Raw genomic sequence first — 115,343 nt, 5'->3', positions numbered from 1 at the left:
AGACGTTAGTGTAACGGCTGTTCAATTCGCCGCTACTCTAACAGATTTTAATTTATGCCATAGACTTATTCTCAATAATGGCTCCGCTATTCTGCTGCAGTCGATTGCTATAGCTTGTTAATGGCATCGATGTCTTCTTGAGGCAAAATGATCGACTCAGGAGCGACAACGCCGGTACTGTCAGTTCGGATCTCGTCACCAGGCTCCCATGAGTAGCCATCGTCATTAGACGCACAGCTAGAAAGCATAACGGCGAACAAACAAACCAATAGCCTTCTTCCCACAGTCATAACCTCTTCCAGTTGTACCCGCTCAATACTGCATTAAGTATAAACAATTTAACAACGCCTCCCAGCCAGAATTAGCGCCAAGCCGAGATCAGCAAAAAGCCGCCCAATGGACGGCTTCATTACAGGGTTACATAAGGAGTCCCTTATACTGATATAGGCTTTGCTCTATCTTCACTGCGTTCAGGTTTAGCGATATTCGGTTCATCTTCATCTTTGACCACGAACACCATCAACCCGGCAAACACCATTGATAAACCGCCAAGCACTATTGCCATCATGGTATTGCCACCGAAAGCCCAGCGGGTGAAAAAGCCAAGCACACCGGCTGCAAGAATTTGCGGCAACACGATAAAGAAGTTGAAGACGCCCATATAAAACCCCATTTTCTTGGCAGGCAGAGCACCGGCCAAAATAGCATAAGGCATACACAATATACTGGCCCAGGCCAAACCGATCCCCACCATATTGAACATCAGCATTGACGGTGTTTCAATCAGCGAGATTGAGGCTAGGCTCAGGCCACCGATGATCAGACTCAGACTATGGACAAACTTACGACTGGTGCGCTGGGCAAGCCAAGGCAATGCAAATGCCGCCAGTGCCGAAATGCCGTTATAGGCAGCAAAGCACAATCCAACCCAGTCAGCCCCCTCGTTATACACTACAGAGCTGGTATCAGTAGCACCAAATATGTGCGACGTAACAGCAGAGGTGGTATAAATCCACATCGCAAATAGCGCAAACCATGAGAAGAACTGGACCACGGCAAGCTGAACCATTGTCTTTGGCATCGCTTTAATGTCGGTGATGATCTCTTTCAAGCTGGCTTTTTCTTCTGGTTCGAACTGCTCATTATTAAACTTAGCCAGCTCTTGCGGGGAGTACTCCTTGGTACGGCTCACTGTCCATAGGATAGAGGCAATGAAAACAACAGCGCCGCAGATAAAGGATATTTTTACCGACGGCGGAACCTCTCCGGCAGGCGCTGTATTAACCACGCCAAACACGTTGCTAAGCAGGTAAGGCATTGCGGAGGCCACAACCGACCCTACGCCGATAAAAAAGGTTTGTACCGCAAAGCCCTGGGTGCGCTGTTCAGATGGCAAGTTATCGGCCACCAGCGCGCGAAAAGGTTCCATCGAAATGTTTATCGATGCATCCAGGATCCACAACATCCCCGCAGCCACCCATAAATACGGAGAATAAGGCATAACAACCAAAGCGAGCGATGATGAAATCGCACCAAACAAAAAGTAAGGACGGCGACGTCCTAAGCCTGTCCAGGTGCGATCACTGAAATAACCGATAATCGGTTGTACAAGTAAGCCCGTAAGAGGCGCTGCAATCCATAAAATAGGGATTTGATCAATACTTGCTCCCAAGGTTTCAAAAATTCGACTGACATTGGCATTCTGTAGACCAAAGCCAAATTGAATTCCCATGAAACCGAAGCTCATATTCCATATTTGCCAAAATGAAAGGCGTGGCTTTTCCATTAATCTATCCCCGATATATACCGCAGCAGCCTAAAATTTTGCAGCTACAGTGGCAACTTCCAACTCTCGACCGAATATGATGAACAATGTAATAACTATGATTTGGCATGTTTACCGTCGAAGTGTAATTAAAGCAGGCTTTTTATAACCTTTTGGATCATAAACAGACCAGATTCATCATATTTGACCGTTTCTATCGGGGAACAATCCTATTTGAAGCTCACCCCTACCATCTGTGATCGGTTTCACATCAACAAATTCAAAAATCACATTATCTTGTAAAATTACATTTTTTTATGTTTGAGGAACGAAAAAACAGCCAAATAGTGCAATATTGCGCCTTGGTTCGTGGCTTATTGTCGTAATTTTATTGCAAATGAAATTGCTGACAAACATCGAAATCTGGTGAAAGGTAAGCAAAAACTGTAAATATGAGTGACTTTGAAAAAATCTTTCATGAAATTGTTGCATTTTGTTGTCAATAGCTGCTTACAAAGGGTATAACTAGGGTTATGACCGTTTGTTTTTATCAGCATGGATGACCACAATGTTTGAGAAAATTACTGCTGCACCTGCCGACCCAATTTTAGGCCTGACTGAAGAGTTCAAAAAAGACACCCGCCCGGAAAAAATTAACCTAGGCGTTGGTATCTATAAAGACGAGTCTGGCAATACCCCTGTTCTGGCAACGGTAAAAAAAGCAGAAGCCATTTTACTGGAAAAAGAGACAACTAAATCTTACCTGAGTATTCCAGGTACGGCAGAGTATGGTTTAGCTGTTCAGCAGTTACTTTTTGGTGCCGATGCATCAATTATTTCAGACAAACGCGCGCAAACCGCTCAAGCTCCTGGTGGAACGGGTGCTCTGCGTGTTGCTGCCGAGTTTATCAAGCGCCAGCTTGGCGATGTGAAAGTGTGGATCAGCAACCCTACATGGGCAAACCACATGGGTGTATTTAAGGCCGCGGGTTTGGAAACCGCACAATACGCCTACTACAACGCAGAAACCAAAAATATGGACTTTGATGCGGCACTGGTTGACCTAGCTAAGGCAGCTCCTGGCGATATCGTCTTACTTCATGGTTGCTGTCATAATCCAACAGGTATCGACCCAGATGCGGCACAGTGGCAAAAGCTGGCTGAGCTGTGTGTTGAAAAACAACTGCTACCAATGTTCGACTTTGCCTACCAAGGTTTTTCCAAAGGCGTTGAGGAAGATGCACAAGGTCTACGCATTTTTGCAGCTCAGTGCAAAGAACTGCTAATTGCTAGTTCATTCTCCAAAAACTTCGGCCTGTATAACGAGCGCGTAGGTGCCTTTACACTCGTAGCGGAAAACGCTGAGCTGGCAGTAACAGCCTTCAGCCAAGTGAAGAGCATTGCCCGTGTCATTTACTCAAACCCTCCTGCGCACGGCGCAGCAATCGTTACAGAGATTCTAAACGATGCCAGTCTTCGTGCTGAGTGGGAGCAAGAAGTTGCTGACATGCGCGACCGTATTCAGGAAATGCGCACGCTTTTTGTACAAACTCTGAAAGATCTGGGTGTTGATGCTGACTTCAGCTTCATTGAGCGCCAGAACGGTATGTTCTCTTTCTCAGGTCTTAACAAAGACCAAGTTAACCGCCTGAAAGAGGAGTTCGGTATCTATATTGTTGGCTCAGGCCGTATCAGTGTTGCTGGTATGACAAAAACCAACATGCCACCACTATGCAAAGGTATTGCTGCGGTTCTATAAATATATCTGCACTATAGATAAACACAAAAAGGGCGCTGAAAGCGCCCTTTTTAGTTATATGACCTTTCTAACACACTTGTCTTAAAATTTAATCACTCACAGATAACCTGTACATTTGAGGCCTACTCACCTTTATCTTTCGTTTTCTCCCTCAGTCGCATTATTTCTTCAGCCAGATTTATCGAGGGGTAAGACATTACAAAAAAGCTCCCTCTCATATTGGTGTTCTAACTGCTCTCGCCAAGGCTTGTTAGAAACAGGTACCAAATAGAAGGTTTCTCTTGAAGTATCAGTAACAAAAGCCATTCCATGCTGCATCAGCTCGTAATGAATATCATGGACAAATCCCAGAGAGAAACTCTGCCTGCCCGTTAGCTGATTAATATCATCTCGCGTTAAACATACCCCTTGATCTTCATCAGCAAAGCGATTGCGGAGCCAGTCAGAAAACTCTCTAGCACTTATCATTGTCATAAAAAATCGCCTCCGAGTATCTATTTCCCTGAAAAGTTTACTCCGTTATATCTAAGTTATAGCAGAGCTCCGCAATATCGACAGCGGCAAAGTAGATTTATCAATAAAATCAAGTGCAAGTAGAATTAGCGTGATAAGCCATTATGGAGAGGACAACAAATGGTATGAATATCAAGAAAGATCGGAACTAACAATGTGTTAGAAAAAGAACAGGTCTTAGGTCTTAGAAAAAGAACAGTTTAATGGGGAAACTGGAGGGACACCCGCTCCTGCTTTAACAGGAGCGGGCTCAGCAAAGATTAAAGCGCTTTATAAAGTACTTTATTACCTGCCAATTGGATGCGTTCAACCAAGCCTTCTTCAGCCAGTTTTTTCAGCGCACCTGTTGCCCATGAAGCTGCTTTCGCATCTTCCTGGCCAGCTTGAAGACCAATACCCTTAGGGTTGATACCTTCAATGTTCTTAACAACAATATCTAGCACTGACTGCTGTTTTGGAGTCAAAGACACTTGAGCCGCAACTGGTGCTACCGCTTCAACTGGCTTTTGCTCTTCAACAGGTTTTGCCGCTGGGGCAGCTTTTACTGTTTCTGCAGTTGGTGCTTTTTTCACAGCATCTTTCGCTGCTGCTGGTTTTGCTACTGCTACAGTTGCTGTTACGCGTTTTTGCAGCTTAAGCTGAACTTTACGTTTGTGAGAGATTCTCATTAAATTTCCTACTCCGTTGCACTACTTTCAGTCACCACCATATACCGGTCAGACAATTACTGAGCCTGGTATTTCCAGCGGGAAAAAGTAAGCGCGTGTTATACCAAGTATGTTAGAGAAATGCCAGCAAACGGTCATTTAACCCGCAACAAAACATGATTTTACTCCAAAATGGACGCTAGGTTCTCATTTCTAACAATTGCTCACTGCTTAAAAATGTATCTAATATCAAGCAATAACCAATAACTAAGAGGGTATTTTCAACAAATAGGTCCAATTATGGCAACTTCAGTTAAAAGACATGAAGCAATATGCATTAACAGGCACAGTAATATACCGCTGCAAGATCAGCCATAATTAACAAAAGCGCTTAAAAAGGAGAACAGCTTGGAAACACGCTATATTAAGCCATTGACATCAAAACCGGGGAGCTTCCTGCTGATATTCAGCCTGGTTGCATTTATTGCACTTGGACTGACTGTTTTCCTATTCCCGGCAGTTAAATCTGCGGCGGTAGCAATATTATTGCTGGCCGCGTTCACCTTGCTGATCATTGCTATTAAACAGGCGCAGGAGCCTGCGCTATCTTTTACCCTTACCTTTATGCACATTCAGTTTCATAGTCCGAGTGGCGGCTGGCTGGCCCGCTGGAAAAATATTTCAGAGATTGGGCCGGGCACAATTTCTTATCAGGGCTGGCATCAACCGATACCCTGGGTAGGGATCAGACTAAAAGACTACGAGGAGTTTCTCGACTCGATTTGCCCCCGTATCGCCAGCAGGATCCTGATAGAGCAGCGGCCTCTGTTATTCCTCGCCTACAAACGTCTAGACAATCCCCCACACCAAATTGAAGATATGCTGTTTGATGACAGGCACTACATCAGCCGCAATGGGAAAAGATTCAAAGGATTACTGGCAATGCTGGCCAATCGGATGCAATACAATCGCGAGTTGCTCGGGTTTGACTTCTTTATCTCCGAAGATCTGCTTGACCGCTCAACCGACGAATTCATTGGCCTTACCCGGCGCTATCTGGCAGCCTCGTAAGACGCTACCTCTCGCCCCTCTGTCTCTTGGGCTTTCAAAAATGGCAGCAATAATAAACCCACGACAGCCGCTGCAGACGAAATTACAATAAAAAAACCGGACCAGTGATAATGCTCCATGACAAGTGCCAGCGGGTACCCAGCCAGAGCGGCTCCCATGTAGGCAAACAGCCCCACAAAACCCGTTGCCGCACCGGCTGAATCTTTATGGGAACACTCTGCCGCCGCCATACCAATGAGCATTTGTGGCCCAAAAACAAAAAAGCCTATCGTAAAGAAACATCCGGCCTGAAGAACAAAACCAGTTATCGGCATGAGCCACAAAGCCGCTACCGAGAGAAAAATACCAATGGAAAAAATCAGATTCATCGGTCCCCGATTACCACCAAATACCTTATCGGATCCCCAGCCAGCCACAAGAGAACCGACGAACCCGCCCACTTCAAACAATGACAACGTCGTATTTGCCGTGGTCAAGTTATAACCATGCTGTTCTGTGAGGTACAAGTTGCCCCAATCGTTGATTGCTGTCCGCACGATATAGACTAACACATAGCTAAATGCCAACAGCCAGATATACTTATTAGTCAGCACGTATTTCTTGAGTATTTCCCTGTGACTCAAGCCTAGCCCTTCATTTTCCTGGGCCAGTTCCAACCGATCCATACGCCAACGACCTACCGTTGGCAGGCCTAACGTGACAGGTTTATCTCTTAACCGCCAACACAATACCAGGCCAATCATCACTGCAATTAACCCCGGAATAATAAACCCATAGCGCCAGCTATAATGTAGCGTCAGGTAACTTACCAAAAGCGGGATCAATGCGCCGCCAACGTTATGGGCCGTACTCCAAAACGACCACCAAAGTCCGCGTTCAGAACGTGAGTACCAGGTTGTCATCAACTTTGAGCACGGCGGCCAGCCCCAGCCCTGAAACCAGGCGTTCAGCACCCATAAGCTTGTCATCACCAATAAAGAGCTCGAAAAGCCAAACAGAATATTGACAATGCCCGTTGCGATAAGGCCTATACCCATGAAATAACGCGGGTTAGAGCGGTCAGAAATGATCCCGGAAAGAAACTTTGAACAGCCGTAAGTAATATAGAATAACGTGCCTATCATGCCAATATCGGCTTTATCCATCCCCAGATCAGCGATCATCGCCGGCATAGCATAATTAAAGCTTTTTCGAGTGAAGTAGAACACCGCGTAACCGATGTACATGGTGAACATAATGTGGAACCGCCAATAGCGGTACATCTCTTTCACCTGTTTAGCTTCAGTGATGTCAGAAGCCGACTGCGGGGATTTCAAATAACCAAGCATCATTTATTACTCATCGTTTCGACCAGACAGGACATTACAGCGCAGGCAGGATCACCCGTAATACGGTACCCTGCAGCTCCCCCTGGGTCTGACTGCTAAGTGTAAACGTTCCACCCAAAGCCTGAACCCGCTCGCGCATCCCGCGCAAGCCAAACCCCTGTAAAGCCAACTCAGGCTTAAACCCAATACCGTTATCTTTAACAACCAGCTCAACATCCCCTTTGATACAGACACAAATACTCACCTCTGAGGCTCTCGCATATTTCACGATATTATTCATGGCTTCCTGGCAGATCCGGTATAACGTCACACTCATCATGTCACTAAGCTCACCCGGCTCTTGCTCATCATAATGCCAGGTAATTAAAGTTTCGATTCCCTGACTTTCACATTCCAGTTCTCGAACCAGCTGATAAACGGCATCCTCGATACCAAGATCGTCTAACGATTTGGGTCTTAACTGGGTTAACAGCCCTTTGGTGGTGTCATAGATATTTAGCGACAACGACTCTATTGTCGTTGCGCAATTTTTCCCTACTGGCGTATTCTCGACTCGCTGAATAATCGAAGCCTGGGTGCGTATCGCCGTTATGTTCTGGCCAATTTCGTCATGCAGCTCACGGGCAATCTCACGACGTACCGATTCCTCGGCTTTTACCAACTGACGGGAGAGACTGTGATTGCGAACCAGTTCATGGCGAAGCTGCTGATTGAGTTCACGCTGACGCTGTATTCCCATTCCCAGCAAGATCCCCGTTAGGCTCTGGGCTGATAGCGATAGCAAGAGATCAGTAATTTCAAGATTACTACCTCCTGTTCGAGCGGCAATAAGAGCTACGCTGTTTAACAAGGTTCCCAGCAAAGCCCCCTGCCATCCGTAACGAAACGCTAGAAGAATAATTGGAATTGCCAGACAGAACGGAGCAAAACGGCGCATTTCATCAGGCAGGCCAAGTTGAATCGCAATACTGACCATAAACAGCGAGGCATAGAGCACCACATGGCGACTGCGTAACTCAACAGGGCGGGAAACCAAACCAACCGTCAACGGGATCCATGCTTTCTGAAACAAATAGCTCCAGATCAGATAACAGCTTGGTACCAGCATCAACCCGCCGGTAATACTGACCAGCAGTACCATTAGGCTATGGCTGCTTTCTGAGCCGACGGTTAAGGTATTAATAAGTGCCGTCATACCGATTACGGCCCCCATCACGCATAACCTGCGCCACTGGGAACCGTAGTAGTATCGATGTGCCAACCACAATACTGGCAGGCTGAGCAAACTCGCGGTAGTAACCGAAACCCACTGCGGCTGTTCCAGTAACACGGCCAAGGAGACTATCAGCCACCACTCAGCACCATACACGGCAGGCCAATAGGCTTTCGGAGTATGAAGGGATATACCCAGTCGCATTGCAAACGGGAAGAACAATACAGCCAACTCAGGGTCTAGCGTGAAATAAAAGGCAATGATCCACAGGCAGAACCAGCTGCAGGAAATCAACAGCCAGCAGCACAGTGAGGTGATGGCAAAATTGCGCATCAAAGCGCCTCGGAAGCAAAGCACTTTGCCAGCTCTACATTATTTTTCACATTCAACTTATCCATCGCATTCGCACGATGAACATGAACCGTTTTATGGCTAAGGCCTAGTTTGGCCGCCACGGCTTTAACATCTAACCCCAGAGCCAACATCTCGCCAATCTGCCGTTCTCTCTTGGTCAACTGGGTTAATAGCTTGCCACCACGATCCGGAGAAGCCAGTTTCAATGCAATATCAGGCGTGAGGTAGCAACCACCGGTCGCCGCTGTACGAACTGCCTGTATCAGCTCATCTGGGCTACAACGCTTGCTCAGGTAGCCTCTGGCACCAGACTCCAACGATTTTTCAACAATCGCCACCGAGTCGTGGACACTCAACATAATACAAGCCATTCCTTCCGGCATATCAGCCAACAAAGATAAACCGCTCTCGTCAGGCATCGAGATATCCAGAATACAAACATTCGCCTGACTACCAGGAATGCCCTGCCTTGCTTCTTGCGCAGAGCCAAATTCTCGGACAACTTCGATATCCGTTTCCAGCGACAATAATTGGGCAAACCCCGAACGAACAATGATGTGATCATCTACCAGTACGACTTTGATCATCTTGACCCATCCAGTCAGAGCAAAAAAGAGGCATAAATTACATCCATCCGCCTTTTCAGGCAAGACTGAAAAATCAAATGCCATATTTCATGCATAAAAAAACCACCCCTTGGGGTGGCTTCATTTCAGGGCCGATTTAGGCCAATTCCAGCTCAGCCTGTTTCAGCAGACGTTTCTCACGGCGGATTTTCTTCTCTTCTGCTATCGCAACAAAGAGCAGTAAACCGATACAAACCGCAGCAGAAGTATCCAGCGCCGCGAAAGTACCCTGCCAACCCGTCAGACCAAAGACTGGCGTACCGTCAGCAATCATACCCAAGCCTAGCTTGGCAAAACTGTCACCAATCAGGTAGGCAAATGTACCTTTGATACCATCGGCAACACTGATTGCTTTTTTCGGTACGAAGCCAACTGCGGCAACACCGATAAGCAGCTGAGGACCGAAGACCAGGAAGCCAAGTACAAACAGCGAGCCCAGATACATATATTCGTTGGTTGCCGTCTGATAAAATTCAAGAGCAAAAATGATCAAAACCAAGGAGACACAGGCAACGATAGCTCGACGGCCATTAGCCAGATCAGACAGGTAACCCCACATCAACGTACCGACCAAGGCACCGACTTCAAACAGGGTGAAGCCCTGAATTGCGACGTCTTTTGATAGGCCCAGTTCCTGATAGGCATAGACAGTCGACCACTGGTCAATACCGATACGCACGATATAAAGGAAGATATTAGCAAAGCACAGTAGCCAAATGATTTTGTTTTTAAGCACATATTCCATGAATATTTCGCGCTTGGTCATCTGGTTTTCTTCAGCATTAACATCTTCTTCGCTGATCTCTTCGCCAAACAGCTCTTCAGCCTTACCCAAGCCGTAAGCTTCCGGTGAGTCACTACCGAAGCGCAGGCCAATAAAGCCTACCACCAAGGCAATCATCGACGGGAAAACAAACATACCGACAACGTGACCGTCAAACAGATAGTTTGCACCGAACAGGGCAACACCCGCCGCACCGGCACCACCAACATTGTGCGACATATTCCATAGACCAAGGTATGTGCCGCGCTTATTACGAGGCGTCCATTTGGTAATGGTGGAGTAACTTGACGGGCCACCGGTACTCTGGAAGAAACCGCTCAAACCATAGAAAGCAATCATCAGGAATAGGCTGAAACCCGAGCCCCCCATGCTGACACTAAAGCCAAGCATCGCGAGGCCTGACAGAATCAACATGAAAGGAAGAAACTGTTTGGTATTTTTCCCATCGGCATAATAAGAAACAGCAGTTTTACCAATGCCGTAGGTAATGGAGAAACCCAAACCAATCATGCCCAGCTCAGTCATCGACAGACCGTAGGTCGAAATCATATCGTTCTGAGCAATGTTAAAGTTCTTACGGATCAGGTACATGGTCAGGTAGCCAATAAATACAACCAAATATGATTGTATGAATGGCTTAAACCACATTTTACGGCGCTCTTCTACAGGCAGATCCAAAGTCGGTTTTCTGACCTGCTCCAACAATTTAAACATGTGAAACCCTCAACAGATTTACTCAAAACTAAGTCTGCTTACTGAATACCGGCTACAGCATTCAGTAAGCGGACTCGCTAGATGTCATCGGGAGTAAGAGAAATAGTTATGCCCAAGCCATTTTTTCGATAAACAACGTCTTCTCGTGACAAGTACGGTTATCAAAAACTGACCATGAGAATGATTAGCCCGATTGGTTTGAGATTCTAAAGATGGCCTAGTTGGCTGGCTTGAGAAGCCGGCCTAAAACAATTAGGAAAGATTCCTAGTTTTACGGTGTCGGTAGGAAAAGCGTGAAAGTAGTCACAAAATTATCATGGAGATGCGAGATGCGAGATGCGAGATGCGAGATGCGAGATGCGAGATGCGAATTATAAAAATAGAAAAGCGAGAGCCTACAACAACTCTCGCTTGTTCTTGCTGCCAAGACGAAGCCTTAGTATAGCGGCATCTCGTCTGCGACAAACGGATTCGTGGTACGCTCATTGCCAAATGTCGAAATAGGACCGTGACCCGGAACAAACGTGACATCATTACCCAGAGGCCACAGCTTACCTTTGATTGAATCAATCAGGGTCTGGTAATCGCCTTTCGGAAAATCGGTCCGCCCGATACCGCCCTTGAACAACACATCACCCACGAAAGCAACGCTGGCTTCATCACTGTGAAATACCACATGCCCCGGAGTATGGCCTGGAGTGTGGTACACGCTCAGTTGCTGCTTGCCGACAGTGATCACATCGCCTTCTTCCAGCCACTGATCGGGGTCAAACGACTCTGTAAACGGGAAACCAAACATTTCGCTTTGCCTCGGCAAACCCTGCAGCCAGAACACATCGTCTTTATGCGGGCCAATAACAGGGACATCCAGCTCGGCAGCCAGCGGTGCAGTACCACCGACATGATCCAGATGACCGTGAGTTAGGATCAGCTTGGTTACCGTGAGTCCCAACTGCTGAACCTTCTCTTTCAGCAAATCAATATCACCGCCCGGATCAACCATTGCGGCCTCGTTGGTTTCATCACACCAAATAATCGAACAATTTTGCTGAAACGGGGTAACTGGAACAATTTCAAACTGGAGACTCATAGCCCTTTCCTAACTCGCAATAATCTGGCTGCAGGATAACATGCCATTGGCGTTAACAACAAAAACCTGAAACAACAAAGCCGGAAGCTATCAAGAGAGGGAGATAGAAACCGGCTTTGGAATTATTCGATAGAATGTCACTTGTAGAGCAACCGAATATACTTACCAACGGCGAACTGGGCCTGTATCGATATGGACGAAACCACTCTTCGGGTAATAACCTACGCCACCAAGGCGTAACTCAAGGGCTGCATTGCGAATCTTCGATAGCGGCACCCCTTCAAGGTTGAAATCAATCGCTTCCCCTTTCATATGGTAGCTCTTTTTTGCTACCCCTCCAGTTTTCTGTAACGCCTGGTTGGTTTCGGGGGAACGGTAGCCGGAGATAATCCGCACTTGCCCTTTATGGCCCAAGCCAGCCTGAATTTCGGCAATCGCATCAAACAAACGTCGATCCATATTTGCGACTTCATTACGACGAAAATCACGGCAGATATGGTTAATTCGTTTCAGTTCTTCCTTGACATAGTTTTTACCGTCAAAGTACTGGGTTTCCAGATCCTCTCGGGTGTGAATATTACACAGCGAAATTTTTCGCGCGCTCGTTGCTGTATATGGGCTGGAAAATGCCACTCCTGGCACTAAACATGCGCCAACCGCCAGTCCCCCTGCAACTAATAACTGACGGCGCTTGTAATCAATCTCAGACATCCTAAACAAAACCACTTTCTTGCTAATATCGGGCTAAAGCTGTGAATCGAAAAGCAAGATACCGTTCAGTTTTTGTTCAGTCAAACCTGTTACAGGCAATAAAACGCTTAGTTATTGTGCATCTATCGCCTAATTACTGACTTATAAGAAATTTATTCATGGTAAATAATTGTAAGTTTTTCTTCCTTTTGAGACATCTCGCTTATTCGATCGTAGCTATAGACATCATCACGGAAATTTACCAACCCTTGGTTATCCACCCAGGCTGTCTGATAAATCACATGTACCTTAACCTGATTGTTTAAACCGACAGTCTTGGTTTTTGTTCTCGCTTTAAGCTCATTGACGCGCTGCTCCGTTACACCTGAGTAATTAAGCAAAATCATCGCCAAGATATCGGCTTGCTCAACTCTGACACAGCCGGAACTAAATGCCCTTTCGTCTTTATTAAACAGGCTTTTAGCCGGTGTATCGTGGAGGTAAATTGAATTGTCATTCGGGATGTTAAACTTAAATCGACCGAGCGCATTTTTTTTGCCCGGCTTTTGTCGCAACCGATACGGAAACGCTTTTGCGTTCACAATCCGCCAGTCAATCGTATGGATCGGGATCTGTTCGGAACTTGTCCAGCTACGTATCACTGCAAAATCATTACGATACAGATAACCACGGTCATAGCGGGCTTTGGGCAGAATATCTTTACGCATGATAGAAACTGGGACATTCCAGTAAGGATTGAATACCACCGAGGCAACTTTCGATGTCATCAGGGGAGTACGGCGACTTGGCTTGCCGACAATAACCTTGCTGTCGAGTACATGCTTATTATCCAGCCAGAGGCTCAGTTCGTAACCCGGGATATTAACGATCAACACAGAGGGATGATCGGCCGGCCACAAACGCAGTCGCTGGGCATTGAGAGCCAGTATTCTGATCCGCTCTTTTACTGGCATTGCAAGCCAATATCGCGTTTTTGGACCAATCGTTCCGTCCACTTTAAGGCCATGCCTTTGCTGGAAGCTTTTTATCGCATTGGCAAGATCAATATTATAGGTACGAATCTCGGCCTCACGTAACTGCTCCGCCTCGTAATCCTGCAAATCACCAAGATTTTCGAGAGTCGTAATTAAGCCATCAGGGTTCTTAAGCCGGGTTCCAAGGCGAATAATACCTTGTTGATAAAATCCGGGCCAACGTTGGCTGGCTGCTTGTTCCAATTGATTGATTGCCAATTGGATCTGAGTGTAACGGTCATCTGCGGGTTTTAGGCCGGTAACAAAGAAGCGCAGCCGATCAACCTCAACAGCACTGAGCAGACGCTCTACTCCTGTGGCAGAAGGTGCAGGTAAACGCGGCTCAATCCCCACACCAAACAACCACCCTCGGCCAAATTCGGGCAAACTCTCGATATAACTCATGTAAGCCAATAGCGAATCAGTTGCCAGCAAGTCATATTGACGCCAGTCATTTGAGTTTTTGAACTGCTGCAGAAGCGCATAACGGCGAGCATAGTCAGTGCCAACACCGGACTGCGCCAATAGTCTAAGCTGCTCTTCAAATTCAGCCGCCGCAAACGTATCTTGCCACAGCGGTATATAACCGATGGCGTGGTATAACTGAGCTAGCTTATCTATGTAGCGAATAGCTGATACATTGTTTGCAACCTGATGTACCCACTGTTTTGCTTTTTGCTGTTGCTGTACATCTTCTGCAGGTTGCTGTAGTGCAGAGACTACGGCAAGGGGTTGTGGTGATGACGGTAGGATTTCGGCCGACACCGTCTGCGTATAAGCGAACATCAGAACAAGCCCGAGACTACTAAGCTTTAACATTGCCATTTGAGATCCCCATCAACAACACTATAAGTATGGCAAATCCGTAAACCAACGGATTTAAATTTAGTCTTAAGGGGATTGCAGCAATGTTTCAATTCTTAAACTCTGGCTATATCGTCAGTCACGATACAATCTCCTGAAAGCCCCCCAGCGTCATATCCTGTTGAGTTAACACAACAACACAGACGCAGGCAGGCTTTCTCTGGACAGGGGAAGAAATATAGTATTTACGACAAACGGGCCTTAGCCGGGCGGCACGTTCCAGAGGTTGTCCCACATAACAGGACTTTGGAATGCGCCTGGCTGCTTATTGTGAGGTAATCATCAGCACTACTTTGCAACCAAAAAAGCCGAGAAGCTTGCAAAGCACACAATTCGCCAACAAAATAATCTATACCCAATTCCTCTGATCGCGCTGCTCATATACAGGCCTCTGTACCGTATATAATCACAAAGTCCGTGCCTAAATTATGTTAATTTGACAACACATCGATAATACTTTTAAAGAACTAAGGTTTTGTCGTGTTTACGGCAACTAAGCCTTTCATGTTTATCAATATTGATGTAACTTCGCGACACTATTTTGGGAGAGTTAAATGGACAAGCACGAAGAAGTCCTTATTGCCCTTCGACAAATCATTCGAGCTATCGATTTACACTCGAGGAAACTCAATAAAGTCGCAGGGTTAACGGGGCCTCAATTAGTTCTGATGCGAGCGATTCGTGACTCAGGTGAAGTCACCATTCGTCAGCTATCAAACAATACAAACATGAGCCAGGCGACGGCGACTACAATTCTTGATCGTTTGGAAAAGCGAGAGTTGGTCGTACGTGAACGAAGCAAGCTAGACAAGCGGAAAGTACATGCCAATCTAACAGAGCAGGGCAAAGAAGTACTCGCAAAAGCACCGCTACCGCTTCAGGAAAACTTTGTCTCCCGCTATCAAGAACTTGAAGAGTGGGAACAGTCTCTGCTGCTTTCATCGGTACAGCGAATATCTTCCATGATGAATGCCGAGCATCTTGATGTTGCCGCCGTACTTGAAGTCGGCAGTATAACCAAACAAGAAGACGTCACCCCCTAACTGCAAAATAGCCGGTGCGCCGGCTTTTGATTATTGCCCTTCTCTTTGACCACACTTCCAACAACGACATAATCACTAACAACTTAACGATGGAGTGCTACAGTGTTACTTGAAGGAATAGAAACCTTACTCGTACTGGCAAAAGAAGGGACAATGAGCAAAGCAGGCAGCTATCTGTATATCAGCCAGAGCGCCGTCAGCAAGCGAATTGCACAGCTCGAGAAAAGATTGGGAAAGAAGTTAATCGAACCTTCAGGACGCCGCATAAAACTGACTGCGGACGCCATAGTTCTCATTGACAGTATTGGCCCCAGCTATAAAGAAATCAAAGGCCTGATCTTTGATCAGCAGCGCTTCCAGGATCACACCATCATCACCCTCGCCAGCTCGGAAACATTGGTAGCCGGGTATCTTGGTGAAATGATGGGCAACTATTTTCAAACGGATCCTTACATTTCAATTTCGACCCATCATACCCCGGTAATTGTCGAAAAAGTCCAGTCGGGCGATGCCACTCTCGGCTTTTGTGCCGGACACCTACCGCCACAACACGGGTTATCGACACAGCACCTGCTTGATGAGCGATTTACGGTCATTAGCCACCAGCCGCAACTGCAAACTCCCCGTGCTCTGCTCGTCACTGACTTTAAAAACCCCGCCAACGCCAATCAGGCCAGCTTGCTGCAAAAAGAAGGAATTGTCCCTTTGATGGAGATGGACTCCTATACAGCTGCGGCCCAGTTAGCGCTTGGCGGTGTCGCACCTGCACTGGTGCCTATATCAATCGTCAAAACATTAAAAATCGACTCGGCATTCTGCCATCATTTCGATTTTCTTGATGAACTCACCCGTCCGGTTCACCTTTGCTATCGCCAGAGCAGTTATCAATCAGTGCGAATTCGCACCCTTATTGAAACCATTGCGGATTTTGTTCCCACAGTAATTTAATTGCCATCACCATCGAAATAATAACCACCATAGGTCGAATGAGCTTTCGCCCTTTAGTAACCACGATCTTGGCTCCTACCCGGGCTCCCATAAACCCACCAACCGCCATTACCAAGCCAATTTCCCAAATCGGCAACCCGGCAAAAATAAAAAACAACAGTGCCGCAAAGTTTGAGGTGAAGTTAAGTATCTTCGTTCTGGCTGTGGCTTCAACTAAGCCCAGTTGGGCGATGACGACAAAGCCAACCGTAAACAATGATCCGGCCCCCGGGCCAAAGAAACCATCATAAAAGCCGACACCTGCACCGACAGTCAGCGCGAATGCGTTATCCGATAACTTCGGGGTTCCGCCACCTTTACCTGCCTGAGGCGCCAATAGGAAATAGAGCGAAATACACACCAGTAAAATAGGGATCACACTTGTTAGCACGCCAGCCTCAATTCGCTGGACTAATTCAGCCCCTATTGCCGAACCAACAAATGTACAGCCTATCGCATTGCGCATCTCGCGTAGGCTCACAAACCCATTGCGGACAAAATATAAGGATGCGGAAAAACTACCAAATGACCCCTGTAGTTTATTTGTCGCCAATGCCTGTGCAGGCGGAACGCCTGCCGCCAATAGCGCAGGGACGGTTAACAAACCACCGCCTCCGGCTATCGCATCAATAAATCCGGCCAGGCCTGCAACTAAAAAAAGCAGAGCTATAATCTCGAGCGAAAAATCCATCCAACAACATCTCTTCTGTCAATCCATACTGAGCGGAAAGTTAACATTGCGACCTGACAACGAACAGCGAAACATAGGATGACAACCCATTCCGGTTAGGAATCAGTGATGTGTTTTATATCAATATATTGCTGCCTAATAGCTCTACTGGCTTATCAGGGTGCGAAGTGTCTGCCACACTTGCTCCCCTGCTGGATGCAAGCGGGCCTGATAACGGTAGGCATAATACGTAATAGGTAGCCTTAAATGTGGATCACCGACCACGGCCACTTTACCGCTTGCCAACTCATCCTGTATCGAATAATCAGGCAACCAGGCGACCCCCTGCCCCTGCAATACCAGCACTTTAAGCAAATCGGTCATTGATGATAAAAATACCGCCTTCAAATTGACCTGATCTCGAATAGCCTCTACCTGTCGACCCATATAGGAACTTGGACTATAAGCCAGCCAAGGTATTTCTTTGTTTCTGCTAATCTGATACAGCGGTTTCCCTTCGTTGTCACAGGCACAAACCGGCAATAGTTCCGCCTGCCCAATTTGCAAAGACTGGTACGGAGGCAGCCTTAGCAACTCATCGTCAAAAGCCAGCAGCACATCACAGCCACCTTCCTGCAGCTCTTCAATCGCCTGATCAACATCAATTGCCTCAACACTCAATAGCGGGCAGTGCTTTCCGGCAAGTAACTTAGGTTGTATAGAGGGAACCAAGTTCGTTGCCAATGAGTGAGCAGCAGCGACTCGGACAATATTACCGCCAAGTTTTGACAGATCAGACAGCTGGCCTATCCCATCCATCATCTGGTTCATCAGGGTACGGGCTGTGATCCGAAACAATCGGCCACTCGGCGTCAGGGCAACCGGCGTCTTGCTCCTATCAATCAACTCGGCACCCACTGTATGCTCTAACGCTTTAATTCGTCGGCTAAAAGCTGGCTGGGTCACATTGCGCATCTGGGCAGCCAAAGAGAAGTTTCGAACATCAGCGAGAGCCAGAAAATCTTCCAGCCACTTACTTTCTATATTCATAAAAATTCTTTTAAATAAAAAATGCAGTATAACGAAGCCGAAGTATCAAACAGACATATTTCAACCGGTGTTGATCACAATTATGACATTCACCCATACCGATCAGGCATGACAGCCTCAGCAACGGCATTTCTCAATAAAAAACAGTCGTCTTATAGTAAACACAGTTAAAAATACTGCAGGAATGAGAACATGAGCAGAAAATTAGGAATTCTTGGTGGCATGGGGCCATTGGCAACGGTTGAATTTATGCAAAAGATTATTTCCCGAACACCTGCTCACAATGATCAGCAGCATATTCCGATGCTTGTTAGTAATAATCCACAGATCCCCGATCGCACCGCTTACCTGATCAGCAACGGAGAAGATCCTTTTCCGGCGCTGAAACAGGGCATGGAACAGCTGCAGCAAGCGGGTGCCGAGTGCATCGTTATGCCTTGCAATACCGCCCATTACTGGTATCCCCGCCTGACCCAGATCTGCAATGTGCATACCATCAGTATCATCGACAGCGTTGTAAGCGAAGCCAAAAAACGCCAGTACCGTAAAGTCGGTGTGCTTGCCACTACCGCAACCATGATGACGAGGATGTACCAATCCAAGTTGGCCCAGCAACAAATAAACGCCATCGAAACAACAGAGACTGAGCAACAGGCTGTCATGGACGGGATCTACGCGGTCAAGGCTGGTGAAGTCGAACGCGGTAAACAACTGATGCTGCCAATCTTCGAGGCAATGCTGGAACGCGGAGCGGAAGCCGTTATTTTCGGCTGTACCGAAATCCCTGTCGCTTTGGCCGAGCAAACATTATCACACCCGGAGCAATGTCTGGATTCGCTCGATATCTTAGCCGAGCAATGTATTCAGTGGGCACAAGAAGAGGCTCCCGAGTTGGTCGCCTAGCGCACATACCCTGGCAATGCGTCAAACCGGTTATCTATAATTATTAATGCCACAACCTTAAAACCAGCGCAGCTGGAGGCAGAATAATATGGTCAGCCTTGATCGAGCCTCTCTGAAGGGAAGCAGACATATTCAACCCTTTGATTGGGATGAGTATGTTGAAAAAGCCATTGAAGCGATTGACGAGTTCTTTCGCCAGCATTGGGACAGTAAATAACAGGGCTATAACTAAAAGGTGGAGTAACAACGACTCCACCTTATACCAATCTAGATAAGTAGTTGTTCAGGTAGTTGCGCAGGAAAAATCACTTAGAACAAGGCATAAATTGAAGCTAACTAGTGTTTGATTCAAAGTTCTGTTAAAGCTTTATCGATTCCGGCACATTTCCGCCGGAAATGATAACTGCACCATAACATAGCGTTTGAATACTTCTTCGTACCCCTGATCATCCAGAGCTTTTTGCATACAGAGCAACCACGCTTCTTTTTCGGCAATACCTATTGCCAGATGACTGTGAGCACCAGGAATATTGATACTTCCGAATTTTTCAGCATAGCGTGATGGTCCCCCCATCCAACCAATAAGGAATGTCGTTAGCTTTTCTCTCGACTCTGTTAAATCATCTGCATGCATTGTCCGGATCGCTTCGGCTTCTGGCAAAGTGTCCATATAATTGTAGAATTTATCCACTAGCTCTCTAACGCCAGCTTCTCCTCCTGCTGCTTGCAGGGTACTGTCTCCAACACCATATACAGGTGCTGTTGGCTTGGTTACTGCGGAAATGTCTTCTTGCTGAGGCTTCATATTACTTACTGCTTATTGTACGCCACACGTCTGCAAATAGAGCAACCTTACGATCGCCCTATTTGCAGGTTACGGCTACAGACAAAGGCAACAAATTAACTCTCGTAAATCGGTCCACCAAAAGAAGTCACTGGCGGAGCTTCACCTTTGAATTTCTCGATATCCACCACCACCGTATTGGCACTGGTTGCCTGGGCTAATTCGGAGGAGCCGATGTCCTGAGTTAACGTATTCGGATCACCATAGGTATCAATCGCACCAACTTTTTCGTTTAGCGGACCAAACCACCCCCCTTCGTGGATACGAATAACGCCTTGAGGATAATTATCCGATATTACCGCCCCGGTCAGTAACTGCCCACGGTCATTAAATACACGAACCAGATCACCATCTTTTATTCCGCGTTTCTGCGCATCCTGAGGACTGATATACACAGGCTCTCGCCCTTTCACTGTATATGTAGCCCGGTAATCTTCAGATTCACACATCTGTGAATGCAATCGTTGATCCGGGTGGCACGATTGCAACCAAAGCGGGTATTTATCCGACTTTGGACCGCCATGAGAACGTTCTGACTTCTCAAACCACATCGGATGCCCCTTGCAATATTTATAACCAAAGCGATCTATTTTTCGACTGAAGATCTCGATAAAACCTGATGGTGTTCCCAACGGATTAATTTCAGGATCTTCACGAAAAGCAGCATGACGAATAAAAGGCTTGCCCGGTCCAAATTCCACTAAGCCTTCTTGCCAGAATGTATCGAATTCCGGCATCTCAAATTTACCTGCATTCGCTTCTCGGCAACCGTCATACAGCTCGCGCACCCACTCCATTTCGTCTTTACCACGGGTGTACTCTTTATGGCGGCCAAACCGCCGACACAACTCAGTAAATATTTCAAAATCGGGTTTCGACTGATAAAGCGGGTCAACCAATTTGTGCATAGCAAGAATACCGCTAACTGAATATGAACCATATAAATCGATATCATTGCGTTCAAACTGACTACAGGCCGGCAAGACAATATCAGAAAAGCGACAGGATGCAGTCCAGGCAAATTCAACCGTAACTACCGTCTGTAACTTCTGAAAAGCGGTTTTCATCCGGTTACGATCCTGATGATGGTTCCAAGGATTACAACCGCTAATCACCATCATCTTAATATCAGGGTATTTAACGTTAGAGCCGTTATATTTGATTTCCTTGCCCGGCTCTAAAATGGCATCAACCCAACGGGCTACCGGTATGGTATTGCTGTAGCCTTTAAAATCATCATTTTCCCATTTCGGCTTTTTCCCTTCATCAACATTGCGCGGAAAGCCTCCTGGACCTGATGCACCCGATGACGGAATACCCACCCCGCTATAATGGTGCGAATAAGAAATGCCGCCACCCGGTAGTCCTATCTGCCCCAACATAGCCGCCAACACGGCCCCCATCCAATACGGCTGCTCGCCATGTTCCTGGCGCTGTACCGCCCAACCAAAAATAAGCTGCGTCCGATCTGCCGCCATCAGCCGGGCAAACTCACGGATTTTATCAGGCTCTACGCCGCAAATCGGTGCCGCCCATTCAGGTGTTTTTTCCTGTTTATCCTCTGTGTTACCCAGTACATACGGTATAAATTCGTCAAAACCCAACGCATAAGTATCAAGAAATTTTTTATCGTATAATTCTTCTTTATATAATGTATGCGCAATCGCCAGCATAAACGGCAAATCCGTCTGCGGATTCACATAAATCTGCTCACAGTTAAGGTAATTCTGACTTTTCGATCGCACTGGATCGATCGAGATCACCCTGATCTCACCCTTAGCAACTTTTTGTTTCAACTGCTCATAATACTCATAAGCCCCATGCGTTTCACACTGCCATCCGACCTGTGAATTTTTAAGCGGATCATTGGCCCAAAGTACTATTGTCTTACTATTTGCCAAGATATCCGGCCAAGACGTACCCTGTGCATACACTTCGGTCGAACCCAGGACATACGGTAATATGGTCTGCCCCGCTCCGGTTGAATAGTCACCCACTTTTTTTACAAAGTTGCCATGCATAGCCACGGCTCGCTGCATATGTGTTGTACAACTATGAAACTGCCCAGTCGCCCGCCACCCTGTCTGACCGGCATGAAGCGCCCAAGGGCCGTAGTCTTTCTGTACCCGTTCTAACTCTTTATAGAACAAATCTAGTGCTTCATCCCACGTGACCCGCACGAAGCGATTGTTACCTCTGGTTTCACCGCTATATTTGTGTTTTCTAAGCCAATCAAGGCGTACGACCGGATAACGTACCCGAGACGGGTTATAAATAATCCCCTTGATTCCCTTAATCATATCTGTTGGATATTTGTCATATTCCAACGGCTTGATTTCTACAACTTTCCCGTTATAAACCTTCGCCCGAAATGCCCCCCAGTGAGAACCAGACACCTTCCAGCTCCCCTCGGTCGAATATGGCGAGGCTTGTTCTGTCGCCGCTTTTGCAGCTTGCATCAGTAAACCAGGACCGATCACAGACGCAGCCGAGGTCGTCGCTAGGCCTTTTAAAAATTTACGTCGACTTAATGACATTGTTTATCCCTCATCGCATCTTAATGACCGCCATCAGAAAAGTCTGATGAATGTTTTTGTAAATATTTCAGTACCAGGGCTTCACTATCACTATCGAGGTTCACGAATGCCGACATCCCGTTAAACATGCCCGGCCAGGTATTAGAGTCAAAATGGTTCTCTGCGGGTTGGGTATGGCAGACACTACAATTTGTTTTGTATGCCGGACCGGCTACTGCCCAAATTTCTTCGACATCCTCCAGCAGCGACTCTTTAGGCATCCACAGTTTTACCGTCACTCGCTGCCAGCCCAAACCGGTTAAGTCATCCTCTTTTTCCTCAAACTTTTCAACCATCGCATCATTAAGCGCGACCTCTTTGCTCAAGGCTGCTGTCGGAATATTCATGCCAAAGTCTTCGTTGATCACCCGACCAAACCCTTTGGTTTTCCGCCAACCTGCAATTTCAATCTGAATCACTTTATCTTTAACCTGAACCACCTTCACCTCTGAAGCCGGATTCAATTGACCGCCGTCAATGGTCAGTGCCTCATCCTCATACATAGGCAAGTAACGAACGCTGAAATAATTCCCCCCTGCCGAGTAACTCGTATTATTCGCCTTCTGGACAAGTTCAGACACCATGCCACCAGAGGAATCCATATCTCCTGGCAACTGGTGAGCGATTCCCTTGTGGCAATCAATACAGCTTTGATCTCGCTCGGCAGCCTGCTTCATCTGCGTCTTCGCCAAGTCAGACATTATGTCCCAATTCATACTGTCGTAGTCATGGCAATTTTTACACTCAAGCGAACCATTGGCAGCAAAACGCTTCCATTCATGGCTAGCAAGCTCCAATCGTTTATCTAGAAATTTCTCGCGGGTATTAATGGTCCCGAATATTGCACCAAACACTTCCTTGCTGGCCTGCATTTTTCTGGCAATTTTATCAGTCCAGTTATGGGGAACATGGCAGTCTGGACAGGTTGCCCGAACACCGGAATGATTCGACCAGTGAACCGTTGTCTGCAATTCTTCATAGACGTTGTCGCGCATTTCATGACAACCGATGCAGAACTTTTCGGTATTGGTAAACTCAAGGGCGGTATTGAATCCCCCCCAAAATATGATCCCGGCAATAAACCCACCGAGGGTCAGCACACCTAAACTAATATGAACGGCTGGGCGCCAGAACGTCGCCCACAGTTTGTTTATCAAGTTAATCATAACTATCACCTTTCCGTTAACTTCACTTTTATAGGCTTATCAACCGTGACCGGGAGGACCGATGAAAAGCGTCTGCATTGCCCATACGAGGAAGCCATAGCCCCCGACAATCACAACGGAAAGGATAGGAAAGAGAAAGATGACAATAAATAAAAATGACTGCCACTCATACTTGGCTCTGTCTTTTTTATCAACAACTTCAGAGTTATTCATTGCTAACATCCTATTGTTATTATGGTTATCCCCTCTCGCCTACAGCCAAAGAGGTAGTGCACCACAAAGTATAGTTAAGGATGTCAATTGCATTGCAATTAGGACAAGTGCAATGTCATTTCCACCTGTTTTTAGGTTAAACGCAATGTCGTATCGACAGAAAAAGAATAGTAAATAGAACAGCAGATAGGTGTAAAAGTGGAGGGATAATCAAAAGAAATGCTGATATTCGTACAATCAAAAAAGCCTACTTCAAAGAAGTAGGCCTTTCTTATTTTGTCTGTATTATAGCGAAGCCATATAGATAGTCTGATGCTGTTGATAAAGCTTCAGGCGATTTTCAAATTTAGCAAATCGCTGGCCCTTGGTTTCTTCTAACTTATCAATGGCAACTTCCTGTGCCTCGATAGCCTGGCGAAACTCACCGCATGCAGCGTAAGCAGCAGCCAAGTTGTCATAATCGCCAGCATCACCTGTTCCGGTGCGTCTCAATACTTGCTTGGCTAACTTTAACGCTCGCTCACCATCACGCATACGCTCGTCAGCACAAGTCGCATATAGCCATACCAAGTTACGCTTTGATTCTAATGAGCCACCATTAGACGCTTCGTTAAACCATTTGATGGCATTGCCGCAATCAACTTTTCCAGTTGCACCTGAAGCATAATAGGCACCTAGCTCTATCATTGCTGGTACATCACCTTCTTTAGCCGCTTCCATGTACCAGCGAATGGCACGAAGATTGTCTTTCGGCAATACCTGACCGGCTTTAAACAAGTCACCAATCATCGTTTTTACTTCCGGCATATCGACAGCAGCTTTTTCTAACCAGTACATGCCTTTCATCGGATCAGCTTTCAATCCGTTCGAACCTTCTAGGTAAGCTCGCCCTAGGAAAAGCTGCATATTTTTATCGCCCTGTTCGGCTTCAAGCTCAACATAATTCAAGGTTGATAACAGGTGATTCTCAGGAGATGTCGTTACAGAAGCCTGGGCTGTTCCGTAGCCGACTACAGCAAGGCCAAGCATGGCGCCGAAAACAACTTTTTTAAGGGTCATTACTGCAGGCATATTAAGGTCTCTTTCTATCTGGCTTTGTGGTGTTGAAATGAAATTTATCGAAGTGGTGGTTGAAAAACAACCGACAAAAGTTAGACAGTAATGGCTGCAATTGCTGACAATTGAGATTATTCGATGTGAGCTCAGAGAGTTAGATTCGGAATATAGCTGATCGTGTATTGTTGATTATGAGAGATAGATCGTATTCTTCCACCATATAAACTACGGATATATGCTTAACAACAGCTGAATCCACAAAGATTATGCTGCTAGAAAGAGTAAACCAAAGCCGTCAGTCTCCGCTGACGGCATCTGGCTTCTACTGTTCGATAACCTCTTTTACAACGGCAGGAACTTGTCCTCGCCACTATCAAGCTTTTGATTTGTATGCTTAGGTGCATCCCCGTCTAGGTCTATATCCAGATCAATTTGATCAGGCAGATCAAGCAGACCATCGCACACTAGCACGACGTCATAATCTCCCGCCGGGACATAGGGCATCGAGTAGCTGTTGTCTTTCGTGACCTTGGCCGTCATCGTCGGCGTGTATTCATCAGATCCCAAATCGCCGTATTTCTCCTGCTCATCATTGGATTCGTAGAGATAAACATAGGCATTGTCTACAGAAGGGCATGACGATGTGTCAATATCACCAAAAATGCTACCTGACAAGGTTTCGCTGAGTAAGTTAAATGCTTCTTGCTTAAACTTGTAGGCGTTCTCAACCAGCTCAAACATACTCCTAAAATCAAATGTCATCACAAAAGATTCAGGCGCATCAATATTGATGTTCAAGCCTTCAAACGTGAGATCATCATCGATGACCTTATTGTCGATCCAACTACCGACATAGGAATACGGGACTTGAATTGGCATATCAATCGGAAAATCATAATCACCCTTGGCTAGAGATAACGCCATGCTGACATACTCGCCGACCGGTACAAGTTGTTCTGAAATCAAGCCGACAAGATCGACACCGGTTACATCATGCAGATCGACCACAATAAATTTGGGTGTTCCGTCATCATAAACTGGGATCTCCGCCCCCTCGGGAATACATTGCTCAGAACTTTTGGCCTCGCCATTCATACTCCTCGTGGTCCACTCGACAATCTCTCCTGCAAGGTTAGTTAGCGTCACAGTTTGAATTGCAACACAAGCCTGCAACTGATCACCATCATCAGGTATTTCTGGCACCTCTGTTGGCGGTTTTGAAATATCCACTGAGACCGGCACGTCTCCGGAACCTGAACCCGGTATCGCATTTGCCGAACCAGAGTCGTCCCCCGATGAACCGCCGCACCCAGCCACCACTAACGTGGTGAGCATCGTTAATATTATATTTTTCATGTCTTCACCCCTACGACAATATATAAATTGGCCGTGACCAAACGGATTCGCGGGCCGCCGCTCAGTTTGGCTTGTTATTCTGGATGGCCGAATCCAACAGTTAAAATTTTAGAGGTTAATGGCACCACAAATAATTTATCGATAACGTAATTAAGTAATGAGATGAGGTTCTTAGTAACAAGACATAGGGTCAATAATGAACCTCTCCACGCGCGGTACGGTAAGGATAACCGGCATAAAAAAAGGCCGGATTTCTCCGGCCTTTTCTCTCAACTTAGTCTGTGTGCCAGCGCACTTTACGCAAGGTCAAGCTCAAGCATTTCCTGAATATTGCCCGGTGATTTTTGCTCCTGACCGAAGCCACGCAAACCAACCACATGAACATGTTCGCGATCTTTGAAAATCTTACGAACCAATTTATAGGTTGTGCCTTTTTCAGGGCTAATGTTCTCCGGTGCAGCAATCAGAAGCTGCATGTCCAAACGCTCACACAACTCGAACAGCGTTGCGATAGATTTCGCATCCAGTCGTGCAGCCTCATCAAGGAACAACAGACGGCACGGGATGATATCTTTACCCCGCAGACGGCGTGATTCTTCTTCCCAGCTCTGTACAACCATCAGTAAGATAGCCTGACCCGTACCAATGGCCTCACCCGTCGATAACGCCCCAGATTCTGCCTGCAACCAACCATCTGTACCACGGTTAACTTCGATGCTGAGTTCAAGGTAGTTACGATAATCAAGCAGCTCTTCCCCCATGATCTGCGGCGAACGCTGACCCATTTCGATATGCGGGTTCAAACGCTGGAACAATTTCGCAATCGCTTCAGAGAACGTCAGGCGATGGTTGCCAAAGAGATCCTGGTGCTGTTCTTGCTGCTCGGCCAAACCGCTCAGTAGCGCCTCATGCGTATCACGCACTTTGACATTCAGACGAACACCTTTCACCTGACCAAAGCCGATATTCTGCAGGCCTTGGTTCAGCATACGGATACGGTTCTGCTCACGCTGGATAGTCTTGCGGATGATATTCGCGACCGAGTCGGAACTGATTGCCAGACGCTGTTCACGTGCCGTCAGCTCTTCGCTAAGACGCGCCAGCTCGACTTCCATCTCTTCAATAGCTTCAACCGGATCATCGGTACGAATAATATCGTGACGAATACGCTCACGAAGATGCTGGTAGACGGCAATATAGAACAGAACCTTACGTTCAGGACGCGATACATCCTCCGAGGCGCGAAGTGCATCTCGAAGTTCTTCATTATCAGCAACCGCCAGACGCAGAGCTCCCAGCGACTTATCAGATAGCGAACGTAATTCGTCGCCCGACATATAAGCCATTTCACGGCGGTGCAGTCGACGTTCGACATCGCTCTCGCGAGCCAGTCGCAACACGGCACACCAACCGGCTTTGGCCGTTACAACCAGCTTGCGGATTTCCTGATATTCCTTACCCACTTTACGCAGACGCTTCACCAGGCCTTTCATTTCCAGCTCTACCGAGGTGATCGCTTTCTCTAACTGACTGCGACGTGTCCGTGAACTATGCAGGCGCTCGTTCAGCTCATCACGGCGTAAACGTGCACGTTCTTCAGCTTCGACATCGGCGCGCACACCGAGTTCCTGCAGTTCACGCTCGAACTCACGCACTGTTTCCAGCTTCGCCTGATGGGAGCTCTTGAGAGAAGCCATCAACTGGTTGTACTGGTTGGCTTGGGCACGGGACTGCTTCAGTGCATCACGGCAACGGGTCCGCTCCCGCTCTGCCGCAATCAGTTTCGCCTTAAGCTGCTCATTGAGCTCGGAGCTCTTGTTCAACAGCTCCACCGAATCGGCATAGCTGAAGTGATGGCGACGTTCAACCAAGTCCGCAATCGCAAAGATTTTGGTTTTCAGTGACTGTAGCGTGTTGTCAGCCTGCTCATATTGTACCTGCAGGGCATCAAACTGCTCAGGATCCGCATCCAGTGCAGAAACCAGCCCTTCAAGTTCAACTACAGCCTTGCCGTGGCGGTCAAGGTAGTTACGTGCGTCATCAAGCTGGGACAGCTGTTGTTCAACCTCTTCAAAACGCGCAAGAAGCGTATCGTCTTCCAGCAAATTCACGACCGGATTAAGCTTACCCAGTAATGCCAACCCTTCACGCGCCGCTGTCAATTGGCTGCGCTGCTGCTGTTCTTTGGCATCAGCCTCAGACAAGCTACGAGTAACCTGGTTACGCTTGTCGCGTGCAATTTTCAGCTCGGCTTCAGGATCGGCGTTGAAGGCAACCGCCATATGTGTTGCAACAAAGCTATTGAAGCTCTGATATAAACGCTGCAGCTTCTGCGAATCAAACGCGGCCTTGGCGTGATCCTCAACAACTTGCTCACGTTCCTCACGCAATTGCTCGAGACGCTGCTCACGGGCTGCTCGGCCAAACAGCGGTACTTTCGGGAAACGCGAGTAACGCAGCTGACGGTCATTAAGGTGAACGCAAACGGCATCTTCCAGTTCATCGACATCGAAGCCGCTGTCATCGAACGAGTCCGCATCACCTTCAATTATATAAAGATCGTCAGGGCAGTCGTCCAGCGCCACCAGCTTGTCTTTGATGCCTTTCAGATCCGGAACCACAATCGCGTGGCGAGAAGGACCGTACATCGCACTGAAATATGGAGCATCGGCTAGGGTGATATCATCATAGATCTCCGACAGCAGGCTACCGCCGAGTGTATCGGCCAGTGCTCGCAATCGGGAATCATCGCTACCGCCCGGCTGCGCCAGACGCTCGATATCCAGATCCAGCTGCTTTTTGCGAGTTGCAAGCTGATCTCGTGTTGCAGAGACCTCACGCTCTTTATCAAGCGTCAGCTGCATAGCATCCATTACCGCCTGGCTGTCAAACAGCTCGCGATCGGACTGCTCTGACAGTTTATCCAGTACTTCGGAGGCGGCAATCCATGCTGGCGCAGACGCTTCTAGTGAAACAACCTGTGATGATAGCTGTTGCTCCTGACGACGTAGCTCACCACGTTGCTCAACCAACATATCCTGTTGGTGCTCTAGGCTTTCCAGCGTCGCTTCATGGCGTGCCTGCTCTTCAGCCATCGCTAATTCACTGTCGATAGCCACAGCAAAGCGCTTAGTATACGTTTCTGCCAGCTCGGTGGCCTGACGTTGGTTTCGTACACTACGCTCCAGATCGCGATACTGTGCCTTAAGCTGATCGCCTCTATCGGCAATAGCACGTAACTGGCGGGTATGCGCAATCAGCTCACGAGCCTTGCCACCGGCATGAGTACGGTCTATAGCACCGGCAATGGTCGTTACAATCTGCAAACCTTTATCGAACTGCTGGGCTGCTGCCGAGGACATATCCAATTTATGCTTCAGCGCTAGCAGCGCAGTGGTCTGCACTTCCTGCTCCTGCTTGAGCTGGGAAAGGTACGGCACCGCCTGATCGGCTAGTAACTGGTGATCACCAGACAACTCGCGGGCTTTTTCCAGCGCCTGTACCGCCTGCTGATATTGCAGGGCACGGGTCTGCTGCATATCCAGCGCCTGTTGGTAGTCTGCCAACTGTGTTTTCAGACTATCTACTTCCTCTTCGGTAAGCAGCGCCTGCTCTTCTACCATTGCCAGCTGCTCGGCGGCTTCTTCAACCACCATCACCTGTTCTTCGAGACGTTCGGTCAGCTCCTCAAGATCTTCACGATACCGTTCAATCTTCTCTTGCTGACGTACTGCCGTCTGAACCAGTTGCAGGTGATCGGACGCAGCCTGATGATCTTGTTCAAGCGCACCTTCACGCTCGGTCAGTTCATCGAGTTCACCGGTCATGTTAATCATGGACTTTTGTTGATCGCCCAAGATTTTACGTGATCCCAACAGCTCGCCACGCAGACTTAATGTTTTTTCCAGCTTTTTACGGCGCTCGTTGGCATGGCGCATATAGTCCGCGGCTACGTAATTCGTTGCCTCTGTGATCAAATGCTTGAACAAGTCACGGTCGTTCTGGGTCAGCTTGATGGCTTCCAGCGTCATCCGGTTTTCACGCAGGGCGGCTTCCATGTCCTGGAATGCCTTCTTTACCCCGGTATTGTGCGGCAATAGGTAGTCACGCAGCGAGCGGGTAATCGCACTGGAAATCCCCCCGTATAAAGAGGCTTCAATCAAGCGGTAAAACTTAGAGCGATCGCTGCTATTACGTAATTTTTTCGGCAAAACACCAAACTCAAACATCTGAGCGTGGTAATCCGTCACCGAGTTAAATGCTTTGAAGTGTACCCCTTCATACCCGGAAGCAATTTCTTTGACTTCATTGATCTGGCGAACGCGAGCCTGATTATCAGACAGCGTTTCAACCAGTAGTTCCGTCGGCTTAACGTCCGATGGCAGGCCCTGGATAATAAATGGCTTGATGTCCACTTTCTTGTCACGGCCAGCAACTTGCTGAAGTTTTACTGCAAAGACAATACGTTGCTTCTTAGAGTTAACGACATCCAAAGCGGCATAACAGGCGCCCGGCTTCAACTTACCGTGCAGGCCCTTGTCGCGCGAAGCATTCGAACTACCGGCTTCCGTCGTATTTCGAAAGTGCAGCAAGCTTTGATCAGGGATCAACGTGGTGATGAAAGCCGCCATGGTGGTCGACTTACCGGCACCGTTACCACCCGACAAAGTGGTAACCAAATTATCAATGTCAAACGTACGGGCAAAGAAGCCGTTCCAGTTGACCATTGTCAGCGATTGATACTTACCGCGTTCCATCAGGCTTCACCCTCCTGTCCGTCATGCCCAGCTTCTGGTTCTTTTTCTTGCTCGTTATCCAACAGGCTCGACTGACTCGGTTCCTGCTGATGAACAACGACCGCCTCACCGTCACGGATCAGACGAAGCTGCGCTTCGCGCACATCATCACCAGTTCTGACATCGGCCCCAAAGCGGAATACAGCCTCGCTAATGCGGAATTTACCGTTTTCGCCAATGGGAATGATCATCCCGATACGGCGCAGGCGACGCAGCGATGTTTTGACTTTGTCGAACAGTTTTTCCCTGTCGAGATCGGATCCTGAAGCTCGGTTGGTGACCAGCTTCATCAGCTTCGCTTCGTCCGCCAGTGCCAGCAGCTCTTCAAATAGCTCCTGGTTGGTGAAGATCCCCTCATGGGCCAATCGCTCCGGGCTCAGGTAAAGGAAACACAGTACCTTGCCGACCAGCATATCGATTTCTGACAGTACAGAACGGCCAATCAGAGACGTCGAACGCGGACGCAGGTAGAAGAACCCTTCAGGTGCCCGTACCAGCTCGGCGTTATAACGTTTGTAAAACATAACCAGTACCTGCTCGCATTCAATCAGCAGGGCATGGTTATCCATATCTTCGCTGGCAATATGACGGCCAGAACGTAGCGCATTATCCAGTGCCGGGAAAAGTGGGTTGGCAATCGCCTTGGCCAACTTTTCAGGCATAAATTCTTCAATATTTATCGATGACATTAGCTTGTACCTTGGCTCCGTAGTCGTTGATAGCTTCCCAGTCAGGCTGTATTGCATTGAAGTCTGACTCTGAGTAACCGAGCCTTACAGCCTGATCAATCACAATACGCGTTAAATCAAAGTGCTGCGCATGTGGTTGTTGAGCCAAATAGTCTTTAAGAAGCAAACTTAGGTTAATCGCAGCACCCGTTTCTTTGTGGGTCTGCAGCATTGCAGCAACTTGGTCGGCCAGCTGGTCGTTGACCTGGCTGAGCTCTTCAAATTCCATCTCTTCCGGCACAATACCGGTGACTTCGTCGTCTCGCAGTACCAGCGCCTCGTCACGCATGTCCAGCAGACGTTCGGCGTCGGCATAAATCAGCAACCAAGGGTCGTCAAAATAATCGGTAACCGACTGGCGCAGGCGCTGGCTGAACGCACGGTTCTTGTCCATATCAATCGCGGTACGGATGAACTTATGAACATGGCGGTCATAACCAATCCACAGATCAATAGCCTGCTGGCCCCAGTTGATGATCCGGTCCAACTTGGCCTGCAGGATAAATATCATCCCGTCGACGAAATCCAGATCCGGGTTGCCCTGAATTTCTTCCTGGATAACCAAGAGCTGGGTTTGCAACTGGTCACCAGCCGCCTGCAGGGTATCTTGCAGTTCACGCAAAGTGCTGGATGTTTCATTCAGCAAACTTTCACAGCTGGTAATGGCCGCACGCCAATCCTGGTTCAGCAATTCGGCAATATCTTGCTTCACCTGTTGCTGCTGCTCGTCCATGGTACGCTGGTTAAGATCAATCCGGTCAAAAATTTCCGCCACTGAATATTTCAGTACGGCATAAACTTGCTGGCGCCAGTGTTTCTCATCGCCGCCTTCCTGCGCGGCTTCCGCCGCTTTGTTGATCTCGTCGGCAACCATCGCCAGCTGAATCGACAATTTCAGCGATGAATACTCGCGATGGCGGGCATAGTAATCCGTTATGCTCAGCGCTAGCGGGCTGAGGCGGTAAATACTGGCACCATCGTTCATCTCGCTGGTAAAGCGGGTAACTAAACGTTGGCGAACCAACTCATTAATGGCGTTATTGGCACGAAAGGCCAGGGTTTCTTGTGACTGATCGAACATGTCGCTTACTATGCGAAACGCATCAATCAGTTCTCCTTCCCCTAATTCTTCATCAAAGCGATCGCCGCTTAGCACAGCAATCGCCAACAAGAACGCCAGCCGTTCCGTTGGCAGGTTAAGCGAAAACTCATGCTGCTTAACCCAACTCACCAACTCAGGAACGGTCTGGGATACATCACTCATCCGTTGTCCTTATTGCTGTTATCGTTGCATGTCCCATTATCAGCCAGTTTTACTTGGCCTGATGGCTTCTGGGCATATACATGGATATAGCGGCCCAAGGACAAATAAGGCTCCTGACGACAAAGCTTTTGCTCCATCTCAAGAACTTGTTCAAAACTGTAATCTCCAACCATGGTTGTCTGCATATAGTCATGGAAGGTACGCACGCCGGTTTTGCCTAAGATAGTAAATCCGGCATCGGTTAACCAGCTATAGACATCTTCAGGCTTAATGGCTTGCTGCGGCTGTAGCTTGAAGCGCTTACGATGCGGCATCCCCTCTTCAATATGGGTAAGATTGCCACAAATAAGATTCTTAAACAGCAGCCCGTTGTAGTTGTAGAACATCACGGAGATAACTCCGCCGGACTTAGTCTGCTCCAAGAGCCGTTCAAGCGCTTCCTTCGGATCTGATAGCCACTCCATTACTGCATGGAATAAAACCAAATCCGCTGGCTCACTCAAGTGCTCACCAATCTCCTGGACTGGGCTGTGCACCAAGCGATACTGCTCAAGAAGGCCGTGGTTGGCAATTTCCTGCTCGGCCAACTTCAGCATTTCACCAGAAAGATCACATAAAGTGACACGATGCCCCAACTCTGCAATCTTTTGCGACAGCTGGCCGATCCCCCCGCCTGCATCAAGAATATGCAACGGTGTTTGTGCTTCTAGCAAGGCTAAAATCTGCTCAAGATCTTGCCAGACAACGGTCTGCCTAATTTGGCCTTTCGCTGTGCCGTAGATGTTTTTCGCAAATTTTTGCGCTAGGTCGTCAAAATTTCGATCTTTGATCACGTCAACTTTACGTTATGATAGCGGTTGAAAAAATGTGGCTTATTTTCTCACAAGCGTTAAAGGAATAAAGGCTTGTGGTGCTTTTTCGAGCTCAACTGCTGAATTTTCGGACTACATTGCATGTTTGAATTAAAAAAAATTGTTTCTGCACTACTAATGCCCCTGCCCGCACTGCTAATTATCGGGTTTATGGGCTTACTGTTACTTTGGTTTACCCGGCGTAAAGGGCTCGCGTCCTTTTTCATTGCCTTTGCTTTTTTGGGTATTTTCCTCGTGTCTTTCCAGCCGATTGCAACCAGCTTGCTACGGCCTTTGGAACGCGAAAATAACCCCTATGTGCCTTCGTCCACCACGGTCAACTTCGTAATGGTCTTGGGGAGCGGGCACGTTATCGACCACGCGATGCCTATTACCTCAGAGCTGTCACGCACTTCGTTAATGCGTCTGGCGGAAGGTATGCGCATCCATCGAATGTTCCCGGGGTCAAAATTGATCCTATCGGGCTACGGCGGCGGTTCAAGTATCAGCCAGGCGCGAATGATGGCAAAAGTGGCCCTGGCACTGGGGGCTAACAAAAGTGATATTCTACTACTGGAAACCGCCAAGGACACCTGGGAGGAAGCTTTTCAGGCTGCTTCTGTCGTGGGTGATGATAAATTAGTACTTGTTACCTCAGCCAGTCATATGACTCGTGCTCTAAATGAGTTTAAACAGGCAGGCCTCACCCCAATACCGGCCCCAACCAATTTCCTTGCCAGCAACAAGATCAAGCAACCTTGGGAACGCTATAAACCCCAGGCCAAGTATCTAGAGCAAACTGAACGCTACTGGCACGAAACATTGGGCCAATGGTGGCAGCGCCTGAGAAACCTGCTTGGTGAGCCGAAACAAGCTCCCCAGCAACCCGAATCAACCACAAAAATATCCACTGAGTTGGCGCTAAATACCAAGGTTCCAGCTTAGCACTCATATCTATCAGGCCGGATAATCGGCCTGATATCACCCTTTCTACTTCATCCTCCAGCTACCCCTGCACCTAAATACACCGTTATCTAAACTCATGATTACCCAGAACGCCGCTGTGTAACAACATCACCAACAAGTGCAATAAACAACCAGTTTGTGTACACTGCCATCCATATTCCTAAAAGTTTTATTATGTTCGATTTTCTTATAGCTTTAGTTATTAAAAACCGTTTCTGTTTTGAGCCTTACATCATACAATTATCATTCTCAACTTATTGATAAGTCTGAAAATGGAGTTTCGGACGTCAGAAATAAAATACTTGGAACTGCTCAGCATGATGTATCAAATTGTCAACCTGGCGATCTTCGCCCTGCTTATTGGCCTGTTGGTCAAACAGCAAAAAGCCAAACGCACCCTGTCCAAACAAGTCTTTGCCGGCCTTGGTTTGGGCGTTATCTTTGGCGGTACACTGCAGCTGGTATACGGTGGTGGCAGCCAGGCTATCACCGACACCCTCGAATATATTAATATCATCGGCGCGGGATATGTCAGCCTATTGAAAATGATCATCATGCCTTTGATCATGGTTTCAATTATCGGTGCCATCATCAAAGTAAAAGATTCCGGCTCGCTAGGTAAAATTTCAGGCCTGAGTATCAGTATTCTCCTAGCAACAACCGCAGCGTCAGCACTTATTGGTATCCTTATAAGCAATCTCTTTGGTCTATCTGCGGAGGACATTGTTCAGGGGGCTCGAGAGATAGCCCGTGGTGAAATTCTTGAGACTCGCCTAAGTACTGTTGAATCATTGTCGTTTGCCGATATGATCATTTCATTTTTCCCCGGCAATCCATTTGCCGACCTTGCAGGCAGTCGTCCAACATCAACAATCGCTGTGGTTATTTTCTCTGCTTTCATCGGTATCGCAGGCCTGAGTGTTATACGAACCCAACCTGAGCTAGGTGCAAGCTTTGAGAAATTTATCAATGTGGCACAAGAGGTGGTTCGGACTCTGGTGCGTATGGTGCTGAGCCTTACACCGTATGGTGTGTTGGCACTGATGGCCAAGGTGGTTGCTGGCTCAAACTACGATGACATTCTGAGCCTGATCAATTTCGTTGCCGCCTCCTATGTGGGTCTTGCGCTCATCCTGGTCATGCATTTAGTACTGGTCTCTCTCGTGGGTGTAAACCCGGTTCGATATCTGAAAAAGATTTTGCCCGTGCTGACCTTTGCTTTCACCTCCCGCTCAAGCGCCGGGACAATCCCACTGAATGTCGATACTCAGGTAAAGAAACTAGGCAACGGCGAGGGGGTTGCTAATTTCTCGGCATCCTTTGGAGCAACGATGGGTCAGAATGGTTGTGCGGGCTTATACCCTGCCATGCTAGCTGTCATGATTGCTCCGACTATTGGCATCAATCCGCTTGACCCTAGCTTCATGCTGACATTAATTGCCGTCGTCACTATCAGCTCGTTCGGTATTGCCGGTGTTGGCGGTGGCGCAACTTTCGCTGCTCTGATTGTACTATCAGCGTTGGATATGCCAGTTGCACTGGCTGGCCTGCTGATCTCAATCGAACCACTGATTGATATGGGGCGAACTGCTGTCAACGTTAGCGGTGCGATGACAGCCGGAACGATTACGTCCCGAGTATTGGAACAAGCCGATAAAAGCCTGTTCGACGCCGATGAAAACAACGACATTAAGCCTGTTGAAGCCTAAAGGGCTGATCCAGAAAAATTAATTTCAGGACCACCTTCGGGTGGTCTTTTTGTATTATTAAGCAAATTACCATCATGAACAGAATATGAATTTCCTACTCACGTCGAGTTCAGCCACTTCGGTGTTTAATAGACTCATCAACCAAGATAAACCAACAATGAGATAGGTAGGATGACCATGATTAAGAAAACTGTTTATGCAATTACCGCTGCAATGATCATCATGCCAGCTGTCGCGCTTGCTAACCCTAACGGCGTGTCATATAGCGGTCCGACACAAACAACAACAGTAAGCAAAGTACTGGCACAGACTAGCCTGTTCTCAAAGCAAGATATCGTGCTTGAAGGCAAGCTGATCAAGCAAATTAATGCTGACACCTATGTGTTCAGTGATGGTACCAACGAAGTCAACGTTGAACTCGATGACGATATACGCCTAGATCAAGCCATTACGGCCAATACCCGCCTACGTATTTATGGTGAGGTTGAAGGTGGTGCAACACCTGAAATCGAAGTCGACAATATTCAGATCTTATAAAAGCGGGGCATAAGATACTAAAAAGGCTAATCACGATCAGCCTTTTTGATGTAGTAGCCTGTAATAGATTTCTCAGCCTATCAGCTCACGTACTTTTTCTAGGTCTTCTGGTGTATCAACCCCGGCAGGCGGCGCATCAATAGCCACTTCGACATGAATTCTTTCGCCGTACCACAGCACGCGAAGTTGTTCCAGTGCCTCGATTTTTTCCAGTGCACTCGGTTCCCAGTTGATATAGGTATTAATGAACCCGGCACGATAGGCGTAGATACCGATATGTCGCATCAGATTCTGATGGATCTCCTGCGGGCGCTTGGCAAAATTATCACGATCCCACGGGATTGATGCCCGGCTGAAATACATCGCATAACCATTTTTATCCGTAACGACTTTAACCGCATTTGGATTAAACACTTCATCAGCATGGTCAATTTCAACCGCCAACGTGGCCATTGGAGCATCATTATGAGCCAGGTTATCGGCAACCTGGCGAATGATCGTTTCAGGAATTAACGGCTCGTCTCCCTGTACATTAACCACAATCTGATCATCGGCCAGCTGGTACTTATCAACCACTTCTGCCAGGCGCTCGGTGCCCGACTCATGATCATCACGTGTCAGGCAGACTTCGCCACCAAAGCTCTTCACCACATCAACAATGCGCTGATCGTCAGTTGCAACAATTACCTGCTCTGCACCGGCTTTGCTCGCTTGCTCGTAAACCCACTGGATCATTGGTTTACCGCCAATGTCTGCCAACGGCTTACCCGGCAGGCGAGATGACTGGTAACGTGCCGGAATGATAACAGTAAACGACATTACTTCACCTCGTCAGGACTTAACGTACGCGCTTCCGGCTCAAGCAGTACCGGAATGCCATCCTTAATTGGATAGGCAAGACGGTCAAACTTACAAACCAGTTCACTCTTGTCTTTATCGTAGTTCAGCTTCCCGTTGCAGACAGGGCAAGCCACGATTTCAAGCAGACGATGATCCATATTCTTCCTTTACCTTAATAATCCGGTTAATAATGGCTTCAGCCTCAGGCGCTGGCAGTACGGCATCAACAGGCAAATACCACCAGTTAGGCTGAGCGAAAGTGTGGCATTTCACCGCATCTTTCTCTGTCATTACTAAATGCTGGCCCTGCTGGGCCAATTGTTTTAATTCTTGCTCGGAGAATGCCTGGTGATCAGCAAACGGCTGACAAACGACAGGCGTCACTCCCAGCATTTCAAGTGTATTAAAAAAACGAGGTGGATGGCCAATGCCTGCCATCGCAACCACACCGTTCAGTTCTGCGACCTGCCGGCGTTCGCCAGTTTTAACATTGATCAGCGGTGAAGGCTGCAGTTGCATTGGCGCTTCACCGTGCTGTGGCTGGCCACCATTGCAGATCAAAAAATCAACCTCGTCCAACCGCTCACAAGATTCACGCAGCGGCCCCATCGGGATCAGCTGCTGGTTGCCAAAGCGGCGTTGGCCATCAATGACGACAATTTCAATGTCACGCTCAAGCGCATAATGCTGCAGACCATCATCGGTAATAATGACATCCACATTCTGCTTCATAAGTAACTGTACGGCTTCGGCTCGCTTCGGCGATACAGCCACCGGGGCTCCGGTACGACGATGAATCAAAACAGGTTCGTCGCCCGCTTCAGCCGTTGAAGTATCCGCACTTACAGGGTAAGGGTAATACGGCGCTTTGCCGCCATAGCCCCGAGATACAACGCCTGGCTTCAGGCCTTTGGCCTGTAGTTGCTCGACCAACCATATAACTACCGGTGTTTTGCCATTACCGCCAGCGGTAATATTGCCAACAACCACAACCGGTACGGATGCCCGGAAAGCCTCTTTCTGACCACACTGATACTGCTGGCGACGGCGACGGCTGATCAGCCCAAACAACTGACTAAGAGGCCATAACAAAGGCTTGAGCAATATCCCTGCGGGATGCTGTTCAAACCAGATTTTTTCGATAATGGTTGCCATCTTTCACCAAGCTATTATTACTCACCAAATTGGATGCGATGCAGCTGAGCGTATGCTCCATTTTGGGCCAGCAGATCGGCATGAACACCACGCTCGATAATTTCACCTTCGTCGACAACCAGAATCTGATCGGCATTTTCAATCGTCGACAGGCGGTGGGCGATAACCAGCACGGTACGGTCTTTCTGAAGCTCATCCAGTGCCGACTGAATAGCGCGCTCAGATTCCGTATCCAAGGCAGATGTTGCCTCATCAAGGATCAAAACAGGTGCATTTCGCAACAAGGCCCGTGCGATAGCGATACGCTGACGCTGGCCACCCGACAAACTGACGCCATTTTCACCGATAACGGTATCCAGACCGTTATCCATACTCTTTATAAAGTCCATGGCATAAGCCAGTTCAGCGGCTTTCTCAATTTCAGCACGGCTAAACTGGTCACCGCTGGCATAGGCAATGTTATTGGCTACGGTATCGTTAAACAGGTGGACATTCTGCGATACAACGGCTACCTGATCACGAAGATTAGACAGCTTATAATCACACAGATCGTGCTGATCAATGGTGATCTGACCTGACTCAATATCGTAGAAGCGAGTCAGCAAATTAGCAATGGTACTCTTGCCCGAGCCGGAACGACCAACCAATGCTAGCGTTTTTCCCGCCGGAAGCGAGAAACTGACATTGCGTAATGCCGGTGCGTCTTTAGTCGGGTAAGTAAAGGTGACATCTCGGATCTCTATATCACCCTTCACACGCTCGGCCACGACAGTGCCATGATCTTTTTCTGTTTCAAGCTCCATCAAACCAAACAAAGTCTGACAGGCAGCCATACCGCGCTGGAACTGAGAGGTAACGTTAGTCAAAGCTTTTAGCGGGCGCATCAGGCCGAACATCGCACCAAAAATCAGTGCAAACGTACCCGGTGTCAAATCAGCACGAAGTGACTCTGTATTGGCCAATACCAGCACCACGACCAGTGCCAGAGAAGCAATCACCTGGATCACAGGATTCGCAATCGCCTGTGCCGACACCAACTTCATCGTCTGCTGACGCATACGGTTGCTGACATCTTCAAAACGCTCTTTCTCAACCTGCTGACCACCATAGCTCAGCACAACCTTATGGCCTTTTAGCATCTGCTCGGCAGAAGATGTGACAGAACCCATGGCATCCTGCATATTTTTGGAAATGCGACGGAAACGCTTCGAGACAATACGGATGCTGATCGCTACGACAGGGGCAATAACTAACAGAATGGCCGACAGCTGCCAGCTGTTCCAGAACATAATCCCCATCAAGGCAATGATACTTGCTCCTTCACGAACCAGACTGACCAGCGAGCCACTGGTTGCGGCTGCAACTTGCTCTGAGTCATAGGTAATTCGTGACAGCAACTTACCGGAAGATTCCTGATCAAAGAAACCTACAGGCATTTTCATGAAATGATTGAACATCTGACGGCGCAATGTCATGACGACATTGCCAGACACCCACGACAGACAATAGGTGGAAACAAAGCCACTCGCACCGCGAAGGATCATCAGCCCCAGCAGATAAAAAGGCATCATTGCCAAAAAATTCGATTCAAGGCTATCCAAGCCGCCAAAGCTTTCATCCATCAAAGGTTTGATCATTGATAGCATCAGCGCATCACTAGCAGAGCTGATAACTAACGCAACGACTGCGACGCCAAGACCTGCTTTATATAAGCTGATTGAAGGCCAGAGCTGTTTAAACGTATCCCAAGTGGATTGATCTGTTGGTTGTGTCATGAAAACCAGTTTTTCTTGAAAACAATTCTGCTCATTCTACTCTTTTCACACCGATGCACCAAACAAGTTCCTGCATCCTTTTTTCAAGCCGCTCAATTATTAAGCATCTTAGTAACCCATTACTCACTGAACAACTTTCGAAACCAACTATCTTTCACTTCTTGCCTATAGCGTAAGAGGCCAAGTTTTCCCTCCTCAATAGTAAATGACACCTGCCCGTTCCGGGCGGTAGTGAGCCAGGCGGCACCTTTATCCAGATAGCGTTGCTTGACTTCAGCAGACGGTAACTGCCACGGATTATAGCGAGCAACAGAAACTAACGCGTAAGACGGATCCATCGATGCTAACCAGGTCTTGGTCGAAGAGGTTTTACTTCCGTGATGTGGAACCAGAAGGACGTCGGGTGCAATCTCAGGTTCAAGTTTGGCCAACAACAACTCAGAAATAGCATCAATATCACCGGTCAGCAAAACGGAGGTCGGATTAGCTGGACTCAACGCCCTATCGCTAATTTCTATGACACATGAGTGCGGGTTTGCGGCTCGTACAGCCAGCCTGGGAGGCCAAAGTACCCGAAAATCCAGCTGCTGCCATTGCCAGCTTTCTCCTCGCCGGCAGGGCATAAACCCATCCCGCCTGTCGCTGCTTCGTTTCCATTCAGGCTGTAATCGCGCAATAACATCTGCAGCCCCGCCAGCATGATCGCTGTCTGCATGGCTGAGGATCATTCCGTCAAGTTCTCTCACCCCGTCAGCAAGCAACACAGGTTCGATAACAGCCGTCGCAATACTCCCTTGCTCCCAGCGGTTGCCGGTATCGTACAATACCGCAAATCCACCGCGCCGGATCAATATCGCCAGTCCATGTCCCACGTCCAGCATATCAACCTGCCACTGGGCTGCAGGCACGGCGTCATATTTGGTCGGCCCTAACAGCCCCCGCCAACTGACAACTACCAGTGTAACGGCAAGATACAATGCCTTGAAAGTTCGGACAGGCAAAAACCACAGCAACGCGACTAAACCAGTGCCGCCAAGCAGGTATGGTAGCCAGGATACAGAAATGCTCCACCAGGCACCATTTGAAAAATCAGCCAGCCACATCACAGGAAACAACGACAGATCGGCCAACCACCAAAGCTGAGCCGACAACGAAGGCAGCCACAATGATACAATCGCCGCCAGAACCAGAGGCACTGTCAGCATACTGACCCAAGGAACAGCTAAAAAGTTTACTATTGCAGCAACCAGGGATATCCCGCCAAACCATTGCCACTGTACCGGTAGCATCATACACATCAGTACCAGCTGTACCAATGCCAGCTGCCTTAGCTTGTTTCGCCAAGTGCGTAGCCGTGATGCTTCTCTATCTATATCCACTCTCAGCCCGCTGATATTGGCCAGATACAGAATAAATACCGCAGAGAATGACAACCAGAAGCCAGCAGAGTATGACCCTAACGGATTGAAAACCAAGCAAGTCACTAGCGCAACAAGCAGTATCTGCCAGCCGGGCCATTGTAACCGCAACCGAATGAGTACCATGACTATCGAACTCATCAGCAACGCCCGTTGCGTCGGCAGGCTAAATCCCGCCAGCCACGCATACCCCAACGCAAACAACAAACCAAGCCATAATGGTAACCAGAGCAACATATCGCTTTCTGGCGCAGCACCACGAATTTGGCAACCCAACCACCAACCACATACAACGGCAAGGCCTATGTGAAGCCCTGAAATGGCCATCAGGTGCGAAAGCCCGCTATCACGCAGGCGGAGCCAGTCTGCATTATCGAGTCCGTCGCGAAAACCAAAACTCAGCGCCAGCAAATAAGGCTGGTGTACCAATCCATCTGTCAGAGCAACGACGCGATCTAAGGCCAATTGGCGCAAGCTCACCTCGGATAGCGATGATTCGGAAAACTGGGGCTCGGATAATAGCGGAGCAGATTGTTCGGCTAGAAATATCCGCTGGCCGGAAAGTACCATCCCTTTACCATGCAGTTGATTACCAAGAAAATAACGCTCAGCATCAAACCCCGCGCGATTTACTCTGCCATAGGGACGCCGCAGTCTGACCTCCAGTTGCCACCGTTCTCCCTGCTTCATTTCGACAGCCCGAAGCCACTCCAACCTTACCCGTAACGGATTCCAATACGATATTTCGTGCTGCCCTATTGCAGAGAGAGTAAAATCAAACTTAGAGGTGGGGATATTTTGATTTAATAGGCTGCTAACTTCACCAACTATGGTAATATTCTCGCGCTCAATGGGTATCAATCGGACTGCATCTGCATAAAAAGTTGCTCCAATTTTCGCCACAAGGGTTCCAAAAACGACCCAGATCAACATTCTGAGCCGTAAAAAATATGAAACTACACCACCTATCATTAAGGCTGTTACAAACCAGATATAATCGGGGATCTGCGGCCAGAAATGAAGCGACAAAATTCCTAACGCAATACCGGCTACGGCTTGGTTCATATCCGTATTGCCAAAATAACTAATGAATAAAAATGCCAAGACAAGTTATTAGACGTTTCTTGCCAAGCCATGACGTGATCAAGCGCCAGAAGGCGCTTAAGATTTTCGGCAATGTGCTTTACAACCCCAATTTGTGGTGCCTCAATCGCCGCTCGGCTTCGGGGGCCTTTGCTGTGGGTCTCTTTATGGCATTTGTCCCGCTCCCCAGCCAAATGATCATGGCTGCCGGCCTTGCCATCTTGTTCAGTGTCAACTTGCCACTGTCGGTCTGCCTTGTCTGGGTCAGCAACCCTGTCACAATGCCTGTCCTTTTTTATGGTGCCTATAAAATCGGTGCCTGGCTGATGAATGCTCCCCACCAACCTTTTCACTTTGAACTTTCTTGGGCGTTTTTGCTGAACCAAATGAGTCAAATCGGGCCTCCCTTCTTGTTAGGCTGTACCGTTTGCGCGATCTTTTTTGGTCTTGTCGGCTATTTTGGAATTCGGGGACTATGGCGCTATTCGGTCGTTCGAAGCTGGAACAAGCGACGCTTTCGCTAAAGATTCGATATAGCTTTCACAAGAACATGACGAAAAAAACCTCGCCTAGGCGAGGTTTTTTATACTCTAAGCCAATGAATTACAATGGCTAAATACCCAACTGGGAACCAGATATCAAACAATCAAGAGCTGTTTGAGCATTTGTCACTGAACCCGCGAGCTTATTCTCACTTTAAGCATTACTAAGCTAAGAGCTACTTGGCACTCAGCACCTGCGCCGGTTGCAAGGAGCTGGCCCGTCGCGCCGGATACCATGTTGCCAGCAAACTAAGCACAACCGCTGTCAAAGAGACAATAGCGACATCCTGAAACGCAAGTTCGGTTGGCAGAAAATCAACAAAATAGATATCCCCAGAGAGAAACTGGTGGCCAATAACATTTTCCAACCCTTTGATCAGCGTCGTAAGGTTAATCGCTACCAAGGAACCCAGCGACGCACCAAGCAGGCTACCAATAACCCCTGAAAGAATACCGTGCCAGATAAAAATAGACTTCACCAGCCCGTCACTAGCCCCCATTGTGCGCAGTATAGCGATGTCTGCCGAGCGATCCTTTACCGCCATCATCAGTGTCGACACGATGTTAAAGCACGCCACCCCGATCACGAGTACCATCACCAGATACATAATGGTACGCACCATCTGGATATCACGGTAAAGATAACCGTATTTCTGGGTCCAGCTCTTCAGGTAGACATAGACCGGCAAGGTAAAGCCTACCTCACGGACAATCGCTTGTGCCTCCAGGACATTATCGACATTCAGCGAGATCCCGGACACACCATCACCCATCGACAAATACTGCTGGGCATCTGCCAGCGGCACCAGGGCAAAATTGTGATCAATCTGGCCACCCAGTGCCAGCAAGCCAGAAACCTGAAGCCGAATTCGGTGAGGAGCCTTAAGCTTTAGAGCCGGATCGGGATTCGGGATCATAGCAGTGATCCAGTCCCCTTCAGAAATACCCAGCTTATCGGCGACACCCTGTCCCAAAATAACCTGCTTCTTACCTGCCATGAACCGTTGCCAGGCATTACCTTTTACGTAATCTGGAATTGCACTGACTTTGCGCTCTTCCTGAGGATTAACGCCACGCACCTCAACGGCTTTGAGACTGCTGCCCTTTTCGAGCAAAGCGGTAAACCTTATATACGGTGCAGCCCCCGTCACCCGCGGGTGTGTCTGAGCGGTTTCCAGCACCGAGGTCCATTCGGTAAAAGGCGGCTTCACCGCCTCAAGCTCGCCATGCGGAATAACTGACAGCACCCGGTTTTGCAGCTCACGTTCAAAGCCGTTCATTGCCGATAGGCCAATAATAATCACAGCCACGCCGACAGCAATTCCCAGCGTCGACGAAATCGAAATAAATGAAACCATACGATTACGCTGTTTCGCCCGGCTAAAACGGCTACCGATATACAGAGAAAGTGGTCGGAACATTAAGCCACCTCTACCTGCTCCAGCACACCATCTTGCATGTGCATGCATCGATCCAGCTTGCCTGCCAGCTCATTATCATGGGTCACAACCAGAAACGCGGTACCCGACTCTTTGTTCAATTTGCGCATGAGCTCATAAATTTCAATAGCTGTTTTATGATCTAAATTACCGGTTGGTTCATCGGCCAGTACCAAGGCCGGGTTATTTACGATCGCCCGGGCAATCGCAACACGCTGGCGCTCGCCACCGCTAAGCTCTGAAGGTCGGTGTTCAAAACGATGATGCAAGCCAACCTGCTCCAGAATACTTTCTGCCTGGGATCTCGCTTTATCAGACGCTACACCGCCAATCAGCAATGGCATTGCCACATTTTCTACCGCAGTAAAATCAGCCAACAAGTGATGGAACTGATAGACAAAACCCACGTCCTGGTTGCGGATCTTGGCCTGTTTGTTAGCACTCATTGCATTGAGTTTCTGCCCTTTGAAGAAGACATCACCATCGGTAGGCTCATCCAGCGCGCCCAGCAAGTGCAACAAGGTACTTTTTCCCGAGCCTGAAGCACCTACAATGCCAACCAGTTCACCGGCATTGATACTAAAACCAACCTCTTTTAATACCTCGGTTTCAAACTGAGCTTCGCGGTAAACCTTACGCAACCCATGACAAACCAATAACGAATTACTCATAACGCAATGCCTCAGCAGGACGAACAGATGCTGCACGATAAGAAGGGAAAACAGTAGCCAGCAAACTCAGAACAATCGCGCCGACAATAACCAAAACAATTTGCGCGGGCTCAACCACCACGGGTAGCGAACCGCCAACCATTAACAACTGCACGCCCAGCACAGATAAGACCGAATTCAGGTTTAACGCCAGAAGCGTGCCAAACAGACCACCAGAAACAGCGCCGATCACACCACTGCTTGCCCCCTGGACGATAAAGACCATAAGTACCTGACGACTAGCCATCCCCTGGGTTTTAAGAATGGCAACCTCGGCCTGCTTCTCCATCACCACCATGATCAGCGCGGAGATAATATTAAACGCCGCAACCCCGATGATCAGGCCAAGCATCAGGCCCATCATATTCTTTTCCATTTTCACTGCCTGGAACAGCTCACCGCGTTGCTCGCGCCAGTCAGACCAAACCCAGCCATCTTCCAACGGTAGCCGGGCCAGCTCAGTGACAACAAACGGGTCATCGACAAACAGCCGCCATCCGGTGATTTCACCGGGTTTATAGCGCAGCAACTTACCGGCATCGGTAATATTAGTCAGGATAAGCTGCTTATCGACATCAGAACCGGTATTAAACATGCCCTCGACAACAAAATTGCGCTGACTCGGAATTCGCCCCAAAGGCGTATACTGGCTGGCACTGGTTACCATCAGGCGAACCTTGTCACCGACACTGACCCCAAGCTGCCCTGCCAGCGACTGACCAAGAATAATGCGGTAGCTACCCGGCGTCAGATTGGCCACATCACCTTGGGTCACATAGTAACCGACCGGCTCATAGGCATTAGGGTCGACACCAAGCAGAGTACCTGCCGACAATGACGAGGCACTTTGCAGTATCGTTTCACTACGGGTCAACGGTGTGGCCATCGTTACATGGGGCAGCTGGGTGAGTGATACCGGTGGCTCACTGCCCCGCACTACCCTGCCATCCGGCTGGGAAACCAACGCTTGGGGCATGACACCAAGAATACGTTCCTTCAGCTGCTGTTCGAAACCGTTCATTACCGAAAGGACAGTGACCAAAGCCAACACACCAATGGTGATCCCTGCCGTGGACATATAGGAAACAAAACGGCTGAATCTATCCCCGGAACGTCCTCGCAAATAGCGCAGGCCAATAAAAAAAGAGACTGGATGAAACATAAACGAAGTCGAAACCATCCTGTTATTAACTGCCCGCAAGAATACCCGTTGCAGCTTGCGATTACCATCCGGAGGCGTAAAACTAATGTAAAAACAGAGGGTAAAATAGACACTGTTACGGTGCTGCGCTTGCTCGAAGGCGAAGGGTAAGTGATAATCGAAGAATAGTTAATTAATCACGAGTATGACATGAATCAGGACGAGTATTTTTCGGTCAGTGCCGGGCTAACCATCAATGTTGAGCTGCTTCCCCCAAACGAACAGCTGCCTGATGAGTTAGCATTCAGCCATGAAATCCCGCCTTTGTTTCGTGTCGCCAGTGAGTGCACCGGCCTTGAGGATGGTGTCGAACAATCACTGAACAAGCTAACCAAGGAAGAAAGCAAGCCACTGCTTGACTACCTGACGGCCCAGAATAGCAAGATAAACCTCTTGTTATCTTATATTCTGTCACAGCAAGACAACCCAGCACACCGCTACAGCACCGAAACGTTTGGTGCCAGCCAGCTCACATTTTACTCTAACAACACTTTTCCGGTCGGCAGATCTGCCCGGGTTAAGCTATTTTTAGACAAACCCTCGGCAGCCGTCTATTGCTATGCCGAAATCATTGGCAATGCAGTAAAAGGTGATAAATTTGAAATTACTCTCAAATACAATCGCCTACAGGAAAACGATCGGGACTTGCTGATACGTGCAGCCCTTTATTTTCAACAGAAACTACTGCGCCAGCGCGCTCAACAGCGAACAGATACCCAATAAAGCACATGAAATCAAACTTTTTACTCTCTCTTCCTTTACCTAAAAAGCAAGGGGACAGCCGATTCATCGGCAATGTATCAGGCGCAGCACTGGCCTTATCGGTTGCGGAACTCGCCCAATCACACCAAGGACCGGTACTCACAGTAGTACCAGATACCCAGACCGCCCTTCGTCTGCAACCTGAAATTACTCAGTTCACCGATGTTGAGGTCAGTGTGTTTCCTGATTGGGAAACCCTGCCCTATGATAATTTCTCTCCGCATCAGGACATCATTTCAGATCGCTTGTCGCGCCTGTATAAGCTGCCGACACAAACGGATGGGATCATACTTGTTCCTATCAGCACCTTATTACAGCGTCTGACACCCAAAGAGTTCATTCGTCAGCATGCGCTAATGGTCACAAACGGCGATAGGCTTTCGCTGGACAAGCTTCGCCTGCAGCTAGAAGCCTCCGGTTACCGACATGTTGATCAGGTAATGGAGCATGGCGAGTATGCCAGCCGCGGCTCGCTACTGGATCTGTTCCCGATGGGCAGCAATCAGCCATATCGAATAGATTTCTTTGATGATGAAGTCGACTCTATTCGCCAGTTTGATCCGGAAAACCAACGTTCTACCGGCGAAATGGACAATATTCACCTTTTGCCGGCCCATGAATTTCCTACTGATGAAATCGCTGTAGAGAGCTTCCGTATGCGCTGGCGCGAGCGATTCGAAGCCCGTCGCGAGCCTGAGTCTATCTATCAGCAAGTCAGCAAGCGTACCTGGCCGGCGGGAATCGAGTACTGGCAACCGTTATTTTTTGAACAGACCGAGACATTATTCGACTATCTGCCCGATTCAAGCCTGCTTATCACTATTGGCGAGCTGGAGCCCGCGGTTGACCAATTCCTCGGTGATGCCGAATACCGATTTGAACAGCGCCGTGTTGATCCGCTGCGCCCGCTACTAAGTCCGCGCGAACTATGGCTGAGCAAAGACGAGATGTTCGGTGGTTTCAAAAACCTGCCGCAAGTTCGTATCCGTCCGGGTACAGAGCCTGAAAAAGCAGGCCGTTACAATCCGTTACTACAGCCGGTTCCAACGTTAACCATCAATCACCAGCTCAAGGAACCGCTCGCTGAACTCCGCCGTTTCTCGGAACAGTTTGATGGTAAAATCATATTCTCCGTAGCTTCCGAAGGCCGTCGTGAGGCATTACTCGATCTGCTGGCACGGATCAAGCTCCGTCCAATGGTATGCGGTTCGCTTCACGAAGCAGCCAATACGCAGGGCAAGTTTGCGCTCGTTATTGGCGCGGCAGAGCAAGGTTTCATTCTGGATACGCCTTCCATTGCCTTTATCTGCGAAAGTGATTTACTTGGCGAACGCGTTGTCCAGCGCCGTCGACGCGAAGATAAAAAGACCGTCAACACCGAAACGATTATTCGCAACCTTGCCGAACTTCAAATAGGCCAGCCCGTTGTGCATCTCGACCATGGTATCGGTCGTTATCAAGGTTTACAGACTCTGGAAGCCGGCGGGATCACCACCGAATATGTGACTCTTGAATACCAGGGCGGTGCCAAACTCTATGTTCCGGTCGCCTCTCTACACCTGATCAGCCGCTACTCCGGCGGTGCCGAAGACACAGCACCCATTCATAAACTGGGTGGTGAAACCTGGGCCAAGGCACGCAAAAAAGCCGCTGAAAAAGTACGTGATGTTGCAGCCGAGCTACTCGATGTCTACGCCAAACGCGAAATGAAACCGGGATTTAAATTCAAACTCGATCGCGAAGCCTATGCAGACTTCTGCACGGGATTCCCCTTTGAAGAAACCCATGACCAGGCACTGGCTATTAATGCTGTCTTGTCCGATATGTGTCAGGCCAAGGCTATGGATCGCCTGGTATGTGGTGACGTCGGCTTTGGTAAGACCGAAGTAGCCATGCGCGCTGCCTTTATCGCTGTCGATAACAACAAACAGGTAACGGTACTGGTTCCGACTACCCTGCTGGCGCAACAGCATTTTGAGAATTTCCGTGACCGCTTTGCCAACACACCGGTGCGTGTCGAGGTACTTTCCCGCTTCAAAACCGCCAAAGAGCAGAAACAGATCCTAGCCGATGTCGCTGAAGGGAAAATCGATATTCTGATCGGTACCCATAAACTGCTCAATGCTTCGGTCCATTATCAGGATCTGGGACTACTTGTTGTCGATGAAGAGCACCGCTTTGGTGTTCGTCAGAAAGAAAAAATCAAGGCAATTCGCTCGGATGTCGACATCCTGACCTTGACGGCAACTCCGATCCCTCGAACACTGAACATGGCGATGAGTGGCATGCGAGATCTATCGATTATTGCCACCCCACCGGCACGCCGCCTTGCCATCAAGACGTTTGTCCGTGAGCGCGAAGATATTCTGATTAGAGAAGCGGTTCTACGAGAAATTATGCGGGGCGGACAGGTCTACTTCCTGCATAACGATGTCGACTCAATCGAGAAAACAACAGAAGAGTTAGCGAAGCTGATCCCGGAAGCACGGATCACCTTTGCCCACGGCCAGATGCGCGAGCGCGAACTGGAAAAAATCATGAGTGATTTTTACCACCAGCGCTTCAACCTACTCGTATGTACCACGATTATCGAAACCGGTATCGATGTCCCGACCGCGAATACCATTGTGATCAACCGTGCCGATCATTTAGGTCTGGCGCAGCTGCACCAGTTACGCGGGCGTGTAGGTCGTTCTCATCACCAGGCCTATGCATACCTGCTGACACCGCATCCGAAGCGGATGACCAAAGATGCAGTGAAACGTCTCGAAGCCATTTCATCGCTCGAAGATCTCGGCGCTGGCTTTACCCTTGCAACTCACGATCTTGAAATTCGAGGTGCCGGAGAGCTGCTGGGGGACGAACAAAGCGGTCAGATCCAGTCGGTAGGCTTTACCCTGTTTATGGAGATGCTGGAACAAGCCGTCGAGGCATTGAAAGAAGGCAAAGAACCGTCACTCGATGATCTGCTGCGCCAGCAAACTGAAATAGAACTGCGACTGCCAGCCCTGTTACCAGACGAGTACATCCCGGATATCAATACCCGCTTGTCTCTCTACAAGCGAATTGCCAGTGCCGACAGTGAAAATGCCCTGAACGAGCTAAAAGTTGAACTGATAGACCGTTTTGGCCTACTACCGGATGCAACAACCAACTTGCTGACTGTGAACAAGCTCAAATTGAAAGCTGCGGGACTAGGTGTTCGCCGTATTGAGGCAGGGGAAAAAGGAGGCTATGTTGAATTTGCGCAAAACGCATCAATAAACCCTGGTTTCCTGGTCAATTTGTTACAATCACAGCCACAGCATTATCGTATGGATGGCCCGACTAAACTAAAAGTCATGGCGCCAATGAGTGATCGTAAAGACCGAATTAAGTATGTTGACGGGCTTCTAACAAAGCTTGCTGAAAACACTCTATAATTGATGGCACTATCGTGCGGAGTACTATCTTGAAAAAACTGATTTATTTGCTGCTTATTGCCGTTAGCTGGCCAAGCCTGGCTGCTAGACAATTTGATATTGAAGTTATTCTCTTCAAGCGCAATATCGATCCTGCGCAAGTCAATGAGTCCTGGCCGGATCAGCAAAAGCCGATCAATATGAAAGGCACTGTTACCTTCGGTGATGAAAGCCTGCTGGTCAGCAAAGGCATTAGCCTGATGCTGCCGGAACAATATCAGCTAACGTCACAGTACAACAAACTGAAAGGCCACGCTGGTTTTACTCCTCTGGCTCATTTCGGCTGGCGTCAAGGCGATTTAAGCAAAGTGGCGGCACCGAAATTCTACCTGACCGCAGGCAAAGATTTCTCGGCTCAATATCTACCTGACGGCACCTCAAAGAAGGAGCTGCTCCGCCGGGAAATACCAGCATCGACTACACCCGATTATAGTGATAGTGATCCAGTAGTTACAACGGACACGCTTCCTTCTACACAGGAAGAGCCAGCTGCTGCCCCTGAGCCACCACTTTATGAGCTAGAGGGAAAAATTCGGGTCTATGTTCAACATTACCTGTTTACCGAAGCTAGCTTGGATCTGCGAGAGCCTGGCCGCCGAGAAGTCATTGTCGGTGCCGAACCCATTGATATCCAGGCAGATCTGCTGTCCGATGACAGTAATGTTCAGGTTGGCCACTTGCAAGAAGTGAAGAAAAAAATAGAAGTCGAGGAATTTCTGAAAACATATCGCTTTGATCAACAGCGGAAAATGCGCAGCGGTGAAACTCATTATCTCGATCACCCTCTAATGGGCATGGTAGTTCAGATCCGTCGGGTCGAAGAGTAATCAGCCAACAACTCGGTAATCGATAACGGATAGAAAACGTTCCACCATATGAAGGCTGCCAATAGGCAGCCCTAGGTCATTTCGAGATAATACTCATGAAAATTGATTTTGAAATAACCACAACACGGCTCATTCTCCGTCCCTATAAGATAGTCGACCTTAACGATCTTCTTGATGCCGTCAAGGCATCTGTTACCCAGCTAAACCCATGGCTGACGTGGTGTACTGAAGACTACGACCAGCAAGATGCCTACGAATGGATCAATGCCAGCCGGCAAAACTGGCAAAATGACATCAGTTATGAGGTCGCTATCTTTGAGCGACACTCAGGGCTGCTGGTCGGCAGTATTTCACTCAATAATGTTTCTATCCCGCTGAACTCAGCGGAACTGGGCTACTGGATCAGAACCGCTTCCCAGCAGCAAGGTTTTGCAACCGAGGCCTGCCAGGCACTCAGCAACTTTGCCTTCAACACTCTCGGCCTTACCCGGCTGGAAATCGTTACACACACAGGAAATCTCGCCAGCCAGCGAACAGCACTGGCCTGCAAAGCCAAGTTTGAATGCACAGCCAGAAATCGTATCTTTTCGCCCGACAAAGTCTGTGACGGCATCGTCTTTTCTCTCATCCCAGAAGATTTACGCCCTAACGAACGGGTAGTCCCGACCAAGTAGGTCGAAGTAAGAAGGATCACGATCTGACCGCGTACATTATTGGTATGAATTAAGCGGTTAAGGTACTATGAAGCCAGACCTCAAGCTAAGAAACGGGTATTTATCGTGTTTAAAATTATCATCACTATTGCGATCATCGGCCTTGTCATTTTTTTCATGCAGCGCTCTCAAAGCAATAAACAATCAGCAGCTGAAAATATCAACGTTGGGCAAGAATTCCTTGCGGAAAACAAACAGCAGGAAGGGGTAAAAACTACCGAATCCGGCTTGCAATACCTCGTGCTACAAGAAGGTGCCGGCACCGTTCATCCGAAAACCTCAGACAAGGTAACAGTTCACTACCATGGCACTCTGCTTGATGGCACCGTGTTTGACAGTTCTGTCGAACGTGGAGAATCGATCCAGTTCGGCCTGGGACAGGTTATCAAAGGTTGGACCGAAGGATTACAACTGATGGTCGAAGGCGAAAAGACGCGGCTATTTATTCCGTCAGAGCTTGCCTATGGCAATCGCTCAGTAGGCTCGATCCCGGCTGGTTCTATACTGATTTTTGATGTCGAGCTCATCAAAATCAATTAAACATGCCCCAAGTCATACGATATAAAAACGCCGCTAGCAGATAGCGGCGTTTTTTTACTAGCAGTTTTATTAATGAAGCTTCAAGTTCGGGCGCAGCACACGGTTGATACGCCCGACCAGCATCATCAAGCCAGTCTTGAATACGCCGTGTAGCGCGACCAGGTGCATTCTGTACAAAGAAATATACACCACTCGAGCAATGCGCCCCTCGACCATCATTGAACCTTTGGTCAAGTTACCCATCAGGCTACCTACAGTTGAAAAACGGCTTAGCGATACCAGTGAGCCATGATCGCTATAGACATAAGGTTTCTGCGCACGATCTGTCATCTTAGCTACAATATTTGAGAAACAGCGACTTGCCATCTGGTGAGCGGCCTGGGCACGCGGCGGCACAAAGCTACCGTCGTCTTGGACACAACACGCCAGATCACCAATCACATAAATGTCATCATCACGGGTAGTCTGCAATGTCGGCTTCACTACCAGCTGATTAATACGGTTTGTTTCAAGGCCGGCAATATCTTTCATAAAATCAGGCGCCTTGATACCCGCTGCCCAAACCATGATCTGTGCCGGGATATGATCACCATCTTTGGTTGTGAGGCCCGTCTCGTCAGCTTTAGTTACCATGGTTGCAGTACGGACATTCACACCGAGCTTAGTCAGCTCGCTATGGGCCGCGCTAGAAATCCGAGGCGGCAAGGCAGGTAAAATACGCTCGCCGGCTTCAACAAGATTGACATTCAGGCGGGAGCTATCCAGATCACCGAAACCATAAGTACGTAGTTCCTTCACGGCATTGTGCAGCTCTGCCGAAAGCTCAACACCGGTTGCACCAGCCCCCACAATCGCAATATCGACCGTTTTCTGATCTTTATTTGCATGCAGTTTAAGGAACTGGTTGTTCATTTGAGTCCGGAAACGGTGTGCCTGCTCAGGGCTATCCAGAAAAATACAGTTGTCACGGACACCCGGTGTATTGAAATCATTCGAGGTTGAGCCAATTGCCATGACCAAGGTATCGTATTCCAGCTCACGTTCCGACATCAGCAGCTCATTATGCTCATCATAGAGAGCGGCCAATTTGATCGTCTTACTCTCGCGATCAATCGATTGCAAGCTGCCCATCTGAAAATCAAACGAATGATTTTTGGCATGGGCGCGGTAGCTCAGAGCATCAACTCCGGCGTCCATTGAACCTGTTGCCACTTCGTGTAAAAGCGGCTTCCACAGGTGGCTGGCCTTACGATCAACGAGTGTCACGGTTGCACGACGTTTGCGCCCCAAGGTTCGACCCAACTTGGTCGCAAGCTCAAGACCGCCCGCACCGCCACCAACTACGATAATACGAGTCACGATAACTTCCTCTTATTTTGTATAAATTATATTGCTCAGAGCCTTATGCCCGTTATTCATCCCTAAATGACAGGAGACAACGCTCTGGCTAGCTGACTAATACCAAACTGAACAATGCTCTGACTATGCGGGCACACCAAAGATCACTGTTCAATTTGGTATTAAAGCAGACGGATTGGCACCGTCTGCGAAGGGTAGGAGGTAGTTAACGTGTTTCTTTAAATGACTTTATTGTTTGTAGATGCTGGGAGATTTTTTTGAATTTATGTTTTTGAGTCTCGTCCCAGATGATTTCGTAGTAATCAACTAATGCATCTTTTGTCTCGTGATTATCTAATACTTCATCATTAGTTGAAAGTATGCAAAGGCAATTACCGGCATTTTTTTCACGAAAATCTGTAACACATTTTGTCGAGATATCAGCATATTCTTCTGGTCGGTCAATTCTTCCTTCCATGCTCTGCTCTGGGTGTAAATTCGGGTTAAAAATAACCTGTTTTATCCCGCAGAGAAAACCGATGCGCTCAGACCAATATCCACCGAGTCCTACACCACAAATCAATGGATGAGAGTCATTGGACTCTTCTATTAACTTATGCACTTCTTTTAGCAAATGCTGCATATCGTGCTTAGGATGGAGCGTGCTGTAATTCACAAAACGAACATCAGGGTCAATAAATTGAAGCTGTAGTACCTTTTCATGGTTACCTGGGCTTGTCGAATCAAAGCCATGCAGATAGATGATCATTCTTTTCCCCTGTCATTCTTATTTTTCTCTAAATTTAATCTAACACGTTTTATATGGTTTTAAAGACAAAAAACGTGACTTAATTAACAAAAAAAGTGGTAATTACACCTATTCGCTTATCAAAACTGCTACATCCTTACGAATTGAAGTTAACCGGCTATCAAGAAAACGACGCTGTGTATCTGTTAAACTGTGATTGAAACGTCTAAAAAGGTCAAAACGACGATTTAAATAAAAGTTCAATTCAGCTTGAATATCATCATTTTCAAGGGCAACCAGACGTTGAAGCTCCCGACTCAGCTCTGTTTCAAAATCTGGGCTATTTCTGTTTTTCATTAGCAATCGCCAGTTTTGCAGGAACTGATCCCAAACTGTAAAAAATTCCGGCTCCATTTCAACTTGATACCCTGCCAGCTCTTTCAGCAACATATTCTGCCTGCTGTTTAGCGGCCCGACCCAATCTGCTGCTGTCTCCTGCAGATCACTCGCACGCTTGCTGAGCTTCTGCTTGGTCGTCAGGATCTCACGCTCTTGCTTGACCTCATCAATAGCAGACTGAATACTATTACTCAGTTGGGCTATCTGCAGCTCATCCAGCAGTTTTAACGTAGCAGCCAACGGCTTGGCCAGTACAGCCACGGAGTCCTGACCAAGAGCGGTAAATGAAAAGTGATAACCTCGGACTTGGCTAAACGTCAGCGGCATCTCTAAATCTGATTGCAGTGCCAAGATCTGCCGGTGAAGCCTTGGAAGCTCCTGTCGGCGATGAACAGCCAGTGCCTTATCAAGCTCAGTATCAAATACCCGCTCCTGACTTGAGGTTAAGCTGACATAGCCGGATAAATAGTAAGGGATCCAATAATTGAGAGTATTGTAGCCAAGACGCATCACACACCCGGCAAGGATAAGCATGATAAACGCCCCCGCAGCAAAACGCGTCAAACTCCGAGGCATCTTAACTCCCATTTACTTGAATAGACCAACTAACCAGCGAATTAATAGTGTAGACCTGAGTTTCGATCGTATATTTCACAGCAATGAAACTCGAATGAGATATTGAAGAATGGGAATAGCTATTTTTAGTGGACCGAATCTGTTGAGCCCTCATTGGGCCCAGTATGTTGAGCTAACTTGGATAGTAGTTCTTGCCTGAGCTGGTCGGCTTCAATCAAATAGGCACGATCTCGCCACAACGAAGCACCGACATAATACCAAAGCATAGCCAAATAATGACACCACGGCTGCCAAGCCGTCACTGCCGCTAACCAACGGTTGCTATCTTGCCTACCCTGCCTTTGACAATAAACTGCGACTGCAAGCTCCTTGTCCAGGCCATTGGCACTGATAGTCAGGGCAAGATCGAGCGAAGGATCACCTGCCGCGGCGTACTCCCAGTCAATCACACGCTTGTTGCCATCCGGCTGGCAAATAATATTATACCGACCTAAGTCATGATGACAGCAGGTATCATCAAACCAGGCTTGCAAAGGTAACTGTTGAAAGTGATTAAAAAGCTGCTGAAGCGAAGTGGATTTGTACTTGTCGTCGATCTGCTGCCAGTAGTGTGCAGCTTTCGGCTTCACATCAAGACGCCAGGGCGGAACAGGCAAAGCATGGATATCAGCCTGAAGCTGAAGTAGATCCCGATCCGACAAATTTTTGCCAGCCATTGCGCCCTCTACCCATTCCACCAACAAGCCCTGTTCAAGCAGTGCAAGGCTCTTTGGTGCAATATTAGTCGGGACAACACTAGGTAAAGTTGTATGAGGAGAAGCCGTCAGTGACGACTGGAAGCTCTCAAGCACCTGATGCTCATGCTCACGAGAGAGCCCAAAAGCCTTGGTCGACTCTGCAATAGGTCGCCATACCACCTTCGAGCACACAGATGTTCGCACGTTATATAGCTCAAGCACCCAGCAGCGGTTACTCAGGCCACCGGTCAGCGGCCTGGCTGAAAGCAACTCGATATCCGGCAAGGCGCTCAGTAAAGAGGGATCAAATGAACTCACTCAGCGCCTCAACTCTAAAAGGCTATCGGTTAATACCGTCATTACCAACCAAGTAGGCTCTTGGCTTCCTGCTTGCGAATTTCACTTTCATCGGCCCACTCGACCAGACCAGTTTCCAAATCCATCAGGCGCATCGTCATTTTGTAGTAAACATCTTTGTCGCTGCCAGCCTGTTTGACAATACTTGCCAGGTTGCCGTATAGCATGTACTCCGCACCCACCATTTTACCGAACTGAATCGCAGTGCTCTGGTTTACCAACTCATCATTGTTTTGGAAGTTCAGTTGCTTGCGAACGTCTTCGACGCGAGTCATGTCAACGAAACGAAATTTACCCGAGTTAAGCAGGCGCGTACTGACCGAATCGGTAACCGACTCAGTATCAATGTGTTCACTGGTTTTGTTTTTAATACCATCAACAACAATAATCGGTCGCTTGCCATTACCTGTAATGTAGGCAACTGAACCCGAGCTCAGCATGCTATCGGTCATTTCTTCGGCAATCTTCTGCAAATCTGTTGAACCAAACTCGATAGTCGTGGTTTCGGCTTCCTGTGCATCACCATAGCTGACTTTCTGCGCACAACCACCCATCAATGCAGCTACACCTAATAATGCAATTACGCTTTTTTTCATCTTATTACCTTTCATTACTGTTGTCGCAGAACAAGCCACAATGGTGGCCGTACTCCCAATTAATAGCTCGCCTCACGGATGTAGATACGGTACTGCTTGGCTTCAGGTTTTCTGGCGACGGCCTGCAGGGTCACAGAATCTCTGCCATGCAGAACAAACTGGCGCCACGGACTATCACTGCCATAAACCTCTAACCCCTGAGCATCATACCAATAGAAGCGATATTGCAGCTTCATATCCGAGTCAGTTTTACTGGTGACAGGTACACCTGCCTTCATCAATCCATTAGCATTCGCGATTATGGCTTTCTCGATTTCAATCTGATTAGCCAGCGATGTATTACCAATCACTACATTCTGATTGCTACTTTCAATACTGATGCCTGACGTTGACGACGAGCAGGCAGACAGCAAGAGCGCAAACATCAAGACAGAAAAATATTTCATCATTAACTTTCTCCTAACAATACCGACCACCAGCTAAGCTGATTACCCTGGCGTGAAACCCAAACCATCGTTGTTCGTCCAGCTGCAACTTTGACGTCCAAACTCTGGCCGTTCCAGCTGAGTTTATGTATCCCTGCTTTTAAATCAGTATGATACATACTGATAGAAGATGGTAGTGATTGCCAGCTTCGAGTATCTGGCTGTTCAGTCAGCGTGTTAAAAATATTGGCAAGTACGTTGCCGATATCATTACCATTCTTTGCTGCCGATTTTCTGACTTCATTCTTCGCCACCACCCGTAGCGCCTGACGAACAGCAATCACCGGCAGCTCTTCGTTCAGGCTACTCTTGGCCATATTATTGACATTGGCCAACTCACCCGCCTTCACAGCCTGATCATCGAGCATCAGCGAGCTCAAGTTCTGACGAGGCATATCACGGTAGTAAGGCAAGGCCAAATTGTAAATAACCCCATCGCCCCGGCTATCCGGCAGCCACAACGGCAAACGCCAGCCATCCCGTGCCTGGACTACCCCCTGCTCGTCAAGAATAACAACCCTGCCGGCTCCCGCTTTTTCTGGTGTATATCGGCCATATCGGGCCTGCAGCGGTTTAAGATCTTCTGTCATCTGCATGCGGGTTGCCAGCCGCAATACCGTGTTGGCGATATACATATTATCCGGTGCAACAGCCAAGGCACGTTTGTAATCGATATAGGCACTGTTGAGATCACCATCGGCCTCATACAGTATCCCTGACAAGTAAAATAAATAGCCGTTTTGTACATTGGCTAGCTTTTCCCCGGCATCAGGGTAACGGGCCAGCACGGCACCGAGATTCTGGCTCAGTCCGTTGCGCTGCGCTTCCTGCGCTGCCTGACCAAGTTCTGCCTCACGTAGTTTCCGGGCGGCTTCTTGAACCTGATTGGCTCTTCGGGCTTCAACCAAAGCACCTTCCAGATCTTTCTGCTTTATATAATTCAGTGCCAGATAGAGGTGCATAAAACCCAGCTCGTAATCAGCCGGCTGGTAGGTGATCATATTGTCATTGGTTAAGAGCGCTCCGGCCTGGTTTAACCCTTCGGATATCTGGATACTGGCCTGACGTTGCTGCTCTTTAACCGCCATATCGGCACGTTGCAAGGCGGCGAAACTATCCGGATACTGCTCGGCAACAAAGTTCACCCGTCCTCGTTCCATACCGTCGAGAATATCGCCTGCAGGGGATTCCGGAAGCGCTTCTACAGCCAGAGCGTAATTCCCCTGTTGAAGGGCTTCGTGCGCCTGTGCATTTGACGCACTGTAATGACTGAATAAACTCTGAGTCGATAAGTTGGCGCAGGCTGTTATGCTTAACGATAACATCAGCACTGCGGCACGTTTTAGCATTGTGTTAATAACTCATTCTCTATAACAAAAAATCTGAGTGTTCATGATACAAGAACATAATCCACTCAGACCTAACCCGGCAATATTAGTTCCCGCAGCTATCACGGGGAACTATGGTTGCTTTATCCAACCAGCATCGGACCTAGCGGGCGACCCGCAAGAAGGTGCATGTGAATATGATAAACTTCTTGGCCACCATGGGGGTTACAGTTAACAATCAGGCGGTATCCATCATCAGATACACCTTCTTTCTCTGCCAACTTGCGGGCGACAGTAAACAAACGCCCCATCATCGCTTCATCATCCACCTCAACATCATTCACCGTCGGGATCAGCTTATTCGGAATGATTAGGATATGGCTTGGTGCACGAGGATTAATATCTCGGAACGCAGTCACTAAATCATCCTGATATAAGACATCTGCCGGAATTTCCTTACGAATAATTTTACTGAAGATGGTTTCTTCTGCCATATCATGCTCCATTTACTATGTTATGTCTCAGGCTATATCCTGAATGAGAAGTATGCTTGAGTACAAACTAGAGAGCAATATTGAACACCGTTTTAAACAATTATTCCAGTAAATATTTCATAAAATAAGTTATTTTTTGATGCCGTCGTCAAAGTATGTAGCGACTGTAATCATTTATGATCAACGGCTGCCACTCTTCCCCAAGGCAAAATGCTAGAGTGGTTTGTGTCAATTTTGTCTTTTTTAGTACGCTTTTTTTGCTACTTAAAATTTCAACATCACAATTTATGCGAAGGTCAATAACATAATAACAGCTTCGTATTAATGTACTTTATGTGGGCTTGCTGTCGCTCACATTTGCCAGAGTTTAGGGATATTATGAAGACAACAAGACAGACCTCTGTCATACGACGTATGTACACAGGGTTTGCGGTAATGGTTGTATTATTTGCTGCAACAATTGTTCTGATGCTTGATGGAACGAACCAGATCCACAACCAACTTAAAACGGTAACTGCAGATGCGCTTCCGCTAGTATCTACAGCAAACCAAACCAGTGTTCGACTTCTCGCGGCCGACAAGATTTTTAAGGACTTTCTTACCAGCAAGAACCCTGAGCGAATGAAAGTCTACGAGGATAACTTTAGCCAGGCGCACAGTACCTTTAGCAGTGCGCTCGATCAACTGCAGCAAGCCTCGGCAGGCAATAATGCCCTCAGCGCGCAATTAAGCGAGCTGCTCGCGCTCGAGGAGCGGTACTTTTCCGAAGCCCATATTGCGATGGGGAACTATCGAACTCAATTATTGGCTCAGGAAGAACGCTTACAATCATCGCGCCGTTTTCAGCAGCTCCACAACGAGCTGAATACCCGGATGAAAGAGTACGTCGAAGATCAAGACAGTATCTCAGTCAAAATGATCGCCAAGAACTATTTCATCAAGCTTCGCCTGACAGAAACCATCACTTCTGACGCTCTGGCAACAGATGATATTACCGTCATAGATAAAGCGGTAAAAAGCAACAAACGAAGTGTCAACCATCTCGGTAACGCCTATCGCTCTCTAACGTCTTTGATACCGGAGCTGAAAGCAAAATTCGACAAGCCCATCGAACAATACACCCTCGATATTGGCAAACCCGGTGGTGTACTAGATGTCCACTACCGCTACATTGATGCCCGCAACCGCCTTTACGACAATATCGCGACACTGGCGACTGAAATTGATCAGGCAACAAACTTGCTTGATACCTTCAGAACCGAGGCCAACGCCCATATGGACAGCGCAATTGCCAATGCCGATAAAGCATACAGCCGCGGGATCACCAATGCCGTCATGATAGGAATCGGTGTTACCCTGTTTGCTATCTTCATCGGCTGGTTCCTGGCACAAAGTGTCCGTAAACCCCTTGAGTCAACGCTAAAGACCTTAGAAGCCCTCACCAATGGTGATATGACCAAGCGAAGCGAAAACAACAGTTTCGTCGAATTCAACAAACTCAGCCACCACATCAATACACTGGCAGATAACTTACAAGAAGTGCTGGGTAAGCTCAGCCAGGCATCAAGCGATCTGACATCCGTTGCCGAGGAAAACCAGGCCACGACGTCAGAGGCTAAAAATCGCCTCAACGAACAACGACAGCAAACTGCATCAGTCGCGACAGCCATGACAGAAATGGAACAGTCTGTGACAGACGTATCACAAAGTGCACAAAACACGATGGAGCGCGTGCATGAAGTCGAGAAAGCCTCCGACACCGGCCGCGAGGTAATGAGCCGCAATATCAACACTGCCCATCAACTTTCTGAACGCCTAGACGAATCAGTCAACGCGGTATCAAAGTTACAGGAGATGAGCAGCAATATCGGCTCCATCCTTGATGTGATCCGCAATATCGCAGATCAGACCAACCTACTGGCGCTCAATGCCGCCATTGAAGCAGCTCGCGCCGGCGACCAAGGCCGTGGGTTTGCCGTCGTGGCTGACGAAGTGCGTGTGTTGGCAAAGCGAACTACCGACTCAACCGCTGAAATTGAAAACATGATCCAAAGCCTGCAGTCACGCTCAGGTCAAGCCGTGTCCGTAATGCAGAGCTGCGTTTCCGAGATGGAAAACAGTATTAACCAGGCATCCGATGCCAACAGTGCGATGGAAGAAATTCAGGCTATCATCTTCGAAATCAGCCAAATGAGCTCACAAATAGCCCAGGCCGCCGAAGAACAGCGAAGTACGACTACATCCATTGCCCGCAGCTTGGAAGATATCAGCCATATTGCTGATTCCAACTTCAGCTCAATGGAAGAAGTCGCGGAAGCCAGCAACAAGCTTGATAGTCTGGCCCATCAGCAAAACGACTTGGTGATGCGGTTTAAGCTATAACAGAACATGGATAAATACACGATAAGCATATAAACAGAAGCCAGCACTCAGTGCTGGCTTTTAATTATCATGATATCGCTCGGCTATTATAACCAGGCCACTGCAAACGATTGCGTTTTAAATCATCAGTTAGTTACTTTGTTTAATCATTGCGCTTTACTTAAGGTGGGTATGCTTTTAGAATCGGGCAAAATTTTGGGAGGGAAGCAATTATGACGACAATTACGATTACACGTCCTGATGACTGGCACACGCACCTACGTGATGGCGAGGTATTAAAAGATACTGTTCGCGACATCAGTCAGTATATGGGACGGGCAATTATTATGCCGAATCTGGTTCCACCGGTTACCGATACTGACGCAGCATTAGCCTACCGCGATCGTATTCTTGCCGAAAAGCCCCAAGGCAATTTCTCCCCTCTAATGACTCTCTACCTCACCGACAATACATCTCCTGAAGAAATTCGAAAAGCAAAAGCAACTGGCCACATCTATGCAGCAAAACTCTATCCGGCTGGCGCAACAACAAACTCTGATTCAGGTGTAACCTCAATCAATGAGCTACTGCCTACGCTTCAGACAATGGAAGAAGTCGGAATGCCTTTGCTGATCCATGGTGAAGTAACAACGCACGATGTCGATATCTTCGACCGCGAGAAAGCGTTCCTTGATACCGTACTGGGCCCAATTGTCGAGCAGATGCCAAACCTGAAAATTGTGGTCGAGCATATCACAACAAAAGACGCGGTTGAGTTTGTTAACAATACCGGGCCAAACGTGGGAGCGACTATCACCGCTCACCATCTAATGTTCAACCGCAACCACATGCTGGTCGGCGGGATCCGCCCACACTTCTACTGCCTGCCTATTCTGAAGCGCAACATTCACCAGCAGGCGTTGGTTGAAGCTGCCACCAGCGGAAGTCCCAAGTTCTTCCTCGGTACTGACTCTGCCCCGCATGCCCAGGGACGTAAGGAGTCGGCATGTGGTTGTGCAGGCTCTTACACCGCCCACGCTGCCATTGAGCTCTACGCAGAAGTTTTCGAACAAGCCGGTGCACTGGAAAAACTTGAAGCCTTTGCCAGCTTCAATGGCCCTGACTTCTATGACCTGCCGCGCAATAACGACACCATTACACTGGTGAAAGAAAGCTGGACAGTGCCGGAAACCATGGCCTTTGGCGGTGATGTTGTGGTGCCTATTCGTGCCGGAGAAGAGATGAGCTGGAAAGTCGCCTAAGATAATAATGCCGACCAAGGCATCATATAGAACTGTCTAATCGTAAAAAGGGCTCCCGAGGGAGCCCTTTACTTATCTAGCCAATAGTCTCTGACAAATAGTATGACACCTAAGAAGATGTCTGCGGGATCGTCAAGTGATGGAACATCCGGTACAGAACCGGTACCACAATCAGTGTCAGCACCGTCGCAAACCCCAATCCGAACATAATTGTTACCGCCATCGGCTTGAAGAATACATCAGGCAACAGCGGGATCATCCCAAGTACCGTGGTAATTGCTGCCATACAAACAGGACGGACACGACTCACTGCCGCATCAACCACTGCCTGGTATTTTTCCTTACCACTACTGATTTCTATCTCTATCTGGTCAAGTAGTACAATACCGTTTTTAACCAGCATGCCCGACAGGCTCAAAAAGCCTAGCAACGCCATAAAACCAAACGGCGTATTCAGCAGCAGTAATCCTGTCGTTACACCGATAATCGCAAGCGGTACTGTTGCCCATACGATCACTGCTTCTTTCACTTTATTGAACAAGAAGATAGTAATCAGGAACATAAACAGGTAGCCCATCGGCATCGTCTGGAACAACGAAGCCTTTGCATCGGCTGATGATTCATATTCACCACCCCACTCCAATGAATAACCCGGAGGGAAATCCAACGCTTCAATTTTGGACTGAATACGACCTTGCAAGGTTGCCGCGGTTTCGTCGCCCAGAGGATCGGGATCGGCCATGATAGTCAGCATTCGCTTACGGTTCTTGCGCACGACCAACGGATCTTCCCACCTTACATTCACGCCAAGCATGACTTGCTGCAGAGGAACATACCCCTGGATTGCCGGGCTCCAGATCTTCATACCTTCAATAGTACTTACATCAACCCGCTCTTCATCAGGCAAACGCGCGACTATCGGCATCAAGTTGGTACCATCACGATAGATCCCGACAGACAAACCAGAAAACGCCATTTGCAGTAAATCATCGACATCGGATTTAGTGATCCCGTAACGACGGGCCTGACTTTCATTGAAAATAGGCTCCAGAACCTTGGTCCTTTCACGCCAGTCATGGCGAACATTAAAGGCTCCGGGATCCGCCCGCATAATGTCCAGAGTCTGCTGGGCAAGTCCACGGAGAACGGTTGGATCAGGCCCCACCAAACGGGCTTCAATTTTCGAACCGGAAGATGGACCGAGCTCAATACGTTTTAGCTTGTATTCGATGTCAGGATGCTTGGCATCAAGTTCAGCGCTAACTTTCCGCAGCATCGGCATCACGTCGTTATAACTATCAAGACGAATAATCAATTCACCATATGCCGAATAGCTCTTTTCAGGCGAATAGGTCAGCATGAAACGCTGCGAACCTTTACCGGCACTGGATGAGACGTGGCTGACATGATCTTGCTGACTGGCCCAGCTTTCTAGCTCATGTAATTTATCATTGGTTGAACGGATATCTGTCCCTTCCGGCATCCACACATCAACCATGAACATCGGTGTCGTCGACGACGGGAAGAACGACTGTTTCAGCTGGGTAAAGCCATACAAACTAGCTCCAAGCATCACAATCAATACGATTACCGTTGTCCAGGCATTTCTCATGCAGGCTTCCAGCGATTTCCGGTACACCACGAAAACAACCCCTTTGTACGGATCGTCAGCTTCGCCGTCGGCACTGCCCTTAACACTTTTGAAAAACATATCCGCAAAAAACGGGGTCAGCGAAATGGCTGTAAACCAACTCAGCATCAAAGAGATCAACAGAACACTAAACAACGTGGCACAATATTCACCCGTCGAATCTTGTGACAACCCGATTGGTGCGAACGCCGTAACCGCAATAACAGTTGCACCCAATAGAGGCCACTTGGTCTGCGTCACGATGTCCGATGCCGCCTGCACCCTCGTTCGTCCTTTTTGTATCCCTATCAGCACACCTTCAACGACCACAATGGCATTATCGACCAGCATTCCGAGGGCAATAACCAAGGCCCCGAGTGAAATTCGCTGCAAGTCGATCGCCATCCAACTCATAAAGACGAACGTTCCCAACACGGTTAACAGCAAAATCAAACCGATCAAAATGCCCGAACGCAGCCCCATAAAGAACAGCAGCACGACTATAACAATCGCCACAGCCTGACCCAGGCTAACAATGAACCCCTTGACGGATTTATCCACTTCATCGGGCTGGCTATACACCACCCCAATATCAATACCGACGGGCTGTTGCTCTTTGAGTTCATCTAAGCGACGGTAAACTCCTTTACCAATCTCCACCACGTTAACGCCGGAGACAAACGAGACCCCAACATTCAACGCCACTTTTCCGTTATAGCTAACTAGGTTATCAGGCACCTCTTTAAAACCGCGCTTGATCTCGGCAACATCACGTAAGTAAATCAACCCCTCTGCACCGCTTTCGGTAATAATTAAATCACCGAGGGCATCAACATCGGTAAACTCTCCTGTTGGATGGACGCGAATATATTCAGTACCAATTTTGACCGCACCGGCACTCGATACTAAGTTTTGCGTTGCCAGTGTGTTGTAGATAGTCTGCGGCGAAATACCTAAGCTACTTAGACGCTGCATAGATATTTCGATAAACACCTGCTCTTGCTGCGTGCCCGTCACTGAAACTTTCCCGACCCCGTTGACAAGCTCGACTTCACGCCGCAAATAATCAACATAGTCATTCAGTTCTTTATACGAATAACCATCCCCTGTAATTGCCAATAAAATACCGTAGACGTCACCAAAGTCATCGATCACCGACGGGTCAGCGACACCTGGAGGCAGATTTGGTCTAAGATCATTAACCTTACGCCGCAATTCATCCCAGATCTGAGGTAGGTCATCAGGTCCATAGTTGTTTTTCATTGTCACCGTGATCTGTGAAAGACCACGGCTGGAAATGGAGTTAACTTCATCAACATAAGTTAGCTGCTGGATAGCCTTCTCTATCGGATAGGTCACTTCTTCCTCGACCTGAAGCGGCGTCGCCCCTGGGTAGGCCGTAACAACCATGGCATCCTTGATGGTAAAAGCCGGGTCTTCCAAGCGTCCCAGACCAAAAAAGGCCATGGTGCCGCCGATCAGGAAGATCAGTGACACCATCCAACTAATCACTTTATTTTTAATGAAATAGGCTGCGATATCTTGTTTCATTATTGTTCAGCCTCCTTGGCAATTACTTTCACCTGCTGACCTTCACGCAAGCGGTTTCCCCCGGCAACAACGATGATTTCCCCTTCATCGAGGCCGGCCAACAAGCGGACCCCCTCAGGGACGACTTTGTTTGTCGCCACACGACGCTTGGTCACCGTTTTGTTATCGTTCACAACCCAAACAAATTTTTCGGTTCGTGACAAATCATCACCATCTTCGTTGAAAATGGCCTCCAACGGGATCACTGGCTCACCTTTCTTATAGATCTTCAGTTTTTGCGCATCTGCTCGTACTTCGACAGCCATACCATCAAGAATAAAGCGCCCCTTAGGCATCGGCATCGTTAAGGTTACCAGGAATGAACCGGATTCAGGCTCAGGCTCGGTGGTAAATTCTTTTAGCAAAGCCTTATACTCGGTACCATCAGACATAACGACGCGCGCACCAGGCTGAGACTTTTCGATATCGACCGCAGAGCTTCGGGAATAAATAAGATCCGGCGCCTGGATCAGAATATCCACCATCTTAGTACTGTGAATATTCATCACTTGCTGGCCTACTTGCACATTCTCGAACTGCTCGATCGGCACCCGAGAGATCACCCCGTCGAAAGGGGCTGTCAGCTTGGTAAACGTAAGGTTCAGCTTGGCAAGCTTCAGCCTTGCCTGAGCGATCTTGCGCTGCGCCCTCAACTCATCAAACTGTGACTGGGCAAGGAAACCTTTGTCCACCAGCTTGGCAGAGCGACGGTACTGACTGTCGGCAACATTGTATTTTGCCTGAGCGTCATCAACTTCCAGCTGATAGTCTGTCGGATCCAGCTCAGCAAGCAGCTGGCCCTTCTTTACAAAGTCGCTTGGACCTACGGCTATGCGGGTCACCTCACCCTGAATTCGAAAAGACAGACTCGACTTGTCTGCCGCTGCAGCCACAGCAGGAAAAGTAAGCTGTGGAGCGGCTTCTGCCAAAGCAACAACATCGACACTGACGGGCTGAACAACCTGTCTTTCTTCAACTGCTGGTTTTTCACAACCTTGCAAGATAGATACCGCGGCCAGCACCAAAGTGATAAAGGATAGCTTTTTCATATTACAGTCCTCGCTCCTTAACCCAGGCGCGTACTTTCTGGCCTTCCTGTAATTCACCAATACCGGAAATCGCAATTTGATCGCCATCATTCAACCCTGACACCACTCGCCCTTTATCATCGAGCTCAACTTGAGTTTTACGGGCAATACCGGCTTCGTCGATGTGCCAAACATAATTTGCATTACCCTCTCGCATGATCGCACGCTTGGCAATCGCTCCTGAGTTTCCTTTTGGAATCGCAATTTTCACCAAGCCGGCCATACCAGGAAGAATATTCTTACCCTCAGGACGCTCCATAAACAACGTCACTTTAAAGCTCGACGTTGTCGCATCCGCTTCGGTATCTATTTCTTTAAACTCCGCAGGATAGACTTCTCCCGGGATCGTATCGAATATGACGCTTGCCTGGGTTTCAGACTTACCCTGATAGCGGGCCAATAGATGTTCGGGTAACTGGAAGGTGACATTGATGAGTCCTGCACTTTGAATATGCATAACAGGCTCTTTCGCCATTATATATTCATAGTTTTCAATCAATGACAGAGAAAGCGTCCCATCATAGGGAGCAACCAAAGTGGCATAGCCCAGGTTGGATTTTTGCTTACTCAAGGCGGCCTGAGCTTGATTTAATGCCGCCTTCGACGTGTCATAATCTAACTCAGAAACCACGTTGGTCTTTCTAAGTTCTTCATCTCGCTTGAACTGAACATAAGCCAACTCATAGTTCGCCTGCGCCTGTTCAACCAACAGCGTAAGTTCGTCCGGGTTAAGGCTAGCCAGTTTTTGCCCACGCTTAACATTCGCCCCAGTATTTACATCCAACGAGATGATTTGCCCGGATACCCTAAATGCCAAAACGGCTTTATCTCCGGCTTCAACAATCGCAGGAAATGTCCGGAACGTTTCATTATCACCCACGGATACCGCTTGTAATTTAACCGGTCTTGACTCCGGTTCAGGTATCTCAACCTTTTTTTCACCGCACCCTGACAATAGCAAGCCAGCAATAACGGTCGCTAATAGTACGCGCCCCATACAACCTCTCTAATATTATTATTGTCTGCTTTCGTTTTTCTTCTGGTGTTAAGCGCAAGAACATCGAGCAACCAAAACTCATTCACAACGAAAAGCCTTTGACCGCAAGTTAACAGTGTAGCCAATAAAACAACACAGAAACCCAACAAACCACGAAAAAGAAGAAAAAACAAATCATTAAGCCTAACCGACGGACAATATCAAGCCTTCAAGCCATTCACTATCCACCGCAGTTATATTTCAGAGAAAATCAGAATTCAGGGGGAAATCAGAAATGATAAAATATCAAAAGAAATAAAAAAGGAGCCCCCAAAGGCTCCTTTGATTAATAGTTAAGCGAAATATCAGGCATCCATTTCGGCAATATTAACTTTCCACGTATCAGGTCCCGTTTGATGGGCATTGGTCCCTTCTGCATCAACAGCAACGGTTACAGGCATATCTTCGACTTCAAACTCGTAGATAGCCTCCATGCCTAGATCTTCAAAAGCCACGACGCGTGCTTTCTTGATTGCTTTGGCAACAAGGTACGCAGCACCACCAACAGCCATCAGGTAAACGGCTTTATGCTCTTTGATTGACTCAATAGCAGCCGGACCACGTTCAGCTTTACCGATCATACCGGTAAGCCCAGCCTGGCCAAGCATCATGTCGGTAAACTTATCCATACGGGTTGACGTTGTTGGGCCAGCAGGACCAACAACTTCGTCACCAACAGCATCGACAGGACCAACGTAATAAATGAAGCGGTTATTGAAATCAACCGGGAAACCTTCACCTTTTGCCAGCATATCCTGAATACGCTTATGAGCAGCATCTCGACCTGTCAGGATTTTACCTGAAAGCAATACTGTCTCGCCGGACTTCCATTCTTGGACATCATCTTTGGTGACTTCATCAATGTTGACCCGTCGAACGTTCTCGCCCACCTCCCAAGTCACCTCCGGCCAATCTTCCAGCTTCGGCGGCGTTAGATCTGCCGGACCGGAGCCATCCAGCTTAAAGTGAACATGTCGGGTCGCCGCACAGTTCGGGATCATACATACAGGTTTAGATGCCGCGTGGGTTGGCGCCGTTTTGATTTTCACGTCGACAACGGTTGTCAGGCCACCTAGGCCCTGAGCACCGATACCCAATTTATTGACGCGATTATAGATATCGAGGCGAAGCTCTTCTTCGGTATTTTGGGCGCCGCGCTCCTGAAGTTCGTGGATATCAACAGATTCCATTAATGATTCTTTTGCCAGAACCGCCGCTTTCTCAGCCGTCCCACCAATACCAATACCGAGCATACCCGGCGGACACCATCCCGCGCCCATCAACGGTACTGTTTTCTCAACCCACTCGGCAACATCGTCCGATGGGTTCAGCATCACCATCTTGGTCTTGTTCTCTGAGCCACCACCTTTGGCTGCTATCTGGATTTCAACTTTGTCGCCAGGTACCATATCAATATGTACGACAGCTGGCGCATTATCCTTGGTGTTTTTACGGCTTCCGGCAGGATCCGCAACGACAGAGGCTCGTAGCGGGTTATCCGGATTGGTGTAGGCCTGGCGAACACCTTCGTCAATCATTTCCTGCACAGTCAGATCACTTTCCCACTGTACATTCATGCCAATTTTGACAAAACAGGTAACGATACCGGTATCCTGACAGATTGGACGGTGCCCTTCTGCCGACATGCGCGAATTGATCAGGATCTGAGCAATGGCATCTTTCGCAGCCTGACTTTGTTCTTTGTTATAAGCTTTTTCCAAAGCCTGAACAAAATCCAGCGGGTGGTAGTAGGAAATGTATTGTAGTGCGTCCGCCACACTATCAACCACATCTTGTTTACGAATGACGGTCATAATTGCCCTCGTTAATTATTATCATTCCATGGCGCCCGACTTTCTTTGCCGTTACGGCAGGCTTCCAGTATAGGGTGCGATTAGCATTGTTCATCCCCTGCATATAGGGAGTACAGGAAACAATGCCACCACACGCCATGATCCTCATGGCAGTGTCCTTTATGAGCTATTCATGCCGAATCGGTAAAAATAAAACACAAAGGATCGTCCTTGGGCGTCGTATTAAATTCTGCGTTTATGATACTCTTGCCAACAATTTCGCGCCATGCGCCAATCGAATACCTGTCACAAAAAAGAAAATGATTTGTAAATCACATCCTCTACTAAACATTGAACAACTCGATTACGTCCAGCAAGCGACTCTCTCGTGGTTTGAACCTTTAGCATGTCAGCCGTGGGCTATGATATTACGCTCGGCTGCCCAGGGCCATCCTGATAATCGCTTTGATATTTTAGTTGCCGATCCTTTAGCCACTTTGGAAACACATGGTGAAATAACTCGTATTAAGTATTCAAATGGCGATGAAAAAACCAGCAACGCGGATCCTTTCAAGCTTGTGGAAGATGTGCAAGCCTCGCTATTACCTTCGCTTAACCCTATGACGGATGTACCATTTCTTGGCGGTGCTCTTGGCTATTTCGCCTACGATCTTGGAAGAAGAGTGGAAAATATCCATACGATTGCCAAGCATGATATTCATGCCGCGGACATGGCTGTCGGCATTTATGACTGGGCATTAATCGCCGATCACCATACCCAAGAGCTATTTCTTATCTCCCCCAAAGGCAGCAAACGCCTTGAATGGCTCAAAAAGCAACAAAGTGCATTCAAACTGCAACACGACAAAGCTGACAATCAACAAAATAGATCATTTAACTTAACAAACCAATGGGCTGCTAACATGACCAAAGCAGCCTATTGCAAAAAATTTGACCGTGTACAGAACTACCTGCTGTCAGGGGACTGCTACCAAATCAACCTGGCTCAGCGTTTTCAGGCTAATTACCAAGGTGACGAGTGGCAGGCATATCTTCGTCTTGAGCACACCAATGGCACTCCGTTCTCCGGCTTTATCCGCACCCCTGAAGGTACGGTGCTGTCGGTTTCGCCAGAACGTTTCCTTCAACACAACCAAGGATATGTCGAAACCAAGCCAATCAAAGGCACCCGACCTCGGTCTGCGAATAAACAGCAAGATAACGACAATGCCAGTGAACTGCGCCAAGCCAGCAAAGATCGCTCTGAAAACTTGATGATTGTCGATTTGCTGCGCAATGATATTGGTCGAGTTGCCAAACCTGGGTCTGTCAAAGTACCAAAGCTATTTGATATCGAAAGTTTTCCGGCCGTCCATCACTTGGTCAGCACAGTTACCGGCGAGCTCGCCCCCTCCTACTCTTCTCTGGATCTACTGCGGGTCTGTTTTCCCGGAGGTTCAATCACCGGAGCACCAAAAATTCGGGCCATGCAGATCATTGAAGAGCTTGAGCCGCACCGTCGCAGCGTGTACTGCGGTAGCATCGGCTACATTAGCCGCTGTGGCCGAATGGATACCAGTATCACCATCAGAACCCTTATTTCTCAACAAAATACACTGTATGCATGGGCTGGCGGAGGGGTCGTTGCCGACAGTGACGCGGACAGTGAATATCAAGAAACACTGGACAAACTGAGTAAAATTCTGCCAATCTTACAAAAATAGATTGTTATCTATAACCACGGACGGTTTATGAACTATCAGCAACAATTGCTAGCGCGTTTTCTGCTAGCACCACAGACAAGCTACGACCAGAGCCATTCGGCTCGGGTTAGGCAGCATGTGTCTGCGTCCGGCTCCTTTAAACGAGCTGCGGTTATGATCCCCCTTGTACCACGCCAAAATACCTTCAACGTTATACTTACACGCCGTGCAAGCCACTTGAAGCACCACCCTGGGCAGATCGCTTTTCCGGGTGGTGGATACGAATCTGAAGATGCTGATTTAATTGAAACGGCTATTCGAGAGACCAAAGAGGAAACTGGGATTTTATGCAACAGAAGGCGCATTCTTGGCCAGCTTCCCTCGCTACCTACAATCAGCGGTTATATCGTCACTCCGTACTTATCGGTTATATCCCCTAACTACAGGCCAGATCTGGATCCAAACGAGGTTGATGTCTTGTTTGAAGTCCCTATTCAGCACCTATTAAACCCAGTGAATATGCGCACTGAAAAGTTCACTATTGACGGCATAAAACACAATATTTATGCAATTCCATACGGTGATTATTCTATTTGGGGGGCTACTGCCCAGATGATTAGATTGTTATCAAAACAGCTCTGGTATTAAAAACACCCCTTCTAACACGTCATTTTCCCTAACCTACCCGCAACATCCCATGTGACCAAGATCACTTTTAATTGTATTGCAATTCGCACCGGTTACATAACGGGATCTCGATCAAAGTTTTCCTCCCATAAATCCTCAAAATGCGCGCCGTTCCTAATTTCCGTTCCGTAATTTAACTTAGGTATATAACCATGCATACCACTTCCAACACAGCAGTAGCTTCAACGGCTAAAGCAAAATGGACGTATAAAGATTTTACTTGGGCCCTTTCACTATTCGGTACCGCTGTAGGTGCCGGTGTACTTTTCCTTCCGATTAAAGCAGGCGCTGGCGGTTTCTGGCCACTAGTTATCCTTGCTCTTATTGCTGCACCAATGACTTGGTTTGCACACAAGAGCTTGGCTCGTTTTGTTCTTTCAGCTAAAAACCCTGAAGCTGACATCACCGATACTGTTGAAGAACATTTTGGTAAAGCTGGCGCAAACATCATCACTTTCGCATACTTCTTCGCCATCTACCCAATCGTTCTAATCTACGGCGTTGGTATTACCAACACGGTTGATTCATTCATGGTTAACCAGATGGGCATGGAATCTATTCCACGCTGGCTTCTGTCTGGTGGTCTTATCCTGGCGATGACCGCGGGTGTTGTATTTGGTAAAGAGCTGATGCTTAAAGCAACGTCGGCAATGGTTTACCCTCTGGTATTTGTCCTGTTGGCACTATCTGTATACCTTATCCCTGAGTGGAATACGTCAATGGTATCGGTTAGCCCAGACTGGAGCGCAATGCCTACTATCATCTGGCTAGCAATTCCAATCATTGTATTCTCTTTCAACCACAGCCCAATCATCAGCCAGTTCTCTAAAGAGCAACGCCGCGTATACGGTGAAGATGCAGCGAAGAAAACTGACATGATCACTGGTGGCGCAGCAATGATGCTGATGGGCTTCGTGATGTTCTTCGTATTCTCTGTTGTACTGTCTATGTCTCCGGAGCAGCTAGCTACAGCAAAAGCACAAAACATCAGTGTTCTGTCTTACTTGGCTAACATCCACGAATCAGCGCTAATTTCCCTGCTTGGTCCACTAGTTGCTTTCGCTGCTATCACATCAAGCTACTTTGGTCACTTCCTGGGTGCACACGAAGGTCTTGTTGGTCTGGGTAAGTCTCGTTCTGATATGCCTGTTAAGAAGATTGAGAAAATCTCTCTTGGCTTCATCGTGATTACTACTTGGATCGTTGCAGTTATCAACCCAAGTATCCTAGGTATGATTGAGACAATGGGTGCACCGATGATCGCTGCAATCCTGTTCCTGATGCCAGTATTCGCGATGTACAAAGTACCAGCAATGGCTAAGTACAAAACATCGGCACCAGTACAGATTTTCACCGCTATCTGTGGTATCGCAGCGATTACTTCTGTAATCTACGGCGCATTCTAATAAAGCATCACTCCAGCAGTGATAAATATGGACTACCAACATATCTGTCTGAGAAAATGTGCCACAACGCATAGTCTTCTCAAGCAATTCGGGTAGAATATATGACACTTAAGAGCAGGAAGCGCGCGCCGACTGCTCTTTTGTTTTTCTAGTGATCTCGCCAAGGAAGGGGCGAGAATTATAATACTATGACAGTCTTGGGCGGAGGCAAGAGCGCTTCCTACCGACTGAGGTAATTCGCATGATCAGTGTTTTTGATATCTACAAAATTGGTGTGGGCCCTTCCAGTTCGCACACGGTTGGTCCAATGAAAGCAGGTAAAGAGTTCATCGACGACCTGCGCTCTATGGGCAAATTACGTGATGTAACCAAAATTACCGTTGACGTTTATGGTTCACTTTCTCTTACCGGTAAAGGTCACCACACAGATCTCGCTATCATTATGGGACTTGCGGGCAACAGCCCTGAACATGTTGATATCGATAGCATTCCAGGCTTCATTTCTCGTGTTGAAGAAACCGAGCGCCTTCCTGTTGGCATGCACTGCCACACTGTAGATTTCCCTCTTGACGGCGGTATGAACTTCCATACTACCAACCTTCCTTTGCACGAAAACGGCATGACCATCCACGCATGGATTGGTGACGAAGAGGCCTATACTAAGACTTATTATTCTATCGGCGGTGGTTTCATCGTTGATGAAGAAAACTTCGGCAAAGCACCAGAGACAACAGTTAAAGTTCCCTACATGTACACGATGGCGGCAGAGCTTGTTGACCAGTGTAAAGAAAACGGCCTATCTGTCAGCTCACTTGTTATGGCTAACGAGCATGCAATGAACGCCGAAGAAGAAATTAACACCTACTTCTCAAATATCTGGAAAACCATGCGTGAATGTATGGAACGCGGTATGAGCGAAGAAGGTATCCTTCCCGGTCCACTACGTGTACCACGCCGTGCCGCAGCACTGCGTCAGCAACTGATGACAACCGAAAAGCTAAGCAATGACCCAATGACCGTTGTTGACTGGGTTAACATGTACGCTTTCGCGGTAAACGAAGAAAATGCCGCTGGCGGCCGTGTCGTCACTGCACCAACCAATGGCGCCTGCGGTATCATTCCAGCAGTACTGGCTTACTACGATAAGTTCATCCAATCTGTTGGCCCGAAAGAATACACCCGTTACTTCGCGGCTTCTGGTGCAATAGGCGGTCTGTACAAGCGTAACGCATCTATCTCTGGTGCTGAAGTCGGCTGTCAGGGTGAAGTGGGTGTAGCCTGTTCAATGGCCGCAGCAGGCCTTGCTGAGCTGATGGGCGGAAGCCCTGAGCAAGTGTGCATGGCGGCAGAAATCGCAATGGAGCACAATCTTGGTCTGACATGTGACCCTGTTGCCGGCCAGGTACAGGTACCATGTATCGAGCGTAACGGTATCGCGGCAGTGAAAGCGATCAATGCTTGTCGTATGGCGCTACGTCGCGCGTCTGAACCTCGTGTTTCTCTGGATAAGGTTATCGAAACCATGCTAGAAACAGGTAAAGATATGAATGCGAAGTACCGTGAAACCTCTCAGGGCGGCTTGGCTATCAAGGTTATGTGCTAAGGCAGCTATGTGATTTGAGAGACGAGCTTCGAGAGAATGCTCTTCTCATTAAATGACCTGAAAGCTACCCAGTTGGGTAGCTTTTTTTGTTTCAAGCCTTTTTCTTTCTAGCCGTTCTCGATTCACTCCCCTAGCGGCTCGAAACCTTGAGTAGCGCCTCTATATCTTCCGCCAAAGCTTCCCCGCACTGTAGGGTTGTGACCCATGAGATCGGGATCCCTTTCTCGTTGCCAAAGCCGTAACAGGCTCCGGCCAATGCCCCGACCAAGATCCCGCGACCGCAAGTATCTCCGGATACCAATATATTATTGATAACTGCTTCAGTATAACTCTCACTATTTTGTAGTATCCACGCAGCCATAGGAAGACTATCAGCAAGATGGCATGCCTGGTTAACGAGTGCCAGCACATGGCCGAGATCATTAACACCTCCGCTAAGTAACCTTACCTGTTCTATTTTTTCGCGGATCGCTTCCGGTGATTTAACCTTAAGCACATTGAGCACCGGATCCATTCGCCTTGAGCGCAACGCCTCGTTGAGCGCACACGCAAATGCCTTAGAGCAGGCTACGGCTGTTTCGTTTTGGTGGGTAATGCCGACAATGCGCTCAATTTCCTGTTCAAGCCGCTCAGAGGACATCTTCAAAGAAACCAACGCCGGGATTGCACACAAAGCCGGGTTCTGATCGTCATCACACCCTGAATCCTCGGGCCAATCTTCAGGAGAAAGAGAAAACAAGGTGAGCAGCAGCGCTTTAGTCGGGCTATCTATGTAACCGATGAACTCCCCGCCCGGCCCAAAATACTCCAGAATATGCTGCTGGATTGAATGAGTCTCTGTATCAGCATGACCCAATAACCGGATGTAGAGCGCCAACCATTCACCGTAAGCCGTCAGTTCACCGACTGTTAACTTGTCGTGAGCATAATAGCCATCAACGCCTTCATAGTGCTTGGCATCTGGCTCGATAAAAGGAAAATGTGGCATATCCATCAGCTGCTTAATACGCTCGGGGGAGTAAATCCAATGCGTTCCCATGCTAGCAGCATCGGCAACCAATGCGCCCATTAACGCCGCGTAACGTTGCGCCATTGTCCCAGTCCTTCTGCTTAAAAAATACTACTCATAAGCTTATACCAATTTCACTCACGCAATGTCCTCCTTGCCTTCCTCGCTTCCGTATCCCAAATTACAGGCATAAAAAAACCTCGCCGAAGCGAGGTTCTTTTTAATTCGGTCAGATTAAGCAGCAGCTTTCAGGCTTGCTTTCTCTTTTTTAAGCTCGCCTACAGGCAAGATTGTACGGCCGTACTCATTGTTCAGTACCTGCGCCATCGCGAAGTAAATTGCACTTGCACCACAGATGATACCTTCGAAGCCAGCAATAGTACCAATTAGTTCACTGCCAGTGAAATCACGAGCAGCAAGCAGGAAGAACAGTACGGTCAGAGAACCAAATACAAACTGCTTAGCACGTGGGTAGCATAGAGAACCAATGAACATGAAGCCTGTGAACACGCCCCAAAGCAGTAGGTACCAACCCATAAAGCTTGCTGGGCTTGCTGGAAGACCCATGTATGGCATCACAATCAGACCAACCAGAGTCAACCAGAATAGACCGTAAGAAGTAAACGCTGTTGTACCGAATGTATCACCACGCTTAAAGCACATTGTGCCTACGATTACTTGGCTAATGCCACCATAGAAAATACCCATCGCCAGGATCATAGAATCAATTGGGAAAAAGCCCGCGTTGTGGATATTCAAAAGGATAGTGGTCATACCAAAACCCATAAGACCAAGAGGCGCTGGGTTAGCAAGTTTCGTAGACATTTAGTTCCCCTACAGGAGTAATTCAAAAAATGTGATAAAAATTAAAAAATGAGTGCATCTTTAATGCGCGGCGAATTCTAAAGGATGATGAGGGGCAAATCAATCCAATTTCAGGTCAATTTTTAATCAAAAGGAAAAAAAGTGGAATTATGCGCTAATTTTGTAAAGTTTCTTTATGATTTAATGCTCATATTATTGTTATTAATTGTTACCAACATCAAAGATCTCAAGTGACAATCGACACAAAACCAACACAAGCAATTGATTTAAATCGCAATAATCTATTAATTTAAATATCAGCACATGTTAGAAAGTCAAATTGATATAAAAAAAGCAGCCAGTGGCTGCTTCTTCATCCAAAACCTTATCTTAGCAATTTACTGTGCCTTGTTACTCATACATCACTCGAGAAAACTATTTATCTACCCATTCATCCTGGCTGGCTGTTCGTCCCGTCGGAAGCACTCCAGATACTTCCTGCTGCGGATAATTCAACTCATAATCCCCCTTGCCTGTAACAACCTGTCCCGCATTAAGACTCGCCTGTCCTTCCGCAAGATTCGCTAAACGGGCCTTGAGCTGCTCAATTTGTTTCTGCTGAATACCAACTAATGCCGTTAAAGAATCAACCTTCTCATCTTCACGTCCAGCCCCACTCATCTGGCGAGAAGAGGCATACAACCGGCGAGCATCTATCACCTCCCCCTTAATCTGCGCAGCTTGCTTCCGAAGTGGCTGATCCCTAAGATCGCTATCATTAAGTGCCAATGAAATCTGTAGCAGCTTTGCCTCAATGTCTAAGATAAAATTCTCATATTCATCTTTGCTTCGATCACGAAGCGCTTTTACTTCTTGCGCAATGTGCTGAGCATGTGCAAGCTCGAACTGAATTTCTGAGACCACCTGCTGTATTTCGGCAAACGCTCTTGGTGAACGCTCAATCAGCCCTTTTCCGCTCAGTATTTCGGCTTCAACCTTCGCATAGCTAATTGGAGCATAGTATCTGACATCTTCACGCCTCAGCTTTCGCAACGCATCTTCCTGGGGAGAAATATAGATCTTCTTTATCGCTCTTATTTCCAGGCTATGTGCACGCTCGAGAAATTCTTCCTGCTCTTCCCGAGCATCACTGAGTTCACTATTTTCCACCAAACGAAATAACTTGGCATAGAAGCGAATTAATCTGGCATATTCACTGCGATAATACTGGCGAGCATCAATTGAATTGAGATAGTCCAGTTGGGTTATTGCGGGGTTGAGCACATCATCCGCCACCCGTTTTAAATGTTCGAGTTCTTTAAGAGTCTTTTCCAACACAACCACCTCTTCGTAAAAACGATCGAGGTATGTGGACGACGAAAATAGCGAATAACTCTTCAATGCCATTTCCGGTGACTCATTAAATTCTTGGAAAATGGAATCGGCTTTTTGCCAGCTCGACATCATTAATGCATATTTCTCGGGCGAATATACTTTCAGATGCTCGGTACCCTCCAGCTTATTCAGCCAGATCTGGTGTGCTTTCAGGGCTCCCTGAAATAGATTTTCTGCTTGTATTTGAGATGAAACTCCTTCTTCACCCTCTGGCGTGCTCTGGCAGGCACTCAGTAAAGTAGCCAGGCAGACAATACAGGCCACTTTCCCCATTTGTTTCATATCTCATTCCGCTGTTAAAATTTGCAAAAAAACGATCTCTCAATCCGGACCTGAGCAAATAATCGATTCTGTATTTTTGACTCGGACGACGTCCTAAAGTTCTATCTTATTATTATTTAACACTAAAACCTTTAGTATTAATAAAATCCTTCATAAATGGCCGAGCCTCTTTATTCAACGTTGCTGTAACTTGCTCCAACCATGACATCTCTTTATTGCCATCCGTACGCGTTCGGTAATACTGGCGCACCTCATTGTCATAACGTTCGAGCTGCACGGTATCCAGCTCGGGCTAATAGCTGTTTTGGTGCACAATCATCTATTGAGGCAACCGTGGCTGCAACTCTGGATGTTGTGCCGGATATCCCAAGCATAATCCAAATAATGGGATCACGTGGTGAGGAAATAACCCGTTTTGCGCCATCAGTGCCGCATCAACCGTCCCGATCAATGTCTGTTCAGTGAAACCCAACTGAGCCTCAGGGTGAATTTGCGGATAGAACGGTACTGGAGAATCGTCTCAATTGTCAGATTCATGGATATCCTTATCACACTACAGAACATTAGGCATAACTACGCAATGTAACACAGATCCTCCCTATCTATCATTAAGGTTCTATCAATTGGGAACCGAACTCGCAGGTTAATTATCCACCCTATCAATAGAACCAGCCATTGGTGACTGCTCGGCACAGCAACAGTCGCATATTTGATCTAGGATACTTAATAAACGTTGCTTATTTAATGGTAAAGGATTGCCTTTTATTGCATTAGACAGCAAGGCATCTTCTGCCACTTCATTGAACATAACATCGCAAAGTCCAAACTCTGAAATGTGGGGGAGATTAAGTCGCTTCAAGGTCCGCTTTGTCCACAAGATGCCATCAATAATTTCGGCATTCATCCTCCCCGTCAGAATACATGCAAGCTGGCGATAACGATTTAGCACATCAGCCCTGCCCGCCTCTCTGGCCGCGAGAACATTTTCTTGCATAACATAAGGAGACAACTGTGCGGTAATCAGTCCATGGGGAGCATTCAAGCGACCGCCGAGTGCCGATGCAAGGCCGTGGGCAGCTCCCAGTTTGGCGTTGGCCAATGCCATTCCTCCCAACATGGCAGCAAATGACATATCAGAACGTGCGCGTGGGTCGTCATCCTCGCTGGCAGCCAGGATAGCCCCCGACAAGCGCCGAAGTCCTTCTTCGCACACCATATCGGTCAACGGGTTCGGATCACCACACACATAGGCTTCCATCAGGTGACTGAAAGCATCCATTCCGCAACAGCCCGACATCACCGGATCCATTCCATAAGTTAATGTCGGATCGATAATCGCCAGATCAGCCAGCATATCCGGGCTTCGTAGGCTAACCTTGACATTTTCCTGCGCTGACCGGAGCACTGCATTTTTGCTGACTTCCGAGCCTGTTCCCGCGGTAGTCGGTACAGCAATGAATGGAATAGGTTTTGCTTGTAGCGGGACATTTCGACCAACCACCTCAACATAGTCGTAGACGCTGCCCTGGTTCGGGATCATTGCAGCCAATGCCTTGCCGGCATCAAGAACGCTCCCGCCGCCAATCGCCAGAACCATATCCGGGCGGAACTTTCGCCCCATTGCGGCCATTTCTTCTATCATAGCAATCAAGGGTTCACCGTGGACGGCTACTTGCTGGTAACGCATATTCTGCTGTTTAAGGTAGCTGATCACAGGGTCGGCCCGCTGACTGTCTTTTCCTGTCACCAACAGTACGCTATAACCAAATTGATTGAGCGATGACAGCGAATTACTCAAGGCTCCCTCGCCGAATATGATCCGGGTGGAAGTCATAAACTGGAACATAGGCACTCCATTACACTATTAAATTATTTCACTATCATCGAGTGTGCCCGCCAGACGGAGAGTAATGTTGATTCTGAGCAATATTTTACGGAGATCGTTCCTTTTGGAAGCCAGAATCAACCCTTCGTCACACTTCGTTTGTTTCCGGGGTTTTCATACCCAGTCGCGGTGATCACAATCAATCGATTTTATCTATCACAGCAAGAGATAAAACCCGCTTTCTCATCCCTGTCAGTCACGTTATAGTTAGCGCATCAGAATAAAGGAGAGAGATTATGTTTGTTGTTATTTTCGGTCGTCCGGGTTGTCCATTCTGTGTCCGAGCCAAAGAGCTCGCTGACACGCTAAAAGAAGATCGTGAAGACTTCAACTACCGTTACGTCGACATCCACGCCGAAGGCATCAGCAAGGCTGACCTTGAAAAAACAGTCGGTAAGCCGGTAGAAACCGTTCCTCAAATTTTCATCGACCAAGAACATATTGGCGGCTGTACAGAATTTGAAGCGTACGCAAAAGAAAACTTAGGTCTTTTCCAGTAAAACCTTGTTTTAACAAATACTTAAAAAAGGCTGACGGTTCAGCCTTTTTTTGTGATTTTTTGGGCGGATATGCTATTTTTCGGTATAACCCTCGCCTGAAATCAGCTAGAATTCCACCACTCTTGTTGCTGTCTTTCTTCGCCGGAAAATGTTGTTGTGAACATTGATGTAGCCGCCCTTCTTCACCAAAATGATATTCTGTTACTTTTCGTTGTACTTGCCGTTGGTCTCAGTGTCGGTAAGATCCGGATCGCCAACCTTCAAATCGGTAACTCTATTGGTGTACTGCTCACCGCATTACTCTTTGGCAATGCCGGGTTTACCTTTAATGCCGAGTCTCTGAATATCGGCTTTATGCTGTTTATTTTCTGCGTCGGTATTGAAGCCGGTCCGAACTTCTTCGGAATTTTCTTTCGCGACGGCAAGCACTACCTGATGCTGGCTTTGGTGGTTCTGCTTTCTGCTATTGCCATCACCATGACCATGGCCAACTACCTCGATCTTGAACTCGGATTAGCGACCGGCCTGATGGCAGGTTCTTTAACGGCCACCCCGGTATTGGTTGGTGCAAAAGATGCCCTTAACAGTGGTCTTTCGGGGATACCCGACAGCGAGATGATCCAGCATATGGTTGATAGCCTGAGTGTCGGTTACGCCATGTCCTATCTGGTTGGTCTGGTGAGCCTGATTGTACTGGCAAAGCTGATGCCCAAACTTCAAAAGCAAAACCTGGCCGAGTCATCGCAGCAGATTGCGCGTGAACGCGGGATCGGAGAGGTGGGACAGCGCAAAGTCTATCTGCCGATTATTCGTGCCTACCGCGTAGGTCCCGAGCTGATTAACTGGATTGATGGCCGTAACCTGCGTGAATTGGGTATTTACCGCCAGACAGGCTGTTACATCGAACGGGTTCGCCGTAACGGAATTCTGGCCAACCCCGACGGCGACGCCATTTTGCAAGAAGGTGATGAAATCGCTCTGGTCGGCTACCCAGACAGCCATGCCCGTCTGGACCCAAGCTTCCGAAACGGCAAAGAGGTATTTGATCGCGATCTGCTCGATTTGCGTATTGTCGAAGAAGAAATCGTGGTTAAAAATGACAGTATTGCAGGCAAGCGCCTTTCCGATCTCAACCTGTCTGAATACGGTTGTTTTCTTAACCGCGTCGTTCGTGCCCAGATTGAAATGCCGATGGATCATAATATTCTGCTCAACAAAGGGGATATTTTACAGGTCAGCGGCGAGAAAAGCCGGGTACTCGGCTTGGCGGAGCGTATCGGTTTCATCTCGGTCCATAGCCAAATAGCCGACTTGCTCGCCTTCTGCTGCTTCTTCATCATCGGCTTGTTGGTCGGTACCATCACCATGACCTTTGGCCAAATTGCATTCGGATTGGGTAGTGCGGCAGGCCTGTTGGTAGCGGGAATTACACTTGGCTTCCTGCGGGCAAACCACCCGACTTTCGGCTATGTGCCGCAAGGTGCGCTGAATATGACCAAAGATCTCGGGCTAATGGTCTTTATGGTGGGTATTGGCCTGAGTGCAGGCTCCAGCCTGTTTGAGTCTCTGGCACAGGTAGGCATGGCTGTATTTGTGACCAGCCTGATGGTCAGTGTGATCCCTGTTGTGCTTGCTTATCTGTTCGGTGCCTACATCCTGAAGATGAACCGTGCCCTGCTGTTCGGCGCCATCATCGGAGCCCGTACCTGCGCCCCTGCGATGGATATGATTAACGAACATGCCCGCAGTACAATTCCGGCACTTGGCTATGCTGGCACTTATGCTATTGCCAACGTACTGCTCACCATTGCCGGTACCCTGCTCATTATCCTCAACTAGACTGAAGTACCAGTTTCAGGCGCTGATTCACCAATCCAATTAATTGTGATTGACGAGTCAGCGTCTATTCAGACCTTTTATCTATAGTGATACAAATACAAGCATTTTTAAGCGAATAGTGCTGCTTGAGAACACATTTAGTCAGCCAGATATTCGCCAGCCTCTTTTCTATTCAGTATATTGAATTCATACTTTTATTTTTGGTAATCAAAATTATGCGTATCCTTATCGTCGAAGATGATCCAATTCTAAGCCATCACCTTAAATCTCAACTCAGCGAACTGGGACACCAGGTGCAATCTGCAGGCACGGCGGAAGAAGGCCTGTTCTTCGCTCAAAATTACCCCAATGACGTGGCTATTGTTGATATTGGTCTGCCGGATCGCGATGGCATCAGCCTGATAAAAGATATCCGCAAGAAAGGCCTACGTTTGCCAGTCCTGATCCTGACAGCCCGTTCAAACTGGCAGGACAAAGTCACCGGACTGGAAGCCGGCGCTGATGACTATCTGGTCAAACCGTTCCAGAAAGAGGAAATGGTTGCTCGCCTAAGTGCACTGGTACGCCGCAGTGCCGGATTTGTTAAGCCCGAAATGACAGCGGGTGATATCCGTGTGGATCTCCTCGCCAAACAAGTTTTCATCGGTGAAACCCAGCTTGAGCTCACGGCCTTCGAGTACGACCTGCTGGAATACCTAATGCGCCACAGCCGTCAGGTCGTCTCCAAGCAACGTCTGCTTGATGTATTGTATGAAGATCAGGAAGGCGATCCGAACACGATTGAGGTAATGATCAGCCGCCTGCGCAAAAAGTTCACCACCAATGGTCAGGATAATCCGATTTCTACCATCCGTGGCCAGGGCTATATTTTCGAGTTGCAAGCTCAATGAGTAAGCTCCTGCAACCAAGGCTGAGACGCCGGGTACTGGTTACCTCGGTGGCAATTATTGTCCTTATTACCTCGGCATTGGCTGGCGTTATCAACCAGCTTTATAGCCAAAGCTATATGGCGGCCTATTCCTCGGAGCTGGTTGCACAAATGCCGATGGTAGTGGCTCAGCTCAACCGGGCAGGCCTGATCAAAGACGTCGATAAATGGATCGATTCTGTCGATCCTTCCGATACTGACTACATGTCCGTCGTCTGTGATATGACAGACTATACGATCTGGATGTCCGATGAGGCCGAAGAAGCCAATATTGGCAACATTTGTAGCGAGCTTCCGGAGGATATTCCCGTTCCGACGCTGATCGAGACGGAGAATAACGGCAGCTTTATTGCCTACAACATGAGCCGTGATCGCGAAGGTGGCAACATTTATCAGCTGGTTGTTCTACGCTCAGGAGAATCTTACCAGTCGTCACTCGACCAACTTCACAAGCGCACGACATTTTACCTCGGACTGTTCGTCCTGATTGCAATTGCCTTTTTGATTGCCGCTTTTCACTGGAGCTTCCAGCCATTACGAAAACTGGCAGCGCAGCTTGATCAAATGACCGAAGCCCAGCGCGACAAGCTAGATGATGATTTTCCGATGGAACTTCAGGATGTCACATTGGCGTTGAACCGGCTTATTCAGATCAGCAACGACCAAAAAGGTCGCTATCGCCATGCAATGGACGATCTGGCCCATAGTCTAAAAACACGTCTGGCTGCAACCAACGCCCTGCTTGATGACAAGGATATCGCTTGTCCCGACCTCAACCACCGAGTCATGGAGCAGATCAGCCAGATGGATGAACTGGTTCAATACCAACTCAAACGGGCTATGATGGGCCAGCAAGGCCTGCAGAAAGATCAGACAGAGCTCAAACCGGCAATAGATAGCTTCAGCCGCCTGCTCAGCAAGGTATATAGCGATAAGGACGTCAACCTCGGCTACCGCTTCAACCACAAGCTCAAGCTTCCGATCAACCGCAACGACTTGATGGAACTGCTGGGTAATCTGCTAGAGAATGCCTATCGCTTCTGTATCAGCGAAGTGCGGGTATGTGTCGACGAGCACGATGATTGTTACATGATCCGGATCGAAGATGACGGCCCAGGCGTCTGCGAAGAAATGCGCGAAGCCATTTTCCAGCGCGGAATACGCGCCGATCAGCTCAATCCCGGACAGGGCATTGGATTATCAGTCTGCCACGAGATAGTAGAAAGCTATCAGGGTACCATTCATGTCGAGACTGCCAGCATCGAAGGTGCGGCATTTGTAATTCGGATGCCTAAGCATTAGGCTGCGAAGAAATAAAAAAACCGCCCTCGGGCGGTTTTTTTCTATCTCTCGCTTGCGTTCGGTTAGATATTCGCTACGTCAAACTCAACCAACGTGTTCACATCAGCGTCATAGTCAACAGACTCAATGCCGAAACCGAACAATTTCAGGAACTCATCTTTGTATTCCTGGTAGTCAGCCACTTCAAACAAGTTCTCGTTCGTCACGCTCGGCCACAAATCACGGCAGTGCTTCTGAATGTCCTCACGCAGCTCCCAGTCATCCAGGCGCAGGCGGTTTTCTTCGTCAACCTCTGGAGTGGTGCCATCAGCTTTATACAGGCGCTGGGTAAACATACGATAGATCTGCTCCATGCAGCCTTCATGTACGCCTTCTTCACGCATTTTCTTAAATACCATTGCAATATACAGTGGCATTACAGGAATCGCCGAGCTTGCCTGAGTCACAACACTCTTCAGCACGGCAACATTTGCCGTACCGCCTGTAGGAGAAAGCTTGGCATTGAGTTCTGTAGAAGCTCGGTCCAGATCCATCTTCGCCTTACCGAGTGCACCGTGCCAGTAGATAGGCCACGTGATTTCGGTACCGATGTAGCTATAAGCAACCGTCTTACAACCGTCAGCCAATACGCCAGCGTCAGACAATGCATTAATCCACAGCTCCCAGTCCTGGCCACCCATTACGGTAACGGTATCAGCCACTTCCTGTTCACTTGCCGGCTCAATGCTCGCTTCTATCAGAACGTCTTTGTTCGTATCAACGGCTGTTGCTGTATAAGTCTCACCCATTGGCTTCAGGGTAGAGCGTACAACTTCGCCGGTCTCTGGCATTTTACGTACTGGAGAAGCCAGTGAGTATACAACCATGTCAATCTGGCCTAGATCTTCTTTGATCAGGTCGATAACTTTTTGTTTTGCCTCATGAGAGAAAGCATCACCGTTCAGGCTTTTTGAATAAAGGCCTTCCTCTTTCGCAAGCTTGTCGAATGCTGCTGAGTTATACCAACCTGCTGTACCTGGTTTTTTCTCTGTACCTGGTTTTTCAAAGAACACACCAATTGTCGCCGCACCGCCGCCAAACGCCGCCGCAATACGCGAAGACAGGCCGTAGCCGCTTGAAGAACCAACAACAAGTACACGCTTTGGTGCATCAGCAATTGGGCCCTGAGCCTTGGTGTAAGCAATCTGCTCTTTTACGTTCTCTTCACAACCCACTGGGTGAGTCGTTGTACAAATAAATCCACGAATTTTAGGTTTGATGATCATTTTCAACTTCCCTTACATAGTTGACTGTAGGATAAAAGGTTAATGACAAATTCGCATTAAATTTATGAGTGTAAACGCTAAAAAGGGTAGTGGTTGGAGGTGTTGATCACCACTTTTCGACTTAAATTGCCGATTTTTGCACCACTATCTACTATCGATTACGAACAGAAAGATGGGAAAAGAAAGTCAGTATTTATAGAACCAATCATGGTAATTTGCCAAATTGCAGATAAAAAAGTGCCACGCTAATGCGTGGCACATGGGAGACACCAGGTTTATCGTTCGTTAGAGAGCTTTCGCTCTTAGGCAGCCTTTCCCGGTTGCAAACTACCTTTTTTAAACTGTGCTGCAGCAAAGTGATCAACCTGGATCGCTCTCTGCCTTAGCTGGTCAGCATTGTGCATTTTTTCGACATCGTGTTCTGTGACGATACCCGCACTCAAAGCAATTTGTAACTTCTCTGTTAATGAAACCTTGCGCGGGATCTCACCCGACTTGGTTGCTTTAGCTAGTTTACGCTCAATATCCTTTACACCGTGCATGGCAACAAAGGCACGCTCCATAATCGCGACGGGGTCACTATCTTTTTCTCCGACATAGCACATATGGGTTAAGCGTTCGCGGTGTGCCCCCGGTGTCATCAGCAACTCGGCGATTTTCACCGTAATGTCATCTTTCGGTGCCTGATAGCGAATACCTAGCGGGAACAACATAGTACGCAGCAAGCGCCCTACCCCTTTACGCGGAAAATTACTCAACACTTCGTCAAAAGCCACACCACACTGATGGAGACAATGCTGCAATGCGTAGTGCACCATTGGCAAATCATCCTGCTGACGACCTTCGTCTTCAAATCGCTTCAAGGTTGCCGAAGCCAAATAGAGATGACTAAGCACATCACCCAGACGTGCCGATACCAGTTCCCGTCGTTTTAGCTCTCCCCCCAAACTCAGCATTGCAAAATCAGCAGCAACAGCCAATGCACGGCTCATTCGGGACAAATGGCGGTAGTAGACCGCAGTTTCACCGCTCACCGGCGCTCTGTTAAAACGAGAACCGCTGAATGCATTGAGCATAGATTTCGCCACATTGCCGATAGCAAAACCAATGTGTTTTGATAGCAGTGCATCGAATTCCTTCGCCCCCTGCTCGCCATCAGGGTTGGCAGCAGCTTCCATTTCACTTAATACGTACGGATGGCATCGTGTTGCCCCCTGGCCGAAGATCATCAAATTACGGGTCAGGATATTGGCACCTTCGACGGTAATAGCGACCGGCATTCCAAAGTAATGATGGCCTAAATAGTTCATCGGACCAAGCTGAATAGCACGACCGGCGTGTATATCCATCGCATCGTTGAGTATTGTCCTCGCCATCTCAGTCATATGATATTTGGCAATCGCAGTCACAATACCCGGCTTTTCATTCATATCCAGCGAAGTGGTGGTTAGGGTCCGAGATGCTTCCAACATATAGGTATAACCGCCAATGCGTCCCATCGCCTGCGCAACACCTTCAAAATTACCAATCGACATCCCGAACTGTTTACGGACATAGGAATAAGCCCCGGTTGTTCTTGCCGTCAAGTGACCAACCGCAGTTCCCAGCGCCGGCAAGGAAATACCGCGACCTGCCGACAGGCATTCCACCAGCATACGCCAGCCACGCCCGACATAGTCCTGGCCCCCTATCACCCAATCCATCGGAATAAAGACATCCTCACCACGGGTTGGACCATTCATAAATGCCAGGTTTAGCGGATCATGCCGCTCACCAATCTCAACCCCAGGATAATCGGCCGGGATCAGCGCGCAGGTAATACCAATATCTTGCTTGTCACCAATCAACCCTTCCGGATCCTGAAGCTTGAAAGCAAGGCCTAGCACAGTTGCAACAGGTGCCAAGGTAATATAGCGCTTGTTCCAGCTGATGCGAATGCCGAGCACTTCCTTGCCCTGATAGTCGCCATAACAGACAACGCCTTGATCTGGGATCCCGCCGGCATCAGAACCCGCTTCCGGGCCCGTCAATGCAAAACAGGGAATATCATCCCCGTGGGCAAGGCGAGGCAACCAGTAATCCTTTTGCTCTTGGGTACCATAGTGTGACAACAGCTCTCCCGGACCAAGCGAGTTAGGAACCATGACACACACGGCCGCACTCAGGCTACGCGTCGCGATACTTGTTACAATCGTAGAGTTGGCATGAGCAGAGAAATTCAGCCCACCGTATTCTTTACCAATGATTAATGAGAAGAACTTTTCTTTACGCAAATACTCCCAAACCTCAGGCGGTAAGTCCTTATCTTCCTGAACTATCTGGTAATCATCCAGCATACCCAGCAACGTATTTAGCTTGGTATCGATAAAAGCCTGCTCCTCGTCGCTTAGCGACGGCTTCGGGTAGTCCAGCAAGGTATTCCAGTTGGGTGAACCGCTGAACAGCTCACCATCCCACCAGACACTTCCGGCTTCCATTGCCTCGCGTTCGGTATCAGATAATGGCGGCAGAACTTTTTTAAACATCTTGAATGCGGGATCACTGAGGTAGCGTTTTCGCATGTTAGTTAACGTGCTCATGTTTCAGGTCCTTTTGTCTCATTTATCGTTATTGGTTTTATTTCACTTATCGTGTTCCTGTCGGCTCTTCTTGCACAAGCAAGAGCGATTGTTCAATGGGTGCGGCAACACCGGCAGCCAAATAAGGTACCAAGCGTTCAATCAAATATTCAGTTGTTACGGTGCGAGAGAAATCATTTTCGGCAATTTCACACAGTGCGGTTGTCGAAGCCATGGTGAAAACAGATGCTCCTAATGTGAAATGCAGTCGCCAGAATAAGGTTTCGGGATCCAAAGAAGGGTTGGCGCGACAAACAGCCGTCGTAAAGAGGTGCAGTACATCTTCATGGCGAGTAAGAATGAACCAGCGAAGGTGTCCCTGGACATCGGTATAACCACGACCGATCAGAGACATAAATATAGTGGCGCCTTTGTGACGATATTCATTCAGGCCAATCAGCGGTGCTTTCACGCAGCGGAAGACATCTTCCATTGAGAAATCGTCCCTTGTCAGCAACACTTCCAGCTCAGCTTTCAATGCCGGCATGAACTCTTCCAGATAACGGCTCAATACGGCTCTGACCAACGTTTTTTTGTCGCCGTAATGGTAATTCACCGAGGCCAGATTCACTCCGGCCTTACTGGTTATGGTCCGTAATGACGTTTCTTTGAATCCATGTTCAGCAAACAGCAGCTCTGCTGCATCAAGGATTCGGCCTTTGGTTTCTCCTTTCCCCGCCATTTTCATTCACCTGTATTAAACACATGTTTAAACTTTACATCTCATCAATATTTTTAACAAGCGACAAATAATCCCAGATCATGCATTTAGCCTAGAAAAACTGTGACAATCAGCCACTATGTGACACTGATCGCTTATTGTTGTTGGATGCAAAATAAAAAAAGAAGACAACCAAAATGTTAAAGCCAAGTTAAATCAACAACTAAGACGTAACCAAGAAAATATCTGCACAATAATGCAGGCAAAAGAGAAAAAATAATCAGAAAAAATGACATTTGCCGGGAACAAAAAAGCAGATCGCAGGCCATATATTATGCCACTGCTTTTTCTTAGAAGACTTTCTTCAGAGCCCGTCACCTAATGGAGATGGGCTTTCTTTATTCTACTCTTCGCGATAAAAGATAAAATTCAAATCAAACACATAGAAAAAAATTGAAATAAATTTTGATTTCAAAGGAACCAACACGAAAAACATCAGTCATAAATAGTGACATTAAGATTAGAGACACATTAATTTGTTAGCTGGCCGCCAAACAAGCCTTCTTTCTTTAATCTAGAAATGCCACTGCTGCTAAACTCCTAATTGTGTAAATAGAGCCTTTGCCCGCTGAATTTCAGCGGGCTTTTTTTATTCTTGTTTCTGCAAAGAAAAACTATAACCAAGCATCTGGGCCAGTCGGATTCACACTTGTTAGTTGTTGAGTTATAACAATTTTAAAATAACGAAAAAAAATATACTCTTTTTTTTGAACCTTTCCCTATAACATCAGTCATAAATAATGACATTCACATTAATGGAGACTTTAAAAAAGTTTTTCATTAATCAACAATGCCACTGCTGCTAAACTCCTAATTGTGTTAAGGATTTAACCCGCTGATATTTCAGCGGGATTTTTTTGTTTAAAATTCAAGATTCAACTAACGTTCCTAACAGTACAATCACGAACCTTTGTCTTGACGTTAATCATTCATGACTTCAATCATTATTTCATCAAATATGATCCCCCCCTAAATACAAGAAGATTCTGCCCAAGTAAAAATCGCACTTTTTTTGCAACTTTTTTGAACCTTCCTGAATTGGCATAGTCATATTAGGTAAGATTGATGTTATCGGCTCGGTTGGTATTCAATACCTTATGTTTTATACACTGCTGAGCGGGTAATTATTGATTGCCACTGCTGCTTAAACTCCTATTCATATAATGGAATGTTGCGCTGAGCCTTTTCTCAGCGCTTTTTTTTATCCAAATTTCAGCCTGTTCCAAATGAGTATGTTCCAAGTCACTGCATTCTTAATTAGTGTATTTGGGTCAAAAGTTTCCTCATGGCAGCTCAGGAGACATTGCCATCAGGTTGGGGTGGATCATTGTTAGCCCCAACACTCCAAGTGTCTGCTCGGCATTAACCACTTTTCCCCCAGCAACAACTGATCTGTCAAACTCAGGAAGCGGCAAGCCTGCTGCGATAGCCATCTCTGTGTAATAGTTCTGCCGTGTCGGATGGCTCGGCGCTGCAAGGTGTAATACTTGCTGAGAAGGCCAACACGCAATAATTTGTCGAATCACCTGAATGCAGTCATCCAGATGAACAAGATTCACAGGCTCAGACCCGTTAGCCAGTGCCAGCCTCCCAGATAAGAATTTAACCGGATGTCGACCAGGGCCTATCAGGCCGGCTAGTCGCAGTACAACAGCATCTCTTCCCCACTGCTCATGCAACCACTGCTCTATCTGCAAGTGAGCCCTACCACTTGCAGTATTAGGGCGTGGAACGGTGGACTCCGTGATCTCCCCCGTCGCACTGCCATAGACTGATGTCGTGCTAATGAATATCACCCGTTTGCAACCATGTTTTCGGGCTAATGTTGACAGGCATTTGATTTTTTTGACAAAAGCCATGTCTGCACTTTCCTCTCGCCCGGGCGGTACATTGATGACTAAAACATCGGTCTTAAAAAACTCACAATATTGCCCATCCGCTTCACTACTCGTTTCCGGTATTTCAATCGGGAGCGACAGGGCGATACCTCGAATTCCAGCCCTCGTTAGCTGCACCGCACGATCCTTGTCCCTATTACTGCCGTAAACCTCATAACCATCTCGAACTAATTGCTTTGCCAAAGGCAACCCAAGCCAGCCACATCCACATACGCTTACTCTCATTATTGCTCCCTATTCAATTGCAACAAATGACATAAAATAACTACGAGTATTTATTTCGATGTGTAAATTAATTCCTTCCAAATGAAAATAAACAACATAATTACGCGATAAATTCGCGCATATTAGGCATTTCTCTTAAAAATTTTTTCAGAACTGAAAGGAAAAATTCGATCCCTGTCAAACTATAATAAAAAGTAAAAGCTATATTCATGGATTTGCTAGGAGCAGATCCATAAAAAGTAGTATAGTTTCACCAAATTGGCTTCGTGTAATCATGAAGGCCTCTAATGAAATTCAGTAACGAAGCGCGGTAATCGCCATGAATACCCTAGAGAAAATTCAAAAGAACTTAGATAACTTCAGCAAATCTGAACGCAAGGTTGCTGAAGTGATCATCGCATCACCACAGACAGCAATTCATTCCAGTATTGCGACTCTGGCCAAGATGGCAGATGTTAGTGAACCTACAGTGAACCGTTTTTGCCGTCGCCTTGATACCAAAGGGTTTCCGGATTTTAAACTGCACTTAGCGCAGAGCCTTGCAAATGGAACACCTTACGTCAACCGTAACGTTGAAGAAGACGATGGCCCTGACGCCTATACGTCGAAGATATTTGAATCAACAATGGCTTGCCTGGATGTAGCCAAGAATAGCCTCGACCCAATGCAGGTAAACCGTTCCGTTGATTTGTTGACACAAGCAAAGAAAATTTCTTTCTTCGGCTTGGGAGCCTCGGCATCTGTTGCCCATGATGCTCAAAATAAATTTTTCCGGTTTAACATCCCTATCGTCTGTTTTGACGATATTGTTATGCAACGAATGAGTGTGATCAACTGCACTGATGGTGATGTTGTGGTTATGATCTCACACACAGGCCGAACCAAGAGTCTGGTGGAAGTTGCCCGTATGGCACGAGAAAATGGCGCGACGGTTATTGGTATCACAGCCAAAGACTCACCGCTTGACCGTGAATGCTCGCTATCCATCTGTCTTGACGTACCGGAAGATACTGACATCTATATGCCGATGGCCAGCCGTGTTGTTCAGATGACGGTGATTGATGTCCTTGCTACTGGCTTTACACTGCGTCGAGGCGCGGGATTTCGCGAAAACCTTAAACGAGTAAAAGAGTCTTTGAAAGACTCTCGCTTCTCGAAAGAAGGGATAATGTAACCCCTGGCTGCAAGTCATTCACCTTTCGTATAACAGATGAGCATGAACCTTAACCGGTTCATGCTTTTTTATGCAACTCAGTTTCCTGCACACGAACGTTCCCCCCTACTCAACTGGCAACACACTACACTTATTACAGTTCGGCTGTGACTCATGAACCCGCGCCTGACAACAGTATCCAAGGTAGGCCAATTAGACAGATATTCTTTCGCGGCCCTCACACCGAGCTCAACCGCTTGAATGACAGTGAAAATTTATTCATATTGACTTGGTGTTTTCTTACATTTAGTTGATTGAGAACAGCGTCGTAAAACGCTATCGTGTAGTAAAGTTTCATTTGCATTCAATGACCCTGATTATCGGAAGGTAATCGTTTTCATTGTCTTCCACATATCAAAAACGGAGTTTCCAATGTCTGAAAGGCTAAGACGTACAAAAATCGTAACGACCTTGGGTCCTGCGACTGATCGCGATAACAACCTAGAAAAAATTATCGCTGCAGGCGCCAACGTAGTTCGCATGAACTTCTCTCATGGTAGCCCTGAAGATCATATCCAGCGGACTAAAACTGTACGTGAAATCGCCGCGAAACTTGGCAAGCATGTCGCTATTCTTGGTGACCTACAAGGCCCTAAAATCCGAGTTTCTACTTTCAAAGACGACAAAATCCAGCTGGTTATCGGTGACGCATTTACCTTAGACAGCGACTTACCTAAAGGCGAAGGCGACCAGAAAGCAGTGGGCCTTGATTATAAGGAACTGCCTAAAGACGTCGTTCCTGGCGACATCCTGCTTCTTGATGATGGTCGTGTGCAACTTAAAGTTACTACTGTTGAAGGTAACAAAGTTCATACTGAAGTGACGGTAGGCGGCCCGCTATCCAACAATAAGGGGATCAACAAAAAAGGCGGCGGTCTCTCTGCCGAAGCTCTGACTGACAAGGACAAGGCCGATATCATTACCGCTGCGGCAATGAAGGTAGATTACCTGGCGGTCTCTTTCCCGCGAAACGGCGAAGACATGAAGTATGCTCGCCGTCTTGCAACAGATGCGGGCCTTGAAGCGAAACTGGTCGCTAAAGTGGAACGTGCCGAATCAGTCGCAACAACCGAGGCAATGGATGACATTATCATGGCTTCCGACGCGGTAATGGTCGCTCGTGGTGATCTTGGCGTCGAAATTGGTGATCCGGAGCTTGTTGGGGTTCAGAAGAAGCTGATCCGTCGTGCTCGCAGCCTGAACCGTACGGTGATCACCGCAACCCAAATGATGGAATCGATGATCACCAGTCCGATGCCAACACGTGCCGAAGTAATGGACGTCGCTAACGCCGTTCTTGACGGAACCGATGCGGTCATGCTGTCTGCAGAAACCGCAGCTGGCCAGTATCCGGAAGAGACGGTCAAGGCAATGGCAAGCGTATGCGTAGGTGCCGAAAAAGAACCTAGCATTAACATCTCTAACCACCGCCTTGCACGCACCTTTGCTTCAGCTGAAGAAACCATCGCAATGTCGACAATGTATGCTGCCAACCATATGGAAGGCGTTAAAGCGATGATCACGATGACAGAATCAGGCCGTACACCACTGATGATGTCGCGTATTTCTTCTGGCCTACCGGTATTTGCCCTGTCTCGCAACGAAAGCACGCTGAATCGTTCAGCCTTATACCGTGGCGTCACACCCGTCTTTTTCGACCGTGACAGCGATGCCGGCCTAGATGCAGCAAAACATGCTATTGCCGTGCTTAAAGAACAAAGCTATCTGGCCGAAGGAGATTTGGTAATTATCACTCAGGGTGACGAGATGGATATTGTTGGCTCGACCAATAATATGCGCATTCTGACAGTAGAATAAACTTCGCGCCAACCATGATGGTTGTAGCTACCCTCGCCCTCCTCCCCTTTATGTGGGAGGGGGTTATTGCTATCAGCAATTAGTTATTGTCTAGGCGGAATCCAGTCCGGATTAGTACGGGCAGTTAGGATGTGATCTTCCCAGCGGCCATTAATCAGCAAGTAATCTTTCGCCTTCCCTTCTTTCTCGAAACCAGCAGCACCAAGGACCGCAGCACTCTTTTGGTTTCTTGGCATATATGCCGCCATTATTCGATGAAAGTGTTGCTGTTCAAACATCCATTCCACTGTGGCTTCAAGGGTTCGTCTCATTATCCCCTGCCCCTGGCATCGTTCATCCAATGAGTAGCCAACATGGCAGGCAAAGAAGGGGTGTCTGACCAAATTACTGAAATTAATCACCCCGCAAATATCATCGGAGTCTGGTTTCACAATAACAAAATAATACGCCAGTTTATGCTTATGTAATTCTGTCAACTGACCCAAGCGTTTATCCCAACCCGCTTGCGTAAAGAAAGCCTCTTCCCGCAAGGGTTCCCAAGGCTGCAAAAAAGCCCTGTTTCTCTGATAATAAGCGGTAATCAGTGGCGCATCACTGGTGGTGATTAGCCGTACCTTGAGATCATCCACCATGATCGCCGGAGAGCGGTTTATTATTGAATGAAACAACAGTTCCTCACCTTTAGTTTGAATCTGAGTATAAAACGTTATCACACGCAACGTTCGGACAACATACCTTTAGTGATTTCATAAACAAATGACAGACATAACATTTTACTCGGAAACACCACTTTCATCCCTTTTTCTGAGCTATGATTGGATCAGCAAATGCTACTGCCGTGTAGTAATTCTTCAACCTGATAGTGATGATTATGTATTACGACCACCTTGATACGGTATTAGGAAAAATCTACTTGCTCGCAGATAACCAAGGACTCAGGCAACTTACAGTAGGAAGCGGTGGTTTTTGTCCTGATTCCAGTTGGGAGCACAATCCGGAATTCATGCAAGAATTCACCTCCCAGCTCCAGGAGTATCTTCAAGGCCAACGCAAAACATTCACTCTCCCGCTCGCTCCCCAAGGTACACCGTTTCAACAACAAGTCTGGCAGACAATCACCGAGATCCCATTTGGCTCACGCTTTTCTTACCAACAAATTGCCAACAAGATTCAGCAACCAACAGCCGTGCAGGCAATTGGTATGGCTAGAAATGTCAACCCAATTCCCATCATCATTCCCTGTCACCGGGTTCAAGGTGACAATAACCGGCAGACTAGCTGTCGCTACGGGCAGGATATGATTTTGCAGCTGTTGGCGTTGGAGTCCGGTAAATTGACATTATTTCAGCCATCGCAGCAACAGCCACCAAAGTAAAAAGGAGGCCGAAGCCTCCTCTCTTTTCAATTTCATATCTTGTGCTTATTGCTTATTGCTTATTGCTTATTGCTTATTGCTTATTGCTTATTAATACCATATTCACGAAGTTTGTTTGCAACTGCAGTATGAGAAACACCTAGGCGTTTTGCCAACTTACGAGTCGACGGGTAACTACGATAAAGGTTATTCAAGATCCCCGACTCATAACGCTTCATGATCTCGTCCAAAGAGCCATCAAGCGTTTCTTCGCTGATAATGCTAGCCGATTCGTTTTCCGGCAGCTGAACATCATCCACGGTAACTTCCGTACCGTCTACCTGGGTCATGGCACGGAACAAAACGTTCCGCAACTGTCTGATATTACCTGGCCACGCATATTGACTGAGATACTGCGCCAGCTCATCAGAAATAACAGGTTTCGGTTGCTGCATTTCCTGCGAAAATTGAGCTAAAAACAACTCGGCAAGCGAAACAATATCCGCAGTACGTTCACGTAACGGTGGCACCACCAGTGCGAGAACGTTCAAGCGATAATAAAGATCTTCACGGAACTCACCGGTAGCAACCAAGTCCGGTAATTTTTTCTGGGTCGAGCAAATCACCCGAACATCGACCTTCATTTCTTTCTCTTCGCCTACCCGACGGAATGTTCCGTCTTGCAGGAAGCGAAGCAGTTTTATTTGCAGGTGTGCAGACATCTCGCCGACTTCATACAGGAAGACCGTACCGCCATCAGCCTGTTCAAAAATACCCTTCTTGCCAGGCTCGGTAGCACTGCCAGCAAACCCAAACAGTTCGGTTTCAGCTGCGTTATCCGGCATTGAGACACAGTTCACCAACAAGAATGGGTTTTCTCGTCTTAGGGAACGCTGATGACAGGCTCGGGCCAACATTTCTTTACCCGTACCGGTTTCTCCCTGGATCAACAAAGGCGCATCAAGAAGCGACAACTTTTTGGCCTGGGCAAGCAAGTGCTTGAAACGAGATGACTGACCGACAAAGTGTTCAAAACCATTGTCGCTGCTGATCTCGCGCATCGCGACAGGCATCTTGGCCTCTGATAATGACTTAAGCAGGATCACCGCACTGGCCAGTACCTGCTTTTCACTTTCATCGGCAACATAGACCGGCATGATCTCCATCATGTAGTCCAGTCCCGAAATCACAACCATTTCACTGCGTTTGGCGGCCTCTTCCTTTTCCAGCCAACTATGGAAGTTGAAACCGAGAAATGACTGGATGTTTTCACCAAGGATGTCGCCACGAGATTTACCCATCAGCAGTTCGGCGGCATCATTGGCCAGGTCAATTTTACCTTGCAAGTTAATTGAGAAGAACGGATCAGGCAGGGTCTCCAGCAAGGCCTTCAACTCTTTGTGCTCACGCTCACTTGGCATAAACTGGATCTTTCGAACATCCGTCACACCATCCAGCTGACGAATTTGTGACATGATCTGACTGAACTGCTCAAACTCGATTTCTGGACAGTTGAGGTAGATAATCCCTATACGATCAATTTCAATACCCCGTAAATCTATATGCTGGCTGGTCAGAATATCCAGCAGCTCACGGGTCATGCCAAGTCGGTCTTCACAATTGACTTGTAGCCTCATATCACACGCCTTCTCAATTTCTTTTCTTACAAGGTGTCAGGAATTGTTGACACCCAAGAAGTGTGCGCCTTCACTGTAAACGAGTCAAGTTACCAACATGGCATGGTGAGAGATAACGCAATTCATCGAGTCGGGTTTGTCGGTTTAGTAACCATTTTAACCGCCAATTATGACGACTCTTTCTGCTGACGAGTCAGCCGCAAGACTAAATCTTTACGGATTTCACTCAGCTTAGGCTGCTGTCCAGGCTGCCACGGCAACGGGCGCATCAAGCTAATTGCCTTCAATCCCAATCGCCCGGTCAGCAAGCCGACTCCGACACCCTGTGCCACCCGGGTTGACATCCGGCCGGCCAGGTCCATCGACAGCATATCCATGCCGGTATCAGCAATCATTTCACTCGCTCCAGCAACAGCCATATTGGCGAGTACTAACTTCACCAATTTAATCCGAGACCAGTAACCCAGCTCAACACCATAGACAGCCGATACCTGATCAATCAACTTGAAATTGCGCCACGCCACCAGCAGCATATCGGCAACCGCCAAGGGGCTGACGGCTACCATTACAGCCGCTTCGCTGGCGTATTTTGCGACTAACCGGCGAGCCAGCTTATCCTGGTGTGTCAGCACCATCTGATCATAAAGCTGCAATACTTCACGATCATTGTGTGTCGCAGCCAGCGACTGTAACCAGCGATCATATCCGACATGATCATCATGAATAGCACTTTGCCTTGCCAATTTGGTACAGAAGGCTTTGCCCTGACCGATACTGTCAGCATCCAATAGCGCCTGTGCTTGTTCCCGCTCGGACTGGCGGTGTTTCAGCCTACGAAGCTTTATCAGCTCGCTGCCAATCGCAGTAATTCCGGTTGCCGCAACAACTGCAACAATCGAGCTCCAACCAAGCGCAAGCCAATCGGCACCTTGGTAGGCGGTTACGACATAATCCAGCGTCTGCCAGCCTGTCATCACTGCCGCCGCAACCAGCAGCCCCTTAAACCAGCGACCACTGCGCTTGGGTTTACTGGCAAGTGTTTGTGACAGCAGCTCTTCCACATCAGGTTCAGAGACCGTATCAGGCAAAAAGTCTTCACCCTTGGCAAACTGCTGCTGAGCAGTCAGTTCCGGCTCAGATTTTGCGGCAGCCTGCTCGGGCTCATCGAATAATATTTTTGTTTTATAGGGTTGAGTCATTGCAGTTTATCTCCCAACAGGTATTCCAGTACTTTATCCATTCTTATGTGTGGCAGAGGCTCATCACTCTGGATTTCAAGCGGGCGGAAATTTACAAAATCAAAACCGTACTGCTGCCAATAAGTATCATTTGGCAATCGGCGCGGCACTTCTCCCGGAAACAACATCTGCGCCTGCCCGCTCATGGTATGGCCCCGCAATGCAGGTACTTGCTGCCCCTGATGGGAGACAAACCCAGGCTCTGTCGCCTGAATCGATGACAGGCTGACACAATCCATTTTGATTCCTTCAAATGACGCAGTCTGCCAGGCATCATTGACCATCTGCTGAAGCAGACTGACAAGATTGGGGTGCTGCTCCGGAGTGACGTGATCAGCCTTGGTAGCCGCAAACAACACCTTGTCGATACGGGGAGAAAACAATCTTCGCAGCAATGAACTACGGCCATATTTAAAGCTTTGCATCAGTTGATCCAATGCTTGGCGCATATCATTAAACGACTCTGGCCCGGTGTTTAATGGTTGCAGGCAGTCAACCAAAATGATCTGGCGATCAAATTTGGAAAAGTGCTCGCGGTAAAACGCTTTGACGACATGCTGTTGATAGTACTTATAGCGACTTTTTAGCATACCAAAATTACTATGTTCGTCCGCTTGCTGCAGCTGGGCATCAGAATATTTGTCGCTCCAAACAAAAGGGAAAAATTGCAGTACCGGAGCCCCTGCCAACTCGCCGGGAAGCACAAATCGTCCGGGCTGTACCCAATGAAGTCCCCCCTCCGCTTTGCACTTGTACAGGTACTCAGTAAATACTGCCGAAAGCCTTTCAATTTCGGCCTCATTCGCCGGGGCAAGCGGATCAAAGCTCTCGGCCATTTGCAGCCAGTTTTGGGCCAACTCATGACGCTTGCCCTTTAACAGTTTAGCCTGCTGTTGTGACCAACCGAGGAAATCCATATCAAGCAGCGGTAAATCCAATAGCCACTCCCCCGGATAATCAACAATATCCAGATATAGGGTCGCCGTATCCTGTAGCAGTTTCATCGGCCCCTTTTGAGGTTTGTAGCGCAATGCCAGCCGGGTCTGACTAACATCCCTTGTGGGATCCGGCCACAAGGGCGGTGAATCCAGCAGCGCATTCATACCTTCGTCATAGGCGAACTTCGGTACGTGCATATCAAGCTGCGGAACCCGCTTGGCACCGAGCAAATAACCATCTCGTACGGCAGAAAATAAAGGAAGCCTCGGATTGGTACTCACATGAAGCAGCTGATTAACAAGCGATGTAATAAAAGCGGTTTTGCCCGCGCGTGACAACCCCGTCACCGCCAGCCGAACATGACGGTCCAGGCTGCGGTTCACTAACTTGTTTAACTCGTTACCAACTCGATTCATACTTCTTCCTAACTCATTACTCTATAAATAGAATACCGATCCCAATATTAACCACTGATGAATATGTTAGTCTGGCTAGATTCAACCGGATGGATTAGCAAACATCAAAAAGCAGGCATAAGGCCTGCTTCAAGAATTACTTTTACGCTTGATTTTCAGCGCAGGCTCAGAGATTTTTAAACTCTCTCGAGACCTTAAAGGCCGACGAGGTGACATAAGCTTCCATATGCCGCAGGTTCTTCTCCATGCCATCTAACTCAGCCTCGACATTTTGCAGAATTTGCTCCGGAGGCTGCCCGGCCTGCCAGGGTTTCTGTTTTACCGTATGTTCACGGTAAACATACTGCTGTTCTCTACGATCTTCCGGCATCTTGTCCAAAATCAAACTTGCCGCAATATAGGCAACCATAGCGAAGAAGCCCAACCCTAACAAAAATGCGGAGACGGCAAGGATCCTAACCAACCAAATTTCCATGCCGAAATATTCAGCAATACCCGCACAAACCCCGCTTATTTTTCCGTTTTGCGGATCTCTATACAAGGTTTTACTCATCGGCGTTGCCTCCATTGTGGCGCTTCCTCGTCCAGTATCTGCTCCAGTGTTTTGATGCGCTCCTGCATCTGTTCTGCACGCATCACAAGGGTTTGCAGCTTTTCATGCTCATCGCCAGATAGCCCCTGACTGGCATTACGTTGACCTCGGTAATGCAAAATCAACCATAACGGCGCCACAAAAATTAAAAACGCCATTAACGGCCATACGATCCAACCCATAAATTACCTCCATCCTTATCTTCGTGCAGAACCTAATATTGTCACTATCTTACTCTTTATCCTTGATATTTGCTTTCATGCGTTCAAGTTCTTTCTCAATTTCATCCTGCGCCTGAAGATCGGCAAACTCCTGCTCCAAATTTTTGCCACGGCCAATACTGTAGCTATCCGCCTCGGCTTCCATTTCATCAATACGACGCTCGTATTGCTCGAACTTCGACAGCGCCTCATCAACCTTACCGGTATCGAGCTGGCGACGTACATCACGGCGGTTGCCTGCGGCCTGATGGCGGGTAACCAGTGCCTGCTGACGGGCACGGGTTTCCTGCAGCTTACGCTCCAGCTCAGCCACCTCACCACTCAGCTTGTTGATGGTCTCTTCAACCAATTTATACTCTTCGTTAAGCGTTAGTATCACATCACTCAGTTTCTGCTTCTCAATCAACGCCGCACGAGCAAGATCTTCACGGCCCTTCTGCAACGCAAGGCTTGCCTTCTGTTGCCAGTCATCAAGCTGTGCCTGCAGTGAATCGATACGGCGCTGCAGCTCTTTCTTATCAGCCAGTGCCCGTGCCGATGAAGTTCGTACCTCTACCAGCGTATCTTCCATTTCCTGAATAATAAGACGGATCATTTTCTGCGGATCTTCGGCCTTATCCAGCAATGAATTAACGTTTGCATTTACAATATCTGCAAAGCGAGAAAAAATGCCCATATTGAATCTCCTTTAACGAGTTGGTTCCTAGGTTCTAGTAACTTATCTAATTCAAACACTGTGCCAACTTTTTGATCCATACTTATCAATAGCTTACCTTTGCAACCCACCTTACTCGATGCTATGGTGTTAATAAGTACGCCAATAGTTAGCGAGATTGACCATGCAAAAAACGGATAACCTTATCGGTGAGTCAGAATCATTTCTTGCCGTGCTCGATCAGGCCTCCCGCCTCGCACCGCTAAATCGGCCAATCCTCATCCTGGGTGAGCGAGGAACCGGTAAAGAGCTTATCGCCCAGCGAGTTCACTACTTATCAAAACGCTGGGATCAGCCATTAGTCACACTTAACTGTGCCGCATTGAGTGAAGGTGTTATTGATTCTGAACTGTTTGGGCATGAGGCAGGCTCCTTTACCGGGGCTAAAGGCCGCCATCAAGGGCGCTTTGAGCGTGCAGAAGGCGGCACCTTGTTTCTGGACGAATTAGCGACATCCCCGCTTGGCGTACAAGAAAAATTGCTGCGGGTCATCGAATATGGCGAGTATGAACGTGTCGGCGGCAACAGAACCTGCCAGGCTAACGTGCGCTTAATCTGCGCCACCAATGAAAACCTGCCGCAACTAGCCGAAGAGCGAAAATTCCGAGCTGATCTGCTCGACAGACTGGCTTTTGACATCATTCATTTACCACCGCTTCGTGAACGCCGTGATGATATATTGCCTCTGGCCGAGTACTACGCTGTACGTATGTGCCGAGAGCTTGGTTATAGCTATTTTGCCGGTTTCTCACCAGCAGCCAGACAAGCGCTAATGGCCTACCACTGGCCCGGCAATATCCGAGAGCTTAAAAATGTCATCGAACGATCGGTCTTTCGCCACGCCTTGGAGGAGGAAGCGGTTGATGACATCATTCTTGACCCTTTTCATGCCCCCTGGCATGACAAACCAACTGAAAACACCAACCCAGAGCAGACTGTCGCCGTAGAAGCAGAGATTAGCTTCCCACTCGATTTCCGCCAATGGCAGCAAGATCAGGAAACCAATATTATTAGCCAAGCTTTGGAACAGGCTAAATTTAATCAGCGAAAAGCCGCTGAGCTATTAGGTTTAAGCTACCATCAACTTAGAGGGCTATTGCGTAAATACCAACTTGTCGGCAACTCGGAGTAAGGGATAGAAACAAGTTATAGAAGGTTATTTGAGGAGATAGCTTGGTGACTGTGATGGATGATGTTAAATTTAGCCACTTGTTTTCAAAAAAATCCTTTTCTTTATGAGCGCCTATACTCGTCTACTGCTTGCTTGCTTTGGGCTGTTCAGCCTGATCGGCTGTTCAGAGCCGCACCAAGATAGCAATATTCGTAGCCGCGGCTTCGTCTATTGCGGGCAAGATACACCGACGACCTTCAACCCCCAACTTATTGATGGCGGGCTGACAGCGGATACGCTGGCGGCGCAGATTTTCGATCGCCTGCTACTGCTTGACCCGATAAGCCACCAGCCGTTACCTTCACTCGCCCGCAGCTGGTCTGTCAGTGATGACGGCCTTGAATACACATTCAATCTGCGTAAAGGGATCGAGTTTCAGACCACAGACTGGTTCAAGCCAACCCGCCAGCTCAATGCACAAGACGTCGTATTCAGTTTTAAACGCATCATCGAGCCTAGCCACCTTTTTAATAAAGTTTCCGGTGGGCGTTACCCCTGGTTTGAAAGCCAGGGCTTTAGCAGCCTGGTTGATAACATCGAAGTCGTAGACTCCCATACGGTGAAGTTTACTCTTTCTCGTCCAGATAACGCTTTCCTATCTAACTTGGCGACTACCTATGCGGTCATCCATTCGCAAGAGTATGCTCAAAACCTGTTAAAAACAGGCAAGCTACAGCAACTAGATATGAAACCGATTGGTACCGGTCCCTTTTCCCTTGCTCAATATTTACCCAACGATCTGATCAGGCTTGTCCGACACTGGGGCTACTGGCAAGGCGCAGCACCAATGGAACAGGTCGTATTTGATATCTCGTCTCGCGGTACCGGCACTCTGGCTAAATTGCTCAGCAAAGAATGTGATGTTCTCTCTTCCCCCGTAGCCAGCCAATTACCGGTGATCAGCAACAGCGAGGAATTTGAGCTTATTGCCCAGACGGGGATGAATGTGGCATTTGTCGCGCTCAATAACAGCAAGACTGAACTGAAGGATCCGCGAGTGCGCAAAGCAATCAATCTTGCCATTAATCGCGAGAATTTGCTGAACTCGGTCTATTACGGCACCGGAACCAAGGCAAAAAGTATCTTACCGCCAATGTCCTGGGCCTATAATCACAACAGCAAGGCGCTGGATTACGATCCTGAAAAGTCCCTGGCACTACTTAAACAGGCTGGTTTTGACAAAAACCTTCGCCTGACTATGTGGGTCCCACTAGAGCCGAGGCCTTATAATCCAAGTCCGAGGAAAACCGCAGAGTTGATCCAGGCAGATCTCAATGCTGTTGGTGTGCAGCTGACAATATTGTCTCAAGATACCCTGAGTCGACTCAATACAACAGCAACAACAAACAGTGATATGGTACTTACCGGCTGGATTGCCGATAATGGCGACCCAGACAACTTTCTTCGTCCGCTACTGTCATGCAGCGCTAAAAGTGCCGGACTAAATGTAGCGAATTGGTGTGATCTCGGCTTTGACAACTTACTGGAACTGGCATCCCGCACCACCAAGCTTGAGCAGCGCGTAAACTATTACCATCTAGCGCAGGATATTCTAGATACCGAGGTACCTATTATCCCGCTCGCTCACGGTGTTCACTTCCAAGTTCACCATCAGTCTTTGGGTGGGTTACAAATGAGTCCTTTCGGTACTCGCTCATTCTCAAGTGTTTATCGCAGCGAGTAACAGCATGTTTATTTATACTATTCGCCGTTTGAATCTGTTTCTGATCACTATGGCAATTTTAACCATGGTTGGGTTCAGTATTCTTCGACTCGACCAAAGCTCACTCTGGAGCAATCAGCCCTTTTGGGGAGGTTGGTTCACCTATATCGATAACCTGCTGATGGGTAACCTCGGCCTCAACCGACATGGTTCACCTGTATTGCTGGACGTGCTCACTGTTTTTCCCGCAACGCTTGAACTTTGCTTCTTTGCTTTTACCCTATCCCTGCTTGCGGGCATCCCGTTGGGAACACTGGCTGGTGTAAAACGCGGGCGATTTATCGATACTGCAATCTCATCCATCGCTCTGGTCGGTTACTCTATTCCGCTCTTCTGGCTGGCAGTGTTGCTTATCATGCTCTTTTCGCAGCAACTTGGCTGGCTCCCGGTTGCAGGCCGCTACAGCCTACTCTATGAGATAGACCATGTTACCGGCATTGCGCTGGTTGACGTTATGCTCTCTGACAAGCCTTACCGCTCTGAAGCCCTGATGGATACCATCCGCCACCTTATCTTACCAACCATGGTATTGGCGATGGCACCAACTACCGAGGTGATCCGCCTGACCCGAGCATCGGTTGCAGAGGTGATGAATCAGAACTTCATTAAAGTCGCACAGACCAAGGGCCTGTCGATGTTCGAAATTATCATGCGCCATGTTCTGAAAAATGCCATCCCCCCCATTATTCCTAAGCTCGGCATGCAATTTTCTACCATGATGACGTTTGCCATGTTGACCGAATCAATCTTCAACTGGCCAGGCATTGGCCGCTGGCTGCTAAACGCTATCGCCGAACAAAACTATGTCGCGATTCAGGCCGGTGTCATTACCGTCGGTAGTTTTATTTTGATTGCCAACATTCTGTCAGATCTTACTGGCGCTATTGTTAACCCGCTTGTCAGAAAGGAATGGTATGCTATCAAATAACATATACCAGGAGCAGAAAATCCCGACCCAATGGGAGCGAGCCTGGCAAAATTTCCGCTCCAATTCACTGGCGATGTTTGGGTTATGGTGCCTGTTTTTTCTACTGATCATCACCTTCTCCGCACAGTTTATCGCGCCCTATGCACCTAACCAGCAGGTCGGTGAGCTACTGATGCCACCGTCCTGGGATCCAAGCGGCCATGTCGAGTTTTTCTTCGGTACCGACGACCTTGGCCGTGATATCTTAACCCGGCTGCTTCTGGGCTCTCAGCTGACCTTCGGCTATGCACTGCTAATTGCCCTGGCCTCTAGTGTGATAGGGATTGTCATTGGTGTCATGGCCGGTATGACCCGAGGGTTAAAATCGAGCTTCCTGAACCATATTCTCGATACCGTCCTTTCTATCCCGTCCATGTTACTGGCCATCATAGTGGTTGCCTATATGGGACCGGGGGAAGTGAACATCCTGCTGGCTATCTGGCTGGCACTGATCCCTCGTTTCATTCGCGCAGTATATACTGCGGTACATAGCGAGGTTGAAAAGGACTACATCATTGCTGCCCGCCTTGATGGCGCCAATGATTTCTATCTGCTGTTTAACTCTATTCTGCCTAATATTCTGACCGTCATTACCACCGAGATCACCCGGGCCATATCGATTGCGACCCTCGATATCGCCGCGCTGGGTTTTCTTGGCCTTGGTGCCCAGGCACCGTCCTCCGAATGGGGGGCTATGCTGGGAGACTCCATCGAGCTCATCTATCTGGCACCATGGACTGTCACTCTACCCGGACTGGCAATCACCTTCAGCGTATTAGTAGTAAACTTAGTAGGAGAAGGACTCCGCCAAGCAATCAATGCGGGGATTGATTAATGCCGTTATTAGATATTCGTAACCTGACAATTGAGATTGAGACCCCACAAGGGCTAGTCAAAGCAGTTGACCGTATGAGCCTGACCCTCAACGAGGGGGAGATCAGAGGGTTGGTTGGTGAATCAGGTTCGGGCAAAAGCCTAGTTGCCAAAGCCATTGCCGGAGTCACCAAAGACAGCTGGCGAGTCAGTGCCGACCGCCTAAGGTTGGGTGACGTAGATCTGCTTTCACTATCAACACGCGAGCGCCGAAAAATAGTCGGTCGCGAAATTGCGATGATTTTCCAGGAGCCCTCCTCTTGTCTGGATCCATCCGAAGAGGTGGGAGAACAGCTGGAAGAAGCCATTCCTCAGGTATCGTTCAACGGCCATTGGTGGCAGCGCTTTCAATGGCGCCAGAAACAAGCAATAGCCCTGTTACACAAAGTCGGGATCAAAGAACACAAGCGGGTAATGAAAAGTTATCCGTACGAACTGACTGACGGCGAATGTCAGAAAGTAATGATTGCAATGGCTATTGCCAACCGCCCTCGCCTGCTGATTGCCGATGAGCCAACCAATGATTTAGATCCAATCACCCAGGCGCAAATATTCCGCCTGCTAAGCCGGATGAACCAGCTCGGCAATACCACTATCCTGCTAGTCAGCCATGATCTGACGACCGTTACCCAGTGGGCAGACAGGATCACCGTGATGTATTGCGGACAGTCGGTCGAGTCCGGTAGCCGAAAGCAGCTGCTGCAATCGCCCCATCATCCCTATACCGAGGCACTGCTTCGTGCAATGCCGGATTTCAATCTGGATGTGCTACCCCATAAATGTAAACTGGAAACGCTACCCGGCTCTATTCCTCCTCTGCAGCACCTGCCCATTGGCTGTCGCCTTGGTCCGCGCTGTCCCCATGCCCAGCGCAAGTGCGTCGAAGTGCCTAAGCGAAGAAAGATTAAGAACCATAAATTCAGCTGTCATTTCCCGCTGAATATGGAGGAGACGAATAAGTGAGTGCACTACTAGAAGTCGAACATCTGAAGAAGGACTATCACTATCGCTCGGGCCTGTTCCGACGCCGTACTATTGAGGCCGTAAAGCCGGTATCATTCACCCTGGAAGCTGGTGAGACAATCGCCTTTATGGGAGAAAACGGCTCAGGCAAGTCAACTCTGGCAAAAATGCTATCAGGTGTTGTCGAGCCAACAGAAGGCATTATTCGGGTCAACGGCGAGCCGCTGGCCCCCAATGACTTTCAGACCCGCTGCAAGCTGATCAGGATGATCTTCCAAGATCCCAATACTTCACTGAATCCCCGGATTCAAATTGGAAAAATCTTAGAAGGACCGCTAAAGCGTAATACCAACATGACGCCTCAGGCGCGCGAGCGCAGGATCATGATGACCCTCAAACGCGTTGGCCTGCTGCCCGAACATGCCTACTTTTATCCGCAAATGTTGGCGACAGGACAGAAACAGCGTGTTTCCCTTGCCCGTGCCCTGATCCTTCAGCCTTGTATCATTGTGGCTGATGAAGCCTTAAACGGTTTAGATATGTCGATGCGCTCCCAGATCCTCAACTTGTTATTGGAACTTCAGGAAGAAATGGGATTGTCATATGTCTATGTATCGCAACATATGGGCGTTATCAAACATTTCACCGACAAAGTGATGGTCATGCAAAATGGGGAGGTTGTTGAGCAAGGTCTGACGGCCGAAGTGTTTGCGGCCCCCCAGCACTCGCTGACTCAAAAACTACTCGACAGCCATTTCTCGGCACCTGCGCATGACCGAACCAACCGCATCAGCAGTGCTACGCCAAAAATTGAATGCTAAAACTCGTTATCCGGGGCGGCCTGGCAGCTGCCCGTCTCTCGCTAGTTGCATTAGCTCAATGTAAGCCACAACGCCGTAGCTCCTAATAGCACAGAACCTGTTATCGGTATAATTACAAACTTACGCAACGGTTTGGCACCGATAACGCAAGCCATTCCCATTTTAATCAGGCTGTTTACCGCAGCTGCGATAAAAATACCCAGCATCGCTGTGTTAGCCAATAGACCATTCGCACTTTGCCTGCCAAGCGCCAACGTAATAGCATCGACATCGGTAATACCGGATATGGCCGCTAATAATAATGTCCCTGTATTACCAAACCATTCCTGCAGCAGATTAGACAGCAGCATAATCAGCAATAGTACGATCCCGAAAAAGAAGGCTGATGATAACGCCAGCGGATTCTGTTTTACTTCCGGAGATTTATCAGTATCCAACTTATTATGAGTCCAGATCCAATACGCCGGCAAATAGAAGCCAAACATCATCAGCAGCATCGGCAACCACAGCATTTCTACCAAGGAATAGTTCACCACCGAGCACACAAACAAAATGCGTGGAAACATGGTTCCGCAGCTAATTAAAATACCGCTGGCAAGCAGGCCACTTAAATGTGTCTGCTGCTTTGACAAGTGTGAAAACTGTAGTGTTAGCGCTGTTGAGGAGCTCAGGCCCGCAAACAGACAAGTAAACAGTATTCCCTTTTCAGCCCCACCAATCTTAATCGCAAAATAGCCGACAAACGAAATACCGGCGATAAGCACAACCATCCACCAAATCTCATACGGGTTGATAGCCTGCCACGGCCCCATTCCCTGGTTGGGCAGCAAGGGGAGCATTACAACGGAAATCAGCAATAAGCGCAGTGCTGCATCAAGTTCATATTCCTGCAGCCTCATTAAGGCGGTATGAAGCTCTTTCTTATTATCGAGAATGATTGCCGTGATCACGGCCGCCGATGCGGCAATAACAGGTTCTCCGACAACCGCCAGGCTACCGAGCAAGAAGGTGATCAACATCCCGACCAAGCCGGTAATGCTGAGGTTTATCTTCACTTTCTGGCTCTTTATATAGGCAACTATAATGACGACAGAAAATGCAAGCAGTGAAAAGGCGAGAAAAAACTCTGAAAAGGACAAAGTCAGCAAGCCACATATACCCCCCAACAATCCTATCAGAGAATAGGTACGGATCCCTGCAATCCGGGAGCCAGCAGCTTCATTTCGATCAACCCAGCCCCGCTGGATACCAATAATGGCCCCGAGCATCAGGGCGATGAACAAACGCCAGAACGATGAATCAAAATCGAATGCGACATCCATTTACACTCTCCCCAGCCAAATAAAACCCACGGCTGACATGTCGAAAGAAAAACTTTCTGTTTTGTATAAGTGTATGAAAAAATATATAACGGAACATAGACGACTATCGAAACTTTGGTCTTGTAATACGTAAAACCAAAACACCCAATAGAAACGCCCGGCAGATGCCGGGCGCTATTTAATCATTTTCTGTTGTCGGTAAAAACTTACGCCAAAGATTTATTTATCTCGGCTAGCACAATAGCAGGATCGGCAGCTTGCGTTATCGGACGGCCAATAACAAGGTAATCAGAGCCTGCCTGAACAGCCTCGACAGGCGTCATAACGCGACGCTGGTCGCCTGCGGCGCTACCAGCAGGGCGGATACCCGGGGTGATCAGCTTGAACTCTTTGCCTAGCTCCGCTTTCAGCATGCTTGATTCCTGAGCCGAGCACACTACACCGTCCAGGCCGCTGTTCTTGGTCAGCCGCGCCAGATTCAGTACATGATCCTGAGGCTCAGCCTGAATACCGATACCACGCAGATCAGCCGCTTCCATACTGGTAAGAACAGTAACAGCAATTAGCAACGGGCGCTCTTTGCCAAACGGCTCTAGAATATCACGCGAGGCCGCCATCATGCGCTCACCGCCACTGGCGTGTACATTGACCATCCACACCCCAAGCTCAGCCGCTGCGGCAACCGCTCGGGAACAGGTATTGGGGATATCATGAAATTTCAGGTCCAGGAATACAGAATGGCCCCGGTCATGCAGTTTACGCACAAAGTCAGGGCCAAAATAAGTAAACATCTCTTTGCCAACTTTCAGTCGACAACTTCCCGGTTCAATACGGTCAACGAACGCCAGCGCTTCGTCTTGGCTTGGGTAGTCGAGAGCGACAATCACTTTTGGGTCTAACATGGCATCTCCTGCTTAGTTATTGTTCAATCCTCCCCAGCACGCTGAGGGCGGTCAGGATTGTACAGTAAAATCATTTTTTTTCGAGCATTAATTGACTTTTTACTTGAAGTCACCAAAAGCAGATATCTTCTCTGCCAGCCAATCGTTTTACACGGCGAGTAAATATATGTGCCTAAGAATTACACCAAGCCGACTCATTACCTGGCCCATCATCAATACTGGAAAAAATCAAAAGTCTTATGGGCATAATTAAGTCAAAAAAAAGCCCATTCACAATGAATGGGCTCTCTTTTGAGCTATTCGCCATCTAGGCCACGGATCGGCTTAACATCCCCCCACCCCTTACACGATGGACACTGCCAGTATAAAGAGTGCGTGGCAAACCCACACTTTCGACAACGAAAATGCGGTTTAATCTTCAATTGTTCGCCAACGAGAGAACGTAGAGTCGTCAAGCTCTCTTTTGCCCTGCCTTCTTCCGCCTCGTCCAGATGATAGTCCATCAATTGATAGAAGCCTTTCATCGTCGGGTTCTTCGTAAGCTGGCGGGTCATAAACATCTGAGCAGTCACAGAGCCTTCATGCTTAGAAATCTCGTCAGCCAGCATCAACTCGGCGGTAGCACCAGCCTTTTGCTCGACACACTGACGCAAGTACTTAAGCCAACCTGTTTCGTTGTTGGTGGCTTCATAGCATTGCAGCAACATAGGCAGCGTTTCGCTAACGTAGTCTATATCTTGTTCTGCCACACGCTCTAGCTGCTTGGCTGCGGATTTATAATCCTCGGCGTTAATCAGAATCTTCGCCACCATCATTGATGCACGGACACAAGTTTTATCCGCCGACAGAGCTTTCTTCAGATATTGTCTCGCTTTATCTGAATTCAAGGCACTCATTTCGAGCATCGCCATTTCGCACCAATAGTGAGCGATATCATGTTTTAGCTTCGATTTACCCATCTTAACCAACTGAGAGGCCATCTCGATGGCTTTCTCCCATTCACGGGTCTGCTGATAAATCGTTAATAACTGCTGCAGGGCACCTTTTCGGTGATCGGGCTCATCCAATAATTGTTCAAATATTTTTTCGGCGCGATCAAAGAATCCGGCAGCCATATAGTCTTTTGCCAGTTGCTGCAGAGCCAAATTACGCTGATCGATGGTGAGGTTTGGACGGGCAATCAGATTTTGGTGAATACGAATCGCACGATCGACTTCACCTCGGCTTCGGAAGAGGTTTCCCAAAGCAAGGTGAGTATCAATAGTTTCGCTATCAACTTGGAGCAGTTCTATAAACACATCAACCGCTTTATCTGATTGATCAGATAAAAGTAAGTTCAAGCCAGTAACATACTGGCGCGACATGTGGTGAGACTGCTCCTGTTGTTTGTTACTAGCGCTCCTGTTACCCATATACCAGCCATAGGCAGCTGCAATCGGGAGTAACAGGAACAACAGTTCTAGCATTAACGATTATTCCTTAACAGGCTCAGCACGTAGCTGGTTCAGCTCTTGCTGCTGCTTAGCCACTTTTTTGCTTAGGCGATTTCTAGAGAATCGAGTTTTTAGATATAGCATGCCGCAAATCAGCCAGCCAATCGCAAAACCGGCACCGAATGCGATACCAAGTAATGTAGATAACTGGAACTCACCCTGAGCTACAAGAAAATCGAAATTAACCATCTGCTGGTTTTGCGCACCAAGAGCCAGAGTTGCCAAAAAGCAGACCGCTAATACAAGAAAGCTAATTATCTTCATCGTAAATCCTTCTCACTTGATCAAAAGTTTGATGGGTTGATTATGCAAGATTTTGACACATCAGACCATGATCAATAGACATAAAAAAACGGCATACTATCAGCATGCCGTTTTTTTGTTCTATTCGCGATTAACCAGCAAGTGCTAAGTTAACTCGGTCGCGTAATTCCTTACCTGGTTTAAAGTGAGGGACGTACTTGCCATCCAGCTCAACTTTATCGCCTGTTTTAGGGTTACGACCTACGCGTGGAGCACGGTAATGCAATGAGAAGCTACCAAAGCCACGGATCTCAATACGATCACCCTCAGCAAGAGTGGTCGCCATGTGCTCAAGGATTTCCTTGATTGCATCTTCTACCTGTTTGGCAGAAAGATGTGTTTGTTGACTACACAGTCTTTCAATTAATTCAGACTTTGTCATAAACACTCCGTTTTTAGTATGTTTCTCAATAGTATAACCGCTTAGGGGGAAAAATCTTCCCCCTAGCTCAATTATTCGCCTTTAGCCGCTTTGAAAGCGTCAGCCATAGCGCTACCGAACGAAGTATCTTCTTGCTTGTTCAGGTTAGCCATCGCTTCTTGCTCTTCAGCAACGTCTTTAGCACGAACAGATAGGTTGATTACGCGGTTCTTACGGTCAACGCCTGTGAATTTAGCTTCAACAGAATCGCCAACAGAAAGAACTAGAGTTGCGTCTTCAACACGGTCAACTGATGCTTCAGAAGCACGTAGGTAACCTTCAACACCTTCAATTAGCTCAACTGTTGCGCCTTTCGCGTCAACTGCAGTAACAGTACCAGTAACTAGAGCACCTTTCTTGTTAACTGCAACGTAGCCGTTGAATGGGTCTTCTTCGATCTGCTTAACGCCAAGAGAGATACGCTCACGCTCTGCGTCTACTGCAAGAACTACTGCAGAGATTTCGTCGCCTTTCTTGAAGTCACGAACTGCGTCTTCACCAGAAACATTCCAAGAAATGTCAGATAGGTGAACTAGACCGTCGATGCCGCCTTCAAGACCGATGAAGATACCGAAGTCAGTGATAGACTTGATCTTACCAGTTACGCGATCGCCCTTAGCTTGCATTTCTGCAAATGACTGCCATGGGTTAGCTTTACACTGCTTAAGACCTAGGCTGATACGACGACGTTCTTCGTCGATATCAAGAACCATAACTTCA

The 115,343-nt window shown here is 47.9% G+C and carries 100 protein-coding genes and 1 pseudogene (1 of these 101 running past the window's edge); 35 read left to right on the top strand and 66 right to left on the bottom strand.

Annotated features, from left to right (window positions below):
- Positions 1 to 107 precede the first annotated feature (107 nt).
- The gene (locus EDI28_RS12835) at positions 108 to 290 is read right to left on the bottom strand and encodes a hypothetical protein (protein WP_128784274.1); all 183 of its coding nucleotides are present in this window, start codon (positions 288 to 290) and stop codon (positions 108 to 110) included.
- Positions 291 to 433: 143 nt separating this feature from the next.
- A complete protein-coding gene (locus tag EDI28_RS12830) occupies positions 434 to 1,786 on the bottom strand; it encodes an MFS transporter (RefSeq protein WP_128784273.1) in 1,353 nt (450 codons plus the stop codon).
- Between the two features lie 547 nt (positions 1,787 to 2,333).
- Between EDI28_RS12830 and EDI28_RS12825 the strand changes: the two genes are divergently transcribed.
- The gene (locus EDI28_RS12825) at positions 2,334 to 3,524 is read left to right on the top strand and encodes an amino acid aminotransferase (RefSeq protein WP_128784272.1); all 1,191 of its coding nucleotides are present in this window, start codon (positions 2,334 to 2,336) and stop codon (positions 3,522 to 3,524) included.
- A gap of 168 nt (positions 3,525 to 3,692) precedes the next feature.
- On the opposite strand, the gene EDI28_RS12820 is transcribed toward EDI28_RS12825, so the two are convergent.
- Both EDI28_RS12820 and EDI28_RS12815 read right to left on the bottom strand, forming a co-directional pair.
- Positions 3,693 to 3,998, bottom strand: coding sequence for a hypothetical protein (locus EDI28_RS12820; protein ID WP_128784271.1), 306 nt, complete (start codon positions 3,996 to 3,998; stop codon positions 3,693 to 3,695).
- A gap of 299 nt (positions 3,999 to 4,297) precedes the next feature.
- On the bottom strand, positions 4,298 to 4,705 hold the full coding sequence (locus EDI28_RS12815; RefSeq protein WP_128784270.1) for a MarR family transcriptional regulator: 408 nt from the start codon (positions 4,703 to 4,705) through the stop codon (positions 4,298 to 4,300).
- Positions 4,706 to 5,092: 387 nt separating this feature from the next.
- Here EDI28_RS12815 and EDI28_RS12810 point away from each other — a divergent pair, with 387 nt between their 5' ends.
- Positions 5,093 to 5,755, top strand: a complete 663-nt coding sequence (locus tag EDI28_RS12810; RefSeq protein ID WP_233353362.1) for a DUF2982 domain-containing protein — start codon at positions 5,093 to 5,095, stop codon at positions 5,753 to 5,755.
- On the opposite strand, the gene EDI28_RS12805 is transcribed toward EDI28_RS12810, so the two are convergent.
- From EDI28_RS12805 to EDI28_RS12775, 7 genes are all read right to left on the bottom strand, one after another.
- Positions 5,737 to 7,083, bottom strand: a complete 1,347-nt coding sequence (locus EDI28_RS12805; protein WP_128784338.1) for an MFS transporter — start codon at positions 7,081 to 7,083, stop codon at positions 5,737 to 5,739. The genes EDI28_RS12810 and EDI28_RS12805 overlap by 19 nt on opposite strands.
- 34 nt (positions 7,084 to 7,117) lie before the next feature.
- Entirely contained in the window at positions 7,118 to 8,629 is a 1,512-nt protein-coding gene (uhpB, locus tag EDI28_RS12800) for a signal transduction histidine-protein kinase/phosphatase UhpB (protein ID WP_128784269.1), read from the bottom strand.
- Positions 8,629 to 9,237 (bottom strand): response regulator transcription factor UhpA, encoded by a 609-nt coding sequence (uhpA, locus tag EDI28_RS12795; RefSeq protein ID WP_128784268.1) that lies wholly within the window; start codon positions 9,235 to 9,237, stop codon positions 8,629 to 8,631. Before uhpA ends, uhpB begins: the two co-directional genes overlap by 1 nt.
- 136 nt (positions 9,238 to 9,373) lie before the next feature.
- Positions 9,374 to 10,774: a hexose-6-phosphate:phosphate antiporter UhpT gene (gene uhpT, locus EDI28_RS12790; protein WP_128784267.1), complete on the bottom strand. Its 1,401-nt coding sequence runs from the start codon at positions 10,772 to 10,774 to the stop codon at positions 9,374 to 9,376.
- Between the two features lie 436 nt (positions 10,775 to 11,210).
- Complete coding sequence (locus EDI28_RS12785; RefSeq protein WP_128784266.1) at positions 11,211 to 11,864, bottom strand: MBL fold metallo-hydrolase; 654 nt, start codon at positions 11,862 to 11,864, stop codon at positions 11,211 to 11,213.
- Between the two features lie 162 nt (positions 11,865 to 12,026).
- Entirely contained in the window at positions 12,027 to 12,575 is a 549-nt protein-coding gene (mepK, locus tag EDI28_RS12780; RefSeq protein WP_128784265.1) for a peptidoglycan L,D-endopeptidase MepK, read from the bottom strand.
- Between the two features lie 152 nt (positions 12,576 to 12,727).
- The gene (locus EDI28_RS12775) at positions 12,728 to 14,413 is read right to left on the bottom strand and encodes a L,D-transpeptidase family protein (RefSeq protein WP_128784264.1); all 1,686 of its coding nucleotides are present in this window, start codon (positions 14,411 to 14,413) and stop codon (positions 12,728 to 12,730) included.
- 593 nt (positions 14,414 to 15,006) lie between these two features.
- Here EDI28_RS12775 and EDI28_RS12770 point away from each other — a divergent pair.
- A complete protein-coding gene (locus tag EDI28_RS12770) occupies positions 15,007 to 15,495 on the top strand; it encodes a MarR family winged helix-turn-helix transcriptional regulator (protein ID WP_128784263.1) in 489 nt (162 codons plus the stop codon).
- A 102-nt stretch (positions 15,496 to 15,597) separates the two neighbouring features.
- Positions 15,598 to 16,443 (top strand): LysR family transcriptional regulator, encoded by an 846-nt coding sequence (locus EDI28_RS12765; protein WP_128784262.1) that lies wholly within the window; start codon positions 15,598 to 15,600, stop codon positions 16,441 to 16,443.
- On the opposite strand, the gene EDI28_RS12760 is transcribed toward EDI28_RS12765, so the two are convergent.
- Positions 16,403 to 17,173: a TSUP family transporter gene (locus EDI28_RS12760; RefSeq protein ID WP_128784261.1), complete on the bottom strand. Its 771-nt coding sequence runs from the start codon at positions 17,171 to 17,173 to the stop codon at positions 16,403 to 16,405. The genes EDI28_RS12765 and EDI28_RS12760 overlap by 41 nt on opposite strands.
- A gap of 144 nt (positions 17,174 to 17,317) precedes the next feature.
- Complete coding sequence (locus EDI28_RS12755) at positions 17,318 to 18,202, bottom strand: LysR substrate-binding domain-containing protein (RefSeq protein WP_128784260.1); 885 nt, start codon at positions 18,200 to 18,202, stop codon at positions 17,318 to 17,320.
- Between the two features lie 192 nt (positions 18,203 to 18,394).
- Here EDI28_RS12755 and cuyB point away from each other — a divergent pair, with 192 nt between their 5' ends.
- On the top strand, positions 18,395 to 19,105 hold the full coding sequence (gene cuyB / locus EDI28_RS12750; RefSeq protein ID WP_128784259.1) for a cysteate racemase: 711 nt from the start codon (positions 18,395 to 18,397) through the stop codon (positions 19,103 to 19,105).
- Positions 19,106 to 19,193: 88 nt separating this feature from the next.
- Entirely contained in the window at positions 19,194 to 19,322 is a 129-nt protein-coding gene (locus EDI28_RS27555) for a hypothetical protein (RefSeq protein WP_267900011.1), read from the top strand.
- Between the two features lie 150 nt (positions 19,323 to 19,472).
- On the opposite strand, the gene EDI28_RS12745 is transcribed toward EDI28_RS27555, so the two are convergent.
- The 10 genes from EDI28_RS12745 to cmoM all read right to left on the bottom strand — a co-directional run bounded on the left by EDI28_RS12745 (position 19,473) and on the right by cmoM (position 33,937).
- On the bottom strand, positions 19,473 to 19,910 hold the full coding sequence (locus tag EDI28_RS12745) for a group II truncated hemoglobin (RefSeq protein WP_128784258.1): 438 nt from the start codon (positions 19,908 to 19,910) through the stop codon (positions 19,473 to 19,475).
- Between the two features lie 95 nt (positions 19,911 to 20,005).
- A complete protein-coding gene (gene torA, locus EDI28_RS12740; protein ID WP_128784257.1) occupies positions 20,006 to 22,486 on the bottom strand; it encodes a trimethylamine-N-oxide reductase TorA in 2,481 nt (826 codons plus the stop codon).
- A gap of 20 nt (positions 22,487 to 22,506) precedes the next feature.
- Entirely contained in the window at positions 22,507 to 23,691 is a 1,185-nt protein-coding gene (torC, locus tag EDI28_RS12735) for a pentaheme c-type cytochrome TorC (protein WP_128784256.1), read from the bottom strand.
- A gap of 39 nt (positions 23,692 to 23,730) precedes the next feature.
- Positions 23,731 to 23,904: a periplasmic nitrate reductase, NapE protein gene (locus EDI28_RS12730; RefSeq protein WP_128784255.1), complete on the bottom strand. Its 174-nt coding sequence runs from the start codon at positions 23,902 to 23,904 to the stop codon at positions 23,731 to 23,733.
- Positions 23,905 to 24,189: 285 nt separating this feature from the next.
- Positions 24,190 to 24,975, bottom strand: coding sequence for a tetratricopeptide repeat protein (locus EDI28_RS12725; RefSeq protein ID WP_128784254.1), 786 nt, complete (start codon positions 24,973 to 24,975; stop codon positions 24,190 to 24,192).
- A gap of 327 nt (positions 24,976 to 25,302) precedes the next feature.
- Positions 25,303 to 26,316, bottom strand: coding sequence for a hypothetical protein (locus EDI28_RS12720; protein WP_128784253.1), 1,014 nt, complete (start codon positions 26,314 to 26,316; stop codon positions 25,303 to 25,305).
- Between the two features lie 296 nt (positions 26,317 to 26,612).
- Positions 26,613 to 31,073, bottom strand: a complete 4,461-nt coding sequence (gene mukB / locus EDI28_RS12715) for a chromosome partition protein MukB (RefSeq protein ID WP_128784252.1) — start codon at positions 31,071 to 31,073, stop codon at positions 26,613 to 26,615.
- Positions 31,073 to 31,801, bottom strand: a complete 729-nt coding sequence (gene mukE / locus EDI28_RS12710) for a chromosome partition protein MukE (RefSeq protein WP_128784251.1) — start codon at positions 31,799 to 31,801, stop codon at positions 31,073 to 31,075. The genes mukB and mukE overlap by 1 nt, the downstream gene beginning before the upstream one ends.
- Entirely contained in the window at positions 31,782 to 33,104 is a 1,323-nt protein-coding gene (gene mukF, locus EDI28_RS12705) for a chromosome partition protein MukF (protein WP_128784250.1), read from the bottom strand. The genes mukE and mukF overlap by 20 nt, the downstream gene beginning before the upstream one ends.
- A complete protein-coding gene (cmoM, locus tag EDI28_RS12700; protein ID WP_128784249.1) occupies positions 33,101 to 33,937 on the bottom strand; it encodes a tRNA uridine 5-oxyacetic acid(34) methyltransferase CmoM in 837 nt (278 codons plus the stop codon). Before cmoM ends, mukF begins: the two co-directional genes overlap by 4 nt.
- A 120-nt stretch (positions 33,938 to 34,057) precedes the next feature.
- Here cmoM and elyC point away from each other — a divergent pair, with 120 nt between their 5' ends.
- From elyC to EDI28_RS12685, 3 genes are all read left to right on the top strand, one after another.
- On the top strand, positions 34,058 to 34,900 hold the full coding sequence (gene elyC, locus EDI28_RS12695) for an envelope biogenesis factor ElyC (protein WP_128784248.1): 843 nt from the start codon (positions 34,058 to 34,060) through the stop codon (positions 34,898 to 34,900).
- Between the two features lie 338 nt (positions 34,901 to 35,238).
- Positions 35,239 to 36,630, top strand: coding sequence for an L-cystine transporter (locus EDI28_RS12690; RefSeq protein ID WP_128784247.1), 1,392 nt, complete (start codon positions 35,239 to 35,241; stop codon positions 36,628 to 36,630).
- Positions 36,631 to 36,810: 180 nt separating this feature from the next.
- Positions 36,811 to 37,167 (top strand): YgiW/YdeI family stress tolerance OB fold protein, encoded by a 357-nt coding sequence (locus EDI28_RS12685; RefSeq protein WP_128784337.1) that lies wholly within the window; start codon positions 36,811 to 36,813, stop codon positions 37,165 to 37,167.
- A gap of 72 nt (positions 37,168 to 37,239) precedes the next feature.
- Here the strand turns inward: EDI28_RS12685 and kdsB are convergent, their stop codons facing one another.
- From kdsB to EDI28_RS12660, 5 genes are all read right to left on the bottom strand, one after another.
- Positions 37,240 to 37,986 carry a 3-deoxy-manno-octulosonate cytidylyltransferase gene (kdsB, locus tag EDI28_RS12680; protein ID WP_128784246.1) on the bottom strand — a complete coding sequence of 249 codons (747 nt, stop codon included), beginning with the start codon at positions 37,984 to 37,986 and terminating at the stop codon, positions 37,240 to 37,242.
- Positions 37,986 to 38,165 carry a Trm112 family protein gene (locus EDI28_RS12675; RefSeq protein ID WP_128784245.1) on the bottom strand — a complete coding sequence of 60 codons (180 nt, stop codon included), beginning with the start codon at positions 38,163 to 38,165 and terminating at the stop codon, positions 37,986 to 37,988. The genes kdsB and EDI28_RS12675 overlap by 1 nt, the downstream gene beginning before the upstream one ends.
- Positions 38,146 to 39,153 carry a tetraacyldisaccharide 4'-kinase gene (gene lpxK, locus EDI28_RS12670; protein WP_199287428.1) on the bottom strand — a complete coding sequence of 336 codons (1,008 nt, stop codon included), beginning with the start codon at positions 39,151 to 39,153 and terminating at the stop codon, positions 38,146 to 38,148. Before lpxK ends, EDI28_RS12675 begins: the two co-directional genes overlap by 20 nt.
- Positions 39,154 to 39,179: 26 nt before the next feature.
- Positions 39,180 to 40,937: a lipid A ABC transporter ATP-binding protein/permease MsbA gene (gene msbA / locus EDI28_RS12665; RefSeq protein WP_128784243.1), complete on the bottom strand. Its 1,758-nt coding sequence runs from the start codon at positions 40,935 to 40,937 to the stop codon at positions 39,180 to 39,182.
- Between the two features lie 119 nt (positions 40,938 to 41,056).
- Entirely contained in the window at positions 41,057 to 43,420 is a 2,364-nt protein-coding gene (locus EDI28_RS12660; protein WP_128784242.1) for a DNA internalization-related competence protein ComEC/Rec2, read from the bottom strand.
- A 32-nt stretch (positions 43,421 to 43,452) separates the two neighbouring features.
- Between EDI28_RS12660 and EDI28_RS12655 the strand changes: the two genes are divergently transcribed.
- Positions 43,453 to 43,962, top strand: a complete 510-nt coding sequence (locus EDI28_RS12655; protein WP_128784241.1) for a DUF2062 domain-containing protein — start codon at positions 43,453 to 43,455, stop codon at positions 43,960 to 43,962.
- A gap of 194 nt (positions 43,963 to 44,156) precedes the next feature.
- Here the strand turns inward: EDI28_RS12655 and lolE are convergent, their stop codons facing one another.
- Genes lolE through lolC form a run of 3 tightly spaced genes read right to left on the bottom strand, consistent with a single transcriptional unit; the run spans position 44,157 to position 47,291 of the window.
- Complete coding sequence (gene lolE, locus EDI28_RS12650) at positions 44,157 to 45,401, bottom strand: lipoprotein-releasing ABC transporter permease subunit LolE (protein WP_128784240.1); 1,245 nt, start codon at positions 45,399 to 45,401, stop codon at positions 44,157 to 44,159.
- Positions 45,401 to 46,090 (bottom strand): lipoprotein-releasing ABC transporter ATP-binding protein LolD, encoded by a 690-nt coding sequence (lolD, locus tag EDI28_RS12645; protein WP_128784239.1) that lies wholly within the window; start codon positions 46,088 to 46,090, stop codon positions 45,401 to 45,403. Before lolD ends, lolE begins: the two co-directional genes overlap by 1 nt.
- On the bottom strand, positions 46,083 to 47,291 hold the full coding sequence (lolC, locus tag EDI28_RS12640) for a lipoprotein-releasing ABC transporter permease subunit LolC (protein ID WP_128784238.1): 1,209 nt from the start codon (positions 47,289 to 47,291) through the stop codon (positions 46,083 to 46,085). The genes lolD and lolC overlap by 8 nt, the downstream gene beginning before the upstream one ends.
- Here lolC and EDI28_RS26955 point away from each other — a divergent pair.
- From EDI28_RS26955 to bamJ, 6 genes are all read left to right on the top strand, one after another.
- Positions 47,283 to 47,441: a hypothetical protein gene (locus EDI28_RS26955; protein ID WP_164918542.1), complete on the top strand. Its 159-nt coding sequence runs from the start codon at positions 47,283 to 47,285 to the stop codon at positions 47,439 to 47,441. The genes lolC and EDI28_RS26955 overlap by 9 nt on opposite strands.
- Before the next feature lie 39 nt (positions 47,442 to 47,480).
- A complete protein-coding gene (locus tag EDI28_RS12635; protein WP_128784237.1) occupies positions 47,481 to 48,053 on the top strand; it encodes a PilZ domain-containing protein in 573 nt (190 codons plus the stop codon).
- 5 nt (positions 48,054 to 48,058) lie between these two features.
- Entirely contained in the window at positions 48,059 to 51,514 is a 3,456-nt protein-coding gene (gene mfd / locus EDI28_RS12630; RefSeq protein ID WP_128784236.1) for a transcription-repair coupling factor, read from the top strand.
- A 29-nt stretch (positions 51,515 to 51,543) separates the two neighbouring features.
- Positions 51,544 to 52,380: a peptidoglycan binding protein CsiV gene (locus EDI28_RS12625; protein ID WP_128784235.1), complete on the top strand. Its 837-nt coding sequence runs from the start codon at positions 51,544 to 51,546 to the stop codon at positions 52,378 to 52,380.
- 95 nt (positions 52,381 to 52,475) lie between these two features.
- Positions 52,476 to 53,054, top strand: coding sequence for a GNAT family N-acetyltransferase (locus tag EDI28_RS12620; RefSeq protein WP_128784234.1), 579 nt, complete (start codon positions 52,476 to 52,478; stop codon positions 53,052 to 53,054).
- 105 nt (positions 53,055 to 53,159) lie between these two features.
- On the top strand, positions 53,160 to 53,633 hold the full coding sequence (gene bamJ, locus EDI28_RS12615) for a BamJ family beta-barrel-assembly machinery protein (RefSeq protein ID WP_128784233.1): 474 nt from the start codon (positions 53,160 to 53,162) through the stop codon (positions 53,631 to 53,633).
- Positions 53,634 to 53,702: 69 nt separating this feature from the next.
- Here bamJ and EDI28_RS12610 read toward each other — a convergent pair whose 3' ends face one another.
- From EDI28_RS12610 to hinT, 8 genes are all read right to left on the bottom strand, one after another.
- Positions 53,703 to 54,992 carry an NAD(P)/FAD-dependent oxidoreductase gene (locus tag EDI28_RS12610; RefSeq protein WP_128784232.1) on the bottom strand — a complete coding sequence of 430 codons (1,290 nt, stop codon included), beginning with the start codon at positions 54,990 to 54,992 and terminating at the stop codon, positions 53,703 to 53,705.
- A gap of 205 nt (positions 54,993 to 55,197) precedes the next feature.
- The gene (gene ycfP / locus EDI28_RS12605) at positions 55,198 to 55,740 is read right to left on the bottom strand and encodes an alpha/beta hydrolase YcfP (RefSeq protein WP_128784231.1); all 543 of its coding nucleotides are present in this window, start codon (positions 55,738 to 55,740) and stop codon (positions 55,198 to 55,200) included.
- A 108-nt stretch (positions 55,741 to 55,848) separates the two neighbouring features.
- Entirely contained in the window at positions 55,849 to 56,694 is an 846-nt protein-coding gene (locus tag EDI28_RS12600) for a DUF6279 family lipoprotein (RefSeq protein ID WP_233353361.1), read from the bottom strand.
- Between the two features lie 125 nt (positions 56,695 to 56,819).
- Positions 56,820 to 57,749, bottom strand: a complete 930-nt coding sequence (locus EDI28_RS12595; protein WP_128784229.1) for a phosphotransferase — start codon at positions 57,747 to 57,749, stop codon at positions 56,820 to 56,822.
- Between the two features lie 41 nt (positions 57,750 to 57,790).
- Entirely contained in the window at positions 57,791 to 58,384 is a 594-nt protein-coding gene (gene lpoB, locus EDI28_RS12590) for a penicillin-binding protein activator LpoB (RefSeq protein ID WP_128784228.1), read from the bottom strand.
- Positions 58,385 to 58,443: 59 nt separating this feature from the next.
- Positions 58,444 to 58,830: a YcfL family putative periplasmic lipoprotein gene (locus tag EDI28_RS12585; RefSeq protein WP_128784336.1), complete on the bottom strand. Its 387-nt coding sequence runs from the start codon at positions 58,828 to 58,830 to the stop codon at positions 58,444 to 58,446.
- Positions 58,831 to 58,832: 2 nt separating this feature from the next.
- Complete coding sequence (locus tag EDI28_RS12580) at positions 58,833 to 60,218, bottom strand: COG3014 family protein (RefSeq protein ID WP_128784227.1); 1,386 nt, start codon at positions 60,216 to 60,218, stop codon at positions 58,833 to 58,835.
- Between the two features lie 122 nt (positions 60,219 to 60,340).
- Positions 60,341 to 60,691 (bottom strand): purine nucleoside phosphoramidase, encoded by a 351-nt coding sequence (hinT, locus tag EDI28_RS12575; RefSeq protein WP_128784226.1) that lies wholly within the window; start codon positions 60,689 to 60,691, stop codon positions 60,341 to 60,343.
- Between the two features lie 378 nt (positions 60,692 to 61,069).
- Here hinT and EDI28_RS12570 point away from each other — a divergent pair, with 378 nt between their 5' ends.
- Positions 61,070 to 63,073 (top strand): methyl-accepting chemotaxis protein, encoded by a 2,004-nt coding sequence (locus EDI28_RS12570; protein WP_128784225.1) that lies wholly within the window; start codon positions 61,070 to 61,072, stop codon positions 63,071 to 63,073.
- Positions 63,074 to 63,285: 212 nt separating this feature from the next.
- On the top strand, positions 63,286 to 64,314 hold the full coding sequence (gene pyrC, locus EDI28_RS12565) for a dihydroorotase (protein WP_128784224.1): 1,029 nt from the start codon (positions 63,286 to 63,288) through the stop codon (positions 64,312 to 64,314).
- A 109-nt stretch (positions 64,315 to 64,423) separates the two neighbouring features.
- Here pyrC and EDI28_RS12560 read toward each other — a convergent pair whose 3' ends face one another.
- From EDI28_RS12560 to EDI28_RS12545, 4 genes are all read right to left on the bottom strand, one after another.
- Positions 64,424 to 67,495 (bottom strand): efflux RND transporter permease subunit, encoded by a 3,072-nt coding sequence (locus tag EDI28_RS12560; RefSeq protein ID WP_128784223.1) that lies wholly within the window; start codon positions 67,493 to 67,495, stop codon positions 64,424 to 64,426.
- Positions 67,495 to 68,583: an efflux RND transporter periplasmic adaptor subunit gene (locus EDI28_RS12555; protein ID WP_128784222.1), complete on the bottom strand. Its 1,089-nt coding sequence runs from the start codon at positions 68,581 to 68,583 to the stop codon at positions 67,495 to 67,497. Before EDI28_RS12555 ends, EDI28_RS12560 begins: the two co-directional genes overlap by 1 nt.
- Position 68,584: 1 nt before the next feature.
- Positions 68,585 to 69,619, bottom strand: a complete 1,035-nt coding sequence (locus EDI28_RS12550; RefSeq protein ID WP_128784221.1) for an efflux RND transporter periplasmic adaptor subunit — start codon at positions 69,617 to 69,619, stop codon at positions 68,585 to 68,587.
- 344 nt (positions 69,620 to 69,963) lie between these two features.
- The gene (locus EDI28_RS12545; protein WP_128784220.1) at positions 69,964 to 71,472 is read right to left on the bottom strand and encodes a fumarate hydratase; all 1,509 of its coding nucleotides are present in this window, start codon (positions 71,470 to 71,472) and stop codon (positions 69,964 to 69,966) included.
- A 299-nt stretch (positions 71,473 to 71,771) separates the two neighbouring features.
- Between EDI28_RS12545 and pabB the strand changes: the two genes are divergently transcribed.
- From pabB to EDI28_RS12525, 4 genes are all read left to right on the top strand, one after another.
- The gene (pabB, locus tag EDI28_RS12540) at positions 71,772 to 73,175 is read left to right on the top strand and encodes an aminodeoxychorismate synthase component I (RefSeq protein ID WP_128784219.1); all 1,404 of its coding nucleotides are present in this window, start codon (positions 71,772 to 71,774) and stop codon (positions 73,173 to 73,175) included.
- A gap of 27 nt (positions 73,176 to 73,202) precedes the next feature.
- Positions 73,203 to 73,802, top strand: coding sequence for a CoA pyrophosphatase (locus EDI28_RS12535; RefSeq protein WP_128784218.1), 600 nt, complete (start codon positions 73,203 to 73,205; stop codon positions 73,800 to 73,802).
- 191 nt (positions 73,803 to 73,993) lie between these two features.
- A complete protein-coding gene (locus tag EDI28_RS12530; protein ID WP_128784217.1) occupies positions 73,994 to 75,247 on the top strand; it encodes an aromatic amino acid transport family protein in 1,254 nt (417 codons plus the stop codon).
- Positions 75,248 to 75,488: 241 nt separating this feature from the next.
- Positions 75,489 to 76,850, top strand: a complete 1,362-nt coding sequence (locus EDI28_RS12525; protein WP_128784216.1) for an L-serine ammonia-lyase — start codon at positions 75,489 to 75,491, stop codon at positions 76,848 to 76,850.
- A gap of 130 nt (positions 76,851 to 76,980) precedes the next feature.
- Here EDI28_RS12525 and EDI28_RS12520 read toward each other — a convergent pair whose 3' ends face one another.
- The 5 genes and pseudogenes from EDI28_RS12520 to EDI28_RS12500 form a co-directional block, all read right to left on the bottom strand.
- The gene (locus tag EDI28_RS12520; protein WP_128784215.1) at positions 76,981 to 77,943 is read right to left on the bottom strand and encodes an ADP-ribosylglycohydrolase family protein; all 963 of its coding nucleotides are present in this window, start codon (positions 77,941 to 77,943) and stop codon (positions 76,981 to 76,983) included.
- 150 nt (positions 77,944 to 78,093) lie between these two features.
- Complete coding sequence (locus tag EDI28_RS12515; protein WP_075766510.1) at positions 78,094 to 78,684, bottom strand: acetate uptake transporter; 591 nt, start codon at positions 78,682 to 78,684, stop codon at positions 78,094 to 78,096.
- Between the two features lie 414 nt (positions 78,685 to 79,098).
- Positions 79,099 to 80,340 (bottom strand): hypothetical protein, encoded by a 1,242-nt coding sequence (locus EDI28_RS12510; RefSeq protein WP_128784214.1) that lies wholly within the window; start codon positions 80,338 to 80,340, stop codon positions 79,099 to 79,101.
- 112 nt (positions 80,341 to 80,452) lie between these two features.
- A pseudogene (locus EDI28_RS27335) lies at positions 80,453 to 80,839 on the bottom strand (nitroreductase family protein); the annotation flags it as partial.
- Between the two features lie 144 nt (positions 80,840 to 80,983).
- Positions 80,984 to 82,186: an iron-containing alcohol dehydrogenase gene (locus EDI28_RS12500; RefSeq protein ID WP_128784213.1), complete on the bottom strand. Its 1,203-nt coding sequence runs from the start codon at positions 82,184 to 82,186 to the stop codon at positions 80,984 to 80,986.
- 275 nt (positions 82,187 to 82,461) lie between these two features.
- Between EDI28_RS12500 and EDI28_RS12495 the strand changes: the two genes are divergently transcribed.
- The 4 genes from EDI28_RS12495 to EDI28_RS12480 all read left to right on the top strand — a co-directional run bounded on the left by EDI28_RS12495 (position 82,462) and on the right by EDI28_RS12480 (position 86,794).
- On the top strand, positions 82,462 to 82,725 hold the full coding sequence (locus EDI28_RS12495; RefSeq protein WP_128784212.1) for a GrxA family glutaredoxin: 264 nt from the start codon (positions 82,462 to 82,464) through the stop codon (positions 82,723 to 82,725).
- A gap of 156 nt (positions 82,726 to 82,881) precedes the next feature.
- On the top strand, positions 82,882 to 84,564 hold the full coding sequence (locus EDI28_RS12490) for an aspartate:alanine antiporter (protein ID WP_128784211.1): 1,683 nt from the start codon (positions 82,882 to 82,884) through the stop codon (positions 84,562 to 84,564).
- A gap of 215 nt (positions 84,565 to 84,779) precedes the next feature.
- Complete coding sequence (locus EDI28_RS12485) at positions 84,780 to 85,454, top strand: response regulator (protein WP_128784210.1); 675 nt, start codon at positions 84,780 to 84,782, stop codon at positions 85,452 to 85,454.
- Positions 85,451 to 86,794, top strand: a complete 1,344-nt coding sequence (locus EDI28_RS12480) for an ATP-binding protein (RefSeq protein ID WP_128784209.1) — start codon at positions 85,451 to 85,453, stop codon at positions 86,792 to 86,794. The genes EDI28_RS12485 and EDI28_RS12480 overlap by 4 nt, the downstream gene beginning before the upstream one ends.
- Positions 86,795 to 86,856: 62 nt before the next feature.
- Here EDI28_RS12480 and fabV read toward each other — a convergent pair whose 3' ends face one another.
- The 4 genes from fabV to EDI28_RS12460 form a co-directional block, all read right to left on the bottom strand.
- Positions 86,857 to 88,059 carry an enoyl-ACP reductase FabV gene (gene fabV / locus EDI28_RS12475; protein ID WP_128784208.1) on the bottom strand — a complete coding sequence of 401 codons (1,203 nt, stop codon included), beginning with the start codon at positions 88,057 to 88,059 and terminating at the stop codon, positions 86,857 to 86,859.
- Positions 88,060 to 88,361: 302 nt separating this feature from the next.
- Positions 88,362 to 90,638 carry an acyl-CoA dehydrogenase gene (locus tag EDI28_RS12470; RefSeq protein WP_128784207.1) on the bottom strand — a complete coding sequence of 759 codons (2,277 nt, stop codon included), beginning with the start codon at positions 90,636 to 90,638 and terminating at the stop codon, positions 88,362 to 88,364.
- A 46-nt stretch (positions 90,639 to 90,684) separates the two neighbouring features.
- Positions 90,685 to 91,359 carry a TetR family transcriptional repressor PsrA gene (psrA, locus tag EDI28_RS12465; RefSeq protein WP_128784206.1) on the bottom strand — a complete coding sequence of 225 codons (675 nt, stop codon included), beginning with the start codon at positions 91,357 to 91,359 and terminating at the stop codon, positions 90,685 to 90,687.
- A 1,322-nt stretch (positions 91,360 to 92,681) separates the two neighbouring features.
- Positions 92,682 to 93,521 carry an SDR family oxidoreductase gene (locus EDI28_RS12460; RefSeq protein WP_128784205.1) on the bottom strand — a complete coding sequence of 280 codons (840 nt, stop codon included), beginning with the start codon at positions 93,519 to 93,521 and terminating at the stop codon, positions 92,682 to 92,684.
- Between the two features lie 319 nt (positions 93,522 to 93,840).
- Between EDI28_RS12460 and EDI28_RS12455 the strand changes: the two genes are divergently transcribed.
- Both EDI28_RS12455 and pyk read left to right on the top strand, forming a co-directional pair.
- Entirely contained in the window at positions 93,841 to 94,695 is an 855-nt protein-coding gene (locus tag EDI28_RS12455) for a MurR/RpiR family transcriptional regulator (RefSeq protein WP_128784204.1), read from the top strand.
- Positions 94,696 to 95,106: 411 nt separating this feature from the next.
- Complete coding sequence (gene pyk / locus EDI28_RS12450) at positions 95,107 to 96,552, top strand: pyruvate kinase (RefSeq protein ID WP_128784203.1); 1,446 nt, start codon at positions 95,107 to 95,109, stop codon at positions 96,550 to 96,552.
- An 83-nt stretch (positions 96,553 to 96,635) separates the two neighbouring features.
- On the opposite strand, the gene rimJ is transcribed toward pyk, so the two are convergent.
- Positions 96,636 to 97,220: a ribosomal protein S5-alanine N-acetyltransferase gene (gene rimJ / locus EDI28_RS12445; protein WP_128784202.1), complete on the bottom strand. Its 585-nt coding sequence runs from the start codon at positions 97,218 to 97,220 to the stop codon at positions 96,636 to 96,638.
- 203 nt (positions 97,221 to 97,423) lie between these two features.
- Here rimJ and EDI28_RS12440 point away from each other — a divergent pair, with 203 nt between their 5' ends.
- Entirely contained in the window at positions 97,424 to 97,927 is a 504-nt protein-coding gene (locus EDI28_RS12440) for a methylated-DNA--[protein]-cysteine S-methyltransferase (RefSeq protein ID WP_128784201.1), read from the top strand.
- Between the two features lie 80 nt (positions 97,928 to 98,007).
- Here EDI28_RS12440 and tyrR read toward each other — a convergent pair whose 3' ends face one another.
- The 7 genes from tyrR to pspA all read right to left on the bottom strand — a co-directional run bounded on the left by tyrR (position 98,008) and on the right by pspA (position 103,625).
- Positions 98,008 to 99,543 carry a transcriptional regulator TyrR gene (tyrR, locus tag EDI28_RS12435; RefSeq protein ID WP_128784200.1) on the bottom strand — a complete coding sequence of 512 codons (1,536 nt, stop codon included), beginning with the start codon at positions 99,541 to 99,543 and terminating at the stop codon, positions 98,008 to 98,010.
- Positions 99,544 to 99,710: 167 nt separating this feature from the next.
- The gene (locus EDI28_RS12430) at positions 99,711 to 100,742 is read right to left on the bottom strand and encodes a YcjF family protein (protein WP_128784199.1); all 1,032 of its coding nucleotides are present in this window, start codon (positions 100,740 to 100,742) and stop codon (positions 99,711 to 99,713) included.
- On the bottom strand, positions 100,739 to 102,136 hold the full coding sequence (locus EDI28_RS12425) for a YcjX family GTP-binding protein (protein ID WP_128784198.1): 1,398 nt from the start codon (positions 102,134 to 102,136) through the stop codon (positions 100,739 to 100,741). The genes EDI28_RS12430 and EDI28_RS12425 overlap by 4 nt, the downstream gene beginning before the upstream one ends.
- Before the next feature lie 166 nt (positions 102,137 to 102,302).
- A complete protein-coding gene (gene pspC, locus EDI28_RS12420) occupies positions 102,303 to 102,689 on the bottom strand; it encodes an envelope stress response membrane protein PspC (protein WP_128784197.1) in 387 nt (128 codons plus the stop codon).
- Complete coding sequence (gene pspB, locus EDI28_RS12415) at positions 102,686 to 102,886, bottom strand: envelope stress response membrane protein PspB (RefSeq protein ID WP_369122691.1); 201 nt, start codon at positions 102,884 to 102,886, stop codon at positions 102,686 to 102,688. Before pspB ends, pspC begins: the two co-directional genes overlap by 4 nt.
- The gene (locus EDI28_RS27645) at positions 102,886 to 102,939 is read right to left on the bottom strand and encodes a hypothetical protein (RefSeq protein ID WP_369122690.1); all 54 of its coding nucleotides are present in this window, start codon (positions 102,937 to 102,939) and stop codon (positions 102,886 to 102,888) included. The genes pspB and EDI28_RS27645 overlap by 1 nt, the downstream gene beginning before the upstream one ends.
- A gap of 20 nt (positions 102,940 to 102,959) precedes the next feature.
- On the bottom strand, positions 102,960 to 103,625 hold the full coding sequence (pspA, locus tag EDI28_RS12410; protein ID WP_128784195.1) for a phage shock protein PspA: 666 nt from the start codon (positions 103,623 to 103,625) through the stop codon (positions 102,960 to 102,962).
- Between the two features lie 163 nt (positions 103,626 to 103,788).
- On the opposite strand from pspA, the gene pspF reads away from it, so the two are divergent.
- From pspF to EDI28_RS12380, 6 genes are all read left to right on the top strand, one after another.
- Positions 103,789 to 104,796 carry a phage shock protein operon transcriptional activator gene (pspF, locus tag EDI28_RS12405; protein ID WP_128784194.1) on the top strand — a complete coding sequence of 336 codons (1,008 nt, stop codon included), beginning with the start codon at positions 103,789 to 103,791 and terminating at the stop codon, positions 104,794 to 104,796.
- Between the two features lie 103 nt (positions 104,797 to 104,899).
- A complete protein-coding gene (sapA, locus tag EDI28_RS12400) occupies positions 104,900 to 106,519 on the top strand; it encodes an ABC transporter substrate-binding protein SapA (RefSeq protein ID WP_128784193.1) in 1,620 nt (539 codons plus the stop codon).
- Positions 106,520 to 106,523: 4 nt separating this feature from the next.
- Positions 106,524 to 107,486, top strand: a complete 963-nt coding sequence (locus EDI28_RS12395) for an ABC transporter permease (protein ID WP_128784192.1) — start codon at positions 106,524 to 106,526, stop codon at positions 107,484 to 107,486.
- A complete protein-coding gene (gene sapC, locus EDI28_RS12390) occupies positions 107,473 to 108,360 on the top strand; it encodes a putrescine export ABC transporter permease SapC (RefSeq protein ID WP_128784191.1) in 888 nt (295 codons plus the stop codon). The genes EDI28_RS12395 and sapC overlap by 14 nt, the downstream gene beginning before the upstream one ends.
- Positions 108,360 to 109,361 (top strand): peptide ABC transporter ATP-binding protein, encoded by a 1,002-nt coding sequence (locus EDI28_RS12385; protein WP_128784190.1) that lies wholly within the window; start codon positions 108,360 to 108,362, stop codon positions 109,359 to 109,361. Before sapC ends, EDI28_RS12385 begins: the two co-directional genes overlap by 1 nt.
- The gene (locus EDI28_RS12380) at positions 109,358 to 110,182 is read left to right on the top strand and encodes a peptide ABC transporter ATP-binding protein (protein ID WP_128784189.1); all 825 of its coding nucleotides are present in this window, start codon (positions 109,358 to 109,360) and stop codon (positions 110,180 to 110,182) included. The genes EDI28_RS12385 and EDI28_RS12380 overlap by 4 nt, the downstream gene beginning before the upstream one ends.
- A gap of 50 nt (positions 110,183 to 110,232) precedes the next feature.
- On the opposite strand, the gene EDI28_RS12375 is transcribed toward EDI28_RS12380, so the two are convergent.
- From EDI28_RS12375 to rpsA, 6 genes are all read right to left on the bottom strand, one after another.
- Positions 110,233 to 111,504, bottom strand: a complete 1,272-nt coding sequence (locus tag EDI28_RS12375; RefSeq protein WP_128784188.1) for an MgtC/SapB family protein — start codon at positions 111,502 to 111,504, stop codon at positions 110,233 to 110,235.
- Between the two features lie 206 nt (positions 111,505 to 111,710).
- Positions 111,711 to 112,406 (bottom strand): orotidine-5'-phosphate decarboxylase, encoded by a 696-nt coding sequence (gene pyrF / locus EDI28_RS12370; RefSeq protein WP_128784187.1) that lies wholly within the window; start codon positions 112,404 to 112,406, stop codon positions 111,711 to 111,713.
- 296 nt (positions 112,407 to 112,702) lie between these two features.
- A complete protein-coding gene (gene lapB, locus EDI28_RS12365) occupies positions 112,703 to 113,872 on the bottom strand; it encodes a lipopolysaccharide assembly protein LapB (RefSeq protein WP_128784186.1) in 1,170 nt (389 codons plus the stop codon).
- Positions 113,873 to 113,878: 6 nt separating this feature from the next.
- Positions 113,879 to 114,163: a LapA family protein gene (locus tag EDI28_RS12360; RefSeq protein ID WP_128784185.1), complete on the bottom strand. Its 285-nt coding sequence runs from the start codon at positions 114,161 to 114,163 to the stop codon at positions 113,879 to 113,881.
- A 130-nt stretch (positions 114,164 to 114,293) separates the two neighbouring features.
- Complete coding sequence (gene ihfB, locus EDI28_RS12355) at positions 114,294 to 114,584, bottom strand: integration host factor subunit beta (protein ID WP_128784184.1); 291 nt, start codon at positions 114,582 to 114,584, stop codon at positions 114,294 to 114,296.
- A 71-nt stretch (positions 114,585 to 114,655) separates the two neighbouring features.
- Positions 114,656 to 115,343: the 3' portion of a 30S ribosomal protein S1 gene (gene rpsA / locus EDI28_RS12350; RefSeq protein ID WP_128784183.1), read on the bottom strand. 983 nt of this gene lie beyond the right edge of the window; only the last 688 of its 1,671 coding nucleotides appear in the window; the start codon falls outside the window, past its right edge; the stop codon is at positions 114,656 to 114,658.

The organism is Photobacterium chitinilyticum (assembly GCF_004104355.1).
Lineage (GTDB): Bacteria > Pseudomonadota > Gammaproteobacteria > Enterobacterales > Vibrionaceae > Photobacterium > Photobacterium chitinilyticum.
This window is presented reverse-complemented; position numbering and strand designations above follow the sequence as displayed.

Excerpts from the sequence above, each read along its gene's own strand:
- torA (WP_128784257.1), bottom strand. The coding sequence starts at position 22,486 with ATGTCATTAAGTCGACGTAAATTTTTAAAAGGCCTAGCGACGACCTCG.
- EDI28_RS12545 (WP_128784220.1), bottom strand. The coding sequence starts at position 71,472 with ATGACCGTCATTCGTAAACAAGATGTGGTTGATAGTGTGGCGGACGCA.
- EDI28_RS12520 (WP_128784215.1), bottom strand. The coding sequence starts at position 77,943 with ATGGCGCAACGTTACGCGGCGTTAATGGGCGCATTGGTTGCCGATGCT.
- pyk (WP_128784203.1), top strand. The coding sequence starts at position 95,107 with ATGTCTGAAAGGCTAAGACGTACAAAAATCGTAACGACCTTGGGTCCT.
- EDI28_RS12785 (WP_128784266.1), bottom strand. The coding sequence starts at position 11,864 with ATGAGTCTCCAGTTTGAAATTGTTCCAGTTACCCCGTTTCAGCAAAAT.
- EDI28_RS12550 (WP_128784221.1), bottom strand. The coding sequence starts at position 69,619 with ATGGGGCGCGTACTATTAGCGACCGTTATTGCTGGCTTGCTATTGTCA.
- uhpA (WP_128784268.1), bottom strand. The coding sequence starts at position 9,237 with ATGATCAAAGTCGTACTGGTAGATGATCACATCATTGTTCGTTCGGGG.
- psrA (WP_128784206.1), bottom strand. The coding sequence starts at position 91,359 with ATGGCGGGGAAAGGAGAAACCAAAGGCCGAATCCTTGATGCAGCAGAG.
- EDI28_RS27555 (WP_267900011.1), top strand. The coding sequence starts at position 19,194 with ATGGTCAGCCTTGATCGAGCCTCTCTGAAGGGAAGCAGACATATTCAA.
- lpoB (WP_128784228.1), bottom strand. The coding sequence starts at position 58,384 with ATGAAAAAAAGCGTAATTGCATTATTAGGTGTAGCTGCATTGATGGGT.
- sapA (WP_128784193.1), top strand. The coding sequence starts at position 104,900 with ATGAGCGCCTATACTCGTCTACTGCTTGCTTGCTTTGGGCTGTTCAGC.
- EDI28_RS12725 (WP_128784254.1), bottom strand. The coding sequence starts at position 24,975 with ATGCCTGCAGTAATGACCCTTAAAAAAGTTGTTTTCGGCGCCATGCTT.
- EDI28_RS12470 (WP_128784207.1), bottom strand. The coding sequence starts at position 90,638 with ATGAGCACGTTAACTAACATGCGAAAACGCTACCTCAGTGATCCCGCA.
- lolD (WP_128784239.1), bottom strand. The coding sequence starts at position 46,090 with ATGAGTAATTCGTTATTGGTTTGTCATGGGTTGCGTAAGGTTTACCGC.
- EDI28_RS12560 (WP_128784223.1), bottom strand. The coding sequence starts at position 67,495 with ATGAAACAAGATATCGCAGCCTATTTCATTAAAAATAAAGTGATTAGT.
- EDI28_RS12745 (WP_128784258.1), bottom strand. The coding sequence starts at position 19,910 with ATGAAGCCTCAGCAAGAAGACATTTCCGCAGTAACCAAGCCAACAGCA.
- EDI28_RS12385 (WP_128784190.1), top strand. The coding sequence starts at position 108,360 with ATGCCGTTATTAGATATTCGTAACCTGACAATTGAGATTGAGACCCCA.
- uhpB (WP_128784269.1), bottom strand. The coding sequence starts at position 8,629 with ATGCGCAATTTTGCCATCACCTCACTGTGCTGCTGGCTGTTGATTTCC.
- EDI28_RS12775 (WP_128784264.1), bottom strand. The coding sequence starts at position 14,413 with ATGGCAATGTTAAAGCTTAGTAGTCTCGGGCTTGTTCTGATGTTCGCT.
- EDI28_RS12660 (WP_128784242.1), bottom strand. The coding sequence starts at position 43,420 with ATGAACCAAGCCGTAGCCGGTATTGCGTTAGGAATTTTGTCGCTTCAT.
- mukF (WP_128784250.1), bottom strand. The coding sequence starts at position 33,104 with ATGAGTGATGTATCCCAGACCGTTCCTGAGTTGGTGAGTTGGGTTAAG.
- pspA (WP_128784195.1), bottom strand. The coding sequence starts at position 103,625 with ATGGGCATTTTTTCTCGCTTTGCAGATATTGTAAATGCAAACGTTAAT.
- lapB (WP_128784186.1), bottom strand. The coding sequence starts at position 113,872 with ATGCTAGAACTGTTGTTCCTGTTACTCCCGATTGCAGCTGCCTATGGC.
- EDI28_RS26955 (WP_164918542.1), top strand. The coding sequence starts at position 47,283 with ATGAAACATAAACGAAGTCGAAACCATCCTGTTATTAACTGCCCGCAA.
- EDI28_RS12555 (WP_128784222.1), bottom strand. The coding sequence starts at position 68,583 with ATGAAAAAGCTATCCTTTATCACTTTGGTGCTGGCCGCGGTATCTATC.
- EDI28_RS12530 (WP_128784217.1), top strand. The coding sequence starts at position 73,994 with ATGCATACCACTTCCAACACAGCAGTAGCTTCAACGGCTAAAGCAAAA.
- EDI28_RS12835 (WP_128784274.1), bottom strand. The coding sequence starts at position 290 with ATGACTGTGGGAAGAAGGCTATTGGTTTGTTTGTTCGCCGTTATGCTT.
- EDI28_RS12525 (WP_128784216.1), top strand. The coding sequence starts at position 75,489 with ATGATCAGTGTTTTTGATATCTACAAAATTGGTGTGGGCCCTTCCAGT.
- EDI28_RS12515 (WP_075766510.1), bottom strand. The coding sequence starts at position 78,684 with ATGTCTACGAAACTTGCTAACCCAGCGCCTCTTGGTCTTATGGGTTTT.
- fabV (WP_128784208.1), bottom strand. The coding sequence starts at position 88,059 with ATGATCATCAAACCTAAAATTCGTGGATTTATTTGTACAACGACTCAC.
- uhpT (WP_128784267.1), bottom strand. The coding sequence starts at position 10,774 with ATGTTTAAATTGTTGGAGCAGGTCAGAAAACCGACTTTGGATCTGCCT.
- lolE (WP_128784240.1), bottom strand. The coding sequence starts at position 45,401 with ATGTTCCGACCACTTTCTCTGTATATCGGTAGCCGTTTTAGCCGGGCG.
- EDI28_RS12510 (WP_128784214.1), bottom strand. The coding sequence starts at position 80,340 with ATGAAACAAATGGGGAAAGTGGCCTGTATTGTCTGCCTGGCTACTTTA.
- EDI28_RS12585 (WP_128784336.1), bottom strand. The coding sequence starts at position 58,830 with ATGAAATATTTTTCTGTCTTGATGTTTGCGCTCTTGCTGTCTGCCTGC.
- EDI28_RS12480 (WP_128784209.1), top strand. The coding sequence starts at position 85,451 with ATGAGTAAGCTCCTGCAACCAAGGCTGAGACGCCGGGTACTGGTTACC.
- sapC (WP_128784191.1), top strand. The coding sequence starts at position 107,473 with ATGCTATCAAATAACATATACCAGGAGCAGAAAATCCCGACCCAATGG.
- EDI28_RS12535 (WP_128784218.1), top strand. The coding sequence starts at position 73,203 with ATGAACTATCAGCAACAATTGCTAGCGCGTTTTCTGCTAGCACCACAG.
- EDI28_RS12675 (WP_128784245.1), bottom strand. The coding sequence starts at position 38,165 with ATGGATCATCGTCTGCTTGAAATCGTGGCTTGCCCTGTCTGCAACGGG.
- mukE (WP_128784251.1), bottom strand. The coding sequence starts at position 31,801 with ATGTCATCGATAAATATTGAAGAATTTATGCCTGAAAAGTTGGCCAAG.
- EDI28_RS12360 (WP_128784185.1), bottom strand. The coding sequence starts at position 114,163 with ATGAAGATAATTAGCTTTCTTGTATTAGCGGTCTGCTTTTTGGCAACT.
- EDI28_RS12815 (WP_128784270.1), bottom strand. The coding sequence starts at position 4,705 with ATGAGAATCTCTCACAAACGTAAAGTTCAGCTTAAGCTGCAAAAACGC.
- pyrC (WP_128784224.1), top strand. The coding sequence starts at position 63,286 with ATGACGACAATTACGATTACACGTCCTGATGACTGGCACACGCACCTA.
- EDI28_RS12425 (WP_128784198.1), bottom strand. The coding sequence starts at position 102,136 with ATGAATCGAGTTGGTAACGAGTTAAACAAGTTAGTGAACCGCAGCCTG.
- pabB (WP_128784219.1), top strand. The coding sequence starts at position 71,772 with ATGATTTGTAAATCACATCCTCTACTAAACATTGAACAACTCGATTAC.
- EDI28_RS12720 (WP_128784253.1), bottom strand. The coding sequence starts at position 26,316 with ATGAAAAATATAATATTAACGATGCTCACCACGTTAGTGGTGGCTGGG.
- EDI28_RS12620 (WP_128784234.1), top strand. The coding sequence starts at position 52,476 with ATGAAAATTGATTTTGAAATAACCACAACACGGCTCATTCTCCGTCCC.
- EDI28_RS12690 (WP_128784247.1), top strand. The coding sequence starts at position 35,239 with ATGATGTATCAAATTGTCAACCTGGCGATCTTCGCCCTGCTTATTGGC.
- pspC (WP_128784197.1), bottom strand. The coding sequence starts at position 102,689 with ATGAGTAAAACCTTGTATAGAGATCCGCAAAACGGAAAAATAAGCGGG.
- EDI28_RS12830 (WP_128784273.1), bottom strand. The coding sequence starts at position 1,786 with ATGGAAAAGCCACGCCTTTCATTTTGGCAAATATGGAATATGAGCTTC.
- EDI28_RS12755 (WP_128784260.1), bottom strand. The coding sequence starts at position 18,202 with ATGAATATAGAAAGTAAGTGGCTGGAAGATTTTCTGGCTCTCGCTGAT.
- elyC (WP_128784248.1), top strand. The coding sequence starts at position 34,058 with ATGTTTGAATTAAAAAAAATTGTTTCTGCACTACTAATGCCCCTGCCC.
- EDI28_RS12820 (WP_128784271.1), bottom strand. The coding sequence starts at position 3,998 with ATGACAATGATAAGTGCTAGAGAGTTTTCTGACTGGCTCCGCAATCGC.
- EDI28_RS12395 (WP_128784192.1), top strand. The coding sequence starts at position 106,524 with ATGTTTATTTATACTATTCGCCGTTTGAATCTGTTTCTGATCACTATG.
- EDI28_RS12770 (WP_128784263.1), top strand. The coding sequence starts at position 15,007 with ATGGACAAGCACGAAGAAGTCCTTATTGCCCTTCGACAAATCATTCGA.
- torC (WP_128784256.1), bottom strand. The coding sequence starts at position 23,691 with ATGATTAACTTGATAAACAAACTGTGGGCGACGTTCTGGCGCCCAGCC.
- pspB (WP_369122691.1), bottom strand. The coding sequence starts at position 102,886 with ATGGCGTTTTTAATTTTTGTGGCGCCGTTATGGTTGATTTTGCATTAC.
- pyrF (WP_128784187.1), bottom strand. The coding sequence starts at position 112,406 with ATGTTAGACCCAAAAGTGATTGTCGCTCTCGACTACCCAAGCCAAGAC.
- mfd (WP_128784236.1), top strand. The coding sequence starts at position 48,059 with ATGAAATCAAACTTTTTACTCTCTCTTCCTTTACCTAAAAAGCAAGGG.
- EDI28_RS12440 (WP_128784201.1), top strand. The coding sequence starts at position 97,424 with ATGTATTACGACCACCTTGATACGGTATTAGGAAAAATCTACTTGCTC.
- EDI28_RS12730 (WP_128784255.1), bottom strand. The coding sequence starts at position 23,904 with ATGAATAACTCTGAAGTTGTTGATAAAAAAGACAGAGCCAAGTATGAG.
- ihfB (WP_128784184.1), bottom strand. The coding sequence starts at position 114,584 with ATGACAAAGTCTGAATTAATTGAAAGACTGTGTAGTCAACAAACACAT.
- kdsB (WP_128784246.1), bottom strand. The coding sequence starts at position 37,986 with ATGTCGTTTACTGTTATCATTCCGGCACGTTACCAGTCATCTCGCCTG.
- EDI28_RS12570 (WP_128784225.1), top strand. The coding sequence starts at position 61,070 with ATGAAGACAACAAGACAGACCTCTGTCATACGACGTATGTACACAGGG.
- EDI28_RS12495 (WP_128784212.1), top strand. The coding sequence starts at position 82,462 with ATGTTTGTTGTTATTTTCGGTCGTCCGGGTTGTCCATTCTGTGTCCGA.
- EDI28_RS12805 (WP_128784338.1), bottom strand. The coding sequence starts at position 7,083 with ATGCTTGGTTATTTGAAATCCCCGCAGTCGGCTTCTGACATCACTGAA.
- EDI28_RS12485 (WP_128784210.1), top strand. The coding sequence starts at position 84,780 with ATGCGTATCCTTATCGTCGAAGATGATCCAATTCTAAGCCATCACCTT.
- lolC (WP_128784238.1), bottom strand. The coding sequence starts at position 47,291 with ATGTTTCATCCAGTCTCTTTTTTTATTGGCCTGCGCTATTTGCGAGGA.
- EDI28_RS12430 (WP_128784199.1), bottom strand. The coding sequence starts at position 100,742 with ATGACTCAACCCTATAAAACAAAAATATTATTCGATGAGCCCGAGCAG.
- EDI28_RS12455 (WP_128784204.1), top strand. The coding sequence starts at position 93,841 with ATGAATACCCTAGAGAAAATTCAAAAGAACTTAGATAACTTCAGCAAA.
- EDI28_RS12580 (WP_128784227.1), bottom strand. The coding sequence starts at position 60,218 with ATGCTAAAACGTGCCGCAGTGCTGATGTTATCGTTAAGCATAACAGCC.
- tyrR (WP_128784200.1), bottom strand. The coding sequence starts at position 99,543 with ATGAGGCTACAAGTCAATTGTGAAGACCGACTTGGCATGACCCGTGAG.
- EDI28_RS12460 (WP_128784205.1), bottom strand. The coding sequence starts at position 93,521 with ATGAGAGTAAGCGTATGTGGATGTGGCTGGCTTGGGTTGCCTTTGGCA.
- EDI28_RS12500 (WP_128784213.1), bottom strand. The coding sequence starts at position 82,186 with ATGTTCCAGTTTATGACTTCCACCCGGATCATATTCGGCGAGGGAGCC.
- EDI28_RS12825 (WP_128784272.1), top strand. The coding sequence starts at position 2,334 with ATGTTTGAGAAAATTACTGCTGCACCTGCCGACCCAATTTTAGGCCTG.
- EDI28_RS12600 (WP_233353361.1), bottom strand. The coding sequence starts at position 56,694 with ATGCCTCGGAGTTTGACGCGTTTTGCTGCGGGGGCGTTTATCATGCTT.
- msbA (WP_128784243.1), bottom strand. The coding sequence starts at position 40,937 with ATGACACAACCAACAGATCAATCCACTTGGGATACGTTTAAACAGCTC.
- hinT (WP_128784226.1), bottom strand. The coding sequence starts at position 60,691 with ATGGCAGAAGAAACCATCTTCAGTAAAATTATTCGTAAGGAAATTCCG.
- EDI28_RS12655 (WP_128784241.1), top strand. The coding sequence starts at position 43,453 with ATGCCAAGACAAGTTATTAGACGTTTCTTGCCAAGCCATGACGTGATC.
- EDI28_RS12760 (WP_128784261.1), bottom strand. The coding sequence starts at position 17,173 with ATGGATTTTTCGCTCGAGATTATAGCTCTGCTTTTTTTAGTTGCAGGC.
- cuyB (WP_128784259.1), top strand. The coding sequence starts at position 18,395 with ATGAGCAGAAAATTAGGAATTCTTGGTGGCATGGGGCCATTGGCAACG.
- mukB (WP_128784252.1), bottom strand. The coding sequence starts at position 31,073 with ATGGAACGCGGTAAGTATCAATCGCTGACAATGGTCAACTGGAACGGC.
- mepK (WP_128784265.1), bottom strand. The coding sequence starts at position 12,575 with ATGTCTGAGATTGATTACAAGCGCCGTCAGTTATTAGTTGCAGGGGGA.
- EDI28_RS12635 (WP_128784237.1), top strand. The coding sequence starts at position 47,481 with ATGAATCAGGACGAGTATTTTTCGGTCAGTGCCGGGCTAACCATCAAT.
- EDI28_RS12375 (WP_128784188.1), bottom strand. The coding sequence starts at position 111,504 with ATGGATGTCGCATTCGATTTTGATTCATCGTTCTGGCGTTTGTTCATC.
- ycfP (WP_128784231.1), bottom strand. The coding sequence starts at position 55,740 with ATGATCATCTATCTGCATGGCTTTGATTCGACAAGCCCAGGTAACCAT.
- pspF (WP_128784194.1), top strand. The coding sequence starts at position 103,789 with ATGCAAAAAACGGATAACCTTATCGGTGAGTCAGAATCATTTCTTGCC.